115 protein-coding genes and 1 other RNA gene (1 of these 116 only partly in view) are annotated in these 114,006 nt (G+C 48.3%); 40 read left to right on the forward strand and 76 right to left on the reverse strand.

Annotated features, from left to right (window positions below; genetic code table 11):
* The 4 genes from ABWV76_RS00005 to ABWV76_RS00020 form a co-directional block, all read right to left on the reverse strand.
* On the reverse strand, nt 1–196 hold a 196-nt coding region (locus ABWV76_RS00005; RefSeq protein WP_353374879.1), incomplete at its 3' end, for a hypothetical protein.
* Nucleotides 189–518 (reverse strand): S1 domain-containing protein, encoded by a 330-nt coding sequence (locus tag ABWV76_RS00010; RefSeq protein ID WP_353374880.1) that lies wholly within the window; start codon nt 516–518, stop codon nt 189–191. The genes ABWV76_RS00010 and ABWV76_RS00005, both read right to left, overlap by 8 nt.
* Nucleotides 519–632: 114 nt before the next feature.
* Nucleotides 633–1,157, reverse strand: a complete 525-nt coding sequence (locus ABWV76_RS00015) for a pentapeptide repeat-containing protein (protein ID WP_353374881.1) — start codon at nt 1,155–1,157, stop codon at nt 633–635.
* 623 nt (nt 1,158–1,780) lie between these two features.
* On the reverse strand, nt 1,781–2,290 hold the full coding sequence (locus ABWV76_RS00020; RefSeq protein WP_353374882.1) for a hypothetical protein: 510 nt from the start codon (nt 2,288–2,290) through the stop codon (nt 1,781–1,783).
* 1,157 nt (nt 2,291–3,447) lie between these two features.
* On the opposite strand from ABWV76_RS00020, the gene nagK reads away from it, so the two are divergent.
* From nagK to ABWV76_RS00040, 4 genes are read left to right on the forward strand one after another with little or no spacing between them, the layout of a single operon-like run.
* Complete coding sequence (gene nagK / locus ABWV76_RS00025; RefSeq protein WP_020412346.1) at nt 3,448–4,392, forward strand: N-acetylglucosamine kinase; 945 nt, start codon at nt 3,448–3,450, stop codon at nt 4,390–4,392.
* Nucleotides 4,393–4,450: 58 nt separating this feature from the next.
* The gene (nagB-II, locus tag ABWV76_RS00030; RefSeq protein ID WP_282951336.1) at nt 4,451–5,449 is read left to right on the forward strand and encodes a glucosamine-6-phosphate deaminase NagB-II; all 999 of its coding nucleotides are present in this window, start codon (nt 4,451–4,453) and stop codon (nt 5,447–5,449) included.
* 29 nt (nt 5,450–5,478) lie between these two features.
* Nucleotides 5,479–6,609 carry an N-acetylglucosamine-6-phosphate deacetylase gene (gene nagA / locus ABWV76_RS00035; RefSeq protein ID WP_353374883.1) on the forward strand — a complete coding sequence of 377 codons (1,131 nt, stop codon included), beginning with the start codon at nt 5,479–5,481 and terminating at the stop codon, nt 6,607–6,609.
* 51 nt (nt 6,610–6,660) lie between these two features.
* Nucleotides 6,661–7,986 carry a sugar MFS transporter gene (locus tag ABWV76_RS00040; RefSeq protein WP_353374884.1) on the forward strand — a complete coding sequence of 442 codons (1,326 nt, stop codon included), beginning with the start codon at nt 6,661–6,663 and terminating at the stop codon, nt 7,984–7,986.
* 116 nt (nt 7,987–8,102) lie between these two features.
* Here ABWV76_RS00040 and ABWV76_RS00045 read toward each other — a convergent pair whose 3' ends face one another.
* On the reverse strand, nt 8,103–9,152 hold the full coding sequence (locus ABWV76_RS00045; protein ID WP_353374885.1) for a LacI family DNA-binding transcriptional regulator: 1,050 nt from the start codon (nt 9,150–9,152) through the stop codon (nt 8,103–8,105).
* A gap of 420 nt (nt 9,153–9,572) precedes the next feature.
* On the opposite strand from ABWV76_RS00045, the gene ABWV76_RS00050 reads away from it, so the two are divergent.
* A complete protein-coding gene (locus ABWV76_RS00050; RefSeq protein ID WP_353374886.1) occupies nt 9,573–12,200 on the forward strand; it encodes a TonB-dependent receptor in 2,628 nt (875 codons plus the stop codon).
* Nucleotides 12,201–12,368: 168 nt separating this feature from the next.
* Here ABWV76_RS00050 and nagX read toward each other — a convergent pair whose 3' ends face one another.
* Both nagX and ABWV76_RS00060 read right to left on the reverse strand, forming a co-directional pair.
* Nucleotides 12,369–13,490 (reverse strand): transmembrane glucosamine N-acetyltransferase NagX, encoded by a 1,122-nt coding sequence (nagX, locus tag ABWV76_RS00055; protein ID WP_353374887.1) that lies wholly within the window; start codon nt 13,488–13,490, stop codon nt 12,369–12,371.
* Between the two features lie 220 nt (nt 13,491–13,710).
* Complete coding sequence (locus ABWV76_RS00060) at nt 13,711–17,067, reverse strand: chitinase C-terminal domain-containing protein (protein ID WP_353374888.1); 3,357 nt, start codon at nt 17,065–17,067, stop codon at nt 13,711–13,713.
* Between the two features lie 629 nt (nt 17,068–17,696).
* Between ABWV76_RS00060 and ABWV76_RS00065 the strand changes: the two genes are divergently transcribed.
* A complete protein-coding gene (locus tag ABWV76_RS00065; protein WP_353374889.1) occupies nt 17,697–20,426 on the forward strand; it encodes a family 20 glycosylhydrolase in 2,730 nt (909 codons plus the stop codon).
* 439 nt (nt 20,427–20,865) lie between these two features.
* On the opposite strand, the gene ABWV76_RS00070 is transcribed toward ABWV76_RS00065, so the two are convergent.
* From ABWV76_RS00070 to ABWV76_RS00280, 43 genes are all read right to left on the reverse strand, one after another.
* Nucleotides 20,866–21,240: a nuclear transport factor 2 family protein gene (locus ABWV76_RS00070; protein ID WP_353374890.1), complete on the reverse strand. Its 375-nt coding sequence runs from the start codon at nt 21,238–21,240 to the stop codon at nt 20,866–20,868.
* 85 nt (nt 21,241–21,325) lie between these two features.
* Complete coding sequence (locus ABWV76_RS00075; RefSeq protein ID WP_353374891.1) at nt 21,326–21,700, reverse strand: DUF6334 family protein; 375 nt, start codon at nt 21,698–21,700, stop codon at nt 21,326–21,328.
* A 117-nt stretch (nt 21,701–21,817) separates the two neighbouring features.
* Nucleotides 21,818–22,153, reverse strand: coding sequence for a hypothetical protein (locus tag ABWV76_RS00080; protein WP_353374892.1), 336 nt, complete (start codon nt 22,151–22,153; stop codon nt 21,818–21,820).
* Between the two features lie 160 nt (nt 22,154–22,313).
* Nucleotides 22,314–22,628, reverse strand: a complete 315-nt coding sequence (locus ABWV76_RS00085) for a hypothetical protein (RefSeq protein WP_353374893.1) — start codon at nt 22,626–22,628, stop codon at nt 22,314–22,316.
* A gap of 157 nt (nt 22,629–22,785) precedes the next feature.
* Nucleotides 22,786–22,965 (reverse strand): hypothetical protein, encoded by a 180-nt coding sequence (locus ABWV76_RS00090; RefSeq protein ID WP_353374894.1) that lies wholly within the window; start codon nt 22,963–22,965, stop codon nt 22,786–22,788.
* 345 nt (nt 22,966–23,310) lie between these two features.
* The gene (locus tag ABWV76_RS00095; protein ID WP_353374895.1) at nt 23,311–23,868 is read right to left on the reverse strand and encodes a hypothetical protein; all 558 of its coding nucleotides are present in this window, start codon (nt 23,866–23,868) and stop codon (nt 23,311–23,313) included.
* 125 nt (nt 23,869–23,993) lie between these two features.
* Complete coding sequence (locus ABWV76_RS00100; protein ID WP_020412361.1) at nt 23,994–24,470, reverse strand: protein-tyrosine phosphatase family protein; 477 nt, start codon at nt 24,468–24,470, stop codon at nt 23,994–23,996.
* 137 nt (nt 24,471–24,607) lie between these two features.
* A complete protein-coding gene (locus tag ABWV76_RS00105; protein WP_353374896.1) occupies nt 24,608–25,213 on the reverse strand; it encodes a DUF1287 domain-containing protein in 606 nt (201 codons plus the stop codon).
* Nucleotides 25,214–25,346: 133 nt separating this feature from the next.
* Nucleotides 25,347–25,643, reverse strand: a complete 297-nt coding sequence (locus tag ABWV76_RS00110) for a hypothetical protein (protein ID WP_020412363.1) — start codon at nt 25,641–25,643, stop codon at nt 25,347–25,349.
* 104 nt (nt 25,644–25,747) lie between these two features.
* Nucleotides 25,748–26,173 (reverse strand): hypothetical protein, encoded by a 426-nt coding sequence (locus ABWV76_RS00115; protein WP_353374897.1) that lies wholly within the window; start codon nt 26,171–26,173, stop codon nt 25,748–25,750.
* A 414-nt stretch (nt 26,174–26,587) separates the two neighbouring features.
* A complete protein-coding gene (locus ABWV76_RS00120) occupies nt 26,588–27,091 on the reverse strand; it encodes a hypothetical protein (protein ID WP_353374898.1) in 504 nt (167 codons plus the stop codon).
* A 77-nt stretch (nt 27,092–27,168) separates the two neighbouring features.
* Nucleotides 27,169–27,606, reverse strand: coding sequence for a hypothetical protein (locus ABWV76_RS00125; RefSeq protein ID WP_020412367.1), 438 nt, complete (start codon nt 27,604–27,606; stop codon nt 27,169–27,171).
* 188 nt (nt 27,607–27,794) lie between these two features.
* Entirely contained in the window at nt 27,795–27,968 is a 174-nt protein-coding gene (locus ABWV76_RS00130; RefSeq protein ID WP_353374899.1) for a DUF6881 domain-containing protein, read from the reverse strand.
* A gap of 76 nt (nt 27,969–28,044) precedes the next feature.
* Nucleotides 28,045–28,380, reverse strand: coding sequence for a low molecular weight protein tyrosine phosphatase family protein (locus ABWV76_RS00135; protein ID WP_020412368.1), 336 nt, complete (start codon nt 28,378–28,380; stop codon nt 28,045–28,047).
* Between the two features lie 83 nt (nt 28,381–28,463).
* The gene (locus tag ABWV76_RS00140) at nt 28,464–28,874 is read right to left on the reverse strand and encodes a hypothetical protein (RefSeq protein WP_353374900.1); all 411 of its coding nucleotides are present in this window, start codon (nt 28,872–28,874) and stop codon (nt 28,464–28,466) included.
* A 117-nt stretch (nt 28,875–28,991) separates the two neighbouring features.
* Entirely contained in the window at nt 28,992–29,327 is a 336-nt protein-coding gene (locus tag ABWV76_RS00145) for a hypothetical protein (RefSeq protein ID WP_353374901.1), read from the reverse strand.
* A 90-nt stretch (nt 29,328–29,417) separates the two neighbouring features.
* Nucleotides 29,418–29,681 carry a hypothetical protein gene (locus ABWV76_RS00150; protein WP_353374902.1) on the reverse strand — a complete coding sequence of 88 codons (264 nt, stop codon included), beginning with the start codon at nt 29,679–29,681 and terminating at the stop codon, nt 29,418–29,420.
* 139 nt (nt 29,682–29,820) lie between these two features.
* Entirely contained in the window at nt 29,821–30,252 is a 432-nt protein-coding gene (locus tag ABWV76_RS00155) for a hypothetical protein (protein ID WP_353374903.1), read from the reverse strand.
* Between the two features lie 101 nt (nt 30,253–30,353).
* Entirely contained in the window at nt 30,354–30,680 is a 327-nt protein-coding gene (locus ABWV76_RS00160) for a hypothetical protein (RefSeq protein WP_282951323.1), read from the reverse strand.
* Between the two features lie 620 nt (nt 30,681–31,300).
* Nucleotides 31,301–31,705 carry a hypothetical protein gene (locus ABWV76_RS00165; protein ID WP_353374904.1) on the reverse strand — a complete coding sequence of 135 codons (405 nt, stop codon included), beginning with the start codon at nt 31,703–31,705 and terminating at the stop codon, nt 31,301–31,303.
* A gap of 145 nt (nt 31,706–31,850) precedes the next feature.
* Nucleotides 31,851–32,189: a hypothetical protein gene (locus ABWV76_RS00170; RefSeq protein ID WP_353374905.1), complete on the reverse strand. Its 339-nt coding sequence runs from the start codon at nt 32,187–32,189 to the stop codon at nt 31,851–31,853.
* Between the two features lie 40 nt (nt 32,190–32,229).
* Nucleotides 32,230–32,496 (reverse strand): hypothetical protein, encoded by a 267-nt coding sequence (locus ABWV76_RS00175; RefSeq protein ID WP_353374906.1) that lies wholly within the window; start codon nt 32,494–32,496, stop codon nt 32,230–32,232.
* Between the two features lie 108 nt (nt 32,497–32,604).
* Complete coding sequence (locus ABWV76_RS00180; protein ID WP_353374907.1) at nt 32,605–33,129, reverse strand: hypothetical protein; 525 nt, start codon at nt 33,127–33,129, stop codon at nt 32,605–32,607.
* A 6-nt stretch (nt 33,130–33,135) separates the two neighbouring features.
* Nucleotides 33,136–33,513 (reverse strand): hypothetical protein, encoded by a 378-nt coding sequence (locus ABWV76_RS00185; protein ID WP_353374908.1) that lies wholly within the window; start codon nt 33,511–33,513, stop codon nt 33,136–33,138.
* 113 nt (nt 33,514–33,626) lie between these two features.
* Nucleotides 33,627–33,815: a hypothetical protein gene (locus ABWV76_RS00190; RefSeq protein ID WP_353374909.1), complete on the reverse strand. Its 189-nt coding sequence runs from the start codon at nt 33,813–33,815 to the stop codon at nt 33,627–33,629.
* Nucleotides 33,816–33,947: 132 nt separating this feature from the next.
* Nucleotides 33,948–34,346, reverse strand: a complete 399-nt coding sequence (locus ABWV76_RS00195) for a hypothetical protein (protein WP_353374910.1) — start codon at nt 34,344–34,346, stop codon at nt 33,948–33,950.
* Between the two features lie 103 nt (nt 34,347–34,449).
* Nucleotides 34,450–34,680, reverse strand: a complete 231-nt coding sequence (locus ABWV76_RS00200) for a hypothetical protein (protein ID WP_353374911.1) — start codon at nt 34,678–34,680, stop codon at nt 34,450–34,452.
* A gap of 883 nt (nt 34,681–35,563) precedes the next feature.
* A complete protein-coding gene (locus ABWV76_RS00205; RefSeq protein ID WP_353374912.1) occupies nt 35,564–36,136 on the reverse strand; it encodes a hypothetical protein in 573 nt (190 codons plus the stop codon).
* A gap of 125 nt (nt 36,137–36,261) precedes the next feature.
* On the reverse strand, nt 36,262–36,816 hold the full coding sequence (locus ABWV76_RS00210; RefSeq protein WP_353374913.1) for a hypothetical protein: 555 nt from the start codon (nt 36,814–36,816) through the stop codon (nt 36,262–36,264).
* A gap of 156 nt (nt 36,817–36,972) precedes the next feature.
* Nucleotides 36,973–37,356 (reverse strand): hypothetical protein, encoded by a 384-nt coding sequence (locus tag ABWV76_RS00215; protein WP_353374914.1) that lies wholly within the window; start codon nt 37,354–37,356, stop codon nt 36,973–36,975.
* A 112-nt stretch (nt 37,357–37,468) separates the two neighbouring features.
* Nucleotides 37,469–37,933, reverse strand: a complete 465-nt coding sequence (locus tag ABWV76_RS00220; RefSeq protein ID WP_353374915.1) for a hypothetical protein — start codon at nt 37,931–37,933, stop codon at nt 37,469–37,471.
* 111 nt (nt 37,934–38,044) lie between these two features.
* Nucleotides 38,045–38,293, reverse strand: a complete 249-nt coding sequence (locus tag ABWV76_RS00225; RefSeq protein ID WP_353374916.1) for a hypothetical protein — start codon at nt 38,291–38,293, stop codon at nt 38,045–38,047.
* 77 nt (nt 38,294–38,370) lie between these two features.
* On the reverse strand, nt 38,371–38,670 hold the full coding sequence (locus tag ABWV76_RS00230; protein ID WP_353374917.1) for a hypothetical protein: 300 nt from the start codon (nt 38,668–38,670) through the stop codon (nt 38,371–38,373).
* 116 nt (nt 38,671–38,786) lie between these two features.
* The gene (locus ABWV76_RS00235) at nt 38,787–39,302 is read right to left on the reverse strand and encodes a zinc-ribbon domain-containing protein (RefSeq protein WP_353374918.1); all 516 of its coding nucleotides are present in this window, start codon (nt 39,300–39,302) and stop codon (nt 38,787–38,789) included.
* Nucleotides 39,303–39,401: 99 nt separating this feature from the next.
* Nucleotides 39,402–39,668, reverse strand: a complete 267-nt coding sequence (locus ABWV76_RS00240; protein ID WP_353374919.1) for a hypothetical protein — start codon at nt 39,666–39,668, stop codon at nt 39,402–39,404.
* 52 nt (nt 39,669–39,720) lie between these two features.
* Entirely contained in the window at nt 39,721–40,224 is a 504-nt protein-coding gene (locus ABWV76_RS00245) for a hypothetical protein (RefSeq protein ID WP_353374920.1), read from the reverse strand.
* Nucleotides 40,225–40,354: 130 nt separating this feature from the next.
* Complete coding sequence (locus ABWV76_RS00250; RefSeq protein WP_353374921.1) at nt 40,355–40,708, reverse strand: hypothetical protein; 354 nt, start codon at nt 40,706–40,708, stop codon at nt 40,355–40,357.
* A gap of 78 nt (nt 40,709–40,786) precedes the next feature.
* Nucleotides 40,787–41,395: a DUF3239 domain-containing protein gene (locus tag ABWV76_RS00255; RefSeq protein ID WP_353374922.1), complete on the reverse strand. Its 609-nt coding sequence runs from the start codon at nt 41,393–41,395 to the stop codon at nt 40,787–40,789.
* Between the two features lie 105 nt (nt 41,396–41,500).
* Nucleotides 41,501–41,830 (reverse strand): hypothetical protein, encoded by a 330-nt coding sequence (locus ABWV76_RS00260; RefSeq protein WP_353374923.1) that lies wholly within the window; start codon nt 41,828–41,830, stop codon nt 41,501–41,503.
* A gap of 456 nt (nt 41,831–42,286) precedes the next feature.
* Nucleotides 42,287–42,688 carry a hypothetical protein gene (locus ABWV76_RS00265; RefSeq protein ID WP_353374924.1) on the reverse strand — a complete coding sequence of 134 codons (402 nt, stop codon included), beginning with the start codon at nt 42,686–42,688 and terminating at the stop codon, nt 42,287–42,289.
* Between the two features lie 627 nt (nt 42,689–43,315).
* Nucleotides 43,316–43,591, reverse strand: a complete 276-nt coding sequence (locus tag ABWV76_RS00270) for a hypothetical protein (RefSeq protein ID WP_353374925.1) — start codon at nt 43,589–43,591, stop codon at nt 43,316–43,318.
* Nucleotides 43,592–43,684: 93 nt separating this feature from the next.
* A complete protein-coding gene (locus ABWV76_RS00275; RefSeq protein WP_353374926.1) occupies nt 43,685–44,191 on the reverse strand; it encodes a DUF2199 domain-containing protein in 507 nt (168 codons plus the stop codon).
* A 361-nt stretch (nt 44,192–44,552) separates the two neighbouring features.
* Nucleotides 44,553–44,843, reverse strand: a complete 291-nt coding sequence (locus tag ABWV76_RS00280) for a hypothetical protein (RefSeq protein WP_020411644.1) — start codon at nt 44,841–44,843, stop codon at nt 44,553–44,555.
* 1,248 nt (nt 44,844–46,091) lie between these two features.
* Between ABWV76_RS00280 and csrA the strand changes: the two genes are divergently transcribed.
* Nucleotides 46,092–46,307, forward strand: a complete 216-nt coding sequence (gene csrA / locus ABWV76_RS00285) for a carbon storage regulator CsrA (RefSeq protein WP_282951306.1) — start codon at nt 46,092–46,094, stop codon at nt 46,305–46,307.
* Between the two features lie 124 nt (nt 46,308–46,431).
* On the opposite strand, the gene ABWV76_RS00290 is transcribed toward csrA, so the two are convergent.
* The 4 genes from ABWV76_RS00290 to ABWV76_RS00305 all read right to left on the reverse strand — a co-directional run bounded on the left by ABWV76_RS00290 (nt 46,432) and on the right by ABWV76_RS00305 (nt 51,724).
* Nucleotides 46,432–46,842 (reverse strand): DUF6746 family protein, encoded by a 411-nt coding sequence (locus ABWV76_RS00290; RefSeq protein ID WP_353374927.1) that lies wholly within the window; start codon nt 46,840–46,842, stop codon nt 46,432–46,434.
* 397 nt (nt 46,843–47,239) lie between these two features.
* On the reverse strand, nt 47,240–48,544 hold the full coding sequence (bioA, locus tag ABWV76_RS00295; protein ID WP_353374928.1) for an adenosylmethionine--8-amino-7-oxononanoate transaminase: 1,305 nt from the start codon (nt 48,542–48,544) through the stop codon (nt 47,240–47,242).
* A gap of 7 nt (nt 48,545–48,551) precedes the next feature.
* The gene (locus ABWV76_RS00300; RefSeq protein ID WP_353374929.1) at nt 48,552–51,002 is read right to left on the reverse strand and encodes an ABC transporter permease; all 2,451 of its coding nucleotides are present in this window, start codon (nt 51,000–51,002) and stop codon (nt 48,552–48,554) included.
* Nucleotides 51,002–51,724, reverse strand: coding sequence for an ABC transporter ATP-binding protein (locus ABWV76_RS00305; protein WP_020411650.1), 723 nt, complete (start codon nt 51,722–51,724; stop codon nt 51,002–51,004). The genes ABWV76_RS00300 and ABWV76_RS00305 overlap by 1 nt, the downstream gene beginning before the upstream one ends.
* A 45-nt stretch (nt 51,725–51,769) precedes the next feature.
* Between ABWV76_RS00305 and ABWV76_RS00310 the strand changes: the two genes are divergently transcribed.
* Both ABWV76_RS00310 and ttcA read left to right on the forward strand, forming a co-directional pair.
* A complete protein-coding gene (locus ABWV76_RS00310; protein WP_020411651.1) occupies nt 51,770–52,438 on the forward strand; it encodes an arylesterase in 669 nt (222 codons plus the stop codon).
* 133 nt (nt 52,439–52,571) lie between these two features.
* Nucleotides 52,572–53,489, forward strand: coding sequence for a tRNA 2-thiocytidine(32) synthetase TtcA (gene ttcA / locus ABWV76_RS00315; RefSeq protein ID WP_020411652.1), 918 nt, complete (start codon nt 52,572–52,574; stop codon nt 53,487–53,489).
* On the opposite strand, the gene ABWV76_RS00320 is transcribed toward ttcA, so the two are convergent.
* Nucleotides 53,374–53,979 carry a hypothetical protein gene (locus ABWV76_RS00320; RefSeq protein ID WP_353374930.1) on the reverse strand — a complete coding sequence of 202 codons (606 nt, stop codon included), beginning with the start codon at nt 53,977–53,979 and terminating at the stop codon, nt 53,374–53,376. The two genes, ttcA and ABWV76_RS00320, sit on opposite strands and share 116 nt — an antisense overlap.
* Before the next feature lie 206 nt (nt 53,980–54,185).
* Between ABWV76_RS00320 and putP the strand changes: the two genes are divergently transcribed.
* The 3 genes from putP (at nt 54,186) to ABWV76_RS00335 (ending at nt 56,882) form a co-directional block, all read left to right on the forward strand.
* The gene (putP, locus tag ABWV76_RS00325; RefSeq protein WP_353374931.1) at nt 54,186–55,652 is read left to right on the forward strand and encodes a sodium/proline symporter PutP; all 1,467 of its coding nucleotides are present in this window, start codon (nt 54,186–54,188) and stop codon (nt 55,650–55,652) included.
* 154 nt (nt 55,653–55,806) lie between these two features.
* On the forward strand, nt 55,807–56,319 hold the full coding sequence (locus tag ABWV76_RS00330; RefSeq protein ID WP_020411654.1) for an O-acetyl-ADP-ribose deacetylase: 513 nt from the start codon (nt 55,807–55,809) through the stop codon (nt 56,317–56,319).
* Between the two features lie 98 nt (nt 56,320–56,417).
* Nucleotides 56,418–56,882: an Mpo1 family 2-hydroxy fatty acid dioxygenase gene (locus ABWV76_RS00335; protein ID WP_282951298.1), complete on the forward strand. Its 465-nt coding sequence runs from the start codon at nt 56,418–56,420 to the stop codon at nt 56,880–56,882.
* A 54-nt stretch (nt 56,883–56,936) separates the two neighbouring features.
* Here the strand turns inward: ABWV76_RS00335 and ABWV76_RS00340 are convergent, their stop codons facing one another.
* Nucleotides 56,937–57,422 carry an Lrp/AsnC ligand binding domain-containing protein gene (locus ABWV76_RS00340; protein WP_020411656.1) on the reverse strand — a complete coding sequence of 162 codons (486 nt, stop codon included), beginning with the start codon at nt 57,420–57,422 and terminating at the stop codon, nt 56,937–56,939.
* A gap of 198 nt (nt 57,423–57,620) precedes the next feature.
* Here ABWV76_RS00340 and ald point away from each other — a divergent pair, with 198 nt between their 5' ends.
* Nucleotides 57,621–58,766, forward strand: a complete 1,146-nt coding sequence (ald, locus tag ABWV76_RS00345; protein WP_020411657.1) for an alanine dehydrogenase — start codon at nt 57,621–57,623, stop codon at nt 58,764–58,766.
* Nucleotides 58,767–59,089: 323 nt separating this feature from the next.
* Here the strand turns inward: ald and ABWV76_RS00350 are convergent, their stop codons facing one another.
* The 3 genes from ABWV76_RS00350 to ABWV76_RS00360 form a co-directional block, all read right to left on the reverse strand.
* Entirely contained in the window at nt 59,090–60,442 is a 1,353-nt protein-coding gene (locus ABWV76_RS00350; protein ID WP_353374932.1) for a substrate-binding domain-containing protein, read from the reverse strand.
* 250 nt (nt 60,443–60,692) lie between these two features.
* Entirely contained in the window at nt 60,693–61,409 is a 717-nt protein-coding gene (locus ABWV76_RS00355; RefSeq protein ID WP_020411659.1) for a 16S rRNA (uracil(1498)-N(3))-methyltransferase, read from the reverse strand.
* A 48-nt stretch (nt 61,410–61,457) separates the two neighbouring features.
* Nucleotides 61,458–62,300, reverse strand: coding sequence for a 6-carboxytetrahydropterin synthase (locus ABWV76_RS00360; RefSeq protein WP_353374933.1), 843 nt, complete (start codon nt 62,298–62,300; stop codon nt 61,458–61,460).
* Between the two features lie 128 nt (nt 62,301–62,428).
* Between ABWV76_RS00360 and ffs the strand changes: the two genes are divergently transcribed.
* Together ffs and ABWV76_RS00370 are read left to right on the forward strand one after the other, a co-directional pair.
* Nucleotides 62,429–62,526: signal recognition particle sRNA small type (gene ffs, locus ABWV76_RS00365), an RNA gene on the forward strand.
* A 251-nt stretch (nt 62,527–62,777) separates the two neighbouring features.
* Entirely contained in the window at nt 62,778–64,640 is a 1,863-nt protein-coding gene (locus ABWV76_RS00370; RefSeq protein ID WP_020411661.1) for a M2 family metallopeptidase, read from the forward strand.
* 124 nt (nt 64,641–64,764) lie between these two features.
* On the opposite strand, the gene ABWV76_RS00375 is transcribed toward ABWV76_RS00370, so the two are convergent.
* The 5 genes from ABWV76_RS00375 to purM all read right to left on the reverse strand — a co-directional run bounded on the left by ABWV76_RS00375 (nt 64,765) and on the right by purM (nt 70,211).
* On the reverse strand, nt 64,765–65,544 hold the full coding sequence (locus ABWV76_RS00375; RefSeq protein WP_353374934.1) for a type IV pili methyl-accepting chemotaxis transducer N-terminal domain-containing protein: 780 nt from the start codon (nt 65,542–65,544) through the stop codon (nt 64,765–64,767).
* Between the two features lie 505 nt (nt 65,545–66,049).
* A complete protein-coding gene (locus tag ABWV76_RS00380; protein ID WP_020411663.1) occupies nt 66,050–67,447 on the reverse strand; it encodes an outer membrane protein transport protein in 1,398 nt (465 codons plus the stop codon).
* Between the two features lie 247 nt (nt 67,448–67,694).
* A complete protein-coding gene (locus ABWV76_RS00385; RefSeq protein WP_282951291.1) occupies nt 67,695–68,399 on the reverse strand; it encodes a DUF3108 domain-containing protein in 705 nt (234 codons plus the stop codon).
* A gap of 97 nt (nt 68,400–68,496) precedes the next feature.
* Entirely contained in the window at nt 68,497–69,150 is a 654-nt protein-coding gene (purN, locus tag ABWV76_RS00390; RefSeq protein WP_282951290.1) for a phosphoribosylglycinamide formyltransferase, read from the reverse strand.
* Nucleotides 69,150–70,211 carry a phosphoribosylformylglycinamidine cyclo-ligase gene (purM, locus tag ABWV76_RS00395; RefSeq protein WP_020411666.1) on the reverse strand — a complete coding sequence of 354 codons (1,062 nt, stop codon included), beginning with the start codon at nt 70,209–70,211 and terminating at the stop codon, nt 69,150–69,152. The genes purN and purM overlap by 1 nt, the downstream gene beginning before the upstream one ends.
* A 276-nt stretch (nt 70,212–70,487) precedes the next feature.
* Between purM and ABWV76_RS00400 the strand changes: the two genes are divergently transcribed.
* From ABWV76_RS00400 to ABWV76_RS00415, 4 genes are all read left to right on the forward strand, one after another.
* Nucleotides 70,488–71,585, forward strand: coding sequence for a DUF2066 domain-containing protein (locus ABWV76_RS00400; protein WP_353374935.1), 1,098 nt, complete (start codon nt 70,488–70,490; stop codon nt 71,583–71,585).
* Nucleotide 71,586: 1 nt separating this feature from the next.
* The gene (gene hda / locus ABWV76_RS00405) at nt 71,587–72,300 is read left to right on the forward strand and encodes a DnaA regulatory inactivator Hda (protein ID WP_020411668.1); all 714 of its coding nucleotides are present in this window, start codon (nt 71,587–71,589) and stop codon (nt 72,298–72,300) included.
* Nucleotides 72,301–72,516: 216 nt separating this feature from the next.
* Nucleotides 72,517–73,452, forward strand: a complete 936-nt coding sequence (locus ABWV76_RS00410; protein WP_353374936.1) for a universal stress protein — start codon at nt 72,517–72,519, stop codon at nt 73,450–73,452.
* 452 nt (nt 73,453–73,904) lie between these two features.
* The gene (locus tag ABWV76_RS00415) at nt 73,905–75,722 is read left to right on the forward strand and encodes a DUF885 domain-containing protein (RefSeq protein WP_353374937.1); all 1,818 of its coding nucleotides are present in this window, start codon (nt 73,905–73,907) and stop codon (nt 75,720–75,722) included.
* A 77-nt stretch (nt 75,723–75,799) separates the two neighbouring features.
* On the opposite strand, the gene ABWV76_RS00420 is transcribed toward ABWV76_RS00415, so the two are convergent.
* Nucleotides 75,800–77,677 carry a DUF885 domain-containing protein gene (locus ABWV76_RS00420; protein ID WP_020411671.1) on the reverse strand — a complete coding sequence of 626 codons (1,878 nt, stop codon included), beginning with the start codon at nt 77,675–77,677 and terminating at the stop codon, nt 75,800–75,802.
* Between the two features lie 232 nt (nt 77,678–77,909).
* On the reverse strand, nt 77,910–78,491 hold the full coding sequence (locus ABWV76_RS00425; protein ID WP_020411673.1) for a superoxide dismutase: 582 nt from the start codon (nt 78,489–78,491) through the stop codon (nt 77,910–77,912).
* Between the two features lie 332 nt (nt 78,492–78,823).
* On the opposite strand from ABWV76_RS00425, the gene ABWV76_RS00430 reads away from it, so the two are divergent.
* Nucleotides 78,824–79,579, forward strand: coding sequence for a hypothetical protein (locus ABWV76_RS00430; protein WP_282951285.1), 756 nt, complete (start codon nt 78,824–78,826; stop codon nt 79,577–79,579).
* A 151-nt stretch (nt 79,580–79,730) separates the two neighbouring features.
* Nucleotides 79,731–81,239: a fumarate hydratase gene (locus ABWV76_RS00435; RefSeq protein WP_353374938.1), complete on the forward strand. Its 1,509-nt coding sequence runs from the start codon at nt 79,731–79,733 to the stop codon at nt 81,237–81,239.
* Nucleotides 81,240–81,424: 185 nt separating this feature from the next.
* On the opposite strand, the gene ABWV76_RS00440 is transcribed toward ABWV76_RS00435, so the two are convergent.
* A complete protein-coding gene (locus tag ABWV76_RS00440) occupies nt 81,425–82,342 on the reverse strand; it encodes a LysR substrate-binding domain-containing protein (RefSeq protein WP_026304906.1) in 918 nt (305 codons plus the stop codon).
* A gap of 212 nt (nt 82,343–82,554) precedes the next feature.
* Between ABWV76_RS00440 and ABWV76_RS00445 the strand changes: the two genes are divergently transcribed.
* Nucleotides 82,555–83,241 carry a sterol desaturase family protein gene (locus tag ABWV76_RS00445; RefSeq protein ID WP_353374939.1) on the forward strand — a complete coding sequence of 229 codons (687 nt, stop codon included), beginning with the start codon at nt 82,555–82,557 and terminating at the stop codon, nt 83,239–83,241.
* Between the two features lie 20 nt (nt 83,242–83,261).
* Here ABWV76_RS00445 and ABWV76_RS00450 read toward each other — a convergent pair whose 3' ends face one another.
* Entirely contained in the window at nt 83,262–85,085 is a 1,824-nt protein-coding gene (locus tag ABWV76_RS00450) for a DUF885 domain-containing protein (RefSeq protein WP_353374940.1), read from the reverse strand.
* Between the two features lie 262 nt (nt 85,086–85,347).
* Here ABWV76_RS00450 and ABWV76_RS00455 point away from each other — a divergent pair, with 262 nt between their 5' ends.
* The 3 genes from ABWV76_RS00455 to ABWV76_RS00465 all read left to right on the forward strand — a co-directional run bounded on the left by ABWV76_RS00455 (nt 85,348) and on the right by ABWV76_RS00465 (nt 86,816).
* The gene (locus ABWV76_RS00455; protein WP_020411679.1) at nt 85,348–85,692 is read left to right on the forward strand and encodes a 4a-hydroxytetrahydrobiopterin dehydratase; all 345 of its coding nucleotides are present in this window, start codon (nt 85,348–85,350) and stop codon (nt 85,690–85,692) included.
* Nucleotides 85,693–85,905: 213 nt separating this feature from the next.
* Nucleotides 85,906–86,373, forward strand: coding sequence for an OsmC family protein (locus ABWV76_RS00460; protein ID WP_020411680.1), 468 nt, complete (start codon nt 85,906–85,908; stop codon nt 86,371–86,373).
* Nucleotides 86,374–86,420: 47 nt separating this feature from the next.
* Entirely contained in the window at nt 86,421–86,816 is a 396-nt protein-coding gene (locus tag ABWV76_RS00465; protein ID WP_353374941.1) for a GNAT family N-acetyltransferase, read from the forward strand.
* 119 nt (nt 86,817–86,935) lie between these two features.
* Here the strand turns inward: ABWV76_RS00465 and ABWV76_RS00470 are convergent, their stop codons facing one another.
* The 3 genes from ABWV76_RS00470 to ABWV76_RS00480 all read right to left on the reverse strand — a co-directional run bounded on the left by ABWV76_RS00470 (nt 86,936) and on the right by ABWV76_RS00480 (nt 91,502).
* Nucleotides 86,936–88,000: a linear amide C-N hydrolase gene (locus tag ABWV76_RS00470; protein ID WP_353374942.1), complete on the reverse strand. Its 1,065-nt coding sequence runs from the start codon at nt 87,998–88,000 to the stop codon at nt 86,936–86,938.
* 1,975 nt (nt 88,001–89,975) lie between these two features.
* Nucleotides 89,976–90,479: a thermonuclease family protein gene (locus ABWV76_RS00475; RefSeq protein ID WP_353374943.1), complete on the reverse strand. Its 504-nt coding sequence runs from the start codon at nt 90,477–90,479 to the stop codon at nt 89,976–89,978.
* Nucleotides 90,480–90,740: 261 nt separating this feature from the next.
* Nucleotides 90,741–91,502 carry a TlyA family RNA methyltransferase gene (locus ABWV76_RS00480; RefSeq protein ID WP_353374944.1) on the reverse strand — a complete coding sequence of 254 codons (762 nt, stop codon included), beginning with the start codon at nt 91,500–91,502 and terminating at the stop codon, nt 90,741–90,743.
* 126 nt (nt 91,503–91,628) lie between these two features.
* Between ABWV76_RS00480 and nhaA the strand changes: the two genes are divergently transcribed.
* The 5 genes from nhaA to ABWV76_RS00505 all read left to right on the forward strand — a co-directional run bounded on the left by nhaA (nt 91,629) and on the right by ABWV76_RS00505 (nt 96,310).
* Nucleotides 91,629–93,089 carry a Na+/H+ antiporter NhaA gene (nhaA, locus tag ABWV76_RS00485; protein WP_353374945.1) on the forward strand — a complete coding sequence of 487 codons (1,461 nt, stop codon included), beginning with the start codon at nt 91,629–91,631 and terminating at the stop codon, nt 93,087–93,089.
* A gap of 114 nt (nt 93,090–93,203) precedes the next feature.
* Complete coding sequence (locus ABWV76_RS00490; RefSeq protein WP_353374946.1) at nt 93,204–94,577, forward strand: hypothetical protein; 1,374 nt, start codon at nt 93,204–93,206, stop codon at nt 94,575–94,577.
* A 24-nt stretch (nt 94,578–94,601) separates the two neighbouring features.
* Complete coding sequence (locus ABWV76_RS00495) at nt 94,602–94,967, forward strand: MmcQ/YjbR family DNA-binding protein (protein ID WP_020411688.1); 366 nt, start codon at nt 94,602–94,604, stop codon at nt 94,965–94,967.
* Between the two features lie 42 nt (nt 94,968–95,009).
* Nucleotides 95,010–95,864: a thioredoxin gene (gene trxA, locus ABWV76_RS00500; RefSeq protein WP_353374947.1), complete on the forward strand. Its 855-nt coding sequence runs from the start codon at nt 95,010–95,012 to the stop codon at nt 95,862–95,864.
* Between the two features lie 83 nt (nt 95,865–95,947).
* Nucleotides 95,948–96,310 (forward strand): YqfO family protein, encoded by a 363-nt coding sequence (locus ABWV76_RS00505; RefSeq protein WP_353374948.1) that lies wholly within the window; start codon nt 95,948–95,950, stop codon nt 96,308–96,310.
* Between the two features lie 3 nt (nt 96,311–96,313).
* On the opposite strand, the gene ABWV76_RS00510 is transcribed toward ABWV76_RS00505, so the two are convergent.
* Entirely contained in the window at nt 96,314–96,847 is a 534-nt protein-coding gene (locus tag ABWV76_RS00510) for a DUF4124 domain-containing protein (protein WP_353374949.1), read from the reverse strand.
* Nucleotides 96,848–96,947: 100 nt separating this feature from the next.
* Entirely contained in the window at nt 96,948–97,493 is a 546-nt protein-coding gene (locus ABWV76_RS00515; RefSeq protein ID WP_020411692.1) for an NUDIX hydrolase, read from the reverse strand.
* 103 nt (nt 97,494–97,596) lie between these two features.
* Here ABWV76_RS00515 and ABWV76_RS00520 point away from each other — a divergent pair, with 103 nt between their 5' ends.
* The 4 genes from ABWV76_RS00520 to ABWV76_RS00535 all read left to right on the forward strand — a co-directional run bounded on the left by ABWV76_RS00520 (nt 97,597) and on the right by ABWV76_RS00535 (nt 104,920).
* Entirely contained in the window at nt 97,597–98,874 is a 1,278-nt protein-coding gene (locus ABWV76_RS00520) for an efflux RND transporter periplasmic adaptor subunit (RefSeq protein ID WP_353374950.1), read from the forward strand.
* A gap of 32 nt (nt 98,875–98,906) precedes the next feature.
* Nucleotides 98,907–102,065, forward strand: a complete 3,159-nt coding sequence (locus ABWV76_RS00525) for an efflux RND transporter permease subunit (protein WP_020411694.1) — start codon at nt 98,907–98,909, stop codon at nt 102,063–102,065.
* Nucleotides 102,066–102,192: 127 nt separating this feature from the next.
* Nucleotides 102,193–102,804 (forward strand): NUDIX hydrolase, encoded by a 612-nt coding sequence (locus tag ABWV76_RS00530; RefSeq protein ID WP_020411695.1) that lies wholly within the window; start codon nt 102,193–102,195, stop codon nt 102,802–102,804.
* A gap of 1,075 nt (nt 102,805–103,879) precedes the next feature.
* Complete coding sequence (locus ABWV76_RS00535; RefSeq protein ID WP_353374951.1) at nt 103,880–104,920, forward strand: helix-turn-helix transcriptional regulator; 1,041 nt, start codon at nt 103,880–103,882, stop codon at nt 104,918–104,920.
* A 116-nt stretch (nt 104,921–105,036) separates the two neighbouring features.
* Here the strand turns inward: ABWV76_RS00535 and ABWV76_RS00540 are convergent, their stop codons facing one another.
* Nucleotides 105,037–106,029, reverse strand: coding sequence for a right-handed parallel beta-helix repeat-containing protein (locus tag ABWV76_RS00540; protein WP_282951271.1), 993 nt, complete (start codon nt 106,027–106,029; stop codon nt 105,037–105,039).
* A 253-nt stretch (nt 106,030–106,282) separates the two neighbouring features.
* Entirely contained in the window at nt 106,283–106,783 is a 501-nt protein-coding gene (locus ABWV76_RS00545) for a nuclear transport factor 2 family protein (protein WP_353374952.1), read from the reverse strand.
* A 425-nt stretch (nt 106,784–107,208) separates the two neighbouring features.
* On the opposite strand from ABWV76_RS00545, the gene ABWV76_RS00550 reads away from it, so the two are divergent.
* A complete protein-coding gene (locus tag ABWV76_RS00550; protein WP_020411699.1) occupies nt 107,209–107,772 on the forward strand; it encodes a hypothetical protein in 564 nt (187 codons plus the stop codon).
* Between the two features lie 320 nt (nt 107,773–108,092).
* Here ABWV76_RS00550 and ABWV76_RS00555 read toward each other — a convergent pair whose 3' ends face one another.
* On the reverse strand, nt 108,093–108,989 hold the full coding sequence (locus ABWV76_RS00555) for a LysR family transcriptional regulator (RefSeq protein WP_020411700.1): 897 nt from the start codon (nt 108,987–108,989) through the stop codon (nt 108,093–108,095).
* Nucleotides 108,990–109,103: 114 nt separating this feature from the next.
* Between ABWV76_RS00555 and ABWV76_RS00560 the strand changes: the two genes are divergently transcribed.
* From ABWV76_RS00560 to ABWV76_RS00580, 5 genes are all read left to right on the forward strand, one after another.
* Complete coding sequence (locus ABWV76_RS00560; RefSeq protein ID WP_020411701.1) at nt 109,104–109,481, forward strand: YybH family protein; 378 nt, start codon at nt 109,104–109,106, stop codon at nt 109,479–109,481.
* Between the two features lie 11 nt (nt 109,482–109,492).
* Nucleotides 109,493–110,410 carry an alpha/beta hydrolase gene (locus ABWV76_RS00565; RefSeq protein ID WP_020411702.1) on the forward strand — a complete coding sequence of 306 codons (918 nt, stop codon included), beginning with the start codon at nt 109,493–109,495 and terminating at the stop codon, nt 110,408–110,410.
* 165 nt (nt 110,411–110,575) lie between these two features.
* On the forward strand, nt 110,576–111,187 hold the full coding sequence (locus ABWV76_RS00570; protein WP_353374953.1) for a hypothetical protein: 612 nt from the start codon (nt 110,576–110,578) through the stop codon (nt 111,185–111,187).
* A 621-nt stretch (nt 111,188–111,808) separates the two neighbouring features.
* Entirely contained in the window at nt 111,809–113,617 is a 1,809-nt protein-coding gene (locus ABWV76_RS00575; RefSeq protein WP_353374954.1) for an ABCB family ABC transporter ATP-binding protein/permease, read from the forward strand.
* 72 nt (nt 113,618–113,689) lie between these two features.
* Nucleotides 113,690–114,006: the 5' portion of a DUF8614 domain-containing protein gene (locus tag ABWV76_RS00580; protein WP_020411706.1), read on the forward strand. It continues 1,402 nt past the right edge of the window; only the first 317 of its 1,719 coding nucleotides appear in the window; its start codon is at nt 113,690–113,692; the stop codon falls past the right edge of the window.

Below are 114,006 nucleotides of genomic sequence, written 5' to 3' on the forward strand. Positions count from 1 at the left end.
AATAAATCCATTTACTTCGCGCCACCAGGTCCCTCCTTTCTTTCGAAATCGGAGCTCCTTTAGCAAAGGCTTGAAAACAACCTCTAAATCCTTTTTCTCTTCCGATGCCATGTTGTGTGCCTAACGCCCGCGTCATTTGCCGCAGCGCAGCGGAGGTCAAATGCACGCGTTTGTTACGTTTCAACGCGTCAATCACGCATAGTTTGTTCCAAACGTATTTGATGCCCCCAAGTTGTAACACTTCTTATCATTGCCTCAATCCTTGAGCCTGGTGGATAATACGAATCGTTCTTATATTTTTCCGGTGTCATACCAACAATATGTATCACTTCGATTAACGCTGGAAAACCCAAACCAATATCCACCCACGCCCCAAAAGACGAATGAACAAGAACAACGCCCTCAACATGATCGCCACGTCGAAGTGCCTCGGTTACCTTCTGCCAACGTTCATCCTCATTTGGAGAGGCATAATCTCCAAACACCTCTTGAAGTACTTGTTGCCAATTAGAACCCAAACTATCTCCTAGGATCAACGTAACGCCGCGATAATCGGCCGACCGCGCGAAGCGTGGGCGGTCCGGTGGAAGCCACGTAGTGGCTGGAACGAAATTCATCGCCTTGTTACATTGCTACCCGCCAGCAGGCTCGGCACCTTCTGTTGTTTGCCAATCTATATCTTTTTTTTGAGTATCTGAAAGGCTTATTAGCGCAGCAGTTGCTTTAGTGAGCTTTACGCCTTTCATGTTAGCGCCATCAAATTTACACTCGACGAAATCTGACTGACGTAAATCCGAACCTTCTAAATTACAATCAGTGAAAATCACGCCGTCATAAAGTGACGCGCGTAGATCAGATTTAGATAGGTTTGCGCCGGTTAAATCTAAATTTATGAAGTCATTCCAACATAAATTTGATTCTTCTAGGTTGGTTCCTCTGAAATTACAGTCAGAAACGCCTGATTTAGAGAAAAATGTTCTTCTCATATCAAGATTGCTCAGATCTTGATCTTCTAAATCAGTTCTAAATACACTAAAACCACACGGATCTTCATCATCAAATTGTGGGAGTGAATCAGGTAATCTAGGAGACTGATCGTCGAAGACTACACCTGCTTCTCTTAAAACTTCGATTGTTTCTTCAAAACTCTTTGTCATTCTCGATCTCTCTAAGCAATGTAACGCCCGCATCATAGGCAGACGACGCGCAGCGGCGGCTGTCCTTATGCATGCGCTTGTTATGCGCTGACTAACCGAAGTACACAATCTTGGCCGACGGACTCCAATAACCAGCGAAAAATTAATTTGCCAACCACCTTACCCAAATACACGAACGACGCCAAGCACCGAAACCAACTTTGACCAATTGCCCTACTTCGTTGCCCGAACACCACAAAACACGCGCCGAGCTTTTTAGCGCACGAAACCACAAACCAACCGCACCAGCTAAACGCGAAAACCCCAAGAAGACACGCCGACTATAACCACAGAAACGACCACGAACGAATGTTGAAAACACACACGAACTGGCAACCCCCATCGTAAAGAAACGAAGCTTTCGCCAGCTAATTTAAGAACCCAACCATCAAAGCGACCAAGCCTGAAATTTGGGTAATTGCTGGGTAAAGAAAGTGGCAAAAGAATGTTTAGAACCGAATTCTGAAAGGTAAATTTCACACGTTTTTCACGCATAACGCCGCGATAATCGGCAGACCACGCGCAGCGTGGGCTGTCCGGTGGAGGCCTACAAGGCCGGAACGAAATTCATCGCCTTGTTAGCACTATTCTCTCTCAAGGACTATATGCTTACCAATTTTCTTATATTTAATTGGAATCATATCTGCGGTCCATCGCCCAAGTTTTTTACCATGACGAGTCCAGCTCCATTCTTTCACTTGCCATTCCTCTAAATCCACATCCTGACAGCGAATAAGGCTATCTTTACTAGTTTTTCCGTTAATCAGGTCGGGGCCAAACTCACTACAAAGCCCGCCAAGACGATACCAACTCAAGTCCGGCATCACAAATTTCCCATTTCTATTCGGCAGTAGATACACATCAAAATCATCTGGGGCATTTCTAATAATCAAATAGCTTATGCCCATCCAATCATCGACTGTATGTGTAAAAATAGTATATGTATCAACTTTCATTTCACGCACATCAACATGAGGCAGTAACTCACCCGCATTTGCTGGCGGCTTTAAAGAACCCAAGAACGGTATACATACAAAGACAATTCCTATAAGCATTGTCAGAAATGTTAGTGTTATAAGTATCTTTTTTCTCATAGTTGAGTGCTAACAGTGTATTCAAAAGCAGCTGCATTATATCACCAGTCAATATACCCCAAGAGTAGAAGGCTTCTCTAGCCAGAAAAAAGCATATAAATCAGTATGTTAGCCAGCACTGGTGAAAAATTAATCTAGTGGATATATCGCGACTGAATTATATCCTGATATTTTGCTGCATTTGATCACAGGCGTAAATCATTCAAAATCAATAAGTTAGCGATTTTTTTACTGTGGATATGTGCGGCTGCTCTTGATCTTTGATATGGATAGCATGAAAAGTCAATAAGGTGTATACAAAAATAACAAATTCAAGTCACTACGGTTGATATTTGCCCAAAGCTAACTGTTAAACCAGAGTCTCTGGTCGACAGTCTGGTGCAGCCTATTTCAAATAGTGTTTACCGTACCAGAAGGCTTCTAACTTAGATAATGGGTGAAAATAACACTATTGCTACGAATAGAATGCCGACCAAGATCCCACAGCAATATTTTAAAAGTCTGTAAGATAATTAGGTTATTGAGAGATCTTTTCTATTGATGCGTGGGAAATATTTCAAGTAGCAATACTACTATTGTTTTTTGTGTTCTAACGTGAGAAACGCTGAAGGGTTCTAATTTAAGTGACCATTTTTATGTGTGACTGAAATTTTTCAAAGCGTAAATAGCCAAAAATATAGGTGCAGAAATAATTTTATTAGATTTGTTTAAGTGTTAAAGCTGCGTAATATCTATACATATTTATTAGTATAACGTGTAGCAATATGGTTTTGTCGCGCCTGCTGGGGCTCAATAAGCAGGTAATTTCCCCTGGGAGCAGGGGGAACAGATTCGATCACGTGTTCTGCCTCTGCGTTGGAGAGATTGCCAAAGCGGGACAGTAGCTTGACCTCCTTTTGGGAGCCGAATGTGACGGGCGTCCATCTTAGGAGGGAATATCACTTTCCTGCAGGTAAAGTATTCCAATTGACCTTTGGGGGGTGGCGGTATGCAGACAGGAAATTTTTAAAAATTGCTGACAACGCTGTCATCAATCTTGTAGTATGGCTACAAATAGTTAGCGCAGGAGCGTTTATTGCTCTTCTGGCGTTACTTCCGGGGGACTGGGAAGCCCGGATGTAGTACATAACAATACAAATTCTTAGAGGCCGTTTCTGATGGCTGCGTTGGGAGACAGGGAAATTCTTTATATCGGTATCGATGGAGGCGGCAGTAAGTGCCGTGCTTCAATCCTCAACAGTGACAATCGGGTGTTGGGCACAGGGATATCAGGCCCCGCGAATCCACTCCACGGTTATGCGCAAACAATAGATTCGATTGTGCGCTCCGCCACGCTTGCGCTTTCTGATGCAGGCCTTCCGCCCCAAGCGCTCGGTGAACTCGTCGCCGGAGTTGGTCTTGCGGGCGTTAATATGCCAAGCCTCTACAATGAAATGGATGCCTGGGCGCACCCCTTCAAACAGATGTTCCTCACCACTGATCAGCACTCGGCCTGCCTTGGTGCGCATCGTGGTGGTGATGGGGCGGTCATTATTGCCGGTACCGGTTCTTGCGGTTACGCCTGGGTCAATGGTGAGGCTCGCCTTTTGGGCGGCCATGGGTTCCCCCATGGCGATAAGGGCAGCGGTGCCTGGATGGGGATGGAAGCGGTCAAGTACTTGTTTCTGGCCCTCGATGGTCTCGCTGAAGATTCCCGACTGAAAGATGAATTGCTGTCAGCGCTGGAAAGTGCCGATGCCCAGCAAGTGTTTGAGCGCATTGGTGGAAAATCCTCCAGTCATTATGCGCGCCTTGCAGTGCCGGTGGTGGAATATGCGGAAGCTGGTGATCCGGTTGCGCTGGCGATCGTGCGTGATGGTGCAAGTTACATCAGTGACCTTGCGGATAAATTATTTGAAATGAATGCTCCACGGCTTTCCCTGATCGGCGGCGTTGCACCGCGTCTGAAGCAGTGGATGGCTCCGCATGTTGTGGAGCGTGTGGCGGAAGCCCTGGACCCGCCGGAGTTTGGCTGTGTTTATTTTGCTCGCCAATGTGTTGCCGAGGCGGCGAGTGGCAGTGCAGGTCCTATCGATGCCGATGAAAAAGCATTGTTCGGATAATTGAAAAGATTGGTACGGAATTGAATTTTCCCGCTTGAGCCGTTAAGGGAGACAGGTCATGGCGATGACAATTATGGAAACCGAGGCCCGTGAAGCCCCGGATTGTATTGCAGAACAGCTACAGAGTAATGCTGCGGTAATGGCCCAGCTGGGTGAACGCCTGCGCAACAAACCGCCGCGGTTTGTCATGATCGTGGGGCGTGGATCCTCTGATCATGCGGGCGTGTTTACCAAATATCTGATTGAAATCGAGACGGGTACGCCGACTTTCGCTGCGGCGCCCTCTGTATCCAGTGTCTATGGGCGCACGCTCAAGCTGGAAGATTCCTTAGTCATCGTCATTTCCCAGTCGGGCCGTAGTCCTGACATCCTGGCTCAGGCGAAGATGGCTAAAGAGGCCGGTGCCTATACCGTCGCTTTTGTGAATGATGAATCGGCCCCGATCAAAGATATCGTCGATTTGATGGTGCCTTTGAAAGCCGGGCCGGAAAAAGCGGTCGCAGCGACCAAAAGCTATCTGGCGACGTTATCCGCGGTGCTGCAGTTGGTAGCCAACTGGAAGCAAGACGAAGAGATGCTGAAGGCTGTTGCTGAACTGCCGCAGGCGCTACGTGATGTGGTTTCCGCGGAGACCCAACTGCGTCCGGAAGATCTCGCTGCGGTGAAAAACCTGGTTGTGTTGGGTCGTGGACCGGGTTATGGCATTACCCGCGAGCTGGCGCTGAAGCTGAAGGAAGTCTGCAATATCCATGCAGAGCCTTTTTCCAGTGCGGAGTTCTTACATGGGCCGGTAACCCTGGTTGAGCAGCAGCTGACCGTGATCAATGTGCCGATTGAAGATGAATCTTATCAGGCGCATAGCGAACAAATCGCAGATATTATCCGTCGCGGTGGCACCCTGATTAATCTGCATGTGCCTTCAAAAGGCATACATCCACGCGTTGCTCCGCTACCTCTGTTGCAGCGTTTCTATATTGATGTAGCGCATATCGCTGTCAGCCGTGGGATTAACCCGGACGAGCCGGCAGGTCTGAAAAAAGTCACCCAGACGGTCTGAGTTTGACCGCTAGAGCAGGGGGGTTGCGCGTGGTTCAGGTGTTGCTGGCAGAGCGTTTGTTTGATGGTGAGCGGGTTCTCAATGATATCCCGGTCTCAATCAATGCCGATGGCAGAGTTGCTGCGATAGGTGGTGATGTGCCGGCTTCTGGCGCGGAGCGCTTGCCCGGTACCCTGGCGCCGGGCCTGATTGATGTTCAGGTCAATGGTGGTGGGGGTGCATTATTTAACAATGAACCGACGTTGGCATCGTTGCAGAAGATGGCCGGTGCGCATGCCGGTTTTGGCACCACGGGTATGTTGCCGACACTCATCACTGATGAGGTTGAAGTCATGCAGCGTGCGGCGGACGCGATTAGTACCGCCTTGCGTAAAAAAATACCCGGCATTATCGGTGTGCACTTTGAGGGGCCGCATCTCAGTACTCCGAAAAAGGGTACCCATGAAGCACGTTTTATTCGAGGTCTCAGTCAGGCAGAGCTGGATATTTACGCGCGTGACGACCTGGGTGTAAAAGTCGTGACGCTGGCGCCCGAAAATGTTGCGCTGGAGGATATCCGCAAGCTGGTGTCGCTGGGCGTGCATGTGTGTCTTGGGCACTCAAATGCCGATGGGGCGACAACCGCTGCGGCATTGGAAGCGGGGGCGAGCGGATTTACCCATCTGTATAACGCGATGTCGCCGTTCCAGTCTCGGGAACCGGGTGTGGTCGGAACGGCGTTGATCAGCGACGATGCGTGGTGTGGTCTGATTGTTGACGGCCATCATGTTTGTGCGGATGCAATTCGCCTGGCTCTGAAGGCCAAGCCCCGGGGGAAATTGATACTGGTGACAGATGCCATGTCGCTAGTCGGTAGTGAAGAGACCAGCTTTCCTTTATTTGAGCGCGTGGTGACCCGCGAGGGTGACAAGTTGACTTCGACTACCGGAGAGCTGGCAGGTTCTCACCTCGATATGATCGGTGCCGTACGAAATATTCGAGACTGGTGTGATGTGCCACTGGAGGAAGCGCTGCGAATGGCCTCCCTTTATCCGGCGACGTTCCTCAGCGTGGAAGGTGGCCGACTGGCAGTGGGTGCGCCGGCAGACATGATTTTACTGGATAGCGAGTTGCAGGTACGCAGGACCTGGATTTCGGGCAGGGAGGTTCACAGCATTTGAAGTTTTTTTCGTAATACGTTCAAACAACAATAAATATAAAAGGTGCTTCTTATGGAATCCGCCGTTAGTGTTCAAAGAGAGACGCGCAGCAGCCTGTTGCCTATGGCAATTATCGGCATGCTGTTTTTCATTTTTGGTTTTGTGACCTGGCTGAATGGCTCGCTGATGCCGTTCCTGAAAGTGCTCTGTGATCTCACAGAATTCCAGGCGCTGTTCGTTACTTTTGCGTTTTATATTGCCTACACCGTCATGGCGTTGCCTATGTCGTTTATCCTGCGTAAAACGGGATACCGCGATGGCATGGCCATTGGCCTTGCGATCATGGCAGTCGCTGCGCTGATTTTTATTCCGGCTGTGCAAACCGGTAGCTACCTGGTTTTCCTGGTGGCTCTGTTTGGCCTGGGGGCTGGCCTGACCATTCTGCAAACGGCTTCAAACCCCTACGTGGTGAAGGTGGGGCCTGCTGAAAGCGCGGCCATGCGTATCGCCATCATGGGCATTATCAGTAAAAGCGCGGGTGTGCTCGCACCTTTGGCCTTTACAGCGCTTGTGCTGTCTGGCCTGAACGATTTCAATAGTGAATCACTGGCCGAACTGTCTGCGGCTGAACGGGAAGTCCAGTTGGCGGAAGTTTCCAGCCGCCTGATCATGCCTTACATCTACATGGCGATTGCGCTGTTCGCGTTGGTTGGACTGGTGAAGTTTTCCGGCCTGCCGGAAATCGACGAAGGTGACGCTGGCCAATCTGAGGGAAGCTTCCTCGATATTCTGCGTTACCCCCAGGTTGTACTCGGCTCTCTGGCGCTGTTCGCCTACGTTGGTGTCGAGGTTATTGCGGGTGACACCATCGGCCTCTATGGCGAAGGTCTTGGTTTGTCCAATTACGCCGCCCTCACGTCCTACACCATGGTGTTTATGGTGATCGGTTACACCATTGGTGTTGTAGGGATTCCACGCTTTATCAGCCAGCAGCAAGCCTTGTTCGGGTCGGCGGTGGCTGGCAGCCTGTGTGTGGTCGGTGTGCTGTTTGGTTCACAGGAAAGTACTTTACTGGCCGATATCCTGTGGGGGTGGAGTGGTATCGCTCCAGTAGTCCCTGACACCATCACTTTCGTTGCCCTGATGGGGTTGTCGCACGCACTGGTGTGGCCTGCCGTCTGGCCTCTCGCCCTGGACGGTCTTGGACGTCTGACCGCGCAGGGGTCTGCGCTGTTGATTATGGGCATTGCCGGTGGGGCCATTATCCCAACCTTTGGTTTCGGTCCTCTGTCCGAAATCGCCGGTGAAGTGCGCACGGGCTACTGGGTAGCGCTGCCGTGCTACCTGTTCATCCTTTTCTATGCTCTGAAAGGGCACAAGATACGCAGCTGGAAATAATTCCGCTGCATGTTGCATCAGTCAGTTTGATTCTCGTCGTTGTATCCCTTTGGCTCGCGTGAACCTGCCCTCCTTAAAGGAGGGCTTTTTTTGGGGGGAGGTAAAAGTTGGAAGGATCAGTTGCCCGGAGCGCTTCCGCTCGAATCACGTACGACGAGCTCGGGAGTGAATTCACGTTGAATACCCGCTTCCTTGCTGGCGCTGGCGTTCTCACCGGATGTTTTACCGCGCGCTTTGCTCAGCACGAGTGCGGCAGCACACTTGGCGATTTCGTTGTTGGGCTGGTGCGCGGTTGTCAGTTTCGGCCAGGTCTGCCTGGAGAAAGGGCTATCTTCGAATCCTACGATGGAGAGCTGGGACGGGATGTCGACGTTCATTAATCGAGCGGCAAAGAGTGCACCGGCCGCCATTTCATCGTTGCTGGCGAAGATGGCACTGGGCGGGTTGTCAGTACCAAGCAATGCTTTGGCACCCTGAACGCCGGAATCAAACGAGTACTCTCCTTTGAGAATCAGGGATTCGTCCACAGGGAGGCCGGCTTCCTTCATGGCATGCCGATACCCGTCAAGACGACTGTGGGTAGAAATGTGTTCTTCTCCACCGCAGAGGAAGCCGATGCGCTTGTGGCCGAGCTCGATGAGGTGGCGGGTGATATCAAACGCGGCGGCAGAGTCGTCTACCTGAATGCAGTTGTCCTGGTCCTTTACATCCGCGGTTTTGGAAACGATGCGTACGTAGTCTACGTTGAGATCCTGGAGTGTCTCGATCACGGCCGGTGTTTCTGAAAAAGGCGGAGTCAAAACGAGTCCGGCCACCTTTGAGTGTTCGACCAGATTTTTCAGTTCATCGTGGACCGATGCCGATTTGGAGTTACTGGGATGGATCAGCAATTCATAGCCCCTGGCCTTACAGGCATTGAGGATGCCGTTTTGCATGTCGATCACATAGTAGGCGTTCGGGTTGTCGTAAATAAACGCGATGGTATATGTCCGGGAGCTGGCCAAATTGCGGGCGGCCAGGTTGGGCTGGTAATTCAGGGCCTTGACCGCATCCTCGACCTTCTTTTTGGTTGCGGGGCGCACCGAGGGCTCGTTGTTGATGACCCTGGATACGGTTTTTATGGATACCCCCGCATGCGCGGCGACGTCGTTAATGGTGGCTTTCATGGGGCCGTCTGGTCCTTGAACTGTTTCGTCGGCGCTTGTCGCTGCACCGTTGGTCTGTCCGCCATCCTAGCAGAAATGACCGGAAATTCGCCGTGAGTAGCGCAAGTAAGTGCTGGATTTGATGTGGATGAAGCTTGCGGAACGGCGAACCGGATTTTCCGCCCTTGAGCTATCGGCTTTAAATTAAAGGGTTTTGGTATCTACGAGGCGCGGAATGTCGTTACATCAATCGCTCGGACCGAAGGTTTTTTTACTCCAAAGACGGTAGCAATTCCGGGTAATCCTGTGTATCTTCGATTATTTAGAATGACAGCGCTATCATAGCTCTAAATGACAGCGCTATCATTTTGCGGTACGAGGTGAAATAAAAAAAATTACTCACAACCTTCATATAAATAATAAGCAAGGAAGGGGAAATCGATGCTAAAGCGCAATCAACTCGCTCTGTCTATCAGTGCAGCTGTACTTAGTGGTGGCCTGATGGCTCCGCTGGCTATTGCCCAGTCGGATGAAGCTATTGAGGAAGTCTCTGTAACCGGTATTCGTGGCTCTCTCCAGGATGCCTTGAGCACCAAGCGAAATGCTGGTGCAATTGTCGACGCAATTTCTGCGGAAGACGTCGGTAAGTTCCCGGACAAGAACATCGCTGAATCTCTATCCCGTATCACGGGTGTGGCGGTAAGCCGCGAGTTCGGTGAAGGGGAACGTGTCTCTATTCGTGGTGCGGGTCCAGATTACAACCGTACAACCCTGAACGGTCAATCTGTCGGTACTGCTGACTGGTTCATTCTGGATAATCCGTCTCGCAGCTTCAACTTTACCCTGTTGCCTTCCACTCTGATCTCCTCCCTCGAGGTAACCAAGAGCCCGCAGGCTTCTCAGGACGAAGGTTCCCTGGGCGGTACCGTTAACGTGCGTACTCACCGCCCTCTTGATCTCGACGCGGGTCAGGCTGCGATTGCAGTAGAGAGCATCTACTCCGAAACTTCGGAAGAGTATGACCCGAGCATCTCTGGCCAGTACTCCTGGAAGAACGATAGCGAAACCTTTGGTGTGCTGGTATCTGCGGCCAAGCAGGACCGCACTGTTCAGCGTTCCGGTTTTGAAGTGCTGTCCTGGACCGACGAAGCCACTCCTGGCGTAATGGTTCCCGGTACCATGGGTACCCCGACTTTCTTTCAGGAGCGCGAGCGCGAAACTGTATTCTTGTCTGCTCAGCTGCGTCCGACCGACGAGCTGCAGCTGACTCTGGACGTGCTGGACACCAGCATGGACGCGGATAACATGAATGCCAACTGGCTGGTATTCGCAGGAGACAATGCGGTCGATCATGCAACTAATGGTCAGCTGAGTGGCAACAGTGTTGTGGCTTCCCAGATTTCTGGTGACGGCCGTGGTGTTGTGAACTGGATCAACCGCGTATCTTCCTCTGAATCTCAGTCCTATACCCTGACTGCCGAATATGTAACTGATGCATTCAGCGTTGATATTGTTGCCGGTAATACTTCTGCCAAGGGCGGTACCTATCGCGAGACTTCTTGGGAGTATGGTTGGTCCGGTGGCGACTATGAGTTTGACCTGAACGCGCCATCTCTCGACTCCAATCCTGCGCCTAGTGATGCAGATGCCTATGCCGCTGGCTGGATCTGGGGCGGTGAGCGCCCGACCACTGATGAAGAAACCTACTTCCAGGTAGATCTCGAGCTGCCGATAGAGGCGGGTGCATTTACCTCTATCGAGACAGGTGTCAAGGTTCGCAACGCCGAGCGTACCCAGCAGCGTATCGTATACAGCTGGCATGGTCCTGAGACTATGACTGGCAATGAGGATCTCGCTGGCTCATACCTTGATTATATCTTCGCAAATTGCCCGACTTTATCTTCTTGTGGTTTGAACTCTGGCGGCGTTGTGAGTTTTGATACGCCCGCCGGTGGTAACTCCACCACCGCACTGGCACAAATGCGTGACGTGATGGAGCAAATCGCGTTTGCTGGCTTGAACGGTGTCAGCGCCGATTACGCACGCTCTCTCGAGCTGGCCAATAACTGGGCAGTGGAGGAAGATATTTTTGCGGTATATGTTCAGGCGAATTTCGAGGGTGACAACTACCGCGGTAACTTCGGTCTGCGCTATGTATCTACTGAGCAAGCCTCTTCCGGCTACGAGTTCAGCAGCGATTCCTGGGGCTTCCAAACGGTTGATCGCGATTGGTTGAATCCGTCTTACCTGGCCTGGGTCACGGAAGATAACGACTACAGCGAAATCCTGCCGAGCTTTAACATTGCTTATGACCTGAATGACGATATGGTGATTCGTACTGCGGTTGCCCGTGTTATGGCTCGTCAGAATTGGAACCAGATTTCTCCGTTCGAGACCTTTGGTGCTCTGAATGCACCGGACCCCCAGGGGCAGGCCGGTAACCCTCAGCTGGAGCCGTTCCTGGCGGACCAGTTAGACGTTTCCTACGAGTGGTACTACGGTGATGTGTCTGCGTTCTCCGCAACGACCTTTATTAAAAAGAACCACAGCTACCTGGCTCAGGAGACCTTTACCGAAGCGCGTTACGATGAACAGACTGCTACCTGGGTTGACGTTGACTTTAGTCGCCAGGTGAATGGTGATGGTGGCCTGGTCGCTGGTGTTGAGCTGGCTGTGCTGCACGACTTCGACAACGGCTTTGGTGTTCAGGCGAACTACACCTACACCTACACCGATACTGGTTCCGATAGTGTTGTTGGTATCTCCGATACCATGGCTAACCTGATGGGTTACTACGAAAACGATACCTTCGGTGCGCGGATGATGTACAACTATCGCTCGGAGTGGAGCAAGGGCTTCCATTGGAACGGCAACCCGCTGTCCAATGACGCGTTTGGTCAGCTGGATGCGAGCTTCTCGTACAACGTCACTGACAACGCACAGATCACTCTGGAGGCAGTGAACCTCACCAATGAGCAGGTCGTAGAGTACAGCGAATATGAAGATCGTCTCATGTCCCTGTATGAAAATGGCCGTCGCTTCGTTGTGGGAGCACGATACAATTTCTAATCGAAGTTGAACGGAAAAAGCCGGGCATTGCCCGGCTTTTTTTGTCGCTGAATTATTGTAATTATGGGTATTGATAAATATGAGTAGCAGTATTTTTATCCCGTATGACCGGTACTTTGATTGTGGAAGTCGCAAGCAGGGAGTGGAGCAAAGCCTGATGGAGGCTCCCTAGGGGCTGACAAACAGTTTTCGACGGTAAAGCCAGTGGAGAATAATCCACTGTACCGCCAGCACACCGATAACAATCACCAGGTTCCCGGCATCCGCAGAAGAAAATACAGAGGCAATGCCGCCAAACAGGCTTTTGCTTGTGTAGGTCCAGTTCACCAGGCTGCTTGCCATATACACCAGAATGGCATTGCAACCGATCACGGCAAACAGAGTGGTAAACCCGCGCCACTTCCATATATCCGAAATCAGATAGAAGCAACCGAGGAACAGCAGGCTGCAACCAATGGTGACGAGGGAGAAGGATCCCGTCCATAAATCTTTATTCACCGGGTAAACCAGGTTCCAGGTCCATCCGAGTGCGCATAGGGTGATACCCGCGAGGAACAATCCCCTGAGCAGTTTGCCTGGCTGGTCTCGGTGCAGATGCAGCCAGCGGCCGGCAAAAACGCCGGCGAGGGCATTGGCGACGGCGGGCAGGGTAGACAGCAGCCCTTCAGGGTCGTACGGCTTGCCTTGATAAGTGATGCCCGGCAGGCAGCATTGGTCTACCGCAGCGTTAATTGATCCCGAGATACTGAAATCCCCCAGTCCGAGTTGCAGGAGCCAGTAGCCAAGCAGGATACCCGCAAAAATCAGGTACTGGGCGATGGGGCGACAGTGCCAGACAATCAGTGCGGCAAAGAACCAGGCAAAGCCAATGCGGGCGAGAACACTGGCATAGCGTATTTCGGACAGGTCGGGGGGAACACTTGCGCCCCAGCCGTGGTTATAAAGCACCCCGAGACCCACAAGAATCAGCAGTCTTTTGATCGCTTTTTTGTAGGCGCTCTGGCGTTGTTGTGGTGGCTGGCCCCGCAAGGTTTTATTGGCCAGACCGAGGGTAACTCCGGAAAGAAAGATAAACAGTGGGAAGATCAGGTCATACAGGGTAAATCCATGCCATGTACTGTGCCGCATCTGTGCTTGTCCCCACGCAAAAGCACCGAGCCCGGTCAGGGACAGAAGCGGGGCGAACAGGGATTCGCCCCCAATAATCCAGAACATATCAAAGCCACGCAAGGCATCGACGGATGCCAAGCGCCTGTGGCTAGTGGGAGAGTAGTTGGTCTGTTGTTGCATGCTACCGCTTGATTCCGTATCAGGATTCATGAGTGCGAGGCGGTCATTGTTGTGCGTGCAGTTCGGGAAGTTGCGCTTACGAGCATGAGAAAAATTCCTTGGTCAAAAAAAAGGCCCCGGAGACCGGGGCAAGTACAGGAGTAATAACCTGTAACGTCTTCAGAGAGAAATTGGCAACATCCTGTTGTAACAGCGGAGGGCTTCCTGCCCCCGCTAAAACTCAGTTCACGTTGCAGACAAATTCCCAGCTGCCATCGGGGCTTCCTGGAACCGAATTTGTCCACCACTTTGCTCGGTATACGCTGCCATCATGAATGATTTGTTGACCGCCGCTGGCGTGATCGCCAGAGGGCCACTGTGGATAGGTCACCAGTCCACTGGTATCGATACCGGCGTCGGCGCAGCTGGTCCCTCCGCTGCCTCCGCCAGTGCCGCCGTCGCCACTACCCGCAGGCGTCGCCAGAGGCAGTTCCGGATGCTCGAATGCCAGTGCGTACGTTGTACCGTTCACGGTGGCTGTGTAGGCCTGAGGGCCTGAAACGGGCAGGTAGTAATTCATGGTCATATCCCAGGTCTCGCCATCGGCAAGATCCTGCCAGCCCGGCAGGGCGAAGCGCACGCGGTGGAATTCGTTCTCGAGTCCGCCGACATTGCCGCCACCGGAATTGGCCCCGTCTTCAATGACTTCGAGACCGGCACCGCTCTGATCGGTAATGATGTTGGATGTCGACGTCGGCATATCGAACTCAAATACAGTACCGCCGGGCAACACACCACCGGTGTTATTGGTAATGTACAGCTTGGGGTTTAGCGGGTAGTTCTGGTCGCCGAGTTTGAATCCGGAAATTTCGATACCCACATCGATCGCTTCAGAAGGGATTACGCGATCACTGCGCTGCTCGCGATAGGGCACCGCACTGGCAAATTTGTCGTAGGCGAGGGTCGTCAGGGTGGAGCCCATATAGTACTCGCCTTTGGCGGCATCCCAGTCGTAGTCACCGGCGAGTTCCCAGAACATGATGCCACCGACACCCTGGTCGATGACGTACTGTACCTTCGCGTCCATTGACTCTTCGTCTTCTGTGGAAATATACACACTCTTGGTGCTGTTCCAGAGCCACGGCGCTTCAGACACGGCATCGTAGTTACGTACGTAAGTGCCGACAAACGCATCGTCCGGGTCGCCTGCTGGATCGAGCCCGTAGTCCGTGACATAGGAGCCGAGGATGCCACTTTCCAGATTCTTGGCATGCCACATAGGGTTCGAGCCCGCGCCCATTTCCACGCTGTTTTCGTCCAGGTCGTGCCACATGTTGTCGATGCCAATGGCACCGTAACCGCACTTGGCAGAGCCGCCGGTACCGGTCGGACAATCGGACTGGTTTGGCAGTGCGGCAGAGCCGCCCAGGCCGTTGTTGCCACCGCTCACGCCCTGCCAGCCTCGGGTGTAGTAGGGAATACCGATATTAATTCGGCCCGGGGACATGGATCCGCGGAAGTACTTCACAGCCCAGTCGATATTCAGGTAGCCAATACCACCATACTGGGAAGTGGAGTAAACACTCGCGGCGGCCAGTTCCGGATCTTCGCCGTTGTCGAACAGTGCGGAGTTGTGGCCCACATATTCATTCCACGCGCCGTGCAGGTCGTAGGTCATGATGTTGACGTAGTCCAGATACTGGGTGATCTGCATGGTTTCCATGCCGCGCAGCAGGTATCCGGAGGACGGCGAGGCGATGGTGAGCATGTAGTGGGTGCCATCTTGCTCACCCGCGATGTCCAGCTTTTCACGCAATACACGCATCAGCTCCACATAAGATTTCATGAGAGAACCGCGCAGCGGATTGGCGATGCCAAAGTCCAGCGGGTTGCCGGCATCGTTCATTGAGGTGGGATATTCGTAATCGATATCGACGCCATCAAAGCCATACTGGCGGATAAAGTCCACGGCGGAGTTGGCGAACGTTTCAATGCCGGCATGGTTGATGCTGCCATCGGCATTGGTGGTCATGGTATAGAAACCACCATTGGCAACACGATCACCAGATTCGTTGAAGTAACCACCGGTTTCTGCCCAGCCACCGACGGAAATGAGGGTGCGCACTTCAGGATGCTGCTTTTTAAATTTATTCAGCAGGTTGAAATGGCCCTGATAGCTGAAGTCCGCATCCATCTCTGCGCCACTGACGCCGGGCCAAGTCATGCCGGTGGCAGGGTTGGCGGGATCGGCGGTATTGCCAACGGATACTTCGTTGCTGTCATTGATATGGGCGAAAGCGTAATTAATGTGGGTGATATTGTCCCAAGGGATATCGTTCACCAGGTAGGTGGGCTGTCCATTGGCACCGTTTCTCCAACTGGTGAAGTAACCAATGATCCGGCGCGGATGATCGGCCCCCATGATCTCCCGGCCTTCTGCGGTATAAATATCGCAGTAGTCCGGTGCCGTCCCGGGGCTGGTAAACAAGCCATCGGGACGACAGGGGAAGTCACCCGCTACGGGTTCACCGTTTACGGTGATTGAAACCTGCGCGGAGTCAGTGAACTGGTTAGCGGTATCGAATGCTCTCGCGAAAACGGAGGCACTGCCGGGAGTGGCGACCCAATCGATACTAAACGGCGCACTGGAATCTTCGCCCACTTTCTGCCCGGCGACAAAGAACTCCACTTTGGAAATCGCACCTTCTGTATCGCTGGCTGTGGCCGCGATGCTGACACTGGTGCCTTCATCAAACACGCTACCGTCGACAGGATTATTCAGGGTTACGGTTGGCGGGATATCGGGTGTGGTGACGTTGATATTGGCTGAGTCTGATTGAGTGCTTTGGCCATCGTTGTCGGTGGCCGTTGCGTACAGGACATGGCTGCCTTCGGTCGCTGTCCACTCGATCGCGTAGGGTGCGCTGGTGTCACTCCCCAGGCTGTTACTGTCGACGAAAAACTCTACCGAAGTGATGCTGCCATCTGGGTCACTGGCGCTGGCTGTGAGGGATACAGTCGCACCGGTATCCAATTGCGTACCGTCTATCGGGTTGTCGAGCGAGATGACCGGGGCCTGTGGGCCGCTCACGGTGATGGTGACATTCGTGGTGAACGCGTCCTGTCCCGTGTCGTCCACTATGCGTGCGCGCAACACCGGGTTGCCGGCAACGGCGGTCCAGCTGGCCTGCCAGGGTGCGCTGGTATCTGTACTGATAGCGCTACCATCGACGAAAAATTCCACACTGACGACCTGGCTATCATCGCTCGCGTCCACGGTAATGATAACGCTGTCATTTTCGCTAAATGTCATACCGTTGGTGGGGGCGGTGATGGAGCCGGCTGGAGGCTGGTCAACAGCACCCTCACAGGCGCCTTGCAGCGTCCATTCCTGATACTGGCCGGAGAACTGCTCCGGATTCTGGTTCTGTGTCCACCAGTTGGCCCGATAAGCGTTGCTGTTGTACTGGACTTCTGCACCGCCGTTGTAGGCGGTTGCGGCATCCCAGTCCGGGAGGCCTGTGCAGTCCACGGCATGCGCCTGGCCTGCGGCAAAGATCGCCACGGCAAGACTGCCGAGCGCGAGAAAGTGTTTCATTGGGTTCACCTTGAGTAAGTTATTTTTGTTGTTGGTCATCGGCAGTTAGGTGACGCGATTGCCAAAATGACATCGCTGTCAAAATATCATCGCTTATAGGGAATCGCAATGCAGAAAGGGACGAATTACTACGGGGTAAAGACAATTAAAATGAAAGTTCCGCCACTGGAGTTGATATGAGACCCGTATCACGATCAAAGCGGAACATTAAGAGAATATGACTGAGGCAAGACATTGCGTCTTGTCCCCGGGGAGATACGGTGTGATCAACCTGAATCAAGGGGAGAAAACGAGTGGTACTGGTAGGTTGCTTTTCTGCCTTAAGCAGGGGCTTTACCGGTGGTGATCATTACGGTTCACCGACCAGCTCGCCAGCCGGTAAGGGAGGCGCAGGAATAACAAAGTTAAATGGAAGCCTACATGAAGCCAATCAATCTATTGAGAAACCCAGCCCTTCTGGTGGTAGCAATCGCTGCAGCGTCTGCTTCGGCAATATTAACGGGTGCCTGAGATCTACCCGGCCGACTACCGCTTGTACGTGAGGCAAGTTCACTGGTTGACAGCGTTGTCTTTTTCGTTATTGTGGACCTTGCAATCACTGGTGCCATAACAAATAGAAAAGGACTCCCATGCTTTGCGCCATCCCCTCCCTGAATAAGACCAAGCTAAGAATTTCAGTCTTTTCCCTGGCCTTGGGATTGACGATCGCCCTGACGGGTTGCGGTGGGCACGACAATCCGGAACGGGGTTCGGCCCGGCAGATTGCCGAAGATTTCTCGGTGCAGTTGGAAGTGCTCACCAACTACCAGGCGACCGGCGACGAACTTGCAGAGCGTTGCAAGCGCGAAGGCGGTAGCGGGGCAATTTGCTCGACCTACCGGATATCGCTGACCAACGCCGGCGAGGCCGCTTTGGCACCGGGTGCTTTGGAATGGAGTCTCTACTTCCACAGTGTGCGCCGTACCCTGGCGCTGATGAACCGTGACGATTTGCGCCTGGAGCATGTCAAGGGAGATCTGCACCGTTTGGTACCTCTGGCCCATTTCCCGGGGCTGGCACAAGGGGAGACGCTGCAGCTGGATTTTCTCGCCGAGTACTGGTTCCAGTTCGAATCCGACTTTATGCCGCGCCTGTTTACCGTCGATGCGAACGGACAGGCACAGGTTATCCAATCCACCGACTCCAATAGCATTGCCGAACTGGTTCTGCCGATTGAGAAAAACCACTCCGATAATTGGAAGCGGGCATCCACGGATGCCAATGTCCTGGCAACCGCAGCCAGTCGGTTTGAGGAATTCTCCCGGCGTGGTGTTCAGGAAGGTGATCAGTGGCAGTCCCGTATTATCCCCAAGCCCCTGAAGCTCGAAAGTCGTGGTATTGCCGTTGATATCAGTGCGGGTCTTTCTGTAGATGGGGGGGCGTTATCGACCGCGACCCTCAACGTTATAAAACAGCGTCTGGATGCCTTTGGCCTCGTTGGTGAAGGCGCTGGAGCCTATCCCGTATCAGTGGTGATCGATACAAAGCTGTCTGCGAATACTGCAGAATCTTACCGGCTTGAGGTGGGTGAGACAGGCGCTTTGGTGACCGCCGCGGACCAGTCGGGCGCCTTCTATGGACTTCAGTCATTACTTGGCCTGATCAATGTACGCGCCGGCACGCTGATGACAGCCCGGGTTGAGGATGCGCCGCGTTTCCCCCATCGCGGGCTCTTTCTCGATGTAGGCCGTAACTTCCATACCAAACCGCTGGTGCTCAAGCTGCTCGACCAGATGGCGGCTTATAAACTCAACCGTTTCCACGTCCACCTGTCTGAGGACGAAGGTTGGCGCCTGGAAGTGCCCGGTCTGCCAGAACTCACTGAGATTGGTTCTCGCCGCTGTTTCGACCTGGAGGAGAACCAGTGTCTGTTGCCTCAGTTGGGCTCTGGCCCTAATACGGATAACAATGGCAGCGGCCATTTCAGTGTCGAGGACTACATCGAGATTGTTCGCTATGCCGGTGAGCGTCATATCGAGGTGATCCCCGAGTTCGATATGCCCGCCCATGCCCGGGCTGCGGTGGTGTCGATGGAGGCGCGTTATCGCCGACTGGTGGAATCAGATCCGGAAGCGGCTGCGCGCTACCGACTGATTGATGCAGAAGACAACAGCCGTTTCCTGTCGGTCCAGTTCTACGACGACAGCTACGTTAACCCCTGCATCGACTCCACTTACCAGTTTGTGGGCAAAGTGATATCTGAGGTGCAGGCGATGCACGAGCGCGCAGGCTATCCGCTGCAAAGCTGGCATTTCGGTGGCGATGAGGCCGTCAATATTTTCGCCGGTGACAGCTTTGAAGATGCGCCAGGGCAGGACCCCGCCAAAGGAGATGTTGACGCTGGTGCTCGCAAGCAGCCGTGGTCGGGCTCCCCTCAGTGCCAGAAGCTGGTTGCCAGTGGCGCGGTTGCGGACATCTCGGAGCTGGGTAGCTACTACGCGCGCCGTGTTGCCTCTCTGGTCCATGATACCGGGATTCCCACGCTCGGCGCATGGAATGACGGTGTTAAAGCTGTAAAAGATGCCAGCGAGGAACTCGCGACAGAAAACAACTATGTCAACTCCTGGGCCCCGCTGTTCTGGGGTGGTGGTGATGAAAGCTCGCATTTCGCCGCCGTCGGATTTGACGTGGTGCAGTCTCACTCCGACTTTCTGTACTTCGATATGCCTTACGAGGTCGATCCGAAGGAGCTTGGTTACTATTGGGCGTCACGCCATACCGACACACGTAAGACCTTCAGTTACGCCCCCCTGGTCACGGCCCAACTGGCAGAAGTATCTACTGATCGCGATGGCAATGCCTGGTCGGCGAAAGCGGCAGATGAAAGCTTTGCCAACAGCGTACGCGGTATACAAGGTAATCTGTGGAGCGAAGTGGTGCGCACCGATGCGCAGGTGGAATATATGATATTCCCGCGGCTGCTGGCCCTGGCCGAGCGGGCGTGGCACCAGGCGTCCTGGGAGTTGGATGCGGTCCCGGGGCAGGAGTTTTCTGCTGAGAGTGGTCTCGTTGATGTTGCCGCTTTGGAGGCGGACTGGAGAGGATTTGCTGCCGCGGTGGGGCACAAAGAGCTACTCAAGCTGGATCTTACCGGGGTAGGGTATCGCATCCCGGTGCCTGGGGCGTTGAATGATGAAGGATATCTAAAAGTTGCCCAGGCCTTCCCAGGGTTGGCCACCGAGTATTATGACGGTGAATCCTGGCGCCCGGTCACAGACGAGACACCAGCAAAGAAAGTAGATGCTATCCGAGCACGTAGTGCCGATGGCCGCCGCGCCAGTCGCGCTGTATCTTTCAGTGTTGTGGAAGAGACACTGTAATCTTCCAACTCTTGGGCCTCAGCACGGGGCCCTTCCTTCTTACGCTGTTTGAGTTGCTTTTCCAATTTCCGAATTTTTGCAAGTGCATTCCTTGGCTCAAGACTGTTCTGATGCAGATTATTTTTGTAGGTCCGACCGGTTTACTCTTTTTCACTTTCGACTTTTCATCCTACTTACCGTCATTAAACTCCTTGCGCCAGCGATAGATCAGGACCGGATGTATATCTAATGCCTCGGAAATATAGGTGACTTGGATATAATTATGATTTGCCAACCTAACGAGTACCTATTTGAACTCAGATGTGTATTGGAAATAGTTTCTTCTTTAAGTTTGTCCCATAAGGACCCCCTTTAGTGGATACTAAATTTACTGTCCACTAAAGCGTTGTAAGTTCAAAGCATGGCGGGATTGCGGGCCGTGTCGTGTTGCAGCCATTTGTTAGGCAACGGTACATGAGTGAGCCGCTTTAACCTGAAGGCTATTATCCTGACTGGCCCATATACGCGTAAACCTGAAATCTCCGTTAGTTGGATTGCCATCATATGTTCCACATATTTGTACTCGAGCGGTAACTACAGCAGTATTGCCCAGTACTTTTATACTATTTTCTGAAATATTGATTGACTCTATATCAAGCCTTCCTGATTCATGTGCCGATAAATCGTCTCTTTTGGTAAGCAATTGGCCGAGGTGGTTTGTAAAAACTAAATCATCAGCAAGAAGCGCGGATAATGCATTTAAATCAGAATCCAACATCGCATTCCGTAGCTTTGTTTCTGCTTCTTGTACTGCTTTACCAAGCTCCGTATTCATGTGTAAAACTCCAGTTTTTTCCTATCGCCGTGCTCTGCGGTTATTTGGGAGCGCCAGCGAGTAAATCTTCTGTAGCAGCACCTTGTTATAACTCACTTACTAAGTACTGCTTAATCGATGACGCCATGACAACTAACTCAACAGAGACCCCGCTAGAAAACTCAAACTTTAGAGCATCAGAATAGCCTTGATTATTCCTCATTTCCCAAGCCCAAGTTAGCTTATTCCCTATGCATTTGTGAAACACTGTAGGGGAAGTCCTTTCAGCCAATAAAGAGCCTTCCTCGAAACTCTTTAGACAGATTTCATCCGTGTCATCGATTACACAGAATACACAACTCGAGTGCTCAAACCTCAGCAATATCTGCGTTATTTCGCCAGGCAGTTCTTGGGGCCCATATGATGAAACCTCTTCAAGTATTCCGGCCGACTCGACTAACTCTGAAAGTTTCACATCCACCCTCGAGAGTTATAACGCCACCAGCATGGGTCGAAATGGAACAGAGAAGCTGCGGAGTGTAGGTCCAGCCAGCTTTGTTGGCGAGCGCGCTTGACTTTGTTAAGTTTTTGGTTAGCTCTATATAACATCAGGGTTGTTACCTATTTGCATACACACTGTAGGGAATTTTTTAGCTTTGAACTCAAATACTGCGAGACCATCCTCTGCCAACCAAGGCTCAACTACCTGATTTTCTGGAACCTTACTAACTGTATACTCCAGGCCGTACTTACCAAGGGCTTTGAGTGCCGGTTGCCACAACCCCTCACAATTTTCTGAATCAATGGGGAATTCGCTATTGTACTCTGAGTTAAAAAGTCGCTCGCGCCATGTAGGATCTTGACTAAGATCAATAATCGCTAACTCCAACCAGCGCCTATGGATTTTCTTCAGTACTCTAGGCTTTCTCTTCATGTGAAACTTAATGCCTTTTGCATGTGGCCGAATATGAAGTCCGGATTTTGTGCGAGTATGTAGTCGCATAAAGTTCAAGCGGAGTTTTTGGGTCCATGCTACTAAACTTGTTAAATCCTGTTCATAATATACGATGATTTATGGATATCAATACGCTTCACTACAGCAGCCAATCCGACAGCACTAAGACAATCCGAGTCACTTGTAGAAACACTAACTTTTTTCCAGCCATATAAGCTGCAAGAGCAATTGAAAGCAATGATTTTCCGCCTTCAGTTTTTGAATCAAAAGCTAAAACTCCAGTGCCCGTTGAACATGAATTGATTGCAGAATCCCTCCGACCAGTAGAGGACCATAATATTGTTGTCCCAGTATCTGTAGTGGCGATACGATCTAAGCTAGCATTTTGATAATTACTCGCTAAAGATTGTTGTGGAATTGTTAACAACAATGTAAAGAGCGAAATATGTTTCATAAGTATTTCATAATTATTACTACTAAAGATTTAACGTCTCAATAACCCGCAGCTGGAGCGCAGTGAAGCGGAATGTAAGTTGTCGGGTGCCGAAGGCGCGTAGTTAATTGATTTTTTAAATATAACCACACTGCATTAATGATAAGTGGAGCCATTATTACCGCTTGGATTTATTGGATTTACCTTGCTCAGCTTTAGCTTCAGGTGTATCAGTCACTCCTTTATTCATTATTTCTCCCTCCGCATAACGCCGTAATCGACTGCGCAAAAAGTGCGTAAAGTTGGCTGCCTGCTGCGTTTCCTTGATATACTGGTTTTCTTGCGTCAAGTTAATCACTGACAATACCAATTGAAAAGACGAAAAATAATATTGCTAGAGAGCCAACAAGAATCCATTGCCCATACACAGTAAACAGAATCATACCAAGAAACAAAAAAATAGTTATTAAAGTTGATCCGATATTATTAAGAACCTTCTTTCGCTTCAGTCTTTTGATCTTGGATTTTAATTCCTTTTCCTGCAACAGCTCTACGTTATTTTTCAAATATTATTCTCTCTAAATGTATAACGCCGCGCTCAGCCGCCGCAAACTTTGGCCGCTTTATACGAAAAAATAGGGGCGAGGCGACCGCGTATAGAGTGCATAAAGTTAGACGTCGGTCTGTAGCGATTTGTTACGCTTTATTTTACCAAGCTAGCCTTCCCCGCTTCTACACTCCATAGGCCGGTAGAAGTACTTACATAAATTGGCTTTCCATGATGAAGGCTCAAAAACACATGAAATTCAGTTGGCACGTTCGAAATAAAGTGTGTAGAGAAGGGGATGCTATCCCCCTCAGCATGAACCAATAAGCATGTTTTTGTGGATGGGGACACATCCACAATATCATTTGTACCTAGTTTGAATCTGAATTTCAAGTGACGACCAAATTGAACACCGGAATCATTCTCTGGGCTTAACACAAAATATATATTTTCAGTTTCAAACTTATCATCTATTACAGATACAGCCTTGTACTTTCCGTCACACACAAGATCTATAGACATATCTAAAAGATCTTGCTCTCTACTCGTGTAGGGCAAGCTTCCATCTTCCGAACGGATAGCATCATATAGCTTTTTGCCTAAGTATTCTGAGTGCGCAATCTGAAACGCTGCATCTATGTCATTTTTTACGGACGTAGTTTTGCATCCAGAAATAGCCAGAATAGCGAAAATTATCGATATTATTTTTTTCATTGTTATTTTCCCTGATTGAAGTAAAACGCTATGGGTATTGGGCGGACCGCGCGAAGCGTGGATCGTCCGGTGGAAGCCATGTTGTGGCTGGAACGAACATCATCCACTTGTTGCTTAGCGACACTTTAAACCAATCCTAACCACTCTGTTTGTCCCTCTGTATCGGGTACTTGAACACCTCTGGCCTGAGATATGAGTGATAGCGCTTCTTGTGAAGTGAGGCCCGATCTTACCAGTACCGCACCGGCAATAATGCCAGTGCGACCGATGCCTGCTCGACAATGAATTACGACATGTTTACCTAATGAAATCTCATGTAGAAGTTGATCAGCTAGTTCTATCGCATCTTTTGTAACCGGAAGACCTCGATCGGGTATAGGAAAAGAAACATACTCTATCGAATTCTTTTGGCAAAGTTCTTCTTCTGATTCCAATCCAACTTCGCGCTGCTCGAATAATTCTAGAAGGCTCACAATTTTATCAATGCCTAGACGAGCAAGTCCTTGGAATTCGTCTTCGATCCATTCGCCAGAAACAGGCTTTGCCATGACTGACAAAGCACCATTTCCAATATCTTTTACTTTATATGTGGTGGGTAGCATAATCTCCTTGGGGTACGTAACGCCCACGGCAGGGGCGGATTACCTTATACGTTTATTGCGCGAAAATGAGAGTGGAGGGACCAGCGTAAAGCGTGCATAAGGTAAGCCGTCCCGCGGAGGCCCGAAGGGCTGTAGATTTATGGCCTGTACCTATTATATTTCTCAGGGACATACTGGTAGTGTCCGGTTATTTTGAACTCAAATAGCATATCCTCAAGCTCAGGACCGCGCCCAATATTGTGGACAATCATAGGATTTCCAGATTCAGAATGAATAGTATCGGTGACTATACCTATATGAGGTAAGTTACCTGGCAACATCCAAGTTACTATATTTCCTGGTTTGTAGTCATTTGCCGAGTTTGAAACTGTAAGCTCTTTGCCATTTCTTTTAAAGAATGCCTGTAAATTAGGAACCCTGCGATGATCGATATTCTTATCTGGCTTGTTTAGGCCCCAAATTCTATTCGACGGATAAGAGCTAAAATGAGAGCGCATATCTTCATGGACCAAAACCTGAAGGTCCACTCCTAATCTTCTGTAGGATCGAATAACTACATCAGTGCATACGCCTATATTCTCTGGAACGTCCCCTCCAGGGTATGGGATTGAAATATAACGACCATCATATGTGACCGCTTTCTTTATTCTTTCATGGGCGGCTTCAACAAAATCCGTTTCAAATGTGGCGCCGCTTGCGGAGCAAGAGACGAAAAACAAAGCTATCAGAATTTTTCTTTGCATCTTAGCTTCCTAGAGATATAACGTTGCCAACAGGGGCAGCCAGAGCGTTTGCGTGCGAAGCGCGCCGCGTAGACTGCCCAGCCCAGCCCTGAAGGGGATGGGCAAGCCAGTTTGGTTTTGTTAAATAGCTGGCCTACAAACATGTCCCCACCTGTTCTATTGTAGATTTAGCAACTACCCCTTTAGAGTCCGCCTTGAATGTGATGATATAGTGCCATTTACTACAGACAATACCTTCAGTCTCACCAAAGTCTACAATCGTTAATGTATTTTCAGAAGAGTTAAAAATAGGCTCAAACACTTTGTATTTTACCATTAGATAACCAATTTCCAGCCTACGTGACTCGATAGATTCTATTTCTGCCTTCCAGTATTCAACTCTTCTTGGCCCTTCATTACCTAACTCACAAGAGTAAAGAAAAACAACCATTATCAGGGCGCATAAATATTTCATAGGCTATTTAGTGTCTGCCGAAAAAGCGAGCAACTTGTTGCGAGTCCAAAGCGCGAAGCGCGTATTTGCACCGGCGCTTGTTAGTTGTTTTTTTTTAGCCGAAATATATCATCCAGAACAGACTCCCCATGGACAGTAGGTGCTAATTCATACTGCCAATTGCGATCTCTTGAATATGAGTTTGACCAATTCCAAGGATCATTAATGAATTCTACCAAGTCAGGCCCATCCAAAGTCCTCGTATTTTCTAGTGAATACGGAACCTTCGAGTTCGGCTTTAGCTGATACAGAGCCAGCAAGCCTTTCGAATTTAGAGAAATTAAAAGTTCAATAGCCAGCTCAAATTTAGCTACTAGGCTCATTTCAAGATTATCAGAATGAATCTCAGAGATAAACTCAGGAAGCGACTTTCCAAAATCGGTTAACTCTACTAACAAGCATTTTTCTTGATCTGACAAATTGATAGCTTTTTCTCCTTGGGCAACTAACGCTTTTAGCACCTGCACCGTAGGCGCTTAAACTTGTTAAGTTATTGTGCATGCTAAGTCCTTTGCCACTGCTAACCTAACTTGATTACTTTTACTTAGCCCGTGCATGTAGGATTTTAATTCGCTTCTCTCCACTATTGGCGGTTTGGAGTTGTCGTACTTGGCGATCTCTACATCAACTAGGTAAGAGCCACTTATTAACACTGTGTATAAATCTTCGAGCTGCTCTGGTATCCAGTGAAGAACATACGCTGTTTTAGTGTTATGGCCTTTGGCAGTCAATACCTTCCGAAGTTTTGAGTCAGGCTCTTGGATTGCGTCGTTGGATCGTATCAACTCTTTGCGAAAGTCACTTTCCATTTTACTTCCAATTAGCGTCATCTACTCGATGCCTCGTGAAACATAACACCCGCAGCATACTGCCTGCGTTTGTTAAAGGGACTTGGCACACCATTGTGTTACAGCCACTTTAGCGTCAACCTCAGGTTCATTAACCTTTTCTCCAGAGCTAGCAGCGCACTCATTGCTACCACACGTATAGCCAACAGCACGATCTACTTCCCCATATTCTTGAATTAGGCCAACAACTGCATTGTTACGAAGATAAAAACGATTCTTATACGTTCCAGTTGGTACCGCGATAGGAACCGGTACTACCCCTATAAATGCTCCTGCACCCGCCCATGAGGTTCCATCTTTATAAATGAGTACTTTGCATTGCTCAAATTGATCTACAGAATCAGGACTACCCCAATGCTCAACAATTTCAACCTCTGAATAAGGCGAAGCTCTCTTTTCGAAAGAGAATTGATTTCTCTCTTTCCCTAAGCTGAATTCTGTTCTCGCCCATTCGTTTTTCCCATAAGTACCAACAGCCAAACCAACACAGCCAGATACTATGCTTAGAGAAACTAATACGAAAATAGATTTGATCATTGATTTACCTTTAATGCCTTTGGCTGCAGTGCAAGAAGTGTATCTGGGCCGCAATGCGGCCGCACTGCCTAAATTTGTTAAGCTTTGGACCATATTGGATTTTTGATTCGTCCATAACTAAAGAGAGCAAAATATCCTGGAAGTGACATAATATAACCAATAGCTATAGAGATGTGAAATTCACTTTCAGACATACCCATTCTTAAATCAACCTCGGATATAAACATGTAAATAATCCCATAAATAAAATATAGAACTAAAAACATCATCCAGAACTTTGGAAAGAGTATTTGTTTAAGAAAGCAGTAACCGAACAATCCGACAGTTGCAATAACTAAGCTAAAAAGACTTAGGTATTCAGGAATACCTGAATTCTCCGCTACAATATAAGAATAAGAACCAAGAAACGACAAAACCGTAATTAAGAAGAAGTATATCTTCCACCAAATCGACCTTTGCAATTCGCTGCTCTCATCTAAATCTACGCTCGGCGGAGTGTACGGGTTTTCTAACATTAGTTTTTCCTTTAGATAAATTAGCTTAACGCTTTTTAGTAGGCGCGCCGATTTTTGGCGTCACCTGCTTGAACTTGTTAAGAGCTACTTGGCACATACTCATGCCAAAGCAACTCGAATTGTTTTTTTATATTGTTTTTCCCCGAAATCCATCTTGGGAGTTTATTTCTTCAAAAGGCAGTACGACTTCAGTGCCATAACCTCGTATGGAGGCTTTCTGTTGATCCGAAAGCAAAGCCAACCGAACCATCATGAAAGAACTCCAATTTCCTTGCTTCGTAGTCATCTATGCCAATTTCAGACACAATCCTTGTAGGTTCATCATTGAAATAATGCTTCCATTCTAAGTCTATATATCCCATAGGATCTTAACGCCTGCAGCACAGGCGGAGCGTCAGCGACATCCAGCCACCTTGCTGGCGATTGTGCCTGCGTTTGTTATGCATTTTTCTGAAGACGAACATGGACAGAGACTTTATCTTCCAAAATACGGACAAGCACTGGGTCCATCCGGTCATAGTTATCAGGTATTGCCAGGCAAACTAGCTTCTTACCCTTTAGTAAATCCTTAAACTTTTTCATTACCTTATTGCGGTGAGACTTCTCCATAACGAAGATTATGTCAGCCCACTCAATAAGATCGCCGCTAATAGTTGTTTCTGCATCTTTATTTGTGCCGCAACCAATAGCATTGATGCCATCATACTGAGAAAAGACTTCTTCTCCAGTTGGGCTTCTCAATCTATTCTCGCTGCAAACGAATAGCAAATTCATTGAACCTTACCCATTGGTGAATAACGCCGCCGGTAAGCTGTCCCGCGGAGGGCCGCAGGCCCAGAGCAAATTGCCCGGCTTTGTTAAGGGCGCTCACTGGCTAATAGCTCCAGTAGCTTCGCATTGTATGCCTGAGCAAAGTATTTATTGTATTCATGGCTGCCTATGTCTAGCGCAAAATTTTTATAGTGGAGCCCGGTGCCACAAATAAGGAAAGTATTGGGCGCAAAATCCTGTAGGCTACCCTTGAGAGCCAACTCCGAAATCCCTGGGACTTTGTACCCTTCGCCGGGAATGTAAACTTCAACAAATTGCTTGTGATCCTGACGATAGTCACTAAGGGCCTCTTCAAAACCACGGTTAGCAGACGCTATAGGATCATTCGCTATTGCGATCAATTCGTTACTTTTCGATATTTCGACCCAAACCCACGAAACTAGTCCAGCTAATAGAGTCACACCTAAGAAAAATACGTTTTTTATGGTGTTGTTCATTCTGCCCCTTAACGCTTTGCTCAGCCGCCGCCGGAATGGAGTCGCTTTTTGCTAGCGTAGCGTACAACACAAAGCGAGCGGAGTGTAGATGGTCGGATGTAGTAACTTGTTAAAAGCTTATCGGGACCAGTAACCCAAAATATGGTATTTTCCTGACTCTTCAGGTTTTAAGCGAATGCCGAGAGTTCTAAAGCCAGGGCAGATAATCAGAGCACGATTGCTAGCGCTACCATCGCCTATTGGTTGTTTGGCATCACCTTCTAGAATGTTGAGGGCGCATGATGAGGCAATACTTCGCCGCTTATTGAATTCTGCCTGTGTGCTGTTGCCGACGTGAACGAAGCTATCTGTACTCCCAAACTCTAATAGAGATCTGACGGTTGTTGAAAGTGCCTGATCTGATGAGGCACTAGAAGATAGAGTAATCAAAATAAATGCTGCGATAGTTTTCATAACTTTTGACGCCTCAATAACCCGCAGCTGGAATGCAGCGAAGTGGAATGTAAGCTGTCGGGCGCCGAAGGCGCGTAGTTAATTGGTTTGTTAAATGTAAGGCCACACTGCACCTATGATAAGTAGAACTATTGTTGCCACTTGGATTTTATTGGCTTTACTGTGCTCAGCATTGGCTTCAGGTGTATCAGTCACTCCTTCTTGATGATCGAACCCTCCTTCATCAAGATCTTCGTTGAAGATGATGAGGCCATTAATCAAAACAGCGATCATTACCAGTAACATTGCTGTTAGCCAGTAAAATCCCGTGAAGTACTGGATGCCCAAACCAATTAGAAGACAAATAGTAATCATTATTGCTGCGGACCTTAGGTCAATGCCATTCATCTTCGAGTACATTTAACGCCCGCGTAATTGGCTGGGCACGCGAAGCGTGACCAGTCCGGTGGAAGCCCGCAGAGCTGGAATGAAGTTCACGCGCTTATTATGCGCTTTACGTGTCATACACACCACTATCCCATGGCTCAAAAAATGCCATGTAGTTACCAGGCAGTAACTCTACTGACCAAATATCATCTTCGTCCTCAGGCTCTATAGCAATTAGCCCGAATTTAGTTCCATTCAACTCTACAGAAAAAGGCTTAACTTCAATTCTCTCTAAACTTATATTTCCGAGGCTTTCTAATTTAGATGAATACTTTGCCTTTGCTTCATCTACTGAGAACGAACTTCTGGGGCCTAAAGGCTCAATATCTGAATCTACTAAATTACCCAAAGCATCAAATTTGAATAACGCAATATATTCAGCGATACCAGGCTCAAAAGGAGTTGTGAGGAAGAACTGTAACCCGTCTTTGGTAGTTCCGATATGCTGAGCATGATAATTATCATGATCTATTGCGATTAGCTCTGGTTTTCCATTCATGTCTTTGTAACTCTTCTGACACATAACACCGCAAGCAAAGTCGCGCGGTAGCGCGTCCAGTGGAGCGCAGCGGAACGATTTCACCTTGCCTTTTTATACGTTTACAGATCTTCTTCACTTATTTTCAATAACCTACGGCTATCTCCTAACCAGACCTCTGTGCCAGGATACATTCTGATCTCACCGTTATTTTCATTGTTGAACGAGAAATTTAATTCCCCGCTAAATGTAACACCACTAATTTGGATATTGTTAAGTTCATCTCGCAGATAGACATCTGCGGTGCACACACGGCAATCGACGACCGGTGCATCTTTAACAATCCAAACTTTACCGTCAGGAACGACATAGCCTTGCTCTTTACTCAAGGTTAATTCTGCACCGAATGCAGAACTAGAAAGTAGGATTAGAGGGATAATAGTTCTCATATCTCAATTACGTATAACGCCCGCATTTGGGGCAGCCGAAACGCAGTGTAGGCTGTCCTAGCCGCGATAACGGCGAACAACACACGCTTGTTATGTGCATGTACGTACCACCTGATTATTAAAGGTAAGTTCATTGGCATTTAAAGTACAGTTAGTAATCCATCTTGGTCTTGGGTGATATGGAACACATGCAGGCACATCCGCGACAACCCCTTTATTGTCGCCAGAGGTGGCCTCGACAACCACACGTAGAAACGGGCCATATGACCCATTGCTGTTACGAAAGATACCTTGCACTTTAAATTGTGTGCCAGCAACAAAGGATACTCCCGTTTTTTCCATTGGCCCTATTTGAACTCTATCCGATGAAGTAATCAATCTAGAGCTTGCGTATATGCTTTCTCTGCCTTCCCAAAGTTTATGAGGTTCAACCAACTCTAAACATTGCCCAATCAGAGAACTCTCCTGTGGTACAGCTACACATGAAGAAAGTAGAAAAAATATGGGAATAATTAATAGGTACTTCATAGTATCTTTAGCACATAACGTTGTCAGCAAGGGCAGCCGAAGCGGAGCGTAGACTGTCCAGCCCAGCAACCGGCTGGGCGTTGATTGTATTGTTAGGCATTTAAGAAAACCATTCTTTTGACTCTTTTGCATTTAACAGTAGAAACACGAAAAGAAAACACACTGCCCCCCCTATACCCGTGTATATAGAATATACCCTCTAAAGGGGTATAAATACTCATACCTGCAACCAATAATGCCAGAATTAGAAATGTATTCTTCGGATTGTCACTTCTAGTTCGGATTGAGCTTGAAACCCAATATAGAATTCCGGCCCAAACCGGGATAAATAGATAGTTATATATATCGTAGGGCCCTTCCTCCGAGGCATAGGTCAGCTCTTCAATTAGAAAGATCATAAAGCTAAGCACAATAAACCCAAATGCAAAATATATTGTTTTTGGCATCACTTTCGTATCTGTACTTAAATCTGATTCTGGAATTTTGTATGGATCCATGATTTATGCCTAACGCCCACAGCAGAGGCGGCTTACCTTATGCACGTTTTGCGCAAAAATGGGAGCGAAGTCACCGCGCAAAACGTGCATAAGGTAAGACGTCCCGCGGAGGCCCGAAGGGCCGGAGCCTCGCTGCCTGTGATTGTTAGCTTTGATCTACACTCTTTAGCTTAACTCGTGCACCTAGCTTCCTAGCAATACCAGTGAACACAGAGTCAAAGGGATTTTCATACTGAATAAAACGAACCCCATGCTCAGTAAAATGAAAGCGAACTTTCCCGTCGTAAGGAAATCGCTCTAAGTTCATAGAGCTTGGAACCCAGTAACCAGATCCCGGAATCTCAATTTCTAGAAACTCTTTTGTAAATGGGTTTTGCTGAATCAGTTTATCGGTAACTAGAAAGTTCGGCTCTCCACTCGCAACTTCACGCCATTCATCAACCGATATCCTCTCCCCATCCCTTTCTATGATGCAATGCTTCATTGCCTACTCTTAAAGCTAACGCCCAGTTATACGGCTGCTATCAATTCAATTTATCACCACAAAATGGACAGTAATAAACTACCACCATACTAAAATATGTGAACTCTCTAATGTACTCAGATTCGCCAATCTCAACCTCTTTAGCATCGGCAAAATTGAACTTCTGAAATTGCCAAGTATCCTGCGCTTCGTCCTCGCACGCTACACAATGAACAAACCTGTATTCGTTGGGGAAGGGGTTTTCATCACATGTATGTTCGCGATCGTACTCGCTATCGGTTTCCTTACCTAACTCTTTTAGATCCATTTATGTCCACTATTCGCGTATAACGCCCCGCACAGGGGCAGACAAATAAGCGCAGCGCTTTGGCTGTCCCAGCGACCAGCGACCAGCGGGAGCGATTGCTGCGGCTTGTTACACACGCCTTAGCTCTCTTAGTGAAAATCCCAAACCAAATATTGCTAGTGTATAAATAGCTAAAAGTGAAAGCCCTAACTTTAGATTGGTTTCTTCCACAGATTCTGTCCATTCACCTTCATATGACCTGCGAATTGTAACAATTTTACTGGCGCTAGAAACACTTATAAATTGTTTCTGATCATAGGTATTACTGTAATCACATTCTCCATTGATACAGGAGTAGCTGCCAGAACCAAATCCGATCTGAAGCAGTTTAGAGTTTGGAAGGTAATTTCTTGCTCTCTCTACGTGCTCTAAACTTGGATTCAAGTACCCACTCACAACAGAATATATCGGCAAAAAAACAAGCACTAGGCATGGCATTAATACAAAAAATACTACAACTAACTTTCGATTAAGCACTAATTCTCCTTGCCGTGTAACGCCTGCCGTAGAAGCTGACAAAATGGGTGCTTGTTTTGCAGCTTTTTGCAAAACAAGTGACCGTTTTGGCAGTCGGTTGCCGGCACTTGTTAGCACTTTGCATTAAAATTCCTTACTAAAGTCAGGAATACCCAACTCAGCCTTTATTTTTAGAAACTGCACCTCGGAAAATGGCCCCTGTGTAATCTCATCGAGGTTTAGATAGGTGCTATCTTTACTTTTCTCTATGTAAAAGTAGGATATATCTTCAGAACCAATAACTCCTTGCTTTGCTACGACAAATTTGTCATTGCTACCAACCGCTATCACTTCTGAGTCTGCTCTTCCGATTGTATCAGGACCACCATTGATCCTACGGGCCAATGTGACATTGTTTTCCGTATCGATCCAATGAATCTCATATGGGTGGTCACTCCAGAGAACACCAGAATCACATGAACACAAAGTGACCAAGAAAAATACAATTAGTGCTCGATTCATATTGAGTGCTAACGCCCCGCACAGGGGCCGACAAATAAGCGCAGCGTTTTGGCGGTCCCAGCGACCGATGGGAGTAGTTGCTGCGGCTTGTTATGTGAACGCGCAATATGCATTTACCGCTCACTCTCAATCTCTTTCATTTGCTTTTTGTAGCTGCGCCTTTCCCGCTCAGAGTTTTTATATGAGTACTTTTTCCCAAGCTCTTGAGTGTCGGGATCATTCTCGTTCAGCATACGATGCATCTCACGAGCCGACTTTCCGCCATAAACTCCTTTTACGGTTTGATGGATACTTCTACTCATATTCGATGGTTCCTAGTACACATAACGCCCGCAATAGGGGCGACCTATGCTATACACATTTTGTGCGAAACAGGGAGCGCAGCGAATGCAAAAAATGTGCATAGCGTTGGGCGTCCCGCGGAGGCCCGCAGCTTACTGCTTGCGCTTGTTAGCCATTTCTTGGAGCTGCGCCAGCCCTTGTTTACCGATATCACCGAGCGAGCGAGTGTTTGAACAAGAACTAATTTCTGGAATCGAACCAGTTTTCCCAAAAACTACATACTTGTACCCTACCACCATGTGAGACGCACACATATCTTCTGAAAACAATGTATTTTTGACATTTTTTGTATCTGCTACGCCCTTAATTTTCTCTAGTATAACTAATTCGTTTGTGACTACGCCATTGTCACCAAGCGTTGATGACTGAACCTGACCGAGATAAACATAGTCAGACTCCAAATATCTCTTCCCAAGAGGAGTATCTACGCAGTAGCAGCCGAACGCTAACTGAGATATAAACAGCGTTAAAAGTAATATAAAGATCTTCATTCTAAGACGACCTTATGGTTAACGCCCGCCGCACAGGCGAGTAACTTGTTGCAAGTCCACAGCGCGAAGCGCGCATTTGTGCCGGCGCTTGTTATAAGTAATTTCAATCATTCAGACCGGTACCCATATTATCTTCTAGCGCCTCTCCGACTTGGTGGAGTCCAACCACAGTAGTATTCTCGGCCGCCCAATGGAGATTGCCAATTATTTCCCGAATCGCTTTTCTGTCCATATTCAGGCTTAACTGCGCTTCGAGAGACTGCAAATCTCTGGAAAGCTGCATGCAAGAAGTCACGACTACGTCGAGCTTCCTTTTTAGTTCTTCAGGTTCCATTTTTATATTACTTATAATGCCGCTATATGTTGTGCTCAAAGCGTAGCTTTATTTTAGCGTATAATGCGCGAAGTGCATGCCAAAATGAAGCGAAATTTTTAGCATCACGCTTGATAGCTTTGTTATGTTTATTGCCAATTAAAACTACGGAATATTTTTAACACGCCAATAATTATTAAACTAAAAACCACTGGAAATAATAGAAAATACGCTGTTCTATCTACTCCAACATTCCAAAACCATAGTAAGATACACCCTGCGCAATATAAGCATGCAACCAAATCCCATACGCTTATTTCTGATGGATCACGAAATCCATTTGTAAAAACACCAAAAGACAAGCGGACACCTGCAACTAGGTAAGCTGTAGCTAGCGTATAGAATATTGCGGCTTCATAACCTTTCTCGTACCACGTAATGAGATACAGAAGAGGGAGAGAAATTACATGGAACAGGTTAATATTTTTCATATACTCGTTTAAACATAACGTTGCCAGCAAAGGAGGCCGAAGCGGAGCGCAGGCTGTCCAGCCCAGCCCTGAAGGGGGTGGGCGAGCTTGACTGGCCTAGTTATAGCTGGCGCGCTTGGAGCCGACTATTAGCACTTTGTCAGCCACGGCTTGGCTGGCCGCTGCCCAATATTTACGAGGAATGAGTACCGCACTTTCCTCAACCAATTCATATCTTACTGGCACTCCACGAAATTGCAGCGGAATGCCCGTTTCTGCCGCACCTAAGCAAACTCTCCAGGAGAGAAACTGCTTAAATATAATTCAGTAAAAATAGCTCAATACTGGGTGCTACTTAGTGGAACTAAAGCTTCAGTTGCCAAAAAAAATCAATAAAATCGACCGTCACAATAACGCCCAAAGCAGCGGGCGCTTTAGCGGTCCGACTGCCTTTGCTTGTTAACCCTTTCATCCTTCAATGCACTTTCATAAGCTGAAATCCAGATCTGCTTTTCTAAATTCGCCATATAATGTTTTTGAAACTCATCTATCCCGCTAATCCAGGCGTGAATTCTTAGAGGTGCTTTGGCTGTAGTCTTAATAGTAAACCACATCGATACCGGCGAATACGTTATCTCTTCTATTTCGCTCCACTCATATTCTCTGAGCCCTCTCCATCCTGACGTTCCTGCAATGCCACCGGATTTCAGGGTGATCTTTACTGTAAAAAATTCAATATAAAAATAAGCTGTAAAGAGAAAAGCTGCCGAGAATAGCCAAATAACTGCTCGCGCATCTGACTCTGTCTTTATTGGAACGAAGATAAGGGCAAGAAATAAACCACCTATAGATATAATGGAAAGGACGAGACCGGCACCTCTAATTGAATTCGCATACGTAAGAAGAACATCCCCATTCTCCATAGAAACGGGCTTGGCATTCTTTGAGGCTCCAAGCATCAGCGCTAGTACAAAACCCGCAATTGCTGAAATCAACACATAATTCACTCAATACACCTCTGGGTTAACGCCAATGTAAACGGCGAGCGACGCAGGAGCGAGTCCGGCGGAATGCCGTAGGCATGTAGCGATGTTTGACATTTTTGTTAGGCATTTCTAGCACAGCCCCTATTTTACACTGGATATTTTACAAATTGCCGAAGCAGTTTTGGCTGTAGAAACTTGTGATAACATGCACTTGGTGAGCCTTTGGGTTGTATTGAAGGGTAAATCATAGCGTAATCAACAAAGTAAGCTGCATCCTTCAACAAATCCAGAGTATTAGAAGAACCAAGTTTCTCTATTAGCTCCATATGACTCGACTCGGTTTCCTCAACCCATAAACTGACTTTTTCTGTATCAGTTTCGTAGTCAAAGGTAAAAGCGGCCCCCTCAACATACCAGTTATATCTGGATAATTTTTCCCACTCAGTTTCTCCCCTTATATATTGCTCTGCTAGCTCAACGCCCCTTTTACTCTCATTCTGAGGAAGAAGAGGCCAAATTTCGCGACAACAAGCTATATAAAATTTGTATAGAGGCATTTCAATATCCAAATAATCTTTCCAATCATTAGCAGCAGGATATTCTTTAAACCTTTCTGAAACTGTACGAAACGGCTCTTGTCTCCAAACAAACTCAATCATATCTGGAGCGTCGCAACAGTTATTCCATTCGTTTTTAGTCATTTCTGATGATTTATGTCTAGCGCCGCCAGCAGGGGCAGCTTACCTTATGCGAATTTTGCGTAAAAATGGGAGCGTAGCGACCTGCGTAAAAGGTAAGCTGTCCCGCGGAGGGCCGCAGGCCCGGAGCTTCATTGCCTGGCTTTGTTAGGAGCCTGCTCAATCTTGGCAAAATGCCTCGCTAACAACACCGTTTTCGACGGTGCTGATACAACCAAAGGAATCATGCTCACTCGACTGACACAACCCCAGAATCGCAGTTCCGATTTCATGGGTGTTGGGTGTGAAACATAGCCCTTGGCATTGAGAATTATCCGTGCAGCTTTTACCACCATCGATGTAATAAGCGACACAAGAAGGTATACCAAAAATTCCTATACCTTCAACTTTTCCACCAGAGGATACGCAAGCTTCGCTATCTATTTTCGCCCTGGCCTCGCTCCTCATTTTTTCTATAGAGCGCTCCATGCGCCAATCATTCCAAGCATTACATGCACTCAATTGAAAAATGATAATTAAATAAAGTGCTATTCGGATGATCAAGCTCCTAACGCCGCGCTCAGCCGCGGACAATTTTGGGCGCTTTATGCGCGATAATGGGAGCGAAGCGACCGTGCATAAAGTTGGCCGTCGGCCTGCAGCGCATTGTTATGTATTACGCTTCCATTTTCTCGGGAAGGTGCGCCTCTAGGATCTTTACTATCTCCTCGATTTTTTCGGTTTGATAGTAAACAAAAACCTTACCGCGTTTACCGCCATTTGCTACTACAGCATTAATGCCACTATCACTGAAACTATCTATCGATTTTAGCTGACTTAGTGGGAATGACTTCTTCCTGCCCCAATAGTTACGCCCTGCGATCACTCCGTCTTTAATGGTCACATATGCCAATTTAAACCAGAAAGCAATTATAAGAGCGAAAAAAGCTGAGAATAGCCAGCAACCAACGATCAGGCCAAGCATACCCAGCGGTGTTAAATGCTTAAACGTTTCTCCATAATCAAACCCAGAAGATACGTGCCGAACCAACAACATTGCGGTCACTGAAAAAATGATGGTTAAGGACATGTACTTTGTGAGCGAACTCCAAAGTTCTTTCCAATTAACTTCGTACTTCATATTTTCCTTGATGTTGCATAACGCCTTTATAAACGACGTGCGTTTTTCAGCGCGTCCAGTTGCAGCCGTTTTCTGGCTACAACGATGTTTAATAAATTTGTTATACCCTGGCTATTTGTAGATTTTGGGATCAACTTCATATTCTCCACCCATTTCCTTGGGCTTCAAGCTCGGGTGTTGTTCGTAGATGGGGTTCATAAAGCTAGTAAGTAGTTCACCCATCACTTTTCCTGTGGCTTGCTGGTAGTTTTTAAACTCTTGTTCAGAGCATCCATCCTTAATAAGAGCAAGATTATTATCCATTGCAGCTCCTATTTTAAGTGTAAGCAAGCTTGTTTTTTCAGCTAGTTCTCTATCCATAGGTCGTATCAGTATAATGCCGCGCTCTGCGGAAATTTGGGAGCGCCAGCGAGCAAATTTTCCGTAGCAGCGCCTTGTTAGGCTTTGGTAATTTCATGGACCTTGATTCCTGGAAATAGGCCAAATTCACCTGCACTTGAAAGAGCACCTTTAAGTACATACACATCGTCTTCGTTTGCTTCAAATTCCGAGTCAAAGACTGTAACAAGGGCTCTAGGCCCTTCGATGACAAATTGGTACTCTCCTCCCGATAGTTTTGCCACGCCATCAAATTGCTGAGCAAGAAAGCTACCTTTCAGAGATACAATCTCCCCCTCGAACTGTATATCGCTATGAATGCTATCCATAAAGGTATTAGCTTTCTCTAAATCATTCATCTTGCTTCTCAATTTTTCTTGGAGCCTAACGTTGCCAGCAAGGGCAGCCGAAGCGGAGCGTAGGTAGTCCGGTGGAGGCCACGTCTTTTGTGGCCGGAATGTATTTGATGGCCTTGTTACACATTATCATATGTCTCTACAGAACAACCATCACAACTCAGAACACGATTGCCCGTTAGATTGCCTCCGCAATTCAAACATTGTCTATTTCCCTCTAAAGGAAGGACATCTTTGAAAATTTTACTAAGATTTCTTTCTTTATGCTTGATGATTGTAAAAACAAAATATGCTACCGCTAAAGCCACTGCTGCACGTATAGACCAAAGCGTTAAGAGCTCTAGTTTTTCAGTACCATTTGTGAAAAATAAAAAGAATACTAGCGATAGAAACAAAATTATCAGAACTTTGACACTGATAGATGTTTCTCTATTTGCCTGCTTGTCTCTACCGCATTTATTACAAACCCAGACACTATTATTGCCAAGAGGAATTAATGGGATAAAAAACAAGTGAAACCATGAAAACCACTTCCATTCGACTTTAATCTCTTCACTTTTACAACTCTTACAGTACGATTTTTTTATAGCATTCTTTCTTTTGCTAAATTTATGTGTGCCAAAAATATAAAACATGGCTATTCCTTATTGTGATGTGTAACGCCTTAAGCAGCGGCGCACGTTAGCGCGTCCAGCCACGGAGTGGCGAAGCTGCCTTGACTTGTTAAATGTTGTTTACCTACCATAATTTTGAACCGCACCTGTAAGTAGTGCCTCAATGACTGCCTTGGAACTACTTTTAATACCTGCAAATGCTTCAGTGCTTCCCGACTTAGCTAAACACCACATACCATTGATATTTTGAATAGGGTACTTCTCTTCAAAGTCGTAGCTATCTTGCGTTCCTGATTTTAAAACAGCGCGAACAAATTTATCCGCGTGCCTTTGATATTCGCTTTGCTCGTCAGGAGATAGCCTATTGAATGTTCCTACGTCTACCACGATTCCCTCTCAGACATTTAACGTTGTAAGCGCATCCGCCTGCCTTGTCTTGTTAGGCATTTTGGTACGCTGCCCAATGCGATTTAAAAATTGAACCATCATGGTCGTTTATGTTCGTCTTGTGCTCAATTTCGAAGTTCTGTGATTTCTTTGTGATGGCCGATATCAATTCAAAAAAACCTTCTATTGCATCCTGATTCCATTCCGGCCCCATGCGATAATCTAGCGCGAGGCTGTTAGAGAACACGAACAAGCCAAGTTCCGGTAGCTCTTTGCCGCTCGGACTTTTTACATTTCTGAAACAAAGATGAAAAGGTTCAGCTTCACCGGACACAACCAGTTCCGAAGGGTTATCTTCTAATGAGATCGGAACCTCACATAGCTTCGATACAGACCAATAATAAGTATTTTCCGAAGATATGTATCCCGCGTGATTTCTTAGAATCTCATATCCTAGAATTACTTCCTCAGCCGTAAGATTGGCTATTTCAATATCGGGTAGAGAACCATCATTCTCTCCAAAAATCTCTATCAATTCACTCCAATCTTCAATCATCGCTGATGCCTAACGCCCGGCTCATCAGCGCCCAAGCCGGAGAGCTTTTTGTGATAAATTGAGCGCAGAGAAACCTACAAAAAGCGCGTAGGTTTGGGCGTCTGCGTGCAGCCGATTGTTATGTGAATTTCTATGCACACCACTCTCCTAACGCATCACTTGAGGAACAACCGTGCATTTTAATTAATGTAGTATCTTCGCCAAAGCCAAGGGCAAACTCATCTGAGCCTGCGATGGTTAATAGCCATCCACCGGGACCTCTAGAAATTGCCCACACCTCAGAGCCACGATACCTTTCGAAATCACTACTCTGGATGATCGTAGAGGTCACTTTTACACGTACAGGATCAATGACCTCAGTGAGTAATTTCCTTGATAGCCGATCAACATGCTCTTCATAGGTTGTACCCGCTGGAGTGATTATCTGCGGCTCACAAGTTGCTAAAGAGTACTCTATCTTTTTTATGGCTTCAGTACGATTCATTTCACATAACGTCGCCAGCAAAGACGAGCAACTTGTTGCGAGTCCAGTGTGCGTAGCGCACGATTTTGGCTGGCTTTGTTATGCATTTGACCAACCACTTTCACCTGCCATGATTCTGTATAAACCTTCCTTTTTACACTTACCCAGTTCTGAAAGACCTCTTTCTAAGTATCTCCACTGTTCTATGGAATAGAGTGACAAAGCGCTTTCTATTTCTTCTTTTTCCTTAGTACCGTATTCTACAGGAATAGGATGAAAATTATCCCAGTAATCATTTTCCTCATTTTCTTCGGTATAAATGGATGCAGTAGCTATTCTAGCCCCAACCGGGTGCTTGCTTAGGTTTTTAAAGCTTTCTATTTTAATAGCTGGGTAAAACTCGCCATATTTAGTCATGTTCGAATAGACCGCCATCAATGGTGGCTCTGTGGAAATAACCAAGCCTGGCGTTGACTCTGCTTTAAGATGCTCTTTAGCTCTCAGCCAATAAAATGTATTAATTAGCAAAAACAGAAGTACTCCCAGAAGAAACAAGTAAGAGTATTTATACGAAATATATACACATATAAAAACAGAAGCAGTCATAGGAATCACGACATCCGATTTATATTTCATCCAAACCAATGGGTTGATCTTAATGTGAGATTTATTGGTCGGAGTGGTGTCATTATCGAGAGTAAATTTCAATGCTTCGTCCCTATTGGTGCATAACGCCCGCCGCACAGGCGAGCAACTTGTTGCGAGTTCAAAGTGCAAAGCACGTATTTGTGCCGGCGTTTGTTATAAGCAATATCAATCATGGAGGCCGGTACCCATGTTATCCTCAAGCGCCTCACCAATTTGGTGAAGCCCAATCACAGTAGAGTTTTCGGCCGCCCAATGAAGATTGGTAATTATTTCTCGAATCGCTTTTCTGTCCATATTCAGGCTTAACTGTGTGTCCAGAGACTGCAAATCTCTGGAAAGCTGCATGCAACAAGTCGCGACTATGTCAAGCTTCCTTTTCAGTTCTTTAGGTTCCATTTTTCTATTACTTATAACGTCTGGCGCAGCGGCGAAGCACACAGTGCTGAGTCCGGCAGCCAAAGGCTGCGCATTGCCGCCACTTGTTATGTGCTTCATGCCTCGTTCTTCTCTGATAATTTTTTAATCGTGTTAGCATAGTAAATTAAGAACACGCCTAAACATAGCAGTGAAACAATAAAAATATCGTCAAATACTGATTTAATGAATAATAAAGCATGGGTATCAATATGCCTTCCTAGAAACATTCCCAAACTGGCCCATATAAAATACAATAACTTGTGCGGCCACGTTTCAACCCTATCTTTTGGGACCATTTTGTATCCAAGAAGCGGGATGCTGATTATAAATGGAATCAATAGTACAGTATCGTAATAGCCTATATGCATGACCACAAATACTGAAATCAATAAAAAAGCCCCTATCAATCTAAGATTTAGATATTCCTTTAGCATATCAATATAATTCACATAACGCCTAGCCGCACGGGCCGGAGGTCCAAAAAATACGCAGCATTTTTGATCGTGCCGGCTCTTGTTACAACTTTATCTGCTCTTAGTTTGTGTACCACGATCTTTCTTCGGCCGTAATATCCAATATTTCCCAGCTCAACTGCTCAGATACTACTAATACCTTCGCATCGCCTTCCGAAACATCAACATGCCACAGCTCATCAACCTCTATATTCTGTAGAACATCTGAATGTATAAGTCCCTCGAATGAATTCTTCTTTTTCAGGCTTATACTTGTCTCGAAAACAACATACATGGGCAAATCATCAGGATCTTGTTCGACAGAGAATTTTATGGGGCGTTTACACGTTACTAGTACTTTCTTTCCAACACCTACAACATAGAAGACTAAAAGTATTGTGCTGCCATCATTACCGAACTCTACCTTGATATCTAGATCAGCATTATCTAACCACTTCCTACAAATTTCGCTCAGGTCTTTCATAATTTCTAGTTGTAACGCCCGCAACAGCCGTGAGCGTAGCGAGTCGGCTGCTTGCGTTTGTTAGCGCAACCGATCTAGCTCATTCTTTATTTGATTAATTTGTTTTGCAGAGAACACAGACTGACTAAATTCTATGCTGCTTTCACTGCCTATTATGCAAATAGTCATTGGCCACCACCCCTTAACTACATAATCCTTATACTCAGAGATAGGCATGTAGTCAGACCCTAACAAGCTACGAAAAACTATTGCATCTTCAGTAACTAAAAATGAGTACTCCTCGACCTTAGACTTACCACTATTAAATACTGCGAGCCAAACTGTTACCCCAATTGGAATGATGAAAAGCCCTGTCACGTAGAATTTATATATTTTTGAGGAATGTCCTTTCCAAAAAATACCATTGCAATCGATACCAAGCAAATACCAATTAGAGAGAGGACTAAGTTATCTAATCTATAGATAAGCCCTTGGACACGAGTTTGTACAACTTTCATACTCATCGCTCTTATGACGCTAACGCCCGCGTCAACTGCCGGAGGCTACTGGCGCTTTTTGTGCGGAACGCACAAAACGTGACAGTGGCCGGAGGTCAGATTGCACTCGCTTGTTGTGTAAGTACCTGAACTAATCTTCAAGCTTACCAAAAGTCCACTCAGCATTTATGCTTTTTCTTTCAGCATAAGTACCTGGTTCCAAAACTGTAAGGTCATTTATGCTTTCATCTCTCTTTATTAGATGGCCTGCACCTATGAATCTTGGCTCACTGTTTTCCATACATTCCTGAACGCCACATAAAAACTGCCAACTACCATCCGTATCTCTACAAGAATCTAAAACAGGTCTAGAGCCATCAAATACATGTGGGCAAACATACACCCCGTAGTCATCTCTAAATTTCACACGATCTCCTTGAGCACATAACGCCTTGCCCACAGGCAGCTGAAACGCAGTGTAGGCTGTCCAGCCCCAAAGGGGCGATTGTGCGGCAACTTGTTAGCCATGCATGCAAATTTCTGCAATATTCTGCGCCTTTTCTATGCTGATACCATTAATAAAGTCATTATAAAACTCATGCTCAGCTTTATGTAAACACAGTGTTGGTCTTGAACCTTCGCTTTGTGGGTTTACATCTGTTGCTAAAGAATGAGTGCTTTCATAATAAGGAAGTTCACTGCAGAACCAACCAAAGTAACCTTTACCAGTATCTGGTTCGTCCCAAGTCTCAATATAATGATTGAAGCTTTGTTCACTTAAAGATACCCATACACCCCACATGAATGGGTCTGCTACACCGTGAATAGGTATTTCTATTATTACTCTTGCAAAATAATGTGTGCCATCTTCATCTGTGTAATAGCAAAGGTCATCGCTGATCTTTCCTTTCTCTTTTATTTCATCTGGTTGTGACATCCACGGATCAGGAGCTTTGAAACCAAAGCTTGGAGAGCCTTCGTGGACTTCACTGCAGCATGAACATGTAAAGCTAAATATTCCTGACATATCTCTAATTCTTTATTCGGCTAACGCCTAAATCAGGTGCGCCGTAGGCGTCACCTGGATTTACTTGTTATGTGCCTGATGCTCATTGCGTACTTGAATCTCGTTTAGACACCCTTCACAGATCGCCATGATTTGTGCGTAACCTTCAGATATATCATTCCATTCACCCTCAGCCATTAACACAGTGTCGCACTCATGGCACCAAGCTTCACGAAACGGAAATTCAGGATCGGGATTATCGTTTGCTTCTATAAACCCTAAGTTCACCCCATGCTGGAGATGAGAGCATATGAAAGCAGGTTTCTGAAGCCCATGTTTAGTGCACTCCATCCTACTGTTTTTGTTTAAAGGTTCACCCATTTTATGCCTTATTGGGGCTAGTTATTTTAAATTCAGCTGATTCTGAAAATGGAGTTTGAACAAGGATAGAAAATTTATAGCTCTCATTGTTGTGGTAAAAATCGATCTCCATCTCTTGCGTTGCTCTCCATGAGCCTTTATCTCTAGCATCTTTTTCAATTTGATCAGTCAGGTCACTATCACAACGAAACTCACCAGAAATTGCGTTCCCATTTGAATCAAAGTATATGGTTTTCAATTGCACTTGGTAAATATAACCAGAGTCAAGGCTGATATTTGCAGATGATCTCATTATTTAATTTTTCTCCATTCAAACTCTCAGCTTCAACGATTGCTGGAGATTTGGTAGCACATAACAGTGTATTCAAAAGCAGCTGCATTATATCACCAGCCGATATATCCCAAGAGAAGAAAACTCCTCTAGCCAGAAAAAAATCGAATAAATCAGTATGTTAGCCAACACTGGTGGAAAATTACTCTAGTGGATATAGTGCGGCTGCATTATATCCTGATATTTTGCTGCTTTTGATCACAGGCGTAAATCATTCAAAATCAATGAGTTAGCGCTTTTTCTACTGTGGATATGTGCGGTTGCTCTTGATCTTTGATGTTGGCAGTACGGAAAAGCAACAAAATGTATATAAAATCAGCAGGCTCAAGCAGTTAAGGATGATATTTCCCCAAAACCATCTGTCAAACCAGAGCGTTTGGTGGATGTTCTGGTGCGGCCTTTTTAAATAGGGGTTACCGTACCATAAGGCTTGGATCCTAAATGATGAGTGAAAATAGCACTATCACTACGAATAGAGTGCCGACCTAAATACCACAGCAATATATTAAAAGTCTGTAAGATATTTTGGCTATCGAGAGATCTTTTCTATTGATGCGTGGAAGGTATTTCAAGTAGCAGTATTACTATTGTTTTTTGCATTCTAACGCGAGAAACGGTGAGGAGTGTTAATTTAAATGGCCATTTTTATGCACAACTGAAATTTTTCAAAGCATGAATAATAATTAAAAATATAGGCACAAAAATGATCTTATTGGATTTTATTAAGTTTGTTTTAGTGTCAAAGCTGCGTAAAATCGATAGATCTTTATTGTTATTCTGGTCGTAACTAAGAAGCCATCTGAAGCCAATAATCAAAGCAGCTCGATTCAAGAGAGCCGAGAGAATCAAGAAACCAAGATTTCTCTTAAAAATCACCCCCTTAAAGGAGAACGGTCGCGTGAAGTAAGAAATAGTAAAAGGCGCTGACCCAAGGTGCTGGAACACCTGGGGCCAGCTAACCAAATTGATACACACATTATCAAGATGGCTATATGCATAGTACGCTAGAAACCCGCTCGTCTTCAATAAAGTGGAGCACAATCAGCGGCTTGGAGAGATTCCCCAAGCCCTGGGGGCGTTGCGTCTGCCTTTTCTTTTTCTACGCCTACCGTTCTCGCGCACCACTCCGTATTTCCTCAAAACGTTACTATTTAAGCTTTCCCGTCGTGGAAGGTCTACTTATGGCTTGAGTATCAGTAGGACATAAATATGTTGGTCTTAAAGCGCCGGACAGGCGAAAACTTACGGATTGGAGCAAATGTCTCAGTCACGGTATTGGAAGTTAAGGGTAATCAGGTGAAGATAGGAATACTTGCTCCAAAATCCTTACCCGTACACCGCGAGGAGATTTATAGGCGGATCAAAAAGGAAGGAAGTATGGGCAATGGGTATCGTAAAGAATCTGATCGAGGTTGTGGCACCTAGCCATGAACGAGTGGTGTTATTATTGAAGGGCTAACTACTGATAGCTAGCCCTTCAGTTTTCTATCGTACTAGACGAGCCTTTCGCTGCGAAAAGAAACGCTGTTTAAGCTCGGGATTGAGCTTATTAATGATGCTTAAACCCAGCGGCAAATTTGTCTGCTAATTTAAAGTATTCCTTCAGGTCCTTGCGGGTCTTTTCTACACGGTTGTTTTCGGAGTTAAGATGGATGTTCTCCACCACAACGGCAATTTCTTTTGCCAGCTCTTGCTTCTCACCCTTTAAGTTCTCTGCGAAAAACTCAACGCTTTTTTCAAGCGTGTAGGTGATGGCATGAATCTGGTGAAGCTCAGCAGCATCAAGCTTTTGCTTGCCCTTAATTTCTGCTGTTTTCTCAATGAAAATCTTCTTGGCATCCTTCATCGAAGTAACATCCGCTACCTTGAGGTGCTGAATGGGTTTTTCTCCTGATGCATCGCTAGCTTGCGCCGTGGTAGCAAAAGTAACCGCAAAAAGTAATGCAATTAAAATTCTCATTTTTCCTCTCTAACGCCCAAGCAGTAAAGATTGAAAAGGCATTGATCGGGCGAGGTGAATGCCTAACATTTAACTGTGATCACTTTGATTGCTATCACAAATGAGGATAACTATCATTAACATTTATGATACAGGAATTTTTAGGGGCTCAAAACATTTCTGGCAGAAATTGCGATCAAGCTGATCGAAGCTTGTAAAGACGAAGAAAATTGAATCTGCGAACGACGAATGCGGGAGGGGTCAACGGAGGTCTTTAGCCTGGAAGCGGCGCCCCCGTGTTAAGGAAAGTCATCAGATAGCCATCTGCTCGCAGCAGCAACTGTGAAGGTTATTGACAGAAAGAGCCGGTTAATCCGGCATTATTGAGACCGGCTTCACAAATTAATTGGTACGAAGGCTAGGAAATCTCCCCCAGTACATCAACCATTGCCGAAGTTAGTTGGCTAAGGTCTTCTTTAGAAATCACATAGGGCGGCATGGCGTAGACCAGCTTGCCGAAGGGACGCAGCCAAACGCCGCGTTCGATTAAAGCTTCCTGCACCTTGGCCATATTCACTGGCTCACACATTTCCACTACCCCAATAGCGCCAAGGGCCCGAACATCGGCCACACCCGGTGCGGATTTTAATGGGGCCAGCTGCTCGGTCAGCTGCTGCTCGATCACTGTGACTCGTTCCTGCCAGGGGCTGCTGAGAAGCAGCTGGATGCTGGCATTGGCAACGGAGCAGGCCAGGGGATTCCCCATAAAAGTGGGGCCGTGCATAAAGACTCCGGCCTCGCCATTGCAAATGCCTTCGGCAATACGATCGCTACACAGTGCGGCCGCTAAAGTCATGGTACCGCCGGTGAGTGCCTTGCCGAGGGTGAGAATATCCGGGCTGATCGCGGCGTGGTCGCAGGCGAACATTTTGCCACTGCGGCCAAAACCGGTGGCGATTTCATCGGCAATCAGCAGCAGGTCGTATTCGTCACAGAGTGCTCGTACCCGGCGCAGGTAATCTGCGGAATAAAAGCGCATACCGCCGGCGCCCTGTACTATGGGTTCGAGGATCACCGCAGCCAGTTGGTCGCTGTTTTGCGCAATCAGTTGTTCCAGTTCACGGATATCTTCTTCCGGGCAGGTTTCGCCGAAAGGGGTTTGCGGGGCGGGGGCAAAAAGGTGTTGGCTGAGCTGACCGGCAAACAGGTGGTGCATACCGGTAACGGGGTCACAGGTGGCCATGGCCCCAAAGGTATCGCCGTGGTAGCCATTGCGCAGGGCCAGCAATTTATTCTTGCCCGGCTTTCCCTGGGAGTGCCAAAACTGCAGCGCCATTTTGATGGCGACTTCCACAGAAACAGATCCGGAATCAGCGAGGAATACGCGGTTGAGCCCAGGCGGGGTGATTTCCACCAGCTTTTTGCACAGCTCAATGGCCGGTTCATGGGTGAGGCCGCCAAACATCACATGGGACATCTTGTCCATCTGGTCGCGCATGGCCTGATTCAGCTCGGGCACATTGTAGCCATGCAGGGCACTCCACCAGGAGGACATGCCATCGATAAGGCCGCGGCCATCTTCCAGGAAAATTCGAACCCCTTCAGCCCTGGCCACCGGATAAACCGGCGGCGGGTTGATCAGCGAGGAGTAGGGGTGCCAGATATGTTTGCGGTCGAATTCCAGGTCCATAAAAACTACATCTTTATTCTCAAGAGCCGACATTCATCAGTTAGGCCAGTTCGCGCAGTACTCTGAGCGGGGGCTGGCTGATCGAGCTGTAACAGGCCAGGGTACCGGCGGTGCCAACCAGTACTGCACCGGTGAGTGGTCCGGTTAGCCAAAGGACTGGGTGCAATATCACCGGCAGTTCAAAGACCCAATAAGACAGCACGGCCAAAGTGGCTTCAGCACCGATAGCCGCGAGCAAGCCGGCGGCAAAACCCAGTAGGCCAAATTCCAGTATCAGGCTTCTCAGTAATAAGCGCCTGCGGCCTCCCAGTGTGCGGATAATTGCCGCTTCCTGCAATCGCTCGGCGATACTGGCGCGTACTCCGGCAATTAATACCAGCACCCCGGCAACAAGCATCAGGGCCATGACTGATTCGATAGCAAAGGACACCTGGTTAATGGTGTCGCGGATACGTTGGATGATCTTATCCAGCTCTATCACGCTGACGCTGGGGAAGGCGCGAACCAGATCGTTGACCAGTAGCTTGTCCTCCGGTGGGAGGTAAAAACTGGTGATATAGGTAGCCGGGAAATTATCGATAGTGCCGGGTGCAAATATCATATAGAAGTTGGGGCGCATGCTGTTCCAGTCCAGCGAGCGGAAGCTGGCTACTGGGGCTTCTACTTCGAGGCCACCGATGGAAAAGCGCAATTGATCTCCCAGTGACAGTTCCAGCTGGGCTGCCAGCTCCACTTCTACGGAAACACCTTCGCTGGCCTTGTCCCACCATTCGCCTTCCAAGATGCGATTGTCCGGCGCCAGGGTATCGGTGTAGCTCAGGTTCAATTCCCGGCGAACGCCACCGGGACGATCTTTTTTCTCTTTAATCGAAACGCCGTTAATCGCTACCAAACGGCCGCGCACCATGGGGTAAAACTCGGTGCTGCTTACCTCGCCCTCTGCCAGCATGTTTTCCATGGTTGGAACGTCGTGGGGGGCGATATTCAGAAGGAAGTGGTTGGGGGCTTTTTCTGGTAATTGCATCCGCCATTCATCCACCAGGGCTGTGCGGGCAAAGACCATGGCCAGCATGGCCAATAATCCGGTGCCAAAAGCGGCAATAAGGAGGGTGTTGAACGCGGCGCGGCGTTGCAAGCTGCCCAGGGCAATACGCCATGCGCCGCCGAGGGAAGCCAATTTGCCGCGCACCAGGAGTCGGTTAACCAGGGCGCTGCCCGCTACCAACAGGAGCATGCCGACAAACAAGGCGAGCGTCATGAGCAGACTGCCGGACAGCCACCAGATTAGGAGCAGCATGGCGCTGGGGCCGAGAATCAACCCGAGCCATTCGCGTCTGTCCGGATTGCTCCAGTCGTGCCTCAGGGTTTGCATCGGGTCTGTACGAGCCAAACGGAAAAGCGGCGGCAGGGCAAAGCCCAGGGCGCAGGCGAGGCCGGTGGCGAGTCCAATTAGCAGAGGGCTCCAGCTGGTGGCCGGGGGTTGAACCGGGAAGAACCCTTCCATCAGGTTGACCGCCTGGCTCTGGATAAAGGTGCCCAGTGCCAGCCCGATAGCAGTGGCAATCAGGGTGAGGGCGGCCAGCTGTCCCAGGTAGATGCCGAGGATTTTGTTGCGCCCGGCGCCGAGGCTTTTCATTACGGCTACGTAGGCGCCGTGGCGCAGTCCGTAGCGTCTGGCTGCCAGGCCAACGGCGACGCTGGCGAGAAGTACAGCCAGGCTGGCGGCGAGAAACAGGAATGACTCGGCTCTATCCAGGGCTGAGGCAACGCGGGGCTGGCCTTCGCGCAGGTCCAAGATTCGCTGGTGCTCAGTTAACTGAGGTTTGAGCCAGTCAAAGTAATCCTTCAGGACTTGGTCATCACCGGAAAACAAGTAGCGGTAGCGCACTCGGCTGCCGGGCTGGATCACACCTGCGGCGGGCAGGTCGGCGGTATTGGCTAGCAGTCGCGCGCCCATATCAAACAGGCTGGTGCCCCGGTCGGGTTCCCGCTCCAGTATGGCTGTCACTTTCAATTGGGTGTCGCCGAGGGCGATAGGATCGCCGAGCTGGATTCCCATCAATGGTAGAAGGCGGGACTCCACCCAGGCTTCTCCCGGGGGAGGTCCTTGTGGTGCCACTTCCCCTGGGCCTTCCGGGGACTTGCTGATTTCCAGTTGTCCCACCAATGGATAGCCTTTGTCGACAGCTTTGACTGAGACAAACTGGAACTGGTCGTTGGCGGAGATCATGGATGAAAACTGGACTATCTCGGCCTGTTCCAATCCCTTTTTGTCGGCTTCCTCCAGCCATGCGCTATCCACAGGCTTACTGCTGCGCAGCACCCGCTCTGCGGCCAGGAAGGTAAGCGATTGCTGCTCCATGGCGCGGGTAAGGCGGTCAGTGAAATGGGCAATGGCGGTTACACAGGTCACGGCCAGTACCAGGGCACTGGCGATCAGGGCCAGCTCGCCACCGCGCCAGTCCCTGAAAAGCAGTCGCAGCGGCAGCATCAGGCGGATACCTCCGACAAGTTGTCGTCACCAGAGAAGGGCACGTAAGACTCCACGGCTCCAGCAGACATACGAAGGTGAGTGGCGCAGCGTTCAGCGAGGCGTTGCTCATGGGTTACCAATACCAGAGTGGTACTGGACTCGGCGTTGAGCTTGAAGAGCAAATCGATAATTTTGGCGCCATTGCCGGCATCCAGGCTGCCGGTGGGTTCGTCGGCAAAGAGGATGGCGTCCTCTCCGCTAAAGCTAGCGAAGGCCCTGGCAATGGCAACCCGCTGCTGCTCCCCACCGGAGAGCTGGCGCGGATAGTGGCCCAGGCGATGTTCCAGACCAACCTTGGCCAGGAATTCCTCTGCGCGCTTGGCGGCGCCGCGCTCTCCACGCAGCTCACTGGGCAACATGACATTCTCACGAGCCGTGAGGCCTGGCAGTAGCTGGAAGGTTTGGAATACAAAACCCACGCAGCGGGCGCGTATCGCTGCACGTTGTTCCTCATCCATGGCGGTAATTTCTTCACCGGCCAGCCAGATTTTTCCTTCGCTGGGCTTGTCCAATCCCGCTAACAGACCGAGCAGGGTGGACTTGCCGGAACCTGAGGCACCGGTCACAGCCAGGCTTTCCCCGCGCGCCAGTTGCAGAGAGATATTGTTTAATAGGGTCAATGGCCCTTCGCTGGTGGAGACTCTGTGATACAGGTTTTCTGCCGTAAGAATGGCGGACATACTGTGTTCCCTATACGGATACGCGAATTTTTTGGAGAGTATGACATGACGACAGCCTTTTTTCGGCAGTTGGCGGCTCAATTCAGCTTGGTACTGTTGCTGTTTATCCCTGTCGGGGCTGCCCAGGCGAATACTGCGGATACCTTATTGGTGCTGGGTGACAGTATCAGCGCTGCTTACGGTATTAATGAAGAGCAGGGCTGGGTGCAATTATTGCGAGAGCGCCTGCAGGAGAAAGGTAAAAAAATTCGAGTGGTCAATGCCAGTATCAGTGGCGAAACGACTTCCGGTGGGTTGACGCGTTTGCCTCGCCTGATGGAGGAGTACAATCCGCGTTGGCTGATTGTGGAGCTGGGTGGTAACGATGGCCTGCGGGGCTACCCGCCGCAGTCCTTGCAGCGCAATCTGATGGAAATGGTGAAACTGGCCAAGAACTCTGGTGCTGAGGTATTGCTATTGGGTATGCGTATTCCTCCTAACTACGGTCGTGCCTACACCAATGCCTTTGCCGCTGTATATCCCAAGGTGGCGAAATCTGAGCAGGTCGGGTTGGTGCCTTTCTTCCTGGAGACAGTGGCGCTGGCAGATGGGGCAATGCAATCGGATGGTATCCACCCAACCGCCAAGGCCCAGCCCGCATTGCTGGACCATGTATGGCCCTGTGTTGAGTCACTGCTGGCAGAAGAGGTGGATAGCCAGTCGTGTACTCCGTGATCGAAATGCGTACAATCGCGCCCTCAGGATTGGGAAAGCCAGCAACTGGCCATCAGCCACAAGAAGTAGTACTGCGGCTGTGCCCCCCAGGTTTGTAACCGGCCAGCGGTACTGAACTAGTTAGAGAGACACCATGCCCGAAGTGGAAAATCGCCGCGAGCGACTCGAATTTAACAAGCTGCAGAAGCGCCTGCGTCGTCATGTGGGTCGCGCGATTGCGGACTTCAACATGATTGAAGAAGGCGACAAAATTATGGTCTGCCTGTCCGGTGGCAAGGATTCCTATGCCATGCTGGATATCCTGCTGAACCTGCAAAAAACTGCACCGGTCAATTTCGAGCTGGTGGCGGTGAATATGGACCAGAAACAGCCGGGGTTCCCGGAGCATATCCTGCCGGAGTATTTGCGCTCCCTCGGCGTGCCGCACCACATCGTGGAAAAAGACACCTATTCAGTTGTGCAGGAAGTGGTGCCTGAAGGCAAGACCACCTGTAGCCTCTGTTCGCGCCTGCGCCGCGGTACCCTTTACGGCTTTGCCGAGGAAATTGGTGCCACCAAAGTAGCCCTTGGCCACCATAAAGACGACATTGTCGAGACTTTATTCCTTAACATGTTTTACGGTGGACGCTTGAAAGCGATGCCGCCCAAGCTGCGTGCTGATGACGGCCGTAATATCGTGATTCGCCCGCTGGCCTATTGCCGTGAAGAGGATATTGCCCGCTATGCGGAGTTTAAGGAATTCCCGATCATTCCCTGCAACCTGTGCGGTAGCCAGGAAAATCTGCAGAGGCAGGCGATTAAGCAGATGTTACGGGAGTGGGATAAAAAATTCCCAGGACGTAGTGAAAATATCTTTGCCGCATTAACGCGTGTATCCCCATCGCAACTGGCAGACAGGGATCTCTACAACTTTGAAAGCCTGGAATTGGATCGCTCTAAGCCGTCGGCTGCCGAGCGCCCTGACCATTTAATTCAGCGTCAGGTGAATTCCTGGGAGCCTGAGGATGCTCAGGAGGCTGCGCCCCAGTATATCTCGGCGCTGAATTTGTAGGGTCTGCACCACTTACCAGTTGGGCATAGCTGCATTCAAAATCCCTCGTAGTGGCGCTGGGCCCGTGGTGAAAATGCTGGTGCCACAGCCGCGCCATTTTCGCCACATCATTGGTCTCCGGCTCGGGAATCTTGTGAACATTCGCTGAGCGGTAAACCAGCCAGGCGATAGCGGTGGCATAGCGCAAGTTGGTGGTCAGCTCGCTGTGGGGGTGATCGAGAAAGTCTCGCTGGCTGGCCAGGCCGCGTACCTTTGAGGCCAGGGCTGGATGATTGATCAGATAGTGATCCCAGATCTCCCGGTGCGTGTGTGGTTGGATTTGATAGATGCCCAATCCATGGCGCCGTCCCTGCTTGAGATGAAACCCGAGCTGTGATTCTTGTGCGGCTGTGCCGAGCAGGAGGTTTTCCATGCCCTGACTCCAGGCTCTCAGGTGTTTGAGGGTCGGACGGATAACCTGGAGGCGCAATTCGTCCAGACAAATGCCCATAGTGTTGTCTTTTTTTCTGTGGCTGTTCTGAATATTTAGTTTGCGGATTGAGTCGACGCCACCTGTTGGGTAGATTTAGGCGCAATAAACATAACAATTTTTGAAGTGGTACCGATCCCGTAGCTCATTTTGCCCAAAAAGCGAGCAGCGAGTCGCAGAAAGTGCCCTCTCTAGGTGCCACTCAGTTTGAGTAGAAGGAATCCCCCATGCCTGCACAGTGGCTCGTAGCCCTAACCTTTATCGCCTACCTGGCCCTAATCCTGGTGATTGGCATTTACGCTTATATGCGTACCAAAAATGCCAGTGATTATTTCCTTGGTGGCCGTTCATTGCCCCCTGCCGTTGCGGCGCTCTCTGCAGGGGCCTCTGACATGAGCGGCTGGTTACTGCTGGGATTACCCGGTGCTGCCTATGCTGCGGGGTTGTCTGCGGGCTGGATTGCTATAGGCCTCTTTTCCGGTATCGTGCTGAGCTGGGTCAGTATGGGGCGCCGCCTGCGCATATATACCTATGAACTGGATGATTCCCTGACGGTGCCAGCCTACTTGGATCGCCGTTTCAAGATGGGTCACCCTTATCTGCGCACGGTATGCGCTATTTTCATCTTGCTGTTTTTCCTCTTTTACGTGGCTTCGGGGCTGATTGCCGGCGGTAAGTTATTTGAGACTGTTTTTGGTTGGGACTACCACTTTGCGGTGGTTATCGGTGCAGTTGCAGTGATTTCTTACACGCTATTTGGCGGTTTCCTGGCGGTATCCTGGACAGATGTATTCCAGGGTCTGCTAATGAGTGTTGCTCTGATTGCCGTTCCTTTAGTGGTGATTTCCGATCAGGGTGGCTTTTCCGCCAGCTGGGCTCAGTTGCAAGCACAACAGCCCCAGTTAACGCATTGGTTGACTGATGGCAGTGGACAGGCGTTGGGCATGGTTGCCATTTTGAGTTCCCTCGCCTGGGGGCTGGGCTACTTTGGCCAGCCCCATATCCTGGCGCGTTTTATGGCGGTACGCAGCCCGGATGATGTACCTGCGGCTGCAACCGTTGCCGCAGTTTGGTCCCTGGTTGGCTTTTTGGGTGCTATGGCAGTTGGCCTGTTTGCCCACCTACAGATGCAGCAGGGGCTGCCGGATGGCGAGACGGTCTTTATGGAACTGGTTCAGGTTCTGTTCCATCCGGTTGTCGCGGGTGTGCTGCTAGCGGCGATCCTCTCCGCCATTATGAGCACCGCAGATTCCCAGCTGTTGGTGTCCTCTGCAGCATTGGCAGAGGATATTTATCATGTCTGGTTTGGACGTAAGACCAGTCCTGAAGCCATGGTGAAAGTGGGGCGCTGGGCCGTTGTTGGGCTCTCTCTAATCGCTGTTTGGATTGCTATGGATCCTGATTCCAAGGTCTTGGATGTGGTGAGTTACGCCTGGGCCGGACTCGGCGCCGCCTTTGGACCGGCGCTGCTGATCAGCCTCTACTGGTCAAGAATGACTGGCAGCGGTGCCATTGCAGGGGTGATTGTCGGTGGTGGCACAGTGGTGATCTGGGAGCAGCTCTCCGGTGGTATCTTCGATACCTATGAATTGCTGCCGGGCTTTATTTTCTCAGCAGCTGCTATCGTCATAGTTAGCGTACTGACGAAATGCCCGGAAGCCGTGGCCTCCCAGCATAAAAAATTGCTGGGCTAACCCCGGAGGGCTTGTACTTGCGGCCCCCAGTGATGGGGCTGAGTGCAGTGTGACAGCTACGCAAAGGGCGCGCCTGTGATATGGGTGCGACTGTTGTGAAGCGAAAAGGATTTCCATCCGCAGCGATTATTCAAATAGCGGTTGGAGATACTGAGTGATCAAAGTTCATCTCGGTGATATCACGCGATTAAACGTCGATGTCATCGTCAATGCCGCCAACGCTCGTCTACTCGGCGGTGGTGGAGTGGATGGCGCCATTCACCGTGCGGCGGGTCCAGATTTGTTGGATGCCTGCCGCAGTATCGGGGGTTGCCCGGTTGGTGAGGTCCGTGCCACTAGCGCTTTTTCAATTCCTGTCAAACGTATTTACCACACGGTTGGGCCAGTCTGGCGCGGTGGCCGTTTGGGTGAGCCAGAGCTTTTATCGAGCTGTTACCGCCAATGCCTGACTTTGGCGCGGCGAGAGAACATGCGTTCCATCGCATTCCCCGCAATTAGTTGCGGTGTTTATGATTATCCTCCCAGGCTTGCGGTAGAAATTGCCGTTGAACAGGTGCAGCAGCACTTGGAGAGAGAGGGGGAGCCACAGAGTATTGTTTTCTGCTGTTTCGATAGGGAGATGGCTGAACTCTATCACGCTCAGCTGGATGCATACGTGCGGCGTTGACAAAATATTTTACCTGGCACTTTCGGCCATTGATTACCGTTTGTGCCCGGAGGATCATAGCTCTCCTGACAATGACACAATAAAAAAAGGAGATTGTCATGCGCACCGCCCAGCAGTGGTTTGCCGAATACGGCGAGAGCCACCAGAACCCGATCAATAAATCCATTCACTGGGTTGCAGTACCGGTAATTTATGCAACTGTTGTTGGCCTGCTATGGGATATTCCGCAGCCGCAGTTTATGGCGGCGATCCCTTGGTTGAACTGGGCAGTAGTGATCACAGTGCCAGTGATGCTTTTCTATTTTGCCCTTTCCTTTGCAATTGCAATTGGCATGACGGCCTTAACGGTAGTTTGCCTCTGGGCCTGGTCGATAGCGGAGCGCCTGGGGGTGCCCGTTTGGCAGACGGCACTGGGACTATTTGTAGTGATGTGGATTTTTCAGTTTATAGGCCACCATATCGAAGGGAAAAAGCCCTCTTTCTTTAAAGATATTCAGTTTCTACTGATTGGCCCGGCTTGGGTTATAGGTTTTGTTTATCGCAAGCTGGGAATCCACTACTGATCACTCTTGCCAACTTGCAGTAGGGGGGCTGACTAGTCGCCCCTACTGATGGGCTTATCGATTGTAGTGAACTGGTACTTCCAGGGTTTCTTTTACTTCCTCCATCACCACGTAACTGGTGCACTCCTGTACTTCTGGCAGAGTCAGAAGAGTCTCACCGTAAAACTTGCGGTAGGCGCTCATATCCGCAACCCGTGCTTTGATCAGGTAGTCAAAATTGCCAGAGACCAGGTAACACTCCTGTACTTCCGGTAGTGCGGCCACAGCGTTGCGGAACTCTTCAAATGCGTCCTGGGCGGATCGGTTCAGGCGAATCTGTACAAAAACCACCAGGGCGGCATCCAGGAATTCTGGATTGATCAGGGCAGTGTATCCTTGGATAACGCCATCATTCTCCAGTCGTTTTACCCGTTCAACACAGGGGGTAGCAGTTAAACCCACTTGTCGGGCGAGTTCAGCATAGCTGGTACGGCCATTTTTTTGCAGGACTCGCAGGATATTGCGGTCCACGGTATTGAGTTCTTCCGCGCGCTTGCGCATACCTCTGTCTCCTGGATAGATGATCAGCTCAAAAATCGGACTATCGACTAGGTTTAATAGTGGATTCCACTAGTTTGATAAAAAATCTTATAGAAATCCACTTTAGGGGTGGCCTTATACTGGGGAAAACACAGAAATTAGGTGTGGCTTTGTCTATGCGCAAAGATTGCGCCAGATACAGAGATTGAGGAGCAGAAAATGTTGATTGGCGTCCCTAAAGAGATCAAAAACCACGAGTATCGTATTGGCCTGACGCCGTCGAGTGTTCGCGAACTGGTTGGCCACGGTCATCAGGTAATCGTACAGAAAGATGGCGGTGCAGCTATTGGCTTTACCGATGAAATGTACGAGCAGGCCGGTGCCAAGATTATTGATACTCCGGAAGAGATTTTTGCCACTGCCGATATGATCGTCAAGGTCAAAGAGCCGCAGCCGAATGAGTGCGAAATGCTGCGTCCTGGGCAGGTTCTTTACACTTACCTCCACCTGGCTCCAGACCCCAAGCAAACCGAGCTGTTGGTGAAATCCGGTGCAACCTGCATCGCTTATGAAACTGTTACCGACCGCTTTGGTGGTCTGCCGCTGTTGGCGCCGATGTCTGAAGTGGCTGGTCGTATGTCTGTACAATGTGGCGCCCACCACCTGGAAAAAGCTCAAGGCGGCCTTGGAGTATTGCTCGGTGGTGTACCCGGTGTAGCCCCCGCGAAAGTCCTGATTATCGGTGGTGGTGTTGTTGGTACCAATGCAGCCAAGATGGCCCTGGGTATGGGTGCTGATGTAACCATCCTGGATCGCTCACTGCCACGTCTGCGTCAGCTGGATGACATCTTCGGTGGCGCTGTGCGCACCGAATACTCCACAAACGACGCTATTGAAAAGCACGCGCTGGAAGCGGACCTGGTTGTGGGTGCAGTATTGATTCCGGGCGCTGCGGCTCCCAAGCTGCTGACTCGCGACATCATCAGCCGCATGAAGAAGGGTGCTGTGGTTGTAGACGTGGCTATCGACCAAGGTGGTTGTTTTGAAACATCCAAAGCCACTACCCACCAAGAGCCTACTTATGTGGTAGATGGGGTAGTACATTACTGTGTAGCCAATATGCCCGGCGGTGTAGCCCGCACCTCCACCATGGCTCTGAACAACGCTACCCTGCCTTACGCCGTGGCCCTGGCAAACAAAGGTGCTAAGCAGGCGTTGCTGGATGATGCGAATCTTCTGGAAGGGCTGAATGTTCACGCTGGTATGGTGACCTACAAAGCTGTTGCCGATGTATTGGGCTATGAATTTGTGGATCCCAAGCTGGCTCTGCAAAAAGTAGCTGAGTCTGAAGAAGCTGTAGCCTAATTGTTGGCGGCTGCTCAGCAGCCGCCTATTTAAAACGAGCTGCAACGCGCTTGTTAATTGGGAGTTTTTCCCGGAGCGCTCCTGGCGTTCCTCTCTGTGAGACCTGACAGTGAAAGCTGTCATTGATAGCCGCGTATCAACGCGGCTTTTTTATTGCGAGTTTTATTTTCTGGGTTGGCTTACTGCTGCACTGATTACCCTTAAAGTCAGTTGTTGGCGATAGCTCAGTATCAGAAGACAGGAAGGACTTTACAGAACACTCCATCGGATTTAATCCCGCCTCAATCATTTTTTCTTCCCTGTGAAACGGCAGGATCTTCAATTTACAGAAGCCAAACTTCAACCCGGCGATTTTTGACTTTGCCACTGGAGTTGTTCGATGCAATAGGTAGGTAAGCGCCGAAGCCTTGTACGGGAGCAGTGTTTATCTGGTGGTCGCGAAGTGCGGATCGCACAGTTACTGCACGCAGCTTGGATAGAATTACTGAACGTTCCGGGCTGGCTTTTTCATCGCCAAATCCAATCAGTAGCAATCGGCGATCACGATTTTGGGGTTTTTGCATATAGTTTGCGAGTCTTTGAATATCCTGCTGGGCTTTGTTGTCCAGAGACGCACTACCTTCAGAGAAGCGGAAATTAATACTTAGTCGTTCTGCTTTTTCAGTCAGGGTCAAATACTCCACTGGGCCTTCCCTTAAGCTGCCAGGCTTTACACCAATTGGGGTCTGTGCAACAAACCCTGTGGCTTTTACCTGCTCTTGTCCCAGCTCACTTTGCACAAAACGTAGAAAATCATCGGCAGCTGGTTTGGCTGAATACACCGGTGTATATAAAAACAGGCGGCGTGATAGGGGATAATCTTCGGTCGCAACAGTTAAGTGTTCAGGTGCTTGAGGCAAAGTATCTTCATCGGAAACAGAGATTGCCTTGGATTGCCTTATTGATGCCAGCCCAACAAAGCCAATGCCGTTGGGGTCTGCGGCAACCAGGTCCGAGAGTTGATCATTGGATTCAAAGCGTTTTGCGCTGCCGGCGAGTGTGTGGCTTTTGCCAAGTACCAGATTCTTGAATGTATCCCAGGTGCCAGATTGATTATCACGGGCATAGACTTTGATTCGACCTTTGTTACCGCCGAGTTGGGACCAGTTGGAAATTCTGCCGGAGAAAATAGAGGCGATTTGTTGCAAGGTCAGTTTTTCGATGCGATTACCGGGATGCACAATAATTGCCAGGCCATCGATAGCAATTACATGCTCTGCCCGGCTACTGCGCATGTCTCCAAGGCGGCTCAGAGATGATAATTCCGTATCCTTGATCGGTCTGGAAGCCATGGCAATATCTGCTTGAGACTGCTCAAGCCCTTTAAACCCAGTACTTGAACCATGCGCCGCTATATCAATGAAAACGGTGTTACTGCCAGTGTCTGCCTGTACGCGAAGTTCATTGGGAGTGTCCAAGGGGATTACGCGAATATTTCTGGCGCTTTTTGCGGAGAGGTAATCGCGAATCAAGTTGGGTGCCAGCTGTGCACCGATGGTGTTGGATCCGTGTAAGGTAAACAACAGGCCCGAAGTGCTCGAGTCGAAAGGAGGCAGCTCAGCTGAAGCCGCCGGGGTGAGTATAGGCCCCAGTAAAAATGATAAGGTGAAACATAGCCGGTGAAGGAACAGGTACATAAAAACTCGCCCATAGGGAAGAAAAACGAGGCCGCAAAATATGTCTTATTTATTACAAAATGATGAAATCTTGATGAATAAAGCGTGCAAATGTCTCACTATCCGCTGTAGGAGTGATTCGTATTAAATGATCGAGTGGAAATTTGAAGCTGTGAGGTAGGAGAGATTAAGGCTTTGTAATAGAGGTGGCTCGGGTGTAAGAGGCTGCTTAATTTTTTTTACAACCCCTTTTCCGTTCGGTTGTGTATGCTCAGCGGGCGGGGAAAAGGCGACTTACCAATACTGGCAGCGCGGTTTCCACGCGCAGAATACGCGCTCCCAAATGTACCGAGTGGAAACCGGCCTCCTTTAGCTTTTCAACTTCGTAGGGGATAAAGCCTCCCTCAGGGCCAATCGCAAGCGTTGTTGTCTTATCGATATCAACGGGACAGGCATCGCCACCTACCGGGTGAGCTACCAATTTTAATGTATTGGCGGATAGCTCGGGTAGCTCATCCTCCACAAACGGTTTGAAGCGCTTGCGCAAGATGATTTCCGGCATCTGAGTATCAACAGCCTGCTCAAGGCCTAACAGGCACTGTTCGAATAGTTTATCCGGTTCCAGCCAGGGTGTTTGCCAATAGGACTTTTCTACACGATAGCTATTCAGGAGAACCAGCTTTTTTACGCCTAGGGCAGTGATATGCTGAATAATCCGCTTCAACATTTTAGGGCGCGGCAATGCCAGAACCAGCGTAAGTGGTAGTGGTGGTGGAGGGCTGTTTTGTAACTCCACCCTTAACTCTACTTGTTGATCAGTAAGAAAAGTGATTTCACCAAAACCAATCTTGCCATTGAGTAACCCAACACGCAGTTGCTGCCCCGGTGCAGCTCGATGGACTTGGATAATATGCTCCAACCTGCGGCCTGAGAGGCGTACATGTGTTGAGTCGAAGAAATCAGTTTCCCGTAAAACAATCAGGTTCAAAATCCGCTAACCTTTGCTGGGCCCAGGGAATAATTTATGCGCAAAAGCTTATTGCTTGGCGGAGGCGATAGCCCCTTTACCCAAGCCTTCATAAGCGCGAACGGTGATTTCTTTTCCAGGCAAATCTTTGGCCAGGGTATTGGCAATATATTGAGCCAGTTGCTCCACGGTAGTATCGCAGTTGATCACCTCGCAACAGCGTACAGGAATCTCCAGAGTGAAATTGCCCTGCTGAGCCCGATAAGCGAAGCTCAGGGTTTTCTCGCCCTCCTCAATTAAATCTTCGCGGGTTCCTATATAGATGTCTTCCCAGCGTTTTGCCCATTGTTGCTCCAGCTGCTTGTCGCGCTCTCCAGCAGAATAAATCTGGATGCGGGATCGATGGCCATGGGCAATTCGCTGGCAATTGCCATCGTGTTTTTTTAGCCCGTGGCTGTAGTGGTAGAAGGCATCTTCTATTTTTTCATCTTCAAAAGAGAGCTTGAGTTGCTCGACACTGGTCGGAAAGGAGCTGGCCAGCTGCTTTACACTCCAGTTTGCAACGGTGTCTCTATTAATAGTGTCAGCTTCGACTAGAGCGAAAGCCTGCTCGGGCCCGGATACGGCAATTTGCTCGCCATTTGCCAGCTGCCAACTGAGTGAAATTAGCTCGCCTTCATTAGTAAGTGTCAGGCCTGGGGCCTTGGTGGGCACTAAAAGGCGGTGGTCAAGTTGATCATCCAGCCAATGGCGTAGAGTCTTTTTAACGATACCAAAGTCACAAACCATACCCTGGTGATCCAGGGTGCCCTCAAGGGCAGCATTGGCCAGCCATGTCTCTCCTACCAACCCGCGTTCATGGTCCAGGTAGCTGAAGTCAACATTGGTCAAATTATCGACAAAAAGGTGCATGAGTAACTCTATTGAAGGGGTAAAATACTAGACGTCTATTATAACCTGTTAATAGGGCTGGAACTTGCGCCTTTATGCCTCTATAATCGCGCCCTCTTCGGATGCACCGAAGATCGTTGTGGCGGCCCTTCCGGTCCCCTCGCAATGAGCAGCTGTGAACCCCGCCAGGCCCGGAAGGGAGCAACGGTAGCAGTGGTATCATGTGCCGAGGGTGTTGCTGGTTGGGCTGCCTCCATCTTCTCAGTCTTTCCCTTCTATTTTCTTTTAGATCTTCTTTCCCCGTTGCTAAGTAAGCTTCTTGAGACCTCGCGAACTGACTGGTTTTGAGCCGTATTTTCCCCCGGAAAATCTGCAAAAAAAGGTATTTTGTGTCGAACTGGGCTTTCAAATTGCGCCTGACGTCGATGACAATATGAAGCTTATGCTATAAACGGCGTCAGTTATAACCAGGCCCAATAATGATTATCTGAGGGGAAGATGAAGAAAATTGCTTTCGCCATCGCCACTACGGTGGCGCTGTCTGCTTGCGACGATGGCCAACAGGCTCCGAAAAATATTGATGTGGCTCAGGCTACTGCAGAAAGTCCGGCGGCAGAACAAGGCCAGCTGACAGCCAAAGATGCCCAGGCGTTCCTGGATGGCGCCCAGGCGCGCCTGGAAAAAATGGCCCAGGAGATGAGCCATGCAGCCTGGTTGGCCTCGACTTACATCAATATGGACTCCCAGTACGTTGAAGCGCTCGCCAGTGAGCGTTACACGACCCTGGCCGTGGAACTGGCCTCCGAAGCAGCTAAGTTCAATAACCTGGAACTGGATGCAGATACCCGCCGCAAGCTGACTATGTTGAAGCAGGGCTTGGTATTCCCAGCTCCGAAGGATCCGGCATTAACTTCCGAATTGGCTCAAATCGGCTCGAAGATGCAGGGTATGTATGGCGCTGGCAAATACTGCCGTGAGGAGTCGGGGGATGAGAAGTGCTATACCCTGACCGAAATGGGTCAGATGATGGCCACCAATCGCGACCCTGAACTACTCAAGGATCTTTGGGTCGGTTGGCGCAAAGTCTCTCCTCCAATGAAGCCACTTTATGAGCGCCAGGTTGAGATCGGCAACGCCGGTACCAAAGAGCTGGGCTATGACAACTTGAGTGTTTTCTGGCGCTCCAAGTACGATATGAAACCGGATGCTTTCGCAGCTGATATGGATACGCAGTGGAATAAGGTGAAGCCTTTGTATGAGGCTCTGCATTGCCATGTGCGTGCCAAACTGAATGAGCATTATGGCGATGAGGTTGCACCTGCCCAGGGCAAAATTCCGGCACATTTGCTCGGTAACATGTGGGCTCAGGAATGGGGCAATATCTATGAATTGGTTAAAGACGAGGACATGCAAGCGCCTTATGACCTGACTCAGCTCGTTGTTGACTCTGGCATGAGCGAGAAGGATATGGTGAAGGTGGGTGAGAAGTTCTTCACCTCTCTTGGCTTTGAGCCGCTACCTGATACTTTCTGGGAGCGCTCACAGTTCACCCAGCCCCAGGATCGGGATGTGGTATGTCATGCCAGTGCCTGGAATATGGATGGTCAGGACGACATTCGTATCAAGATGTGTATCAACAAGACTGGTGAAGACCTGGTTACAATCCATCATGAATTGGGCCATAACTTCTACCAGCGCATCTATAAGGACCAGCCTTTCCTCTACAAAGAGGGTGCCAATGATGGTTTCCATGAAGCTGTTGGCGACACTATCGCGCTATCTATTACCCCGAAGTACCTTAAAGAAATCGGCTTGATGAATGAGGTGCCGGACGAGAGTAAGGATATTGGCTACCTGATGCAGCAGGCGCTGGATAAGATTGCCTTCCTGCCTTTTGGTTTGTTGGTAGATAAATGGCGTTGGCAGGTATTTAATGGCGAAGTGCAGCCTTCCGATTACAACAAGGCATGGTGGAAATTGCGTGAGGAATACCAGGGTATTGAAGCTCCAGTAGAGCGCACCGAAGCGAATTTTGACCCGGGTGCCAAGTACCACATTCCAGGTAATACGCCTTATGCCCGCTACTTCCTTGCGCGTATTCAGCAGTTCCAGTTCCATCGTGCACTCTGTGAGGCCGCTGGTGAAACCGGGCCGCTGCATCGTTGCTCTATTTACAAAAATGATGAAGCGGGCGAGAAGTTGCGCACCATGTTGGCTATGGGTGCAAGCAAGCCCTGGCCCGATGCAATGGAAGCTCTGACTGGCCAGCGCGATCTGGATGCCTCGGCAATTATCGATTACTTCCAGCCTTTGATGGCCTATCTGGAAGAGCAAAACCAGGGGCGTCAGTGCGGCTGGTAATCTGCTGGTTATCCAATAGCGTATTAGCGCACTAATTAAGAAAGGGGGGCTCCCCCCTTTCTTATTGTTCCGATGGTTTCTTCAAAGCTTTTCTGGAGTATTCTTCCAATTGCATCCTCTGTTCTTATAAAGTTGTGCTTGAATCCAATAATTTGGCATACAGCTGAGTAATCACATTCATATTGCGCAGCATTAGATCGGTAGTGCCTGTAATTACTTGAATCTGGCGCTTCTCAGATATTTTCATCTCTCCTTCGAACCCGCGACTGGCGTAATTTAGGTGATCCTGAGCTTTGCGCAGATTGTGGGTGATTTCGGGTGTGTTGAGTGGGCTTTCCAGAAGCTGGTTAAGGCGGTTGGAGTACTCGGAAAGATCCTGTTGCAGACCGCTACTGGCATTATCTTGGGAAATTTCCCAGAGTTTAGCAGCATAGTTTTTGGCTATGCGCTGGGAGAGCATGCGTTGCCGACCTGCGATGTTAATTAACTCAGCGCTATTATCCGGTGCAAGTTGCTGGAGCTTCACAACATAAGCATGGGTTTCAGACAGGAGTTCATCACTCCGTTCAAACAGCTTAGTAGCGCTTTCCTTGCTGGTGGGTTGGAGGGCGATTTTTTCAAATTTTTCCCACTCCTTTTGCACTTTTATTAATTGGGTTTCGATTTTTTCCGCGCCCTGAAAGTTACTTAGTTTTTCGTGGTTTCGCTTGAACTCCTGGAGGGACCTTGAAAAGACTTTTTTGTGGCGCTCCGCACTGGGCTGTATTCCGCGGAGGATATACGTCTGGGTGATACGCTGAGACAGCATCCGCTGTCGGCCAGCTATATTGATGGCATCTCCCATGGTGAAGGCCGAGATATCGAAGCTTAAGAATAACAAGAAAAATACTGCTATTAACTTCATGATTTTACTCTTGTTGCTTGGTTGTTTTCGGTTTTGATTTTTGTTTGATCGGGCTGGTGCCGGGGTATAGATCCGGTACTGCTGCCAGTGGTGCTCGGTTCGCCTAAACTTCTAGTGCCCTCAGTAGGTTGTTCATTGCAATCGGGTTCAAGGTGGAATTTCAGTTGTTACTATTTTGCTTGCTCCCTGTTCCAGGTCATGGTCACAACAAAGAAAGAGGGGTGGTTCTAGTGGCCGCTTTTTGTTGAGAGTCATTGGTAGAATTTAATCGACAAGCAAAATTGTTGGCGTTGGATTTTTGGGTTAGACAGAGATTTGAATTTAATTAACTTGAGGGGTGTTTATAGCAAATTTGCCTGGATGGTTATCTACCCCCTTTTTTTAAGGTCGGGGCTGTGGTGGTATAGGCAAGGCTTTGGGGGCTTGAAGCGGGTGTCTTTTGTTGGTCTGTAAACAAAAAAGGCCCTACCGGAGGTAGAGCCTTTTTTTCGTGGGGACTTGCTAATCAGAAGCGGTAGTTAATAGCTGCACTGAACAGCCAGGCCTCTGTTTTGGTCGTGCCGCCATCGTAGTAGGTCGGAACGGGGATTGGTGTATATTCCTGAATTCTCTCGTCGTCACCCCAGATGTAAGCTATGCCGGCATCTACGCTCAGCTTTTCATTATATTGATAGGTTCCACCAAGCGTGAGCCACTGACGATCGGTGTCTGGAATGGATAATGTGCGCCAGGTGATGGGGAGGTCCAGGCCAGTAGTGGCAAGAATTTCTTCTTGCTCGTGACGATTGAAACCATCGCGCGCTGCACCTTGGTCATAGGCATAGCCGAAGCGCACGGTAATATCATCATTGTAGAAATACTCGCCAGCGAGGCTGAAGCGTGAACCGCTTTTAAAGTTTTCTTCTTTGATGAGTAGAGGATTGAACCCCTCACCAGCGCTTGGGATAAAGGCTTCGAGACGCTCAAACTCTTCCCAGTTGGTCCACATATAGCCAACTGCAACTGCCCATTGGTTGTCGAAGCGGTGGTAGAAACCCAACTCCAAAGTATCCGGCAGATCTAACGTGAGGTTGCCGCTGGTGTCATCAAATGGCGCGGCAGGGGGGGGAGGTATTAAGTCGGAACTCACATCCCCTTTGAGTTTGGGATCGTACTTGGCATGGTAAGAAATGCCGGCGCGGGTATTATCACTGATGCGCCACAATGCACCTAAGGTCCAGCTAACATCCCAGCCATCGCCCTCAATCTTAAGAACGGAAGCGCCAGAGAGGCCTCTGCCTAAGACCGCAGGATTACTGAAGATTGGGTCAAGAACAAAGTCTGTCGGTATATTGGTCTTCAGGGTTGCATCGGCGTACAGGAAATTGATAGAAGCGCCAATGCTAAAGGTGTTATTAATATCGTAAGCAATAGAGGGCTGGATATTGACTGTCAGCAGCTCAGTTTGGTTTGCAATGGCAGCCGCTGGAAAGCTATCGGGGAAGTCAGTCTCAAGGCCAAAATCTGTATACATGGCCAGGCCCCAAGACCACTCATCGTTGATCGGTGCGGCTAAATAACCGTTGGGAATCCATGCGCTGGTAGCGTAATCGTCGGCATCAGCCCGAACAGTGGTCCGGGTGCCCGGGATTGGCCCGAAATAAGTAACATCGCCAGATACGTCGATATTGGGGTCTACGTAAGTAAGGCCACCTGAAATAGTGTAGGTGTCAAACAGCGCAGAGCCCGCGGGGTTGCGTGCGAGGATAGAGGCATTGTCACCGATGGTGTTTTCGGCGGCGAAGGCGCGGCCTAGGCCAGATGCGCTGGTTTCCTGCAGGTAGAAACCTGCTGCCATTGCGCCTTGGGAAACGGAGCCGATTGCTGCGGCCAGAACTGCGTGTCGCAGGTATTTCTTATTCATGAGAGCCCATCTCTAAGTCTGCTGATTACTGAAAACCATATGCAGCATTTGAATAAATGCCGTTACATGGAAGGAAGGCCGTTAGACTTATATAGATACCTTCCGATTTCATAGCAAATCCCTTACTGGAAAAGTTAGGCAATAGAAAACTGCCTGAGCAAGGGAAAGGAGTCACTTTATAATGAGAAAGGAGGCAAAAATCCATCAAATGAATAGATTTTTTTTTGCCTCGCGGGGAACTGGTTTTTTATTGGCCTGAGCTGACGTTTTTTCCATTAATGGATAGATTTGTCATGGTGATTTGGTATTTTTTACCATTTTCCTCTCTTTGAACAAGCTTCACTAACGCATAGTTCCACTGGGGGGCAATCCAGACTGTTGTCTCTCTTGCAGAGTCGGCATCCCGAACCCTGCGCACTTTAATTGTCTCGATTTCCCCCATCGGGGTATCCAGGGTTTCAGTGCCTTCTCGGGCAAAAGTGTATTTGCGAATCTTCTTGCCATCGGCAATTTCGTACTGGAGGTCTTCTTTGCCTGCGGCGACATCCATTGTCAGTTGCAACTGGTAGCTGACCTTATCGAGAATATGTGGAGGTACATCTTTCAAATCCCTTTCGGGATTGGAAACATTGAGTACCATGCCCTTGTCTGGTTCAAAATTGAGCACAGTGCCGCGATTACGGCCCAGTCCTTTGCGGCGATATTCGTAATGGTAGGGAGTTATGTGGCCGTTCTCACTGGTAAAGCGGGAGTACTCTTTGATGCTGGCAAATAGGGTGTTGGTGCTGAAATCCAGTCGCCAATTGCCCTGCTGGCCTGTGAGCTCGCGGGTGGCGGTGACGCTGATACCATTGAAGCGCGCAGTATAGGTCGCTTTAAAGGGTTCTAATTGGTTGGCCAGGGTTTGGCTGGTGAGTAGAAAAAGAAATAGAGAGGAAACTAAAAAACGCACGGCTGAGCCCCACTAATACTGAGTCTCCTTGAATATTAGCCGGCGGGACTGGCAAAGTACATTGAAGGACTTTTACCCCGCCAGCTAATAACAGGTCTCAGCTGTTTAGTTTGGCTCCGCTACGGGGTAGGAGTTCGCCATCCAACTGGGAGCGATCACCGTGCATATGCAACCTTTTCTCTGCGAACCAGGTAACTGCCATTGGGTATATTGCATGTTCCTGCACTTGAACCCGCTTGGCCAATGACTCTGTTGTATCCCCATCTTTTATAGGGACTACAGCCTGGATGATGGCTGGGCCCCCATCCAGTTCTTCGGTAACAAAGTGCACGGTAGCGCCGTGCTCGCAATCACCGGCATCCAGGGCGCGCTGGTGGGTGTGTAAGCCCTGGTACTTTGGCAGCAGGGAAGGATGAATATTGAGTAGGCGCCCGCTGTAGTGCTGTACAAACTCCGGTGTCAGGATGCGCATGAAACCGGCCAGGACTACCAGATCTGTTTGTTGGCTGTCGATCTCGGAAATCAGAGCACGGTCAAAATCCTCTCGGCTGGAGAACTCCCGATGATCAATCACTGAGCATGAGACGCCAGCTTCGGCGGCTCGAGTCAGGCCGTAGGCCCCAGATTTATTACTGATAACTGAGCAGATAGAAAAGGGCGCGTCGGTTTTTGCCGAGGCATCCAATAGCGCTTGCAGGTTACTGCCACTGCCGGAGATCAAAACGGTAACTTTGCATACACCCTGAGTCATTATAAGCCTGCCAGTTCAACAGCTTCCGAGCCCTCAACGGCATTTTCAATGCTGCCCACTACAAAGGCTTCCTCACCCAGTTGTTTGAGGGTTTCCAGAGCTTTATCAGCTTGATTAGCAGGTACACAAATTACCATGCCGACACCGCAGTTGAATGTGCGGTACATTTCGCGTGGGTCGATATTGCCTGCGCCCTGCAGCCAGCGAAATACCGCCGGCATTTCCCAGCTGCTAACGTCAACGCGCGCAAGGCACCCTTCAGGAAGAACACGGGGCAGGTTTTCCAGCAGGCCGCCGCCGGTGATATGGCTGAGGGCATTAACCTGGACACTCTTCATCAGCTGCAGCAGGTTCTTGACATAGATACGAGTGGGCGCCATTAAGGCTTTGGCCAGGGTTTCTCCGCCAACAGCCTCTTCCAGGTCGGCACTGCTGACTTCCAGTACTTTTCGGATCAGTGAGTAGCCATTGGAGTGAGGGCCACTGGAAGAGAGACCGATCAAAATATCGCCGCTTTTGACTTTGCTGCCGTCGATGATTTCTGATTTTTCCACCACTCCCGTACAGAATCCGGCCAAGTCGTAGTCGTCGCCCTCATACATGCCTGGCATCTCGGCGGTCTCGCCACCTACCAGTGCACAGCCGGCCAGCTCACAACCTTTACCAATTCCAGAGACTACCTCAGTGGCGATATCTACATTGAGTTTGCCGGTAGCGTAGTAATCGAGGAAGAACAGGGGCTCAGCGCCTGCGACGACAAGGTCGTTGACGCACATGGCAACCAGGTCAATGCCGATGCTGTCGTGGATACCCAAGTCCATTGCCAAGCGTAGTTTGGTTCCCACACCATCGGTGCCAGAAACTAATACGGGCTCTTTATAGCCAGAGGGCAATTGGCAAAGGGCGCCAAAACCGCCCAGGCCGCCCATTACTTCTGGCCGGGAGGTGCGTTTGGCTACATGTTTGATGCGCTCTACCAGGGCGTTACCCGCGTCGATATCGACTCCGGCATCTTTATAGGAGAGGGATGATTGAGTGGATTGCGGCTTGGAATCGCTCATGATTCTTCCTGCGGTGGGTATTCGAAGGGCGCGTATTCTAGCCGGGTCTTGCCTCAGTAGCCACGCCCTGGCGGCATCTCATTAGGCGATTATGGAATTTATCTCCATGTTGGCCTGTTGAAATACACGAATAGTGAGAACTCGGGGCTGAGAGAAGTCGCCGACGCTGATACAATAGCCCCAATTTTTATCCTAACCGTGGATTTTGGCGTCTTGCGCATCAATAACAATTTCGTGCAAGCTCACGGGGTGGAATGAGGTTTGGAGAGAAATCCTATGCACAAGCTGCTCCGGCAGGGATTGGTGTTGCAGTTACTGGCACTGCTTTTCGGTGCGCTAAGCCTGCCAGTCCAGGCTCGAGTTATCTCGGATCTATACGAAGTGGTTGAAACCGTGCCCAGTCGTGGCGCTACAGACCGTGCGGCTGCGGGTAGCCGGGGACTCGAGCGGGTATTTGTGCGGGTTACAGGGGATGCCGCTATTGGCAGTAACCCCAATCTGCAATCGCTCCTGCCAAAGGCTCAACAGTTAGTACAGGGCTATCGCTACACTAGCGAGAACAATCAGCTTTATCTTCATCTCTCTTTTGACCCCCAGGCTGTCTCCAGGCAAGTTCACCAGCTGGGTTTACCTATGTGGCCAAATAACCGCCCAGGCACTTTAGTCTGGCTGGCCGTAGATACACTGCAAGATGGCCGCAGTGTCCTGCGTGAAGAAGATGCTCCAGAATTATTCTCTGTGCTTGACGCTATGGCCATAGAGCGGGGCGTTCCACTGGATTTCCCGGTGATGGATCTCAACGATCAGCGCAATATGCCTTTAGGGTCCCTCTGGGCTCAAGACGAGGCAGCTGCCGAACGTGCGGGTTTTCGCTACCGACCCGATGCTACTCTGATGGGGCGCCTATTGCAGGCTTCCGGCCGCCGCTGGCAGGCAGATTGGCTGCTGTTACACGGTGGGCGCAGCTATGCGTTCGACAGTAATGGTGGTTCTTTGGAAGAGGTGGCCTTACGAGGGGTTAACCAGATGGCTAACTTGTTAGCCCAGCGCTATGCGGTGCGCCCAGAAGGACAGGATGCTGAATCTGGAGCTGTGATTGTTGAACTGTCTGGTGTTGGTAGTTTTGCCGACTATACCGAAGCTTTGGCTTACCTGCAGGGGTTGGCTCAGGTGAGCAGTGCTCAGCTGCTCTCAGTAGAGAGCGATCGAGCGCGCTTGGCCTTGGTCACCTCTGTGGGGATGCGCAATTTACGTGATGCCCTAGCACTAAACCATAAATTGAGGGCACAGGGCCACGGGGACCCCATCGACCTGAGTGGAAACCGTGCCCCACTGGGCAGTGCTGACAATCCGTTGCGTTATCGCTGGGACTGAGATGAGTATTCCGCAGCAGTTGCCACTGGGCGTCTCCCTCCGGGACGATGCCACTTTCGATAACTTCTATCTGTCTGAGATGGACCCCAACCGTCAGGTTGTAGCCATGCTTCAGTCGTTTGCAAGTGGGCAGAACCCCGAGTCGGCAGTGTATATCTGGGGGGAGGCCGGTAGTGGTGTCAGCCATTTGTTACAGTCGGCCTGCCAAAGTGCCGAGGCCAATGGTCGTACGTTCCAATACCTGCCTATGGCTGAGCTGATGGCGATGGACCCTCTGGTGCTTTTGGATGGCCTTGAGCAGCTGGATTTGGTTTGTATTGATGACCTGCACCTTTTGGAGGGGCAGCCACAGTGGCAGACGGCGATGTTCCACCTATACAATCGGGTTAGGGATAGTGGCAGGCAGCTGTTGCTTGGGGCGCGTAAGTCCCCCCGGGGGATGGACATTGCCCTCGCGGACTTGCAGTCACGTCTTCAGTGGGCTCTGGTATTCCAGCTACAACCCATGAACGATAAGGATAAGGTAGCTGCACTGCGCAGGCGCAGCCGCTTGCGTGGTTTTGATTTGCCTGAGGATGTGGCCCAATACATATTACACCGCGCCCCTAGGGATACCCGGGCCTTATTTCTGTGCTTGGAGCAGTTGGATAGAGCTTCCCTGATGGCACAGCGCAAAATCACCATCCCCTTTGTGAAGCAAGTGCTGGATATCTAATTGGTTAGAGGATTGACCGGCGCCACACTGCGCCGGTAGTTTATCTACAAAAATATTCTACTCCCGGATCTTTTCTCAGATCCATCAGATGCCCTTATTGGTCCTTTTTCTTTGATTTTCCCTCGCCCCACAATATCAAGTGGTGACGGCCTTGGGGCTCGTGCGTAAATTGCTGTCCCTGCTTACTTCCGAGGCTCACAGCCAGAGGAGATTGATATGCCAAATGTTCATAGAATCCTCTATGTGAGTCACGCTGCGGAAGATGAAAGTAGCGGCTTATTGCAGGCATTTGCAGTTGCTCGCAATAACCATGCGGATATTAAGGTTTTGTTGGTGTGCCCTGCAGTACCTGAAGGTTTTGAGGATTTTGGTGAGTTGTGTGAAAAGGCCATGCTGGAGCGGGTAAGGGGGGAGATTGCTTCAGCCCAGGAGAGGATGAACCTGCCCAAGGACCAGGTAAAACTGGAAATAGAATCTGACTGCGGTCCACGCCCCGCCGAACGGGTGATTCGTCGGGTTCTTACCGGGGGCTATGACTTGGTCATTAAGAATGTAGAAGGGCGCACCCAGCGTAAGGGTTTTAAAGCTATTGATATGGAATTATTACGTAAATGCCCTTGTCCGGTTTGGTTATGTCGGCCGATAGAGCGTACTCACACTGATATTCGGGTTGCAGTGGCAATAGACCCAGAGACCGATGCGGCTAGTACTTATGATCTGGCAATTCGCCTGTTGCGCTGGGCTAGGGTATTGGCGGATAGCTGCAGTGGCACCCTACATGTAATTTCCTGCTGGGACTATGACGTGGATGAGTATCTGCGCCGCCATTTTCCGCTCAGTGCTTCTGAAGAGGAATTGGATCAGGCTACCGAGGCCGCGCGATCCCAACATCGCTCGAAGCTGGATGTGCTGATCCGTGCATCGGGCATTGGTGGAGACATACAGGTCCATCACGTGATTGCCCATCCTGATAACTATATCCCGCTGCTAATCGATGAGGAAAAGCTTGATTTGTTGGTGATGGGAACGGTGGGGCGCGCAGGAATACCTGGATTTATTATGGGTAATACCGCAGAGAATATCTTACAAAAAGTTAGCTGCTCTCTCCTAGCGTTAAAGCCCAGTGATTTTGAATCCCCTATTAAAATTTAATTTTTGGATTCTTGGTTAAGGTGCAATTGATATATTAATTTCTTTTGTTTCAAGTTATTAGATTTTTTTCAGGGTCTTTTTTTCATCTTTCTTATATGTTGGGTGGCTTGGGGTTTTAGTTTCTTTTGATTGTTTTTTCTGAGTGAAAAATTCAAGAAGGTTATTGTCTAGAGACAGTATGGCCTGGTATTTCTGAATATTGCTTTTATTTAGCTGTTTAACTCTTATTGATGTTATCAATATTTACATATTGATTGCCAAATTACTTGTTCCTTGGTGCCAGTTGGGTTTTATTTAAGTCGGGGCTTTTCAAGTGGCTACTTACCTAAATTGATTTTCAGTTGGTGTTTTGTCGCTCAATTCTACTTATTCGTCGCACTAAAAAGCCAGAGCGGTTGTGCCAGACCTCATTATAGAGTGAGAATGGAGTCACAAGTTAGGAGGAGAAGATAATGATAAAAAGGATATCCAAATGGTTAGGCGGGATACTATTACTCGGGGTTGTAGCAGTATCGGTCTTTGCTGTCAATGCGATCTATTTTAAACCCTGGTCTATCAATGTGTATTTCGAGCGTGCTTTTATTAAGCTCGGCAGCACCAGTCCAGAGATTCTCTCCCAACTGCGGGTGTTGGAGCAATTTGGTATCGATGGGCACAATGCTCACCTGGATGATGTTTCTGAAGAAGAACAGCAACGCCAGATGCAAATGATTAAAGATGAGCTGGCAGTGCTGCAGGGGTATAACCGCGGGGAGCTAAACGGGCAGAAGGCAATTTCATACGATGTGTTTGCTCACTTTCTTGGCAATATGGTGGAGGGAGAGCGGTGGAAACATCATAATTATCCGCTTAACCAGATGTTTGGGGTACAAAATAGCTTGCCCGAATTTCTTGCCGAAGTACACCAGATCAATAATGTCAAAGAGGCAGAGTATTATCTCTCCCGGCTAAGCGAGGTTGATAGAAAGTTCTCCCAGGTGCTTGACGGGTTAAGAATCCGTGAACAGAAAAAAATTCTACCCCCTCGCTTTGTTATCGATAGTGTATTGGAGGAGATGCAGGGTTTTATTGCTGTTCCTGCTCATGAAAATATCCTCTTTACCTCTTTGCAAGAGCGCTTAGGGAAAATTGAAGGATTACCGGAGCAGGAGCGCACACGTATTCTGGGTAGGGGTGAGGCTTTGATTGATGCGGAAGTTTATCCTGCATATAAAAGCCTGATCGCTTATTACCGTGAGTTGCAACCACAGGTCTATGAAAATAATGGGGTTTGGGCATTACCGGATGGTGATGAATTTTACGCTTACCAAGTGCGCAGTCATACATCCACTGATTTGAAACCGGAGGATTTGCATCGTATTGGTCTTGAGGAAGTTGCTCGTATTGAAGGGGAGATGAGCCGAATTTTCGCCTCGGTAGGCCAGGATAGCGGCAGTATCAGTGAGCGTTTCGCGGGGATTAATAATGACCCCCAGTTCCTCTATGAGGATTCTGATCAGGGGCGTGAGCAGATCATAGCCGATTATCAAGCGATGATTGATGAGGTAAATACGGGCTTGGGAGATTACTTTGATATAAAGCCGGCGATGGGTGTTGAAGTTCGTCGTGTGCCTGAATTTAAGGAGCAGGGGGCTCCCGGCGCCTATTATAATCCCCCGGCTATGGATGGTTCTCGCCCCGGTGTATTTTATGCAAACTTGCGAGATGTTCATGAAACCAAGAAGTTTGGCATGCGCACTTTGGCCTATCATGAAGCTGTTCCCGGCCATCATTTTCAATTGGCGATAGCCCAGGAATTACAGGGGGTTCCCACTTTCCGAAAAATGGGTTTATTTACTGCCTATGCCGAAGGCTGGGCCCTCTATGCTGAGCAGGTAGCGAAGGAGGCTGGTTTCCAGGAAAACCCCTATGATGACCTGGGTCGACTGCAGGCGGAAATGTTTCGTGCTGTGCGATTGGTTGTGGATACCGGCTTGCATCACAAACGCTGGAGTCGTGAGGAAGCAATCGAGTATATGGTGGAAAAAACTGGTATGACAGAAACTGAGGTTACCACTGAAATTGAACGTTATCTTGTGATGCCGGGCCAAGCCCTGGCTTATAAAGCAGGAATGTTGAAAATCCTGGAGCTGCGTGAAAGGGCCCGTGAAAAATTGGGTGGCGACTTTGATATTCGACAGTTCCACAACGTGGTCTTAACTAATGGAGCCTTGCCATTGGCAGTGCTTGAGCAGCAGGTGGACAGCTGGATCACAATGAAAAAAGGGTAATGCTTTTTCGTACCCATAAAATAAAAAGGCCGCTCAATGAGCGGCCTTTTTATTGGAGTTACTTTTGTTATATGAAGCTAGCTATTCGCTTTCACTTGTGCGACCCATTCATTCACGAGCTCTTCCAGTACATCAAGTGGCACTGCACCATTGGCTAGAATAGTGTCGTGGAAGCCGCGAACATCAAACTTGTCACCAAGCTCTGCCTTGGATTTCTCGCGCAGCTCGACAATCTTGAGCATGCCGATTTTATAAGCGGTCGCCTGGCCGGGCATGACGATATAGCGTTCGATAGCCTTAACTACATCGCCTTTTGGGTTGGGGGTATTTTCCACCAAGTAGTCGATGGCTTGTTCGCGAGTCCATTTCTTGGCGTGGAGGCCAGTATCCACAACCAGGCGGCCTGCGCGCCACAACTCCATAGCTAGGCGACCAAAGTCAGAGTAGGGGTCTTCATAGAAACCCAGTTCCTTGGGAACCAGCTCTGAGTAGAGCCCCCAGCCCTCGGTATAGGCCGTGTAGCCACCGTATTTGCGGAATTTTGGAATATCCTGAAGCTCCTGGGCGATAGAGAGCTGCATATGATGGCCGGGGATACCCTCATGGTAAGCCAGTGCTTCCATTTGATAGGTGGGCATATCTGACATGTTGTAGAGGTTGGCGTAGTAAATGCCGGGACGGGACCCATCTGGAGCAGGGCGCTGATAGAAGGCTTTGCCGGCAGATTTTTCACGGAATGGCTCAACAGCTCTTACATCAAGTTCAGCTTTGGGCTTGGTAATAAACAGCTCATCCAAACGCCCCTTCATGGTGTCGATAATAGCGGTGGCTTTCTCCAGGTATTCCGCCTTACCTTCCTCTGTAGTGGGGTAGTAGAACTGCTTGTCGGTTCGCATGAATTCGAAGAATTCCTGCAAGTTACCCTCGAACTTTACTTTGCGCATGATCTCACGCATTTCGTCGTGGATACGTGCAACTTCTTTGAGACCTGTCTGATGGATTTCATCAGCAGTCATGTCGGTAGTGGTGTATACACCCAGGCGGAATTTGTAGAAATCCTCACCATCAGCCAGTTTCCAGGCGCCGTCGTCGGTGGTGGCTTTTTTCTCAAGCTCCTGCAAATAGCCGATCAGTTTTTCATAGGCGGGGCCCGTGCTCTCTTTCAGCGCGGTACTGGCTTTGTCGATGAGTGCTTGTTTCTGCTCTTTGCCAATATCCAGTTTTTCTACTTTGCCTTTAAAGTCAGCAAACAGAGGGCTGTCTTTATCACCGTTAAAAGGTGCACCATTGATCAGGTTTTGCGAATCACTGATTACGTAGGGGAATACGAATTTTGGTACAATGGTGCCAGCTTCAGCATTGGCTTTCAGTTTCTCTTCCAACTGGGAGAAGTACTTGGGCATTGCATTCAGGCGCGCGATATAAGCCTCAGCATCACTTACATCGTCAATGCGGTGCTGGCTAATAAGTAGGGAGGCCGCACTGGTGTGTGTGGCGTACATCTGGTTGACGGGATAGCTGTGGTTGCGCCACTTATAGCCCTCGATATCCTGTTCCAGGTTACGCTTGGCCAAGCGCAAGCTCAGCCGGGTGGCTTCGTCCAGGTTACTGGGGTCAATTTTGTTTAGTTCAGCCAGCTGACGCTTGTCAATTTCCAGGGTTTCTTTGGCGAATTCCGGGGAGAGGTCGTCCCACTTATCGTAGTCCTCTTTTTTGCCCAGGAATGTTTTGAATTCTGGGCTGCGGGAAAGATGCTCCTGGAAGAAGTCCTCGAACATCTGGTTAACCTGTTTGATGGCTTCCTGGCTTACCTCGGTAGTGGTGTCTTGTGAGGCTTTGCTTTCTGCTGCAGGAGCGGTCATATTCTGCTCCGCTGTGTTCGGTTTGCCGCGGTCACAGCCGCTGATAACAAGAGCACTTATGGCAGCTGCGATCAGGGTCGGTTTCAACTTCATGAGCATATTCCCAGTGTTCGGAGGTTCGTTGCTACTTTGTGCCACTCAAGTGGCATTCTCTAGGTTTTCGTTGCTATGGAATTTGCAGTTCCAAAGCGCACAGTAGAAGGTATTGTGCGCACTTGTGGTGCTTTTGGCCAGAGGCAGTTTCCCTCCACTTCGGTGTCACAGTTGCGCCCTGACCAAAAATAAAAAAGCGGGCACAGGGCCCGCTTTTTAGGTGAACTCGCGATTAAGCGAAATTCTGGTTTACAAATTCCCAGTTCACCAGATTCCAGAAGGCTTCCATGTACTTCGGACGCAGGTTGCGGTAGTCGATGTAGTAAGCGTGTTCCCACACATCGCAGGTCATCAGGGGAGTTACACCCTCTTCGGTCAGTGGAGTAGCTGCATTGGAGGTGTTCACGATTGCAACTGAGCCATCAGCCTTTTTCACCAGCCAAGTCCAGCCGGAGCCAAAATTGTTAACGGCACTGGTGGTAAACTCTTCTTTGAATTTTTCAAAGCTGCCGAAAGCGGCAGTGATAGCTTCAGCGATTGCGCCAGTGGCTTCGCCGCCGCCGTTGGGGCTCAGGCAGTTCCAGTAGAAAGTGTGGTTCCACACCTGGGCCGCGTTATTGAATACACCACCAGAGGAGGACTTGATGACTTCTTCCAGGGATTTGTCAGCATCAGCGGTGCCTTCCAGCAGGCCGTTCAGTTTATCTACGTAAGTTTTGTGGTGTTTGCCGTAGTGGTACTCCAAAGTCTCTTCGGAGATATGTGGGGCCAGGGCATTCATCGCGTAGGGGAGTTCGGGCAATTCGAAAGCCATGGTGTCTTCCTTCCTTTGTTTTCGGGTTATTGGTGAGAGCATTCTACACGCGCCGTATGCCAGAATTAAGCCGGCGCGATTGAATAGGGGAATTTGGGACGATTTCCTCGAACTCAAGGGGGGGGTATATTGATGACAGTGTGCGACTGTCGTCTATTCTTACCAGTGGCCGCTTACTTTTTCGTCAATTTTTGGTATAACTGCCGCAGAATTCGACGAATCTGTCTTGGCTTTGATTGCCACATAGTATTCGATTTACCGGTACCTGGCTGGGCTGTTTTGAACCAGCCGGTACCGAATTCAGCAGATTTAGCTACCGGGTGTATTAATACATGCAACGCAGAGAGCCCACACTGGACGGCAGCGCCGCTATTGAACCAGCACTGGACCCACGGTCACAAAGAGAGAGTGAGACGGCGACTGAACCGCAGGTTATTGTTGAAGAGCGCCGCGGAGGTTTTTCCTTCCTCGGTATGTGTGCACTTGTCCTCGCAATGGGCGGGCTTGCCGCTTCAGGTTTTCTCTACCAGCAGTGGCAAGAGAGCCGTACTCAATTGGTTAATGCCGAAAACCGTATTGCCGATGCGGAGAGCCGGATTGCCGAGCTGGAGAAGCGTTTTAATCTCTCTGACGAGGAATCCACGGCATCTGTTGAGGTGCTAAATGCTAAAGCCAAAGAGAACTCCTCTGAGATTCGTAAACTCTGGGGTGTTGCTTACGATACTAACCGCAAGAGTATCACTGCAAATAAAGCAGCTGTTGCAGCCAATAAGAAGCAGGTTGCTGCACTCAATACCAAGCTGGGCAGCCTCGATGCCAGTGTGAAGAAGATTGCCGCTGTTGAAACTGCATTGTCGGAGCTGCGCAAGAGTAACACCGACAGCAAGCGCGAGATGACGGATAAAATTTCGCGTTTGGAACGACAACTAGCTTCTGTGCGCAGTGACCTGACTATGCGTGTCGGCGCTAATGAGGAAGCTGTGGAGTCTATCGACGCTTATCGACGCTCTGTTAATAAAGATCTGGTGCAATTGCGCGATGCAATTCGCTCCCTGCAGGCCAGCGAGCCAACTGCCTCATCTATGTAGGCATTGCGAGAAATAAAAAAGGGCGAACCCTATGTTCGCCCTTTTTTATTGCCCTGATAAATCAACAAGTCCCTTGCCAAATCAATAACCGGTCTATAACCCTACATTTCGTGTAGAATCGCCGGCCTTGAGACGTTAATCGGAGTTGGGTATGACCACTATCCGCCAGGATGATCTGATCGATAGCGTGGCTGACGCGCTGCAATTTATTTCTTACTACCACCCACAGGACTTCATTCGGGCCCTGAACAAGGCTTATGAGAAAGAGGTCAACCCGGCGGCCAAGGACGCCATGGCACAGATACTGATCAACTCACGTATGTGCGCCGAAGGCCATCGTCCCATTTGCCAGGACACGGGTATTGTGACCGTGAAGCTGAAAGTGGGCATGAATGTGCGCTGGGACGCTGAAATGGGTGTCACCGATATGGTGAACGAAGGTGTGCGTCGTGCCTATAAGAATGCCAGCAATGTGCTGCGAGCTTCTATTCTTGATGACCCTGACGGCGCGCGTAAAAACACTGGTGACAATACTCCAGCGGTTATCCACTACGAGATTGTACCCGGTGATACTGTCGAAGTTTACGTAGCGGCCAAGGGGGGTGGCAGTGAAGCCAAGACCAAGTTTGCCATGCTGAATCCGTCTGACTCCGTAGTGGACTGGGTTTTGAAGATGGTGCCGCAGATGGGCGCTGGTTGGTGCCCGCCGGGCATGCTGGGTATCGGCATCGGTGGTACTGCTGAGAAAGCCATGTTACTGGCTAAGGAGTCACTCCTAGATCCTATCGATATTCAGGAGCTGCGAGAGCGCGGCGCCTCCAGCCGTGCTGAAGAGCTTCGTTTGGAGTTATATGATTCCGTAAACAAACTGGGTATTGGTGCTCAGGGGCTTGGCGGACTGACCACTGTCCTGGATGTAAAGATTAAGGATTATCCTACTCACGCAGCTAACAAGGCAGTGGCGATTATTCCCAATTGTGCCGCTACTCGTCATACGCACTTCACTCTGGATGGCTCTGGCCCCGCGTGCCAGACTCCGCCGAAGCTGGAAGACTGGCCGGAAATTACTCGTGAAGCTGGCAGCAACACTCGCCGTGTCAACCTGGATACCGTCACTGCAGAGGATGTGCAGAGCTGGCAGCCCGGTGAAACCTTGCTACTGAATGGCAAGATGCTTACTGGTCGCGACGCCGCTCACAAAAAAATGGTGGATATCCTAGCGAAAGGGGAGAAGCTGCCAGTGGACCTGACTGGCCGCTTTATCTATTACGTAGGGCCGGTAGATCCTGTGCGGGATGAAGTGGTTGGCCCCGCAGGCCCAACTACCGCGACCCGTATGGATAAGTTTACGCGCACTATGCTCGAAGAGACTGGCCTGCAAGGGATGATCGGTAAGGCAGAGCGTGGCCCAGTGGCAATTGAAGCGATTCGTGACAATAAAGCGGTATACCTGATGGCTGTGGGCGGCGCAGCGTACCTGGTAGCTCAGGCGATTAAAGCCTCCAAGGTAATTGCTTTTCCGGAGCTGGGTATGGAAGCCATCTACGAGTTTGAGGTGGAGGACATGCCAGTAACCGTAGCTGTCGATAGCCAGGGTGAGTCTGTGCATACCACTGGACCGTTGATCTGGAAGGCAAAAATTGAGGAGGGCGTCGTCTAAGGGCTGCCTCAATTTATACAAGCCGGGTCCGCGAGGTTCCCGGCTTTTTTTGTCTTCAAGCTTTTAGGGATTAAGTTTGGCGGGACTAGGTTGTCTTCTCAGCTAGTCACTGTAAACAGGCATAGTAAAAGCCTAACCTAATGCCTCAATTAGATTCATCCTGGTGCAGCACACTCCAAAAGCCTCTACATACCCAGCTCTGGGTAAAGCTGCAAAATGGTTTCTCTTAACCAGCGATGGGCGGGGTTATTGGTTTGTGACTTATGCCAAATCAGCTGCAGGCTGACCTTGGGGAAGTCCATAGGCAGCTCAATTGTACGAACAGGTAGTGCTCGGTAATGAGAGAACTTCATCATCCTTGCGGGTACAACGGCAATTAAATCGGTGGTGGCGACTATATGAGGAAAGGAGGATAGGTGTGGGACACGCAGACAAATATTGCGCTGCAATTTATTCGGTCTGGCCAGCCTCTCCATCGGTGAGCCTACGGGGCTTCCCCTCAGCAATGATATTTGTGGTATTGATTGAAAATCCGCTTCAGAGATGGATTTTCCTACCTTCTCATTATGCTCTCCTGCGATCACCACCAATTCCTCTTCGGCAATAATCAGGCTGCTGTAATTGGGAGATTCTAATGGTAAATAATCGATAATTAAGTCGACTTCACCATTGCTTACCATTCTGGAAGTCATCTCTGATTCGTCAGGCAATATTGTGAGCCTTATCCCAGGTGCATACTCTCGTAGCCAGGCACTGAGTCCTGGGATCATAAGGGTTTCCACCACATCGGGTAGAACAATCGAGAAATCCCTTTCTGCCTCATGATGTTCAAAGTCGAGCTGCTGAAAGCTGGATCTCACTGCTCCAAGAGCGGTGTGAATGGAAGGGTGTAGTGACAGGGCACGCTCGGTAGGGCGTAGCCCTTTTGCGGTGCGGATAAAAAGGGCATCGTTATAGGTGGATCTCAAGCGCTTTAAAGCGGCACTTACTGCAGGTTGGCTCATGTGTAGCTTTACTGCAGCCCTAGTCAGGTTACGTTCGACCATCAGGGCATCAAATACAGGCAGTAAATTCAAGTCCATTGATCTGAGATGACTCGACATTATCAATCTCACAAATAATGCTGTTAATTATTATTTATTAGAATTCAATCATCCGCCTGATTATATTTCTGGTCAATCAAATTCTTAAATTTGCTAATGCAATTGATGAGAGGCACCCTTTACATCACTTCTAGAGAGATGTGATCAAACAGCCTGATTCTGATTGTTTATATAGTTTTACGGAATACCAACTCTAATAAAAAGGAGCAGATATGTCGATCAATCACGATGCGGCTACTTTCAGAGCCGGGTACCGGGCACGAGTGAAGAGCCGTTACAGCGGGTGGTTTCATCTATCGGGTATTCTGGCTATTGGCGTCGGAGTTTGTATTTACTGCATATTTCAGTTGGATATGTTAAAACCTTGGGAGTTATTAGTGATCCCCGTAGGAGTTGTTCTATATAACTTTTCTGAATACGCAAGTCATCGTTGGGCTGGTCATAAAAAAATTAGAATTGCAGGAGTTTTTTATCGCAGACATACTGGGGATCATCACAGTTTTTTCTCTCCGCCCCTGTTTTCAATTGATACTACCAGAGACTGGAGGATAGTACTTTTCCCTACTTACTTAACGGCAACTCTTGCTTTAGTGATAGCCCCGAGTTTAGGGTATTTTTTTTCTATTTTCTTGTCGATGGATGCTGCTTACCTCTTGATTGTGACTATTGTAGTAAATCATTTGGGTTATGAATTGTTGCACTTGGGATACCACCAGCCTCTGGATCATTGGTTTCATCGAGTTCCCGTTCTGCGTGAGTTGGCTCAACTACATCGTATACATCATCAACGTAACTTGATGAATCAATGTAACTTTAATTTGACTATCCCCCTGTTTGATTTTTTGCTGGGTACTTTTCATTGGGAATCTATTGGGTATTGCCAGAAGAACGAGAGTTAGAGCTCTAAAACGTATTTGGTTCAAATAGATCCCGTCTCCTCCAGCTGGGTCAACATTAGCTCTCGAATTATCGGTACAGGTGCATTACCAAAGCTGAGAAATTCTTCGTGAAATTCTTTTAAATTAAATTTTTTCCCGAGTTTCTGCTTTATTTCATCACGCAGAGAAAGTATGTCAGTGTAACCCGCGAAGTAACTGGTTAACTGTACTTGGCTCAAGGTGGCTCGCCGCCATTTGCCCTCAGCTTCAGCCTGCTGTTGGAATGCGCCTTGAATCATCAGCTTAAGTGCATCGGCTTCATTAAGGCCTTTTACTTGAACTTCATAATCCAGGATTGTATTGGTGATAGTGCGCAGGTTCCACTTGTAATACATCAGCCACAATTCTGGAGAAAAATTACCATATCCAGCTTCTAACATCATACGCTCAGCATAGACAGCCCACCCCTCGATCATGGCTCCATTACCTAGAATACTTTTTATAAGGCTGGGGGATTGGTTGGCATAAACCAACTGAGTATAGTGTCCCGGGATGGCCTCGTGGATATTGAGGATCTGCAGGGTGTAGTTATTGTATTCTCGTAGCAGGCTGTCAGCTTGATTGTCGCTGAGCTGTGCCATAGGCATTACATTGTAATAGGTAATGGCATTCTTATTGTAAGGTCCAGGAGCATTGATGGAGGCAACAGCAAAACCTTGAAGGTAAGGTGGAGTGGTGCGTACAATCAGAGGTTTGCCTTTATCCAGTGTAAGCAAGTTATTCTTAGTTACAAAAGTGGCTAATTCTGGAATTTGTTGTTCAACCTTCTCCTTAAAAGTATATTTTGTGGCATGGTGTTCGGATAGTTTATCTAGTACCTTTTGGATCTTGAGTTGCTTATCTGAAGGTGGGGCTTCTTTAGGATAATATCTGGGCCAGAGTTTTTCTGATAGCTCTAGCATTTTATCTCGAACTAATATCTTTTCTTCCATTGCAAGCTCGTAAAGTTCGGCTGCACTTATACCAATCTGGATGTCAAAATTGAATTTTTCCTCGTAGAGTTTTTCGCCAATACGAAAATCGCGGAATTTTCCAGTTTTTTCCAGTTTTTTTTGTAGTTTCTTCAGGAATGTAATATAGCCTTGGATAGCCTCGCGAGTTACTTCCAGGCGCTGTTGGAAAACTGCTTTTTCATCGTCGAACAATTGGCTGTTTACTGCTTTCTTTTCTGTCTCTTCACCGAACACTTCCATGGCCCCTTCATTTTGCTGGATAGCCAGTGCCAGTTGAGGGGCGGCGGGCCTGCGGATGTTATGCATAGCAGCTTGATAATATTCCGGTACCTTGCGCATACGAGTACTAAAAGTTCGTAAGCGTTGCTCTAAAGGTGCATACTCCGTATTCAATATAAGTGCAAAAGGATGAGAAACATTGTAATTGGAGGGGTCCCATTCAAAAGATTTGAAGGTGGTATATTCCCACTGTAAACGCAGAAGGAAGTTTAAGATCAATGCCAAGTCAGTACGTGCGTTGATGCTCAGCTGATCTATGTTCAGTGCATTAAACTTTTCTTCATAAGTCTCTGCAAAATCCAGCAAGTATTTCCGGTAGGCCTTATTGGGTACCTGTATCTGGGTGGCGACATCATAGTAGCCCTCACGAACAGCCCAGGACGGAAAAAGACGCCAGAGCCCATTAACGAACTGTTCACTCAATTGCTGGAAAGTCAGCTCTGTCTCAGCCCGCATTTCTGCGATAGTTTCGGACTCCGGGGGGGTAATACGGTTCTTATCCAGACTCTGTGGACCGCAGGCACTAGTTGAGAGGAATGACAGTAATATCAACATACACAAAAGGGCTTTCATAAGAGTCCTTGCTTCGCTGGGCTTCTAATACCTAGGGGCTGTTCAAAAATTAACACACTTGATGGCGTTGCTGCGGCTGGTCGGCACCAAATGTCTCCAACAGTGGCTTACCCCGCTGCTTTTAGCAGGCTGTTTCATATTGGCGTGTTAAAACCGTATAAAATGCCTTTTTTGAGTGTGTGCTTGTTTCGTTGGGGAGCCCCGGTTAGAGTGGAGCCCACGCTAAATAGCCGATAATAAACAAGGTGTTGAGGACTCATTTATGACCGAACTCGCCCAACAACAATGTGAAGCCTGCCGAGCAGATGCGCCCCTGGTCAGTGATAACGAACTTCCTGGATTGCTGCGTCAGATCCCGGATTGGACCCCAATGACCCGAGAGGGCATCATGCAACTGGAGCGCGTGTTTAAGTTCCGTAACTTCAAGCAGGCTCTGGCGTTTACTAACCGTGTTGGTGCTATTGCGGAAGAGGTGGGGCACCACCCCGCGTTGCTTACCGAATGGGGTAAGGTTACTGTGACTTGGTGGAGTCATGAGGCTAAGGGCCTGCACAAGAATGACTTTATTATGGCTGCACGTACTGACCAGCAATTGGATGCTGAGTGATAGCACCTCTGGGGCCGCTCTGCGGCCTCTGTCCCTAAGTGCCCGGCCCTGACCCCAGGTTGGAAATGATCACCGAAGATACCTGCCAACTGGCTGCCCTCTCTGGAAGTCCCCGAGTAAGCCCGTAGATTTCAGACAATCAGTCAAAATAGCAGAGAAAGACTCTATCTGTAAGAACAGAAATTGTGTGCCCTGGATAAAAGGAGAGAGATTTTGTCTGAGTACACTTCCACAGTAGTCTGGCAGCGCAACGACCAGATTTTTACCGATAATCAATACAGTCGCGCTCATATCTGGCAATTTGATGGTGGCCTGTCCGTCCCGGCTTCCTCCTCCCCTCATGTGGTTCCCATTCCATATTCGGTTGCAGAGAATGTTGATCCGGAAGAAGCTTTTGTCGCTGCACTTTCCAGTTGCCATATGCTGTTCTTCCTGGCCATTGCTGCCAAGCGAGGTTTTGTGGTGGATGAGTATCGTGATGAAGCAGTTGGTCTAATGGATACGAATAAGGAGGGCAAATTGGCAATGACCAAGGTTACTCTGCGCCCCCTGGTGCGTTTTTTTGGAAATAAGAAGCCCAGTAGGGAGCAGCTGGAAAAAATCCATCATCTTTCACATAAACAGTGTTTTATTGCCAATTCTGTTAACTCGGAAATAGTTACAGAAATTCGCGAGGATTAGCTGACCTATTAAGTGTTGTGATTTATTAAGGGGTATTTAAGATATTTATGTATACAGTGGTAGAGAACGTGGTTCCCGTTGAAGGCTTTCTTCGTTTGAGGGAAGTTGCTGGACTTACCCCGAGAACCAGAGCGGCTGCGGAAAAAGGCTTGCCCAATAGCCTGTATGGCATCCACATCAAAATAGGCTCACAGACTATTGCTATGGGGCGGGTAGTAGGGGATGGAGCCCTGAATTTTGAAATTGTTGATGTTGCTGTCGATCCAAAGTACCAGGGGCAAGGTTTAGGGCGCTTGGTGATGAGGTATATGATGTCTTATTTGGATCGGGAGGCCATGCCTTCAGCTTATATTACTCTTATGGCGGATGTACCGGAGCTATACGAGAAGTTTGGATTTAAGCTAAGCAGCCCTGAAAGTGAGGGGATGTACATGTTGAAGTAGATTTACATCAAAGTATGTAAAATCTTGGCTGTAATTAAGACCATATGGAATGTCGGACCGAGTGTTTGATATTAAATGGTGTTTTCGGGTTAACTTGTACATCTTGTATTTCTTTCTGTTTATTTTTTTAGTGGCTGAAATACTTTCGTGATATCTCCAACCAATTGGGGGTTCTTTGGGTCGGCAACCCGCTTTCCTGTGCCTTTTGAAAAATCAATTCCATGTAAATCTACCCAAACAATATTTGGATTTTTAACCCAGTTGAAATAGTAAATTCGGCGTTTTAAATCAATCACCGAAAGCCACCAAGTGGGGTAAGTAGCTGGTTCTTCAGGCCCTTCTTCCTGATTGGGGCGACTGTAAGGTGCGCCAAAAGGAACGGCCACAGTGCGAATAGCACTTAGGAGGTAAGCGACTGCCTGAATATCATTGGCAGGTTTTGGTAGATTGTGTTGATAGTAAGATAATCTAACAAAACGGTCAGCGCCATCAATCCCTCCTGGAACAGATTTAAGTCCTCCAAAGCCTTGGTAAAAAGGCAGGTTTTGAAGCTGCCATCCATAAGGTGGGTCATTTGTCATAACCGAAAATTTCCTACCGTGATGTACAACTAATTTACCATCGATTATTTCGAAGATAGCTGAATCACCGCTTGGGTCCTCTATTGCCATATGTGCACCAAGTACTTCGCCACCAACTTTCACTGGCGATATGCGTATATTTTTCATCCCGATGACAGCATCTGCGACTGTAGCATGGTTATCGAGAATAAAACGCAGCCAGCGCATATAGGATACCCCTGGCGTATTATTTGGTTTGGCGTAGCCGGTTGCTCCAAGATATAGAATATGTGCCGTTAGACCTTTTTCGTTAATTCCGTCGGTAGCACCGTCATTATTTGAGAAGCCATATTGGCGGGCATAGGGAATAATACTTTGTACAACACTTCCATATTTTGAAGTCCATTTGGCGGGGTTATGGCCATCCTCACCAATCATCTTCATGCCTCGAGGATTTATATAAAGAATATCCTCAAAAGAATGTCCCCAATCCATTGATCTGGCGGCAAAAACACCTTGCTCGGTATTCCAGGCAACCCGGGAGCATGCATAGAGTTTGAATGGCCAAAAAAGTAGAAGCAGTGAGATAATCAGTAGCACTCTTCTTATAGTTACCTTGATCATTGCACGACTCGCCTTTTTGGCGTGGATGAAAGATAAGTAGTTTAGCTTCTTTCTTATGAGCTCTAATATGCACTGACTAACCTTGGCGGATATCTACTCCTAGTCTTTGTTTAGTTAGGCGAAGTACCGGGAGCGAGTGAGATTTTTATTTAATGAGGTTGGCTGGAAAAGTCTTGGCTGAATTGTCATTTAGTATAAATTAGTCGAAGTCAATGTTTTAAATGATAAGGGTATAGGTATTAGCATTAAAGAAATTTATCTTGCTAGTTTAAGATAGTAGTCTTTATGTTTTTTGTAGCTTTATTTATATTGGCGGGGGATATGGAACCTTATTTGATGTAGCCCCGAATAAACAAATACTCGATAATTTGGCTGGAATCTATGACAACATTAAAATGGCTAATGGGCAGTTTTTGGTGCAGGGGAAAAGGTTGCAGGCTTTCCTGACTCTACTGAGAGAGTGAAGACCTGGGCAAAACAGGACACATTATTGCCTTTTATAGTTGAGTCGCAGATCAGGGAAAATAGGGCCCTAATAGTTAACAAAAGTAATATTATCGATAAGTACGACGTAGTAATGGATAAGCGAATCGATTCCACCATGTTTATACTTTCGGCAGCAATGGTTGCCATGGAATTGGTTGTCCTTTCTGGGCTAGGTGAATCCTACTATCCTGATTAGAGTAGTCAGATGCTTCATGGCAATTAAGGCGTTTTTTTAGAGTGAGGGATAAATGGGTGAGGGTCAATTATTTAATTGACCTACTTGCATTTTTTAGTGTAGGCGTTGATTCTAACGAAATTACGCTAAATAAGCACAAAGTAATTACCTTGGAAGTTTTGAATGAGGAGCGGGAGTGCTGGGTACCTCCACTCACTTCCTATCGGAAAGGTGAATTGAAAAAATATCCAGTTCTTTAGTTTCTTGATGTAGATTTAAATAGCTTCTTTCCTATTTTACTGGCACGGTTAAACAAATGGCCTCTGATACTACTCCAATTATTCCTGGAATGATTCTTGTTGGAATTATAAGCCAGGAATGAGTAAGAGATAGCTCACCAAATAGGCTGCAGATTAACTATGTTGGATATCGAAATGGAGCATTAGGTATTACTGAGATTAATGAAGGTTGTCCGACTTCAGGATGGCAAGTCCTAGCAGGTTGTTTATTTGCAAGGTTTTAAGCTATCTATCATTTTTATTCATTCCCCAAGACTTTTAATGTTTACTCTGCGATTGTTCCCGGTATATGGTAGGGCGATCAGGTTTTACTGAAGAAATGTACCGATTTTGTATGAAGTGAGCCACTTGATAAATACAAGTTATGTATAGCTACATCTCAATGAATAAGTATGTATTTCTCAAGGGAAATCATGTCTCAGAATTTATTGGTCTGTATGTTGATTCTGTGATATATGGTTTATAAGAAAAGTATTCCACGATGTCCGTTATTGGTTTCTATAGCGAATTAAGACCTGTTTAAAGGTTATATGATTGACAGTCAGGCCAGGTTTTTTTGGTGAGCAATATTGACAGATATTTGAGAATGTATGAAAGTGCTTTGTGGAAATTTTTTCCTAATGGGGGATGTTATCAATTTTTATTGTTATAGTCGGTTATGCAATAAGTGGTTCTGGGGTGATGTTGATAGGGCAATATAGTTCCTTAAGTTGAATGCTGAATACTCAGAAACTTACAAAGTGTTGAGTAGCTTGGCTGAAGCCTATATAGTCAAAGGAGATATGAAGTAGGCTTTAGGGTACTATGGAAAGCCCCGTCATTTAATTTTGAGAATTAGCCCGCAAGAATTAGAATAGCTGAAGCAAAGGTTGAGCAATTCTTGTTCCAAAAATTTCAAATGTAGAGTTATATAAAATTTATAGTTTTAGCGGCCTGGTAGAGAATCTATTAAATTCTTCAGGCCGCTTTATTAAGTGTTGTGAAATTTAGTTAGCGTTGATAATTTTATAGTGAGTCAATCATCTAGAATTAAATTATTTTCCGGATTGTAATAGCAAAAAGCGTGATCCAGGCTCTTGCGAAAGCAGTAGGGGTCTTTTGCTTCTGCTTCTTCCCACAATCCTAGATTGGAGTAGTATGCAAACTCTTGCTCAATCTCGAATTTATCCCCGCAATAGTAGACATAATTCCAAGCGGCTCCTCTTGCGACCATTTCTTGATTGATGTTGTACCCATTTACAAACAGATAGCCAGTTTCTCTGCCGTACTGATCTCTCCCTGTAGATTGGAAATCCACAGAGCCAAATGACAATAAATAATTCAGGGTTTGAGTAGCCTCTGGGCCATACGTTTGCGTACTGGGATAGGTTTCTGGTGCATCAATACATTGAAGGCGTATCTCAACATATTCACCAGAAATATATCCGTGAACTGTGTCACCATCTATTATCCTGTAGTTAGTCAGTGGAGCTGCTTGCAATGAACTGGAGAATGCACACAACAAGATTAATCGTTTCATTGGAGTTATCCGGGCCGTTGTTTTATGTGCGCAGGATAGGGAGCATTTATTACGTGTTCATTTATAAATTGTGATAGTAATAAATAGTTTTTATTAAAGGAGGGAGTGTTTTTAGAGGAATATAGAGATATTCCTTAACTCTAAATGGTAAGTATCTAAGATCTATTTGGAAATTTTAATTTTTAAACGAAATTGTCAAGGCCCTCAAAATATGATGGCCCTGGCGTAAAGTAATATTAAACTTTTTTCAGTTCTCTTCGCTCATATTTCCCTATGTACTGCCCAAAGTAAGAATTCCCGGTTGCCATCGCCACCTTTAATTGGACTGTCAATGTATTCTTTGATCTCAAGTCCTAGTTCATCACATAAATGTGTGATTCTCTGGCGCACCTGTGGGTAGAGATTTGTATTGCGCACCAAGCCCCCTTTACCAATACCTTCGGGACCAACTTCAAATTGTGGTTTTACCAGGGTCAACAATTGGCCTTTTGGTTTTAAAAGAGTGGGTAGCTGCGGCAGTATTAATGTTTGGGAAATAAAGGATACGTCCATAACGATGGTATCAAACCCGTCGTCCCCATAGGGAGCTATCTGAGAGGCTTTCAGGTGGCGAGCATTAATACCCTCAAACAGGTGCATACGTGGGTCCACCAGGAGTTTATGTGCCAACTGGCCCTGACCAACATCTATTCCTACGACAGATTTTGCGCCTTTCTGCAACAGACAGTCGCTGAATCCGCCGGTGGAACAGCCGATATCCAAGGCGTGCCACCCCTTTGGGTTTAAGCCTGTGTGATCGAGAATGGCTGCCAGCTTTAATCCGGCACGGGAGACATACTGATCTTCCGGTAACGGTGTGACATTAAGGGAACAATCGTCACTGACTAATTGCCCGGCTTTGCGTGCTAGTTCCAGGGGGCCGCCTTCAGATAGCATGACCCTGCCGGTATCAACCAGCTTTTTGGCGTGAGTGCGGGAATTGGCGAGTTTTCTCTTTACGAGCAATTGGTCCAATCGGGTCATCTTCTGCAATGCAATCCTGTCAATATGGTTAAGAATACAGTGGCCATGCTAACCTCTGGCTCCCGTAGGTAGAAGTGCGGCCCTCGTTTTTGTAGGGCTAGTCTTTAGGTAGGAGGACGTCAGTCGATGGCAAAAAGCGTTTTGGATAAGTTCAAGATTCGTAAAGGAAAGGTATTTGAAGCGCCTTTAGAAGGGGCCTTTGGGCGCCTGGTGACACCTTTCGAAGAATTTATCCATCGACAAAGCAGCAGCGGCATTTTACTGATGCTTTCTGCGCTGGCTGCACTGATTATTGCCAACTCCCCCCTGGAAGACGCGTACAAACACCTGCTGCATATGCCTATCAGCCTTAGTGCAGGGGAGTGGGAGTTTTCTCTTTCCCTTCATCACTGGATTAATGATGGCCTGATGGCAATCTTCTTTTTTCTGGTAGGCCTGGAATTGAAGCGCGAATTTATGGTGGGCGAGCTTTCCGACTTGCGCCAAGCGGTATTGCCGGTAATGGCAGCCATTGGTGGCATGGTGGTTCCGGCCCTGATCTACGGCGCCTTTAATTCTGGCGGTGAGGCAGAGCGTGGCTGGGGTATCCCTATGGCTACAGATATTGCCTTTGCAGTGGGGTGTATTGCGTTACTGGGTAACAGGGTGCCCCGGGCGGTAGTAACCTTCCTGGTGGCCTTGGCCATTGTGGATGACCTGGGTGCCATCCTGGTAATAGCAATCTGGTATACCGAACAGGTAAACCTGACTGCGCTGATTGCTTCGGGTTGCCTGGTGGTGATTATGTGGCTGTTAAAGGCTGCCGGTGTGCGCCGCTCCCCAGCTTATGTTTTTGTTGGGGTCTTGTTGTGGTATGAACTCTACCTGGCCGGTGTTCACGCAACCATTGCCGGCGTTATTACCGCTATGGCATTGCCTGCCAAACCTAAATATGACCCGGTGGCGTTCAGTACTTTTGTAAAAGATATTATTCGCAGCTTTGATCGCTGCTTCCGCCCGGGAGACAAGATTATTGCCAATGATGCTTTGCGTGCTCGAGTCATGGCTCTGGGTAATGGTGTGAACCTGGCACAGTCTCCCCTGCAGCGCATGGAAACCCGGTTGCATACCCCGGTGGGCTTCCTGGTAATCCCCATCTTTGCCCTGGCCAATGCGGGTATTCCGTTCGACAGCTTTACCAGCACTACTGCGGTGATTAACCCTGTTACTTTGGGGGTTATTGCCGGCTTGGTGATCGGTAAGTTGGTGGGTATCGTGGGTGCTACGTGGATTGGCTGGAAGTTGGGGTGGGGCAAGCTGCCTAAATCGGCGAACTTCCAACATATTGTTGGGGTGGCATTACTAGGCGGTATCGGCTTTACCATGTCGATATTTATTGCCGAGCTGGCGTTTAGCACCCAGGCGGATCTGTTGATTCAGGCCAAGGCGGGCATTCTGTTAGCCTCTGTGATCGCCGGTATCGCTGGTTTTCTGGTGTTGCGTAGTGCACCTGTGTCAGAAGAATTTGAAGGTGTGCACCTGGAGGTAGAAGGCGAGGAGGGCCTCGGGGAGAGTGCAGCGGACGAGCACCCTGGAAAACATAGCTAAGTTCCTGTCGTCATTTTGATTGTGGGCCCCTGCCTTGTGGGGCTGCGGTTCCCACCAGAGACAATTCATCACACAATCAATATCGGTATTAAATGAGTCGAGCGAGAAATAATAATGATGCAAGCGATTAAAGCGGTGGGTCTGTTGCCGATGCTAGCTGTACCACTGTTTTTGGGTGCATGTGAAGGAAAAAAAGCCAGTGAGACCCATACGGCAATACCACCGAAGGTTATTGAGGCAAAACAGGCTATGGAAGAAGCGAAGGGCGATTTATCTATTGACGATGTGGCAAGGGCGTATGTTTCCCTGGTACTGGAGCTGGGTAATCATGACAAGAGCTATGTGGATGCTTTTTACGGCCCAGCCGAGTGGCGTGAGCAGGCACAGCAAAGTAGCGCGAGCACGGCAGAAATTGCCCAGCGTGGGGAGGCGCTACTTGAACGGTTACCGGTCGGTAGAGAAGCAGATGGTTCTATGGGTGGCCTTCGTCTTCACTACCTGAAAACCCAATTGGGGGCTTTGGTGGCCCACGCTAAGCGCCTTTCCGGTGAAAGCGAACGCAACTTCGCCCAGGAGGCCCGCGAGCTGTATGACACCCAGCCACCTAAGCAGGACTTTGCCAGGTTTGAGCCCCTGCTTACGGAGTTGGAAGAGTTGCTACCGGGTGACCAGCCACTGAGTGAACGGGTACAGGCATTTCGCAGTAATTTTGAGATTCCCGCAGACAAGCTTGAGGCGGTATTCGATGCGTCAATTAGAGAGTGTCGTCTGCGTACCAAGCAGTACATTCCGTTGCCGGACAATGAGAACTTTGTACTGGAGTATGTCAGCGACAAGCCCTGGAGCGGTTACAACTGGTACCAGGGGGGCTCCCACAGTTTAATCCAGGTGAATGGTGGTCTGCCGATCACTATTGATCGCGCTATAGATCTGGGGTGCCATGAGGGTTATCCCGGTCATCACACCTACAATGCGCTGCTGGAGCAGTCCCTGGTGAAAGAGCGCGGCTGGGTGGAATACAGTGTTTACCCTCTGTTCAGCCCTCAATCTCTTATTGCCGAGGGCAGTGCTAACTATGGTATTGAGCTGGCCTTTCCTGGTGAGGAAAAGACCCGCTTTGAGATGGAAGTACTCTACCCCCTGGCCGGGCTGAATCCGCAGAATGCTATAAAGTACGATCGCGTTATGGCGCTAGTGGATAAGTTGAGCTTTGCCGGTAATGAGATCGCGCGCCAATATATTGATGGGGAAATCGAAGGTGATGATGTGCCGGCGCTATTTGAGAAGTACACCCTGATGAGCCCGGCCAAAGCCAAGCAAAGAAAGGACTTTGTGGATGCCTATGGCGCTTATGTCATTAATTATAACTGGGGGAAAAAGCTGGTGGCGGATTATGTAGAGCGCGGTACTGATAACACCGATGAGCGCTGGCACCGTTTTGCCAAACTGCTGTCCTCACCGCGCCTGCCGTCTTCACTGGATTGGTAGGGTTTTATTATGTTGAGAGTGGCGATGAGGAATTATCTGCTATCTCGCCCTGAGGCTATTGAGGATTTTCCCTTTGGTCCAGATGTGGCGGTATACAAGATCAAGGGGCGAATGTTTGCTACCCTCAGCCGTTACCGTGGAGTGGATGCCTCCAATCTGAAGTGTGACCCGGATGAGGCTCAGGCCTTGAGGGATATCTTCCCCGGCGTGCTGCCGGGGTACCACATGAACAAGAAGCACTGGAATACGGTGTTGCTGGATGGCACAGTGCCAGATTATGAGATTGAGCGGATGGCAGATCGATCCTATGGATTGGTAGTAAAAGGCCTGCGCAAGATAGAGCGGCAGTCCCTTGAATTGGCCTATGGCGCCGATATCCTATACCGCTAACAGTACAACAAACCAATACGCAGACGTGACTCAGGAGAGTTTGTGAACGAATTTATTGTCGATGTAACGGCAGAAAACGCCCAGCAAGTATTGATTGAAGAATCCATGAAGCGCCCGGTACTGGTGGATTTCTGGGCGGACTGGTGTGAACCCTGTAAGCAGTTAATGCCAGTATTGGAAAAACTGGCTAACGAGTACGCTGGTCAGTTCCTGCTGGCCAAAGTGAACGCGGATACCGAGCAGATGATTGCCGGCCAGCTGGGAGTACGCAGCCTGCCTACGGTGATGTTATTGAAAGATGGTCAACCGGTGGATGGCTTTGCGGGCGTGCAGCCGGAAGCTCAGATCCGCGAAATACTGGACAAATATCTGCCCAAGCCCTGGGATATAAAGTTGCAGCAGGCCCAAGCACTTATTGGTGAGGGTAAGGTGGATGAGGCTTTACCTCTGTTGCGCCAAGCTTACACTGAGTCCTCAGAGCGGGCAGATATTGCCAAGCAGCTGGCAGCAGTATTACTAGACCAGAATCGCGCCCAAGAAGCGGAAACTGTGCTGGGCAAAATCCTGCTTGCAGATCAAGATGCAGAGTACCAGCAATTGATGGCCCAGCTGGAATTGAAGCTGCAGGCCGCGGATACTCCGGAAATCCAGGCATTGCAGAAGGCGCTGGAACAGAATCCCCAGGACTATGACTCCGCCTACCAGTTGGCGGTACAGTACAGCCAGGCGAACCGTCACCAGGAAGCCCTGGAGCTATTACTGGATATACTTCGCAAGGATATGAACTTTGCCGATGGCGCAGCCAAGCAGGCATTCCTGGATATTGTAAAAAGCCTCGGTACTGGAGACCCTGTTGCCACCCAATACCAGCGCAAACTGATGACAATGATGTTTTAAATTATTATGAATTGATGCTGGGCTTTGCCGTACGAAAGAGGCCTTAAGGGCCTCTTTTTTATGCCCCACTATGAGCTGTTGCTATGTATAAGTTTTGTATTTATATTCCCGAATCCCATCTCGAAGAGGTGAAGCAGGCCCTTTTTGCTGCTGGTGCGGGGCGCATTGGTGATTACGATCATTGTTGCTGGCAAGTGCTGGGTACTGGCCAGTTCCGTCCATTACCAGGTAGCCAGCCATTTATTGGTGAATCCGGGGAGGTGGAGCAGGTATCAGAGTATCGCGTGGAAATGGTATGTGCGGATGAACATGTCGATGCCACACTGCAGGCACTTTATGGTGCCCACCCCTATGAAGAGCCTGCTTTTGACCTGTGGCGCCTGGATGATCGTTGTAATATAGCTAGTAAGCAAAGGCAGGAGACAAGAGAGTTTCCCACCGCTTAGATTCTAGAGGTTGTCTAAGGCTTGTTGGCGCTGCAGGCTTTTCTCTTGCAACGCTTGCACTTCTTTAAGAAGTTGGGAAATCCGGCTATCGGCTCCAGCGCTCTCCTGCGGGGGAGTCGCTTGGGCATGCGGAGGCTCCTCATTGGCAGAGACCTGAGTGCCTGGTACTGTGTTGATGGGCTTTACCCGGTGGATACGTATTGAGGTATCCAGCCCTTCAGGCACTGAGTCAGAGAAGTGCCAGTTTCCCTCTCTATCCTGCCAAGTGAAGACTTCAGTGGCGGGTGTTTCACTTTGAACTGGGGATATCAATCCACTGGACTTCACAAAGCTTTCCAGTTGCTTTGCAGATTGCTGTGAAGTGGAAGTGACTGTGTGCAGTGCACGTTGCCCTTGGTAGCGCACATTGTCTATTGTCTTCTGGTCCGGCAACCAGTCACTGGGAGACATTATTGGTTTGCCCTCTGGGTCAGGCAGAATCATTGATAAACCTACGCCTACCAGGAGCAGGACCGCAAGCATATAGGCATATTTCATCGGAACATCCTTTTACAATCTGGTGAGGCTGTGTTTCTCCCAGGTCTTGGGGTAACAGCTAGCCTTCATTCGCCATATAAGTTTGATGTGGGTTTGCCGATTACAGTTTGAGTTTTCGTGAAATTACGCCGCGGTGCAGTTGGTATTGCCCCAGTTTGCTGTCCTCAAAGTAGTGCTCGAGAGTTTTGTGCATAATGGGAAAGGCAATTTCACGCCAGGGGATGTCCACTTCGCGAAATAATTCCACTTCCAGGGATTCCGGTCCAGGCCCAAAATTGGTATCTGTCAGCTCACCGCGGTACATCAGGTAGACCTGATTGATATGGGGGATGTCATAGACCGAGTAGAGGCCATCCACACGGATGTTGGCGCGAGCTTCTTCCCATGACTCCCGTAGGGCACCTTCTTCGCTACTCTCCCCGTTTTCCATAAAGCCTGCGGGTAAGGTCCAGAGACCCAGGCGCGGCTCAATAGCGCGTTTGCACAGCATCACCCGGTCTTCCAGGTATGGCAGTACACCGACGATAACGCGCGGATTTATGTAGTGAATGGCGCCGCAGTTGCCGCAGAGGTGGCGGGGGCGATCATCACCCTTTGGAATGGAAAACGTGACGGCACTACTGCCGCATTGGCTGCAAAATTTCATGTCGTCAGTATACCTATGCAAGATTCCAGCGTCAGCTCCCAGAATTTTGACGCCTATAGTTGTTAATAGACGTTGATGTATTTAAGGCGGTGTCTTCTCTGCCATGGCGCGTTTTTTATTTTTTTGGCTGATCCTATTTGTCTTATACGCCTGTGGTGGCAAGGGCGATGAAGAAAAAACGCCGCCACCGCCTCCAGTTGAGGTGCTCGTGGTGCGAGAGCAGCCTGTTATTCCGCGCTTTGAATTTGTCGGTAGGGTAGAAGCCACTGACGAGTACAAAGTGCGCCCCCGGGTAGAGGGGTATATTCAAAGCCGCAACTTTAAAGAAGGCGATACCGTTCAGAAAGGCCAATTGCTTTTTGAAATCGACCCACGTCCTTTTATTGCAGAGTTGGATAATCAGAGCGCTAATTTGGAGCGCACTGAGGCCTCGTTACGGGTTGCCGAGCGTAATTTCCGCCGAGGTCGCACCCTCGTAGCAACCGGTGCTATCAGCCAAGTGCAGATGGATGAACTGATGGGCACGTACGAGGAGACAAAATCCCAGGTGGATGCGGATCGCGCCAAAGTCGAAAGCGCCAGACTGGATCTATCCTACACCAAAATTTATGCGCCACTCACAGGTCGTATCGGTCGCACGGAGTTTACCGAAGGCTCCCTGGTGGGCCCTAATTCTGACCCCCTAACGACCATCGTCAAGATGGATCCAATTTATGTACTTTTCGAGGTGCCTGAAGATCAACTTTATGCTGTTCAGGTGGATGCGGAGCGACGCCGGCGAGAAGGACTGCCCCCCACCAGTTTGGATGTGCGTATAGAACTGCCGGATGGCAATTTTTACCCCTACAAAGGCAACATAGTTTTTATCGATAACCAAATAGACCCAAATACCGGATCTGTGGCGGTACGCGCCCTGTTTCCCAATCCAGGGCAGTTGCTGGTGCAGGGTCAATTTGCCCGAGTTTCCATTTTGGTATTTACCGGCAGTGAGGCATTGAAGCCATTAGTGCCACAGTCATCTGTGCTGGAGGATATGCAGGGTCGCTATGTGTTTGTACTGGGTAGAAACAATATCGCGGAAAAACGCTATTTAACCCTGGGTCAACGCGAGGGGGAACTTTGGGCGGTGAATGATGGGCTGGTTGCCGGTGAGTCGATAATCGTCAATGGCCTGCAGCGGGTTCAGGCCGGAAAACCGGTAACACCACAAAATACACCACGCAATCCCTATGATGCCGCAGCGAAGCCGGCGGAACCCACAGGAGAAGGTGGCTCACCAGCGCAGATGCAGTCAAAGGGTTCGGAGAAAGGGGAGCCTGGTAAAGGAGAGGATGAAAGTACGCTCCCGGGTTATGAGGGAGAGGCAGATGACTATAAGTAGTCCCGAAAGGGCGGGGGGCATCTAGCGGCTTTATGATCAGTGCCTTTTGTATCCGGCGGCCCCGTTTCGCTTTTGTAATATCCATACTGATCTCCCTTGCGGGGATTTTATCCCTGCCCTTATTACCAGTAGCCCAGTTCCCTGAAATTACTCCTGCGACTATTAATGTCACTACCAACTATGCAGGCGCCAGCGCGGAGGTGATGCGCGATAGTGTCGCTGTGCCAATTGAGTCACAGGTCAATGGGGTGGAAGGCATGGATTATATGTCTTCTACCAGTGGCAATGATGGCTCCTATAGCCTGACGGTCACTTTTAAATCCGGTTACGACGACGATATTGCTCAGGTAAATGTTCAGAATCGGGTAGAGCAGGCAATGCCTCAACTACCAGAGGATGTAAAACGGGATGGTGTAGTGGTTTCCAAGAAGAGTACTACGCTACTGCTTGTCGTTAATTTATTTTCGCCAGACCAGAAATTCGACGAGCTGTTCCTGGCCAACTATGCGGAAATTTACTTAAAAGATGAGCTGGCCCGTGTTTCGGGAGTGAGCAGTGTTGTTATTTTTGGTTCGCGTAATTATGCCATGCGGTTGTGGTTGGACCCCAATCGTATGGCAGCACTGGATGTTACTGCCCAGGATGTAATCAGTGCGGTGCAGGCCCAGAACGTTCAGGTAGCGGCAGGGCAGATTGGCTCGCCACCTATCCGCAAGGATCAGCAATTTCAGTACAATATTCTGGTGCAGGGACGCCTGGTTAGCCCTCAGGAATTTGAAGATATTACTATCCGCGCCAAGCCCGATGGCGCCATGGTTAAGGTTAAGGATATAGCCAGGGTCGAACTTGGGAGTCAATCCTACTCGTCCTATGGTCAGTTGGATAACGAGCCTTCGGCAGTGATGGGGGTCTATCAATTACCTGATGCAAATGCCTTGGATGTGGCTGAGGGCATTAAAGAGAAGGTGGCGCAGCTCTCTCAACGTTTCCCTGAAGGGCTCACTGCAGAAGTTCTTTATGACACCACTCTCTTTGTGGAGGCCTCGATTAAGGAAGTGGTGCAGACACTGTTTATTGCCTTGATTTTGGTAATACTGGTGGTGTTCCTGTTTTTACAGGACTGGCGCTCCACTCTGATTCCCGCTATCGCCATCCCGGTATCTCTGGTCGGTACCTTCGCTCTGATGCTGGCATTTGGTATGACCATCAATACCATCACCCTGTTTGCGCTGATCCTGGCCATTGGTATTGTGGTGGACGATGCAATTATTGTGGTGGAAAACACCCAACGCCTGATGGGGGAGGGGTTGCCTCCCAAAGAAGCGGCACTGGAATCTATGCGAGAAGTTACCGGGCCGGTGATCGCTACCACCTTGGTGTTGTTTGCCGTATTTGTGCCGGTAATGTTGATGCCGGGTATTACCGGAAAAATGTATCAACAATTTGCCATTACTATTTCTATGGCGGTGGCTATTTCCTCATTAAATGCGCTTACGCTGAGCCCGGCACTGTGTGCCAGTATTCTTAAACCCGGTAAAGATGGAGAAGTTGCCGGAATTAAAGAGACCGGAGCATTTGGTTTCTTTAATAAACTGCTCCATCGCTCCACCAATTTCTATGTGGGCATGGTTAAGGCCTGTGTGAAAATTCCACTGATTGGTATCCTTTCTGTTATCGGGCTTTTTCTTTTTACCGCCTGGTTATTTACCAGTATTCCCACCGGATTTATTCCCGATGAGGACCAGGGCACTTTTATGTTGCATGTGCAGCTGCCGGATGGTTCATCCCTGGAGAGGACTGGACCAGTGGTTGATCAGGTCACGGATATTCTGTTGGAAGAGCCGGCCATGGCCCATGTGGTAGGGGTGCCGGGTTACAACCTGCTCACCAACAGTGCCTCCTCCAATACGGCCATGATGTTTGCGGTGCTGAAACCCTGGGACGAACGAACAAACGAAGAAGATCATCAGTTTGCCCTGATGGATCGCCTGCAGAAAAAACTGGCAGCGATACCCAATGCGCAGATTATGCCTTTCGCAATTCCGCCGTTACCGGGTATAGGTACCGTGGGTGGATTCGAATTTGTACTTGAGGATTTACAGGGGCGCAGTATTCTGGAACTCACCCAGGTTTTATTTGACCTGCTGGGTAACGCTAACCAGCGTCCAGAAATTGCTCAGGCCTTTACCAGCTTCCAGGCCAGCACTCCCCAACTGGAATTAAAACTGGACAAAGAAAAAGCCCATGTGCTCGGAGTGCCCCTGCCGGAAGTCTATTCCACTTTGCAGACATTTCTTGGTGGCTATTACATCAATGATTTCAATCTGTACGGCAAAGTATTCCGGGTGATTGCCCAAGCTGATGCGCAATTTCGCGATGAGGAAGAAAACCTGGCGGGCTTCTACGTGCGTGCCAATAGCGGTGGCCTGGTGCCGGTGACTTCAGTTGCCACTATCACCCCGATCGTCGCTCCGCAAACAATCACCCGCTATAACTTGTACAACAGTATCACTATCAACGGTGCCCCTTCGACCGGTTACTCCAGTGGACAGGCTATGGATGCAATGGAGGAGTTGGCCGAAAACCTGCCGGAGGGGTATGGCTATGAGTGGACAGGGATCAGTTTGCAGGAAATAACTTCGGGTAATCTGGCTCCAATCCTGTTCAGTCTGGCCATTGTGTTTGTATACCTGTTCTTGGTCGCCCAGTATGAAAGCTGGAGTATTCCGATCGCAGTGCTCTTGTGCGTGCCAATCGCTATATGCGGCGCCATGCTGGTGGTTTGGTTGGCTGGCTCTATCAACAACCTCTATACCCAGATTGGTTTGGTCTTACTTATTGGCATGGCGGCTAAAAGTGCCATCCTGATTGTGGAGTTTGCCTGTGTAGAACGGGATAAAGGGAAGTCGATTGCTGATGCGGCTCTCTCTGCCACGCGCCTGCGTTTCCGAGCGGTTCTGATGACGGCTATGTCATTTATCCTCGGAGTGATACCGTTACTGGTGGCCACTGGGGCCGGCGCTGTCAGCCGGGTTTCCCTGGGGTTGGTGGTGTTTGGTGGCATGTTGGCCGCCAGCTTGTTCGCCACCCTGCTGGTTCCGGTCTATTACGCCTTGGTGCAGACAGTGCGGGAGAAGCTAAAAGGCGGTTATACCCCGCAGACTGAACGAAGTGTTGCGGCGGAAAAGTAGGGATGTAGAGGTGTTCGAGCTTTATGCGACAAATGGATTATGTGGCAGATAGCTCGGTGTTAACGCCAGAAATGAGTATGATGAAAGTTAGGGAGTACCCAGGTCTTCTGGGGCAGGACAGTGATTTATGCTATCAACGATTGAAAAAAATATATTTCAGCAGATTGAGGAGCTTGAGGCTGGAGTTCCAATAGGGCCTGACCTGTCCGGTCACGCTGCGGTTCTGGTTGCCCTGACCGATGAGCCTGACCCACAGGTAATTCTTACCAAGCGCTCCGCCAATTTGTCCACCCATTCCGGAGAGGTCTCGCTGCCTGGGGGACGTTGGGATGCCACCGACCCGTCGTTGCAATATACCGCTTTGCGCGAGGCAGAGGAGGAAGTTGCCCTGCCGATGAATGCGGTGCGTATGCTCGGTCCCCTGTGGCCGCGTAGAACCAGGTGGCAGGTAAATGTAACCCCATGGGTGGGAGTAATCTCCCCTGATATCGAACTTTCCCCTAATCCGGGTGAGCTGGATGCCGTGTTCCGTGTTCCCCTTTCTTTTTTTATGGCTGATCCCCGTATCCGTACCGATAGAGTGACCATTGATGATCAAGCTATTTATTTGCCGGCTTATCAATACGAGAGTTATGAAATCTGGGGTTTTACTGCTGGGGTGCTTACGGAATTTCTGGTAAGAATACTGGGGGTATCAATTGGGCGTCGCGATGATGTGCCATTGCGTGCATTAAATTAGTCCTGGTTGGTGGGAATAATTTTATAATTTATTTTGGCCTGTTTTATTACTGTGTTGGGAGTTTAGCCCGGTATCAGCTCATCCTGGTTGTTCCATGCATCCAACAACAAATTTATCTGATCGCAGGGTATCCGGATCAGTAATGATAATTGGAAAAACAGGATCTTCCGGCAGGACAACTTCCCTCCCTCGCCGACATTGAAAAAGCCAGTGACCTGCTACCTTGACTAATTGATTCCGGTATTCGGCGGCTACGGCAACAGGATAACCGGATCGAGTCGCTACGATAAACATGGTAGTTGCTTTGCCCGAGGCAGATTGCCCATCTTCTGAACTTTGATGTCAGGGGGAGTATGTAATATGCCGCCCCCCACCTTGTTGCGTATCACTGTGTAGCATTTCAGTTTTTTTCTTCCCGGGGGCATAGGATTGCCGTGTTTGAAGCGACCTTCAGGCGTAAACATTGATGCTTAGCCATGTGTATCATAGCTACCTATTGTTAATGTGTGGCGAGCAAGTAGATCACTCATTGCGAACTTATCTTTGAATAATTGAAGATCATTTATTTTTATAATCGGACGCCTAAAAAAATGGACACCAATGAAAATAACCTGTGTGTCTAATTTTACTGGGATTAACTTCTATAAAGGACATAGTACAAATCAAGGAATAGTGTCGGCCTCCAAGCCAAATTGATAGAGTTCGTTTCCGAAGGAATTTTTCCGTTCACCTTTTCTTCATTTTTTGATTGCACCTGATGCTCTAACCAGCTAAATGACTATCAATAACAAAGCTGTTAGCTACCCACCTGAAAGCCTGAGAATTACAGGGTTTTCTGATCAGGGCGCCAACAGAATTACTGGTCGGGTACTGTTAGCCATAGTCAACAGTAGAATGCTGTGCCAATGAGGGGCAAGGGTTGGCCGAGTAATACCCGGGACTCGAAAAACGCGTCTTTATGAGCTCTGAGCTGGAATATGCTGTCTCAATATTCTCTATATTGGTGAGCAGTTGTTCCAAATTGGTTTATTCTTGCCTATTGCCAGCAATGAGACAGCTTAAGGATAAGCGAATCATGCGTAAGGATTTTCTAAAAGAAAAGAAAAAAAAACCGTTTATACAAAAAAGTATCAATACTGGAATTTGGCCGATAGAGGAGCGTTGGTCGCGCTGGAAGCAACATCTGGAGGAAATATTACCTTACAACTGCGAGCTAATTCTCAAGCCCCATCACTGCCAGGAGTATGAGGGGGAATTCTCTGGCACCATAAACACCCTTACTGGAGACTCTTTTGCCCGCGCAATCTTCTCTGGAAACTCTTTTCATCGCAACAATCATCATCTTAGTGATGGCTACGCAGATTACACCGTGGTGTATATACTGTCTGGTCGTGGTGCCATACAGCGTGGTAATCACTTTATTCCAATGAATTCTGGTGGGATTTATCTGGTGGACTTGGGGCAGACTATTATCCATGACTTGATACAGCAAAGTCATGTACTGCTATGTCGTATCCCTAGAAAAAAAATCGAAAAATTTCGAAAGGGCCCTGGTGATAATCAGCCTCTAGAGATTGATAGCAATAGTGGCCCAGGCCTATTACTCAGAAACTATCTTTTGCTCTTGCCAAGAGCCAGACAGCAAAGTTCTTTTGTCTCTCCCGAGACACTATTTAACCCGGTAGCGGAGTTGGCTATTGCCTGTATAGAGGAGAGCCGCGGAAAGGCGGCGGCTGAAGTGGAAACACCGCAACGCTTGAATGTGGTATTTCGCCAGACTTGTCAGCTTATCCAGAAGTACTGTTGTGATGTAGATCTTTCAGCCCAGCAGCTGGCCATATCCTTGAATATTTCCCCTTCCTATCTACACCGTGCCTTGCGTTATCACAATACATCCTACAATAGCTTATTGCGTCGTGCCAGGGTGGAGTCTGCCTCAGCACAACTGGTGGGCTCTGGGCGCAATGCAAGTATGTTGCAGGTTGCCTTAAACAGCGGTTTTAATGGCACCAGCCAGTTTTCACGGGCTTTTAAAGAGGAGATGGGGATCACGGCGTCTGAGTTCGTAAAACAAACTTTCGCTGAGAAGAATGATTTACTGGTATTGGAAGAGTAGCTTTAGAATTTGGGGATTACATCCCAGCGCTATCATAATCTTATCTTAGGTCCCTTGGAGTGCTTTAAGACGGAAGCAAGGGGGGCATCAGCCACCTTTAAGTATGTGAAATATTCCTATGGAAGAAAGCGCAGGCATGCCGGTTCAGAGGACTCAGCTGTATTGTTACCCCACTCATTGGCAAGATTAAGGCATGTTGGGTCGGCACCTGGTGAACTTAGGTCATAGTTCATATTACCCAGTGCGGTGTTTCCTCTAATGATGTTGCTCTCACTACTGGTTTCTTCTATAAGTATGCCAACAGTTTGGTTGCTATTGGCGGTATTTCCCCTAACAATATTATTGGAGCTGTCATCGGCTATTTCTATGCCTTCAGCACCATTATAATTGGCAGTGTTTTGGCTTACTGAGGCATTGTTAGTATCGATTAATATTCCATCCCCGGAATTGTGCTCAGAAGTGTTAAATGAAACTACGCCTCTGGTTCCATCCAGGTCAATACCATCATCACCACTGTATGATATGTAGTTATGTAGTACTGTTGAGTCCTCTCCATCAATTAGTATCCCTTCATCTCCGGCATATTTTATCGTATTGTGTGTAATTAAATTGTAATTTCCATTTGAGTCTATGCCATCATCACCACTATATAACGGGTTTCCAGTGATCGTATTACCTTTGATGATATTGTTGTCACTATTGATCTTTATACCGTCATCCAGGTAGTAATTTTTTATTTCCATATTCAAAATGGAGTGCGAGCCGGAGCCAGAAACAAGGATACCCCCGGGGCAGTTTTCTATAATTCCTCCGCGTACCTGCCGGCCAGTTCCCTCGATTAGTAAGCCAAACTGGTCTTCCATATCTGAATTGCCGGTGCAAGTTATTCCTCCATCCCCCTGTATTTGTAAGTTGCCGGAAGGTCCGCTGACAATTATCGCGTAAGGATTTTCTGATGTTAATTCACAGTGGAGGTTTTCAGTGAGGAAGGCTGTAGTTGTGACGGTTTCATAGCACTCTACAGCGAATGCAGGGGAGATTGAAAGCGCATTGGCTACAACTATGGTAATAGATGAAGGTATGGTATTTAAGTCTATAAGTTTCATCATAATCCCCCTTTAAGTCAAAGTTAAAGTCAATCTATAAGCTGTTGTTCTGGAGTGCTTGTTAAAGCTGAGCTTTAAACCAATTTGGTTTTTGTTGCTTAAGATGTCTTAAATGGTTTTATAAGGCTATGGTCTGGCAATTTTTGTTAATAAACAAATTATATTTTTGAGTATAAGAGGTATTTTAATTATTTTTAATTATATGGGTTGTTTTGAATCTTTGGTGGTATTTTGTGCTCGTTGCTCTTGATGACTTTTATATTATAGGTTCTCCCAATTTATCCCATGCGTCGAGTAAAATATTAATTAATTTGTTTGTATGGTGATCTGCGGTTAGCACTGAAAAATCAGGATCTTCCGGCAAGCCAAAAGCTTCAGCACGCCTGCATTGAAATAACCAGTTGTTATTGATTTTTATTAACTTGTCATCGTATTGTCCGGCCATGATGGTGCGATAGCCATGACGTGTGGCGGCGATTACGAGGGTGGTTGCTTTCCCTGTAGCGCTTTGCCCATCAGAAGAAATGGTATACAGAGGCGAGGAGGTTATATGTCGAGTTCCAAGCTGGCTGTGTATAATCAGATATTGACGCAGTTTTTCTCGCCCTCTTATCATCAGATTTCCATTCTCAAAGCGCCCATTTTCTGTAAAGAGCGATGCCCACCCCTCAGCATCATGGTTGTCGGCTGTGAGGGTGTACTGGGCCAGCAAATCTAAGATTGCTAGTTTCTCAATATTTTTCTGTAGATTATCCATCGCAGATGCCAGTTCAAAATTTATCTGTTGGGGTCAGAAGTATATCTTGGGATTAGTTGGTTATTTTTTCGTGAGTTTAATTGATTTTTTACTTGAGTAATTGCTGCTGCGTAATTTCTCGTTAAAGTGCAATTCCTATTTTTTTTGATTATCGGTTCTCGGGTTTTTGTTAAGCCTTCAAGTGGAGTATATCAGGTAGTTTCTGTTGAGCTACCAGGTATACGTTTTTAGTTTATTAAAATAAAATTGTGTTTGTTATAAATTGGATGTCTGTAATTCTGGATGTGCAACAATTCCGATGTCTTGAAGTCTAAAAGTATATGATTCTCGCTGTAACGCTATTTTTGGCGTTAAAAAAGGCTTTTCTGCCTGGTTAGGTGAAATTAATTTAATTAACTTTAATTATTAATAGAGGGGGTTTTGCTATGAGTCGTGCTACAGATATTGCTGATGATGCAGAGGTAGATGCAAATAATCACCAACAATATACTTGGGGTCCCACCGATAGAAATATTACTACCTGGGGAGGAGGTACGGGACCTCATGCCCTGTTAGGAAGTCCTGCCCAGCCTATCAACTGTTGGAGTTATCCAATACTGCTTGCAATAAGGCGCGGCTACCTCAATAGGCAAGGAGCTTTAAATCTAGTTCAGGATCTCAATCTAAAGTCACCATCACTTAAGCCCTATGCTTTTAATACTAGTGACCTGACAACCATGTGGACTGACTGGAAAGATTTTCCAGGTTCTTTGTGGCGCCCAAGAAGGGGGGACCTTGTATTTTTCCGGTCCTTTATGGGCGGATTACTAAATCACGTAGCTATATCAACTGGGAGAATACACCCAATGCTGGGTCATAGTGAGATTATTAGTTTTGGTGAAGGTAGAAGTACAGGGGGGCTCGCGACAGTAAATCGAACATCAATTGAGCTGGTTATGCAAACCCATCATACAGAGGTAAAATTTATTGCTCCTAGCTGGGATCATTAGCCTGGCTAATGTTGTTGTCTAGTATTTATACGATTGATGATTTCGTTTGAATAAATGGCGATTGAGGAACAAAATTATAAATGTTTCTTGGCTTTGAATCTGGTTAGACTATTAAATAGAGTATAAGCAGAGGTTGTTTGTTTTGAGCAAGCAACCTTTGCTTTTGTTATTCATTTTTATTTTTGAGATCTTTCTGTTGGGCGTATTCCCTTAGGTTGTTCTCAAATTTTTTTGAATGTCAGCCTACAGGTAATGGCGGCGTTTACGAATGATTTATTATGGCAGGTTAAAATAAACCAGTAAGTTGATCATGAGGCAGCCTAAAGCTGATGATTATCTTTATCTGAATATTTCAGTTGGTCTTTCACCGATTTTATAAATCTCTGGACTTTAACAGGAGGCTTCTTTGGGTAAAGGTGCATATAATGTATAGGGGTTGAGCCGACTTCAATCACCCGCTTCAATAGACCTTTTTCGATACTTTGTGATGCAGTAATATCTGGAATTCTGGCAATCCCTAACCCCATCTCCGTCATTTTTAAAATATCATGTAAAGAGTTGCAGCGAATTTTTGGTATGACTCGTATTTTTCTTTTGCTGCCTAACTCATATTTAATCGGGATACCCTGCCAATCATTAGCGATATGTCGCCAATGGATCAATGTGGAGAGGTCCTCTGGTAAACCACCCTGCTCATCCATATAAGTTTTGCTTGCATAGAGACTTTCCCGAAGTATGCCTAGCTTGGATACTTTGGCTGATTGCATATCGAGGCTGCCCACTCGGATTGCAAGGTCTACTTGAGACTCAATCAGGTCTATGGGGGCATCGTTCGCCAGTAATCGTATTCCAAGCTGTGGATGCTGTTCCGCGAATTGTGCAATTGCCGGAACAATAACTGGCTCACAGAGTGCGTGAGGTGCAGTAATCGTCAGCGTGCCTGATAACTTTTCATTGGTGCTTTTTAAGTCTGCCAAGGCGGAGTTATAGATATCCCGGATTTCGCGGCAGTGAGTGTAGAACTGGGTGCCTGCTTCCGTTAAAGAGAGTGCCCGTGTACTTCGGTAGAGCAGCCTTGTACCAAGATCTCCCTCCAGCCGGGTAACCGCTTGGCTAATTGCCGACTTGGTACGGGCAAGGTTATCTGCCGCAGCCGTAAAACTACGGGCTTCTACTACGGCCAGGAAAACTTGCATATCCTCAAGATTAGGCTTCATTGTTTAATTTTACTAAACAGTTATTTGATTGAATACCTGTTTATCATAAGGTGGTAGCTGGGGCAATATGCTTGCAGAAACTCAATACTTAGTTTTTGTGAAGAGGAGTCTGATATGAGTAAGGTGCTAATCGAAAAAACTGTAGTAGCCAGCGAGCAATGGAAGTTGTTTTTCAATCAGGGTAATGCTGAAGGCTGTGCGTCTATGTATGAAAAGGATGCCCAAATGGTGGCCAAACCGTTCGGCCTGTTTCAGGGAAGGGAGCAGATACAGGCCTTTTGGGAAAATCTGGTAGCCCAGGGATTCTCAGAAGTGTCCTATCTGGATACTAAAATTGAGGTCGTAGATGATGCTTCAACTGTACTTTCTAGCAATTGGAAAATGAACAAGGCGCAAGGGGTGATCACGCGGGAACTCTGGGTTCTACAGGAGGATGGCACTATGCGCCTGCGCGAGGATCATTTTGAAGCTTTAGACCCGAGTGTGAAGTAAAGGAATATAAGATGAACGAATACTGGAATAGTTTTACACGGGAAAAAACAGACGAACAATACAACCCAACGCTGTGGACCCATCGGTTGCCTACAGAGGAGTTACTACCAGCCCATGTGGCATTCACCGAGAGTCATAGCTCCATTTACCGTCAAAAGGTAAAAGATGGGTTGCAAACTGTTCACTTTGGAGAGGGAGAGTTATTGGGTTCTATGGATGTCTTCAGGCCTGGGAATGTTCCTGAAGATGCCCCCATAGTAATTTATATTCATGGTGGTTGGTGGCAGTGGTTCTCAAAGGAACAGTTTTCCTTTCTAGCTGAATCTTTTAATAAAAAGGGGTTTGCTGTCTACATGCCTGGATACCGTATGGCCCAGGATTGGAATAATGGCCAGCCAATGGAATCCATTGTAAAACAGATGCAGTGTGCGATGGCTACGGTACTTATAGAAGCTGAACAGAGAGGCTCATCGGCAGTTTACCTGGTAGGGCACTCGGCGGGTGGTCAGCTTGTAGCGATGCTTCACCAGACCGATTGGGAACAGTTTGGTGTTTCAAAATCCGCACAGAGCAAATTCAAGGCTGCATTTTCCTTAGCCGGGCTTTTTGATATCCGCCCCCTGGTAAAGAGCTTCGTCAATGACACAATTAAGATGTCGATGGACTCAGCGGAGAGGGTAAGTCCACAGTTAATCCCGCTTAGAGAGGGGAGAAAACTCTGCCCGCTACATCTAATAGTGCCTGAGTTTGATACTCCTGAGTTTTTTCGCCAGACAAAGGAGTATCAGGAAAAACTGCTTAAGTCAGGAATCAACTGCTCTTTTTCTCTGGCTAATAACCGAGATCATCTTAATATTCTTGAACGATTGAATAATGTTGATGACAAAGTTTTAAAATATATGTTAGAAAATATGGATTGCCATGGTTGATTACTTTCAATTGGTTTGGGGTTGATCCAACAGGATAGTTTCAAAGCTTCGAGATCTCTGAGTTATTTTTAAGGGCTTAAATGCCTTTATTAGGTCGATTTATTTTTGGGGAGTATTGATTTCTAAGATGTGATTTGAGTACAACAACCATTCAAGGAGAGAGAAATGCCTTTTACTATGCATCAAAGCAGAAGGTTTGTCCATGAATTTGAAGCTTGTAATGCTTATAGACAGCAAACAGGTGGGGTGAATGAGTACTTGATTTACAGATTTGACAGTGATGACAGTACCCTCAGTAACATATTCTCGATTGACTACAAAACCCCTGTTCGAAGCTCACCTTTACCTGGAGGAATTTACCCTGCTCAAAGGGGTAGGCTTAATAGCAGTAAGACAAAAGTGACCAAGCCACAAAATTATCAAGGTGGTGGGCATGCTGAAGAAATTTTCTTACGGTCACTGGATAAGTTTACTAGTTATGGGCCGGTAGGGAGAATAGAAATGTATATTTCAAAGATTCCATGTAATTATTCATCTGCAATGATGGTGAATGTAAATGGGTCAAATCATCACGTCCCATCTGGTTGTGGGAATAAGCTTCAAATGATGATCGAAGCCTTTACCAATATAAATTGGTATATTTGTTTTGATAGAGAGTATTCAGGTGCGACTCAAGGGCGTGAAACCAAGCAGAAAATGCTGGTGTTAGATGCAAAGATGAATTGTGAAGTTTACCGCTACAATAATGGCGCGCTGAATCGAGTTTCGGCGAATTAGGAGGGGGAAGCTGTATCACGTTAACTTAAGAGAGTTATCTGTCAATCCAGATGACTTTCTTGGGTGTGCCGAGTGAGTTTATGACTTTTCCTGACCTGTAATATTATATTTTTTATGAGATTCTTACTCTAAAAATATGTATTGGTTATTGGCTTGGCGAAAGTCAAATCTGATAATTAAAATATTATCTGTTTATTGGTAATAGGCAGAGCCTCTCTTTCTCACTAGATAAACACTATTTGCTGCAGGGTAATGTCGTTATAGTCGTTGGTAGCAATATAGAGGTATCGCTAAGCGCCGCTTGCCGCTTTGTGGAGGCGGGCTAAGGGTAGCTATTCTGATGAATTGTGAGCTGGAGGACGAAAATTCGAATAAGCCTTCTTATACTTCCACCGATGCTGACCAGGTTGGGTGTTTGCCGCTGTTTCCAGTGCCTGCTGTCTCCCTGGCATCTGATAACCCCCTCTTTATGCTGCGGATATGATTAATCTGAATATTGGTTGGGTAACCAAGGTATGTGATGCCGCAGTAGGGCGTTCACCCTGCATATCTGGCTGAGCGTCTATATAAGTCTTTCAGTCTATTTATAATAGGCGCCTAATTTTCCTTCCGGAACCAATTATGCCGAGACCTAAGTCCACAGTTCCATTGGATGAGGTGCATTGGGGCGCACTTAAGACCCTGTTTCCCTACCTGCTGGAGTTTCGTCGAGCTGTTGTCCTGGCAATCCTGTGCCTGATTGGAGCCAAGGTCGCAGGGGTTACTCTTCCATTTATTCTTAAGCACATAGTCGATAATTTGGATAAAGCTGGTGGTGTAGCCGAGGCTATTGCGTTGCCGTTGGGGCTTTTGCTGGCCTATGGTGCAGTGCGTTTTTCCAGCACCTTGTTCGGTGAGTTAAGGGATACCATTTTTGGCCGTGTGACCGAGCGTGCCCAGCGCCGGGTAGGGCTGGAGGTATTTCAGCATCTGCACAAGCTGGATTTGGATTTTCACCTGGATAGGCGCACCGGCGGTTTGTCCCGGGATATTGAGCGTGGTAATAGCGGCATCGGCTTTCTGATGCGTTTTATGGTGTTCAATATCGTGCCTACCCTGGTAGAGATTGCTATGGTGGCGGGGCTTCTTTGGTGGAATTACAGCGGTGTGTTCGCCCTGGTAGTTTTGGCGGCGGTCATTATTTATATCGGCTTCTCCGTAGTGGCCACAGAATGGCGCACCCGCTTTGTACGAGCGCTTAATGAGGCGGAGTCACAGGCCAGTAGTCGTGCCGTGGACAGCCTGCTGAATTACGAGACGGTTAAGTACTTTGCCAACGAGCGGCACGAATCCAGCCATTATGATAAGGAGCTTGCAACTTGGGAGCAGGCCCGGCGTAAGAACCGCTTATCCTTGTTTAGTCTGAATACCGGTCAGGCTCTGATTATTGCCAGCGCCATGTGTGCCGCGATGGTGCTGGCAGCGGTTGGGGTAACGAACGGACAGATGACCATCGGTGATTTTGTCCTGGTCAATGCCTTTATGATGCAGATCTTTATCCCGCTTAATTTCCTCGGGTTTGTCTACCGCGAAATGAAGGGAGCCCTGGCAAATATTGAGAAAATGTTCTCGTTGCTGACGGTAAAGCCGGCGGTAGCAGATAAGCTGGAGGCATCCAAACTACAGGTATTCGAAGGGCGTATCGACTTCGAGCAAGTACGGTTCGGCTACAAGGACAATCGCGAAATTTTGCGTGAAGTAAGCTTCTCAGTGCTGCCACGTCAGAAAGTAGCTATTGTCGGTGCTAGTGGTGCCGGTAAATCAACATTGTTTAAGTTGCTGTTCCGTTTCTATGATGCCGAGGGTGGCAGAGTCTGTATTGATGGTCAGGATATCCGCACTGTAACCCAGGAATCCCTGCGCCGAGCTATTGGCGTGGTGCCACAGGATGCGGTGCTGTTCAACCAGTCAATCAAAGAGAATGTGCGCTACGGCAAGGTAGGTGCCACTGATGAGGAGGTAATGGAGGCGATCCAACACGCGCACCTATCAGACTTTGTCGAGCAATTGCCTAATGGAATAGATACCTTGGTGGGAGAACGCGGCCTGAAACTTTCCGGAGGGGAGAAGCAGCGGGTTGCGATTGCCCGGGCGCTGCTCAAAAAACCACCAATTATGATTTTTGATGAAGCGACCTCCTCCCTGGATAGCCGATCAGAGCGTAGCATTGTCGCCTCACTACAGGAGATTGCCCGGGAGCAGACCACTCTCGTCATTGCTCACCGCCTCTCTACGGTTGTAGATGCGGACACCATCCTGGTAATGGATCAGGGCAAGGTTGTTGAGCAGGGTTCCCACAGCCAGCTGCTGGAACAAGGGGGTCATTATGCGATGCTCTGGCAGATGCAGCAGCAGGAGCGTACCGATGAGGTAGAGATTGTCACGCCCTAGGCTCCTATCTTGATAATTGTGCCCAGCCCGACTAATGTGGCGCCGACACAAAAAAACGATAGGCAGAGCGATATGACCATTCCTTTTCAGTCCTCCAAGATCGCTGCCGCACTGTTGGCGATAGCGCTGGTGGGCGGCTGTAGCAAAAACAAAGAGGCCGAAGAAGTCAAAAAAGATGAGGCCGAAGCCCAGATTGTTGAATCTGAGACTGTGAGCCCGCCTCCTGGCCAGACTGTGGAGAATGCAGATAAGCGTTTTGATATCTATGTGCCTGTAGAGCTTACTGCTAACCTCAGCAGCTTGAGCAATAACCAGCGCAAGATGATTGGTTTGCTGATCGACGCCAGCCAGATTATGGATCGCCTGTTTTGGCTGCAGTCCTACGGTCC

This window comes from Microbulbifer sp. NBRC 101763, assembly GCF_040371615.1.
GTDB lineage: Bacteria > Pseudomonadota > Gammaproteobacteria > Pseudomonadales > Cellvibrionaceae > Microbulbifer > Microbulbifer variabilis.

Excerpts from the sequence above, each read along its gene's own strand:
- ABWV76_RS00335 (WP_282951298.1), top strand. The coding sequence starts at position 56,418 with ATGCGCACCGCCCAGCAGTGGTTTGCCGAATACGGCGAGAGCCACCAG.
- ABWV76_RS00380 (WP_020411663.1), bottom strand. The coding sequence starts at position 67,447 with ATGAATAAGAAATACCTGCGACACGCAGTTCTGGCCGCAGCAATCGGC.
- ABWV76_RS00260 (WP_353374923.1), bottom strand. The coding sequence starts at position 41,830 with ATGAAGCACATAACAAGTGGCGGCAATGCGCAGCCTTTGGCTGCCGGA.
- ABWV76_RS00480 (WP_353374944.1), bottom strand. The coding sequence starts at position 91,502 with ATGACCCGATTGGACCAATTGCTCGTAAAGAGAAAACTCGCCAATTCC.
- ABWV76_RS00225 (WP_353374916.1), bottom strand. The coding sequence starts at position 38,293 with ATGGATAGAGAACTAGCTGAAAAAACAAGCTTGCTTACACTTAAAATA.
- ABWV76_RS00080 (WP_353374892.1), bottom strand. The coding sequence starts at position 22,153 with ATGAAGAGAAAGCCTAGAGTACTGAAGAAAATCCATAGGCGCTGGTTG.
- ABWV76_RS00555 (WP_020411700.1), bottom strand. The coding sequence starts at position 108,989 with ATGAAGCCTAATCTTGAGGATATGCAAGTTTTCCTGGCCGTAGTAGAA.
- ABWV76_RS00135 (WP_020412368.1), bottom strand. The coding sequence starts at position 28,380 with ATGAATTTGCTATTCGTTTGCAGCGAGAATAGATTGAGAAGCCCAACT.
- ABWV76_RS00320 (WP_353374930.1), bottom strand. The coding sequence starts at position 53,979 with ATGGGCATTTGTCTGGACGAATTGCGCCTCCAGGTTATCCGTCCGACC.
- ABWV76_RS00400 (WP_353374935.1), top strand. The coding sequence starts at position 70,488 with ATGCACAAGCTGCTCCGGCAGGGATTGGTGTTGCAGTTACTGGCACTG.
- ABWV76_RS00565 (WP_020411702.1), top strand. The coding sequence starts at position 109,493 with ATGAACGAATACTGGAATAGTTTTACACGGGAAAAAACAGACGAACAA.
- ABWV76_RS00505 (WP_353374948.1), top strand. The coding sequence starts at position 95,948 with ATGTATAAGTTTTGTATTTATATTCCCGAATCCCATCTCGAAGAGGTG.
- ABWV76_RS00065 (WP_353374889.1), top strand. The coding sequence starts at position 17,697 with ATGCTTTGCGCCATCCCCTCCCTGAATAAGACCAAGCTAAGAATTTCA.
- ABWV76_RS00020 (WP_353374882.1), bottom strand. The coding sequence starts at position 2,290 with ATGAGAAAAAAGATACTTATAACACTAACATTTCTGACAATGCTTATA.
- ABWV76_RS00350 (WP_353374932.1), bottom strand. The coding sequence starts at position 60,442 with ATGTACCTGTTCCTTCACCGGCTATGTTTCACCTTATCATTTTTACTG.
- ABWV76_RS00300 (WP_353374929.1), bottom strand. The coding sequence starts at position 51,002 with ATGCTGCCGCTGCGACTGCTTTTCAGGGACTGGCGCGGTGGCGAGCTG.
- ABWV76_RS00120 (WP_353374898.1), bottom strand. The coding sequence starts at position 27,091 with ATGATCAAATCTATTTTCGTATTAGTTTCTCTAAGCATAGTATCTGGC.
- ald (WP_020411657.1), top strand. The coding sequence starts at position 57,621 with ATGTTGATTGGCGTCCCTAAAGAGATCAAAAACCACGAGTATCGTATT.
- ABWV76_RS00070 (WP_353374890.1), bottom strand. The coding sequence starts at position 21,240 with ATGAATACGGAGCTTGGTAAAGCAGTACAAGAAGCAGAAACAAAGCTA.
- ABWV76_RS00145 (WP_353374901.1), bottom strand. The coding sequence starts at position 29,327 with ATGAAAACTATCGCAGCATTTATTTTGATTACTCTATCTTCTAGTGCC.
- ABWV76_RS00305 (WP_020411650.1), bottom strand. The coding sequence starts at position 51,724 with ATGTCCGCCATTCTTACGGCAGAAAACCTGTATCACAGAGTCTCCACC.
- ABWV76_RS00440 (WP_026304906.1), bottom strand. The coding sequence starts at position 82,342 with ATGTCGAGTCATCTCAGATCAATGGACTTGAATTTACTGCCTGTATTT.
- ABWV76_RS00525 (WP_020411694.1), top strand. The coding sequence starts at position 98,907 with ATGATCAGTGCCTTTTGTATCCGGCGGCCCCGTTTCGCTTTTGTAATA.
- putP (WP_353374931.1), top strand. The coding sequence starts at position 54,186 with ATGCCTGCACAGTGGCTCGTAGCCCTAACCTTTATCGCCTACCTGGCC.
- ABWV76_RS00235 (WP_353374918.1), bottom strand. The coding sequence starts at position 39,302 with ATGTTTTATATTTTTGGCACACATAAATTTAGCAAAAGAAAGAATGCT.
- ABWV76_RS00245 (WP_353374920.1), bottom strand. The coding sequence starts at position 40,224 with ATGATTGAAGATTGGAGTGAATTGATAGAGATTTTTGGAGAGAATGAT.
- csrA (WP_282951306.1), top strand. The coding sequence starts at position 46,092 with ATGTTGGTCTTAAAGCGCCGGACAGGCGAAAACTTACGGATTGGAGCA.
- ABWV76_RS00220 (WP_353374915.1), bottom strand. The coding sequence starts at position 37,933 with ATGAAGTACGAAGTTAATTGGAAAGAACTTTGGAGTTCGCTCACAAAG.
- ABWV76_RS00275 (WP_353374926.1), bottom strand. The coding sequence starts at position 44,191 with ATGTCAGGAATATTTAGCTTTACATGTTCATGCTGCAGTGAAGTCCAC.
- ABWV76_RS00455 (WP_020411679.1), top strand. The coding sequence starts at position 85,348 with ATGACCGAACTCGCCCAACAACAATGTGAAGCCTGCCGAGCAGATGCG.
- ABWV76_RS00420 (WP_020411671.1), bottom strand. The coding sequence starts at position 77,677 with ATGAAGTTGAAACCGACCCTGATCGCAGCTGCCATAAGTGCTCTTGTT.
- ABWV76_RS00425 (WP_020411673.1), bottom strand. The coding sequence starts at position 78,491 with ATGGCTTTCGAATTGCCCGAACTCCCCTACGCGATGAATGCCCTGGCC.
- ABWV76_RS00470 (WP_353374942.1), bottom strand. The coding sequence starts at position 88,000 with ATGATCAAGGTAACTATAAGAAGAGTGCTACTGATTATCTCACTGCTT.
- ABWV76_RS00105 (WP_353374896.1), bottom strand. The coding sequence starts at position 25,213 with ATGCAAAGAAAAATTCTGATAGCTTTGTTTTTCGTCTCTTGCTCCGCA.
- ABWV76_RS00370 (WP_020411661.1), top strand. The coding sequence starts at position 62,778 with ATGAAGAAAATTGCTTTCGCCATCGCCACTACGGTGGCGCTGTCTGCT.
- ABWV76_RS00060 (WP_353374888.1), bottom strand. The coding sequence starts at position 17,067 with ATGAAACACTTTCTCGCGCTCGGCAGTCTTGCCGTGGCGATCTTTGCC.
- ABWV76_RS00155 (WP_353374903.1), bottom strand. The coding sequence starts at position 30,252 with ATGAATGGAAAACCAGAGCTAATCGCAATAGATCATGATAATTATCAT.
- ABWV76_RS00570 (WP_353374953.1), top strand. The coding sequence starts at position 110,576 with ATGCCTTTTACTATGCATCAAAGCAGAAGGTTTGTCCATGAATTTGAA.
- purN (WP_282951290.1), bottom strand. The coding sequence starts at position 69,150 with ATGACTCAGGGTGTATGCAAAGTTACCGTTTTGATCTCCGGCAGTGGC.
- ABWV76_RS00165 (WP_353374904.1), bottom strand. The coding sequence starts at position 31,705 with ATGGATCCATACAAAATTCCAGAATCAGATTTAAGTACAGATACGAAA.
- ABWV76_RS00230 (WP_353374917.1), bottom strand. The coding sequence starts at position 38,670 with ATGAATGATTTAGAGAAAGCTAATACCTTTATGGATAGCATTCATAGC.
- ABWV76_RS00495 (WP_020411688.1), top strand. The coding sequence starts at position 94,602 with ATGAGGAATTATCTGCTATCTCGCCCTGAGGCTATTGAGGATTTTCCC.
- nagX (WP_353374887.1), bottom strand. The coding sequence starts at position 13,490 with ATGCAACAACAGACCAACTACTCTCCCACTAGCCACAGGCGCTTGGCA.
- ABWV76_RS00265 (WP_353374924.1), bottom strand. The coding sequence starts at position 42,688 with ATGAAAGACCTGAGCGAAATTTGTAGGAAGTGGTTAGATAATGCTGAT.
- ABWV76_RS00475 (WP_353374943.1), bottom strand. The coding sequence starts at position 90,479 with ATGAAACGATTAATCTTGTTGTGTGCATTCTCCAGTTCATTGCAAGCA.
- ABWV76_RS00375 (WP_353374934.1), bottom strand. The coding sequence starts at position 65,544 with ATGAAGTTAATAGCAGTATTTTTCTTGTTATTCTTAAGCTTCGATATC.
- ABWV76_RS00015 (WP_353374881.1), bottom strand. The coding sequence starts at position 1,157 with ATGACAAAGAGTTTTGAAGAAACAATCGAAGTTTTAAGAGAAGCAGGT.
- ABWV76_RS00450 (WP_353374940.1), bottom strand. The coding sequence starts at position 85,085 with ATGAAAGCCCTTTTGTGTATGTTGATATTACTGTCATTCCTCTCAACT.
- ABWV76_RS00095 (WP_353374895.1), bottom strand. The coding sequence starts at position 23,868 with ATGAAAAAAATAATATCGATAATTTTCGCTATTCTGGCTATTTCTGGA.
- purM (WP_020411666.1), bottom strand. The coding sequence starts at position 70,211 with ATGAGCGATTCCAAGCCGCAATCCACTCAATCATCCCTCTCCTATAAA.
- ABWV76_RS00540 (WP_282951271.1), bottom strand. The coding sequence starts at position 106,029 with ATGATGAAACTTATAGACTTAAATACCATACCTTCATCTATTACCATA.
- ABWV76_RS00050 (WP_353374886.1), top strand. The coding sequence starts at position 9,573 with ATGCTAAAGCGCAATCAACTCGCTCTGTCTATCAGTGCAGCTGTACTT.
- ABWV76_RS00110 (WP_020412363.1), bottom strand. The coding sequence starts at position 25,643 with ATGGTTGTTTTTCTTTACTCTTGTGAGTTAGGTAATGAAGGGCCAAGA.
- ABWV76_RS00210 (WP_353374913.1), bottom strand. The coding sequence starts at position 36,816 with ATGACTAAAAACGAATGGAATAACTGTTGCGACGCTCCAGATATGATT.
- ttcA (WP_020411652.1), top strand. The coding sequence starts at position 52,572 with ATGCCCGAAGTGGAAAATCGCCGCGAGCGACTCGAATTTAACAAGCTG.
- ABWV76_RS00465 (WP_353374941.1), top strand. The coding sequence starts at position 86,421 with ATGTATACAGTGGTAGAGAACGTGGTTCCCGTTGAAGGCTTTCTTCGT.
- nhaA (WP_353374945.1), top strand. The coding sequence starts at position 91,629 with ATGGCAAAAAGCGTTTTGGATAAGTTCAAGATTCGTAAAGGAAAGGTA.
- ABWV76_RS00040 (WP_353374884.1), top strand. The coding sequence starts at position 6,661 with ATGGAATCCGCCGTTAGTGTTCAAAGAGAGACGCGCAGCAGCCTGTTG.
- ABWV76_RS00130 (WP_353374899.1), bottom strand. The coding sequence starts at position 27,968 with ATGGGATATATAGACTTAGAATGGAAGCATTATTTCAATGATGAACCT.
- ABWV76_RS00520 (WP_353374950.1), top strand. The coding sequence starts at position 97,597 with ATGGCGCGTTTTTTATTTTTTTGGCTGATCCTATTTGTCTTATACGCC.
- ABWV76_RS00510 (WP_353374949.1), bottom strand. The coding sequence starts at position 96,847 with ATGAAATATGCCTATATGCTTGCGGTCCTGCTCCTGGTAGGCGTAGGT.
- ABWV76_RS00185 (WP_353374908.1), bottom strand. The coding sequence starts at position 33,513 with ATGAATCGAGCACTAATTGTATTTTTCTTGGTCACTTTGTGTTCATGT.
- ABWV76_RS00310 (WP_020411651.1), top strand. The coding sequence starts at position 51,770 with ATGACGACAGCCTTTTTTCGGCAGTTGGCGGCTCAATTCAGCTTGGTA.
- ABWV76_RS00360 (WP_353374933.1), bottom strand. The coding sequence starts at position 62,300 with ATGCACCTTTTTGTCGATAATTTGACCAATGTTGACTTCAGCTACCTG.
- ABWV76_RS00545 (WP_353374952.1), bottom strand. The coding sequence starts at position 106,783 with ATGGATAATCTACAGAAAAATATTGAGAAACTAGCAATCTTAGATTTG.
- ABWV76_RS00410 (WP_353374936.1), top strand. The coding sequence starts at position 72,517 with ATGCCAAATGTTCATAGAATCCTCTATGTGAGTCACGCTGCGGAAGAT.
- ABWV76_RS00535 (WP_353374951.1), top strand. The coding sequence starts at position 103,880 with ATGCGTAAGGATTTTCTAAAAGAAAAGAAAAAAAAACCGTTTATACAA.
- nagK (WP_020412346.1), top strand. The coding sequence starts at position 3,448 with ATGGCTGCGTTGGGAGACAGGGAAATTCTTTATATCGGTATCGATGGA.
- ABWV76_RS00125 (WP_020412367.1), bottom strand. The coding sequence starts at position 27,606 with ATGTTAGAAAACCCGTACACTCCGCCGAGCGTAGATTTAGATGAGAGC.
- ABWV76_RS00445 (WP_353374939.1), top strand. The coding sequence starts at position 82,555 with ATGTCGATCAATCACGATGCGGCTACTTTCAGAGCCGGGTACCGGGCA.
- bioA (WP_353374928.1), bottom strand. The coding sequence starts at position 48,544 with ATGTCGGCTCTTGAGAATAAAGATGTAGTTTTTATGGACCTGGAATTC.
- ABWV76_RS00170 (WP_353374905.1), bottom strand. The coding sequence starts at position 32,189 with ATGAAGCATTGCATCATAGAAAGGGATGGGGAGAGGATATCGGTTGAT.
- ABWV76_RS00190 (WP_353374909.1), bottom strand. The coding sequence starts at position 33,815 with ATGAGTAGAAGTATCCATCAAACCGTAAAAGGAGTTTATGGCGGAAAG.
- ABWV76_RS00515 (WP_020411692.1), bottom strand. The coding sequence starts at position 97,493 with ATGAAATTTTGCAGCCAATGCGGCAGTAGTGCCGTCACGTTTTCCATT.
- hda (WP_020411668.1), top strand. The coding sequence starts at position 71,587 with ATGAGTATTCCGCAGCAGTTGCCACTGGGCGTCTCCCTCCGGGACGAT.
- ABWV76_RS00280 (WP_020411644.1), bottom strand. The coding sequence starts at position 44,843 with ATGAGATCATCTGCAAATATCAGCCTTGACTCTGGTTATATTTACCAA.
- ABWV76_RS00045 (WP_353374885.1), bottom strand. The coding sequence starts at position 9,152 with ATGAAAGCCACCATTAACGACGTCGCCGCGCATGCGGGGGTATCCATA.
- ABWV76_RS00530 (WP_020411695.1), top strand. The coding sequence starts at position 102,193 with ATGCTATCAACGATTGAAAAAAATATATTTCAGCAGATTGAGGAGCTT.
- ABWV76_RS00175 (WP_353374906.1), bottom strand. The coding sequence starts at position 32,496 with ATGGATCTAAAAGAGTTAGGTAAGGAAACCGATAGCGAGTACGATCGC.
- ABWV76_RS00490 (WP_353374946.1), top strand. The coding sequence starts at position 93,204 with ATGATGCAAGCGATTAAAGCGGTGGGTCTGTTGCCGATGCTAGCTGTA.
- ABWV76_RS00250 (WP_353374921.1), bottom strand. The coding sequence starts at position 40,708 with ATGAATCGTACTGAAGCCATAAAAAAGATAGAGTACTCTTTAGCAACT.
- ABWV76_RS00435 (WP_353374938.1), top strand. The coding sequence starts at position 79,731 with ATGACCACTATCCGCCAGGATGATCTGATCGATAGCGTGGCTGACGCG.
- ABWV76_RS00160 (WP_282951323.1), bottom strand. The coding sequence starts at position 30,680 with ATGAGAACTATTATCCCTCTAATCCTACTTTCTAGTTCTGCATTCGGT.
- ABWV76_RS00560 (WP_020411701.1), top strand. The coding sequence starts at position 109,104 with ATGAGTAAGGTGCTAATCGAAAAAACTGTAGTAGCCAGCGAGCAATGG.
- ABWV76_RS00415 (WP_353374937.1), top strand. The coding sequence starts at position 73,905 with ATGATAAAAAGGATATCCAAATGGTTAGGCGGGATACTATTACTCGGG.
- ABWV76_RS00140 (WP_353374900.1), bottom strand. The coding sequence starts at position 28,874 with ATGAACAACACCATAAAAAACGTATTTTTCTTAGGTGTGACTCTATTA.
- ABWV76_RS00550 (WP_020411699.1), top strand. The coding sequence starts at position 107,209 with ATGAGTCGTGCTACAGATATTGCTGATGATGCAGAGGTAGATGCAAAT.
- ABWV76_RS00575 (WP_353374954.1), top strand. The coding sequence starts at position 111,809 with ATGCCGAGACCTAAGTCCACAGTTCCATTGGATGAGGTGCATTGGGGC.
- ABWV76_RS00290 (WP_353374927.1), bottom strand. The coding sequence starts at position 46,842 with ATGAGAATTTTAATTGCATTACTTTTTGCGGTTACTTTTGCTACCACG.
- ABWV76_RS00200 (WP_353374911.1), bottom strand. The coding sequence starts at position 34,680 with ATGGAACCTGAAGAACTAAAAAGGAAGCTCGACGTAGTCGTGACTTCT.
- ABWV76_RS00085 (WP_353374893.1), bottom strand. The coding sequence starts at position 22,628 with ATGAAACATATTTCGCTCTTTACATTGTTGTTAACAATTCCACAACAA.
- ABWV76_RS00340 (WP_020411656.1), bottom strand. The coding sequence starts at position 57,422 with ATGCGCAAGCGCGCGGAAGAACTCAATACCGTGGACCGCAATATCCTG.
- ABWV76_RS00195 (WP_353374910.1), bottom strand. The coding sequence starts at position 34,346 with ATGAAGATCTTTATATTACTTTTAACGCTGTTTATATCTCAGTTAGCG.
- nagB-II (WP_282951336.1), top strand. The coding sequence starts at position 4,451 with ATGGCGATGACAATTATGGAAACCGAGGCCCGTGAAGCCCCGGATTGT.
- ABWV76_RS00100 (WP_020412361.1), bottom strand. The coding sequence starts at position 24,470 with ATGCTACCCACCACATATAAAGTAAAAGATATTGGAAATGGTGCTTTG.
- ABWV76_RS00150 (WP_353374902.1), bottom strand. The coding sequence starts at position 29,681 with ATGATTACTATTTGTCTTCTAATTGGTTTGGGCATCCAGTACTTCACG.
- ABWV76_RS00430 (WP_282951285.1), top strand. The coding sequence starts at position 78,824 with ATGCAACGCAGAGAGCCCACACTGGACGGCAGCGCCGCTATTGAACCA.